Consider the following 115,343-nt stretch of genomic DNA (forward strand, 5'->3'; position numbering starts at 1 on the left):
TACAGGATAGCTATGCCCTCTTTACGACCTAGCTCCTCATTAAGAGCTAAAGCCTTAAGGTAATACTCCTCAGCGCCTTTAAGATCACCCTGAGTTTTGCGAAGAACGCCGAGATTGCCGAAGGCAACAGCTAGCAAGCCATCATCCTTAGTAGCTTCACCAATCTTAAGGACACGTTTATAGGCACGTGCCGCCTCTTCCATATCTCCTGTTCTGTACAATAGCCTCCCAAGCTGATTCCAGCCGTCAGCATTGTCAGGATCAAGGTCTACTGCTTTCTGATATGCATCAATGGCATCTTGCGTACTATTAAGAAAGGCTAATGATCCCAATCGACGGTAAGCTTGTGCAGCTTCGCTGTTTACACTTTTGCCTTCTTTCTCCTTTTCCTCAGCAACCTTCAGAAAAAGAGCTTTAGCTAATTTGGTGTCACCATTCGCAAGTTCTTTCTCTGCTTCAATGGCATACTTTGAATTCCCATTCTGCTCTTCCATTGTCCGCAAACCATCAATAGCATCTTTAAGACCGGCAACTTCTTGTTCACTTTCTTGGAGACGCTGTTGAGCGTCCCGCAGCTCATCACTCACATTTTTATAATCATTATATATCTTCAGGGCTAACTCACCTGAATCAATTTTATCTTCGTTGGAAATATTAACAGCTACAGTTGGAGTAGCATCAGAAGTAACATTCTTTCTTTTGAAGAAATATTTAATTCCACCAGCAGCTATTGGAATTCCGCCAAAAATGGCACACCAAACAGCAATCTTATTTCCTGTTTCCAAAAGCAAATACCAATTCCACCATCCAACTGGTAAAGCCAGAGCAGCTTCAATCAAATTTTCAGTTCCGTTTACCACAGCACAACTCCCCGCTCCAAAAGTCATAACAACACAATAATCAAAGTGAACTTCTTAAAATATAAGCTGAAACGTATAATTCAATTAATGATAATAAAAAAGAAGAGTCAATACAGAAAAGTACCTATAACGGATTTTGCTTTTAAATTTATAAGCCTGCCCCGTTAAGAGGTTTTGAGGGGGAGAGCCCCGAGAGGGGGAACTTTTGCAAAAGTTCCCCCTCTCGGGCCGTCGGAGACATCTATAAATATAAAAATCTACTGCCCGAATTCATCAATAAAAAGCTGAATCTCTTTTCGGGCAGCAGCAAGAAAATCGGGGAATACGGCTTTGATGGTCCCGGTCATTTCCATACTCCAGTCGGTGTAGTTTTCCGGTTCCATGCCCAGCACACGCATAACGGGCCGTTTTCCAATGGCTTCGGCCATGTTGAGCGAATCTATCAGATCTATGTCGTGCAGGGATAGACGCTGCTTTTCGTCCTGCACCAGATCCTTTTCCTCCAGTCTGTACATGGTTCCGGCCTCTTTGCTGCCGTGAACAATATCCAGAACCAGTAATCCGTCATACCCTTCGAGAATGTGAAAAATATCATGGGTAAACGTTCCACCGTCTACCAGATGGACAAATTCTGGCCATGTTTCTTTTTTAAGTTCTTCTACTGCATGAACTCCGACTCCTTCATCTCCGAGCAGGATATTTCCGATTCCTAATACCAGCAATTTTTTCATTTTGAGTCCCTTACAGTGATATATACCGTGAATGCATCTGACGGGCAGAAGATACGAATCAACTTCGTAATCCCTGCAAAATTTATTGTTCACAGTAATGCGATAAAATATCCCGGCTGAAAAATAAACTCCCGAACACTGGATTAATCCTGTGCCCGGGAGCTTTTTAATTATTCTATAATCCGCTTTCACGGTCAGGATACGGAAATTTTAATTTCCGTGGCATTCAAGGTTTCCAGATAAACCTAGCAGCCTTCTCCTACGTGAATAACATGCTCTTCACCGGTCTCTGCGTGCAGCACGTGCACGGCACAGCCAAGTCATGGATCAAAGGATCGAATGATCCTTGAGATGTCTACAGGACTTGAAGGATCAGGCACAGGACAACCCACGAGGGCTTCCTCGATGGTTCCACGCATGCCTTTATCATCACGGGGTGTGCTGTTCCAAAGAGTAGCGGGAATCATCTGGTAGTTCGCTGTCTTTGAATCTTTGATACTGATGTAATGCAGCAGAGAGCCGCGGGGAGCTTCGGTCAGACCGATTCCTTCGGCTGCCTTGGGCATTGTGGTCTTAACGTATGTTTCCTCGCCCGGAACAACTTCCTTGAGCCAGATATCGTCAAGAGCATTGGCGACCATGTATGCTTCTTCAGCACGGGCAACGTGGCGGCCCATGAGTGAGAAAGCCATATCTTCGCCGAGATCACGGAAGTTCTTCGCAGTGATACCGAAGAGATCCTTAAGCTGCTTCTGACCCATCGGGCTGAGCTCAGGATTGTGAACCCACATACGTGCAAGAGGACCTACTTCAACAGCATTACCGTTGTAACGGGATGCCTTACAGAAGCTGTATGCGCCCTCTTTGTGAACATCAGGAATGGTTTTACCATTGCTTGGATGCAGGTCGGAACACTCGTCAGTGTACCATGAATATTTGGTGTATTCCTTGATAAGTTCAGGATCAAACTTCTCATCTTTGCCGTTGACGTAAACGCCGGACTTGATGAGGAAGTTTTTCTCTGCGTCATCCATGGGGAATACGCCGTAAGACATACAGTTTTTGTAACCGCCACCGATCTTGAATAGGTCCTTGTATACAGAACCGATCAGGTAGACGGTGGGAACGTATGTTTCAGCGATGAATTTTTTAACTGCTTTGAAACGGCTGGAATACTCAGCGAGTTTTTCCTTGGTAGGAATCTCGGTGGCTCCGCCGACAACCTGACCGGAGATATGAGGCATCTTACCACCGAACAGAGCAACCATTTCATGGCAGATGCGGCGGATTTCAAGAGCTTTCACGTACTGGTCAACAGCAACAGCGTTTATTTTATCATCAAGACGCAGATCAGGATGTTCGAAGCGGGGGACAAATGGAGATTTGCCCGGCCCTCTTACGAAGTCCAGTGCTGCAAGGTGATAAAAATGCAGAATATGAGACTGCAGGTAGTTGGCACCGAAGATGAGGTTTCTGGTGACGCGACCGTTTGTAGTGATCTTTGCGCCGAAAGCATCATCAAGAGCACGGGTGGAAGCAGTGGAATGCGCTGTGGGGCAGACACCGCACAGACGCTGAGTCAGCTGAGCTGCATCACGGGGATCACGGCCGATGAGAATATTCTCAAAACCGCGATACATACCGCCTGACAGCCAGGCATCCACAACTTTTCCATCTTTAACAACAACCTCAGCTTTGAGGTGGCCTTCGATACGGGTTACCGGATCAATGGCAATCTTAATTTTCCCGTCTTTACCGGCGGGTGCATGAGATTTTGAAGACATAAGGATTAATACTCCTTTTTCCGGTTAACCGGCTTCGTAGAAGGGAGACATTTCATCCGGGAATCCCGGTTCTACACAGCCAAGGCAAACTGAGTTTTCAACACACCAGTTAACACCGCCGTTCCACTTACGTTTGAAGCAGTCGGAGTTCGCACTTGGACCTTTACAGCCCAATTCGTAACGGCATTTAACGGGATCAGTGAATATTTCAGCATATTCATCGTTGTCGAACTGCTCAAGAAATGGGCAGTTATCATGGATGTTTTCGCCGAAGAAAGGTTTAGGACGGCCGTTTTCATCAAGAATTGAAACAACGTCGGCTAGCCCGCCTTCAAGACCTTTCTCTTCGATAGCATTGATTGCAACAACGAGTGTTCCAACCATCCAGTCTGGATGAGGAGGACAGCCCGGAATGTTAACAACAGGAGTCTTTACTCCATTCTCAGCAAGGAAATTTGTCACTGACATAGAGCCTGTAACGTTTCCTTCAGCAGCTGGAATACCACCGTAAGCAGCACAAGTACCGACATTTACAACAACGGCAGCATTCTTAGCCATTTCAAGAGTGGCTTCAGACATGGTGTACTCATTGTGGTCAGCATCAGCACCAACGATGCAATAGTGTCCATTTTCAGCTGTTGGAACAGCTCCCTCGACAATAACGATGTATTTACCTTTCTGCTCTTTTGCCACATCCATCATATGCCCCCAGGCCTCGTGACCTTCGGAACCCATAATTGTGGGGTGATAATCGAGTGTAATTACATCGAGAAGAACCTCTGCGATAGAGGGATGCACTGAATTAAGTATAGATACTGAACATCCGGTGCAGCCCTGTCCCTGCAGCCAGAATACGTTCGGCACAAACTTTTTCAGCGCATGCACAATACTTGGGTTGAACATCTGGGAAACCCCGAATCCAGCCACTGTTCCTGTGCATAATTTCACGAAATCTCGCCTGGTCAAACTCATCCCTACCTCCTTGGTGGTTGCCGGCGTAGTAAGGCACTGTCCTTACTGGGAAAAAAATACCGCCACGGCGACAATATTTTTCAATTTCACTTACACACTCCAGACTTTTACGTCAACGATTACTAATACAAAACCGACACACCTATAGATTTTATCTATTGCATGCATAGATAAAATATGTTTTTACAATGTTGTATATTGAATAGTGTTGCTTTTTGCTGTTAGGGTCGCTGAGCCAAACAACGTTATATTATAAATTCACACGAAAACTTTTAAGGATATGTAATGGCAAAGAAGAAAAGTCGTATCGGGCAGTTTATTGTTATACTAATCATAGTCGGAATTATTGGAACTGGTGCCTATTTATTGTACAAAGATACTACCGCTCCGCAGGCAGTTTTATCACCGGAGAAAGGTTATATCACCTATGAAACACCTATCAACGTGAATATCAGTGATGTTCAATCAGGTCTTAAGGCTGTAAAAATTGTACTGACTCAGGGAAAAACAAAAGAAACTCTGACCGAAAAAAAATTCCCGAAAGGAACTTTTGATTACAATGAGGATATCCTCATTAAAAAGAAACAGATCAAGCAGGGTAATTTTGAAATAGCAGTCTGGGCTGTGGATACATCTCTGGCCGGTTTCGGCAGTGGTAACGCTGTAATTGCCAGAGGTAATTACACTCTGGACACTATTCCTCCAAAAATTACTGTGCAAACCAGCACACACAACATGAATCAGGGTGGTTGTGCTCTGGTGCTGTATAATGTCAACGAAGAGCCTTCCCATACAGGGGTTGAAGTAGGAAAAGATTTTTTTCCGGGCTATAAACAGCCGGACGGTAGCTATGCCTGCCTGTTCGCAATGCCCTACTATACCAAAGAGAAAGATTTTCATCCGGTCGTTGTCGCTGAAGACGCAGCTAAAAATAAACGTACCAGCACCTTCTGGTATCACGCAAACGGCAAGAACTACAGACATGACAGAATCAATATCTCAGATCGCTTTTTAGCCAATAAAATGCCTCAGTTTGAAAATGAATTCCCGGGAATTCCAAGTCAGACAGAATTGTTTCTCAAAGTTAATAGGGAACTGCGCGTAAAAAACAGAGCTGAACTACACCGTATAGGCAGGGATACATCACCAACTTTTCTTTTCGAAGGTAAGTTTTTAAGACTGCCCAATGCGGCTACTAAAGCTGGATTCGGTGATAAACGCACATACTACCATAATGGTCATGAAATAGATCACCAGACTCACCTCGGTATTGACCTTGCCAGCACTAGAAATGCTCCGGTACCGGCAGCAAACAACGGACGTGTTGTCCTCGCTGCCAACGACTTCGGCATTTATGGTAACGCTATCATCATCGATCACGGACTGGGCCTGCAGACTTTATATTCCCATTTAAGCCAGATGAATGTGGAACCGGGTGATATGGTGGAAAGAGGACAGATTATCGCTAAAACAGGAGCCACAGGTATGGCTGGTGGTGATCATCTGCACTATGGAGTTATTTGTTCCGGTATTCCGGTCAACCCCGTTGAATGGTGGGATGCAACATGGATCAAAAACAATATTACCAGCAAAATTAAATAATCAAAACCAGACAACAAATAAAAGTGCCTCAGCTTTAAGCCGAGGCACTTTTTTTATTATTTACAACGAATTATAATTCTAAAATAAAACTAATCCCGCCATTCCAGAAGCCCTTCCCCGTACAGAATATTACAATATTCCAGTACACTGTTAAATGGAACACCAGCAATATCTGCAATCTCGGCAACGCTTCTTTTGCCATCGATATAGTATGTCACACTATGAATGATATGCTCCATCTGACCATAATCAAGGCCGTTGAATCTTGAACAGAACAACTCCCCTTCAAATAAAAGCTGCGGCTTGCGATTATTCTCTATGGCCCCGATTATTTTTAAAACCAGATCACGTGATGATTCAAGATTTTCAAAATTTGCGTGCTCAGCATCATCTTTTGAGGAATGATATTCCTTGTATGGTCTATGCGGACCTGTGGTTATGCGGGAAAGTGACAGCATATCCACACCTATCCCCTGACTGTTAAACATCCTTTCATCATTACGGATGACCCGTGCAAATCCATCTGACCATGACTGAGGGTCATGTTCCCGCACAATTTGTTCACATAGCAGGTCAATCTCAGTATTTCCACGCAAAGACTTCTGCAACGAATGGGGATGATCTGTAGCCAGCATTTCAAGAAACACTCCACCTTTCATATCCGGTATAAGTTCCCGATTATGACTCAGATATGCTGCGGAACCGATTGTCTCGGGTACAATGAGAAAACGGTATGTATATTTAGGTCTAGGTCCTGCTAAAAGTTTTCTGGCGACATCAACGCAAACTGCAACTCCTGCCATATCATCATTGACCATTTCAGGATGGCAAAGATGAGCGCAGAAAACGTAACAATCGTCATTTTCACCGGGCACAATTATCTCACCGACCTTGAGTTCTCCCATGCAAAAATCAACATCGATCTTAACCCTGTACTCATCCTCATTAAGAGAATCTCGCTGTTCCTGTGAACAGGCAAGTCCCCAATCCCGCTCATAATATTTGAATGTGAACGGCACGGCATCCGGATAATACGGATGAACCTTCAAGTGTTGCATTAACTTTTCACGACTGACAAGTCCATTAAAAGGAAGGGAATAAGATGTTACATGCAATCTGCAATCATCGGTTGAAAATATTTCCTTGCCGTCAATACTTTCAAGGGACGCACGGCGACAGACCCAGCGTTCAGGGACTATCCACGTAAAACAATTAGTACCGGAGCGATAAGCATGCTGTTTGATGGGAACAACCTGAGAAAGCACATCAAGCGCTTCATCGTAAGCATCTGAAACAATGTCACGGGGCAGTGGGTATACTGTTTCAACAATTGTTTTCAAATCTGCATCCGGTAACAGTTCTACTCCACTGCGGAAAGACGGCACTCTTTCGATTTCTGCCTGCAGGGGATCTACAGAGGGATCAGTCGATAAGGCCATCGGATTTTCTTTAAGCATTCCACGAGCAACACCAAAAATTTCAGTAAAGGTCGTTGCCGTTACAGTCCCCCTGCCTAGTTGTAAAACTCTGGCTTTACCTTGTTTTACAGCTTCATCATGGGCTTTCTTAAAACAGACACGGCTGTAATCCCCCATGGTGCGTACGGAATAAATCCAATTTTCTTTCCGTGATTTTGTGCCTGAAATAATATTTCCAGAGAATATTTTATTAAATCGATGCGGTGAACCTGCCATGTTTTCAAGGTAATGCATGGCAGTAAGATACTCCAGGCCTACACCTATCTGGCAGACCTTGGCATTAATCTTTTCAAGCTTTTCATATATGCAACCCGGACCGAAACATTCATTGGAAAGATCACTGAATAAATACTCTACAGCTGGACCTGTTCCGGCAAGAGAAAAGATTGGATCAGATGAACGTTCAACATTCGCAAGTTTAAGGAAACGATTTCCAAAGGGGCCCACATCTGAAGGAGTATTTTGGGGATCAAAGTCCTCACCTTTACAAAAACTGTAGGAGAATGTCGGAACGAGAAATGTACCTTCAGGGCCGATAGTTTCCATCATGGCATCAAAAATAACCTGAAATGCATCCCCGCCGTCAAAAAGTTCCTCCGGCATCCCCAATTGTAAAATAGCTGTATGACTTAGAACCACGTCCCCTTTCTTTAATCCGGCTTCATGAAAAACCCGCAGTACATCAGCTTTGTTGTATGATCCTCTTCCCATGATTTAATTCTCCAACTCATTAAGAGCTGCAACAATAAGCCCGACGGATATAAGCCCAAGCATCAGCTCTTCATCAAACTGAACTCCGAACTCCTGTTCAACAGCCAAAATGATGTTCATATGCTTTAAAGAATCCCATTTATCCAGATTTGCTGAGGAGGTAGACTCATCAATTTGATCCAGCGGTTCATTAAGAACGTTTGAAATAACTTTGCAAACTCTATCAATCACAACTTAATCCTCATTTTAAAAAACTTATACTTTTGAAAAAATCAGGTATTTCAGGTAAATTCCCATCCAAAGAATATTGAAACACCCTGTCCGGTTCGGCTCGGTCTGTTTTAATTTCAGTAAATGACATATCCCGAAAGAAAAATTCTACCTGCTCGTTTTTGGCAGTAGCATAATACTCACCGACAATATTCGTTGCGCCTCTGTCTTTCGCATATTCCATAATTTTGACGACAAAAATATTTTCAACTTTCCGGCCCAGAACTCTGCACGAAAGAAGCAGAGAATCAATAAAAGTCTGCCCGCTTGCAAAGCGTAAAACACAAACTCCGACAATACCACTGTCGCCGAATCGATCTTTAAGCCTTAAATAAAGAACCGATGCATCCTGATCAGCGACCATACATTCAATATCAGAATCACTGTATCTTCGAGTGGTAAGATTAAACTGATTTGTTTTTTGAGTCAGCTGCGCAATCCTTGATATTGAAAATTCGTCAGCTTCGTAAATTTCAACTTCCATATTCAGTGACTCATAATACAGGCTAAGATCACCGGCTTCATTCTTCAAAATATTACGTTTATTCTCGGCTAGATACATTGCGCCACGTTTTTTATCCTCTTCTGAAACAGTAGGAGTATCAAAAAAACCGCAATCTGCTAAAATTTTACGATAGTTGGTTGGCTTTTTAACAGGTAAAATAATTGCTGTAACTTCTGGTAATTCTTGACGAACCATACTTATCTCAAATTCGCTGTCATCCATAAAAACCATGCTGTCCAAAGCAATATTCAGATCGGAAGCAATCTGTCTGAGATTTGAAACCTTGTCCTGCCAATTAATCCGGGCCGTAGCAATATGTTCCCGGTTAAGCAGCATATCTGGATGTTCATCAAAAACCTGCCATACATCAGCCTCATTATTTTTACTGCACAGGGCTAATATGATACCGCGCTCATATAAATTGATTATTTCCTGTTGAAATTCCCAAAAACACGACCCCGGATAAGTGTTACCGATTTTAATACCGGAGAGGTTGTCCTCGCCGATAATTCCGCCCCATAAAGTATTGTCACAATCCAGAACAAGACATTTTTTATTCCTGCCCAGCAACGGCCGTATGAATTTCATTTCTTCAGTTGCAATTTCACGCAAACCGTCAACAGAATAGGGAGCTTTATTCATGTGCCAGAGACGTAAATCATAGAATGCATTCTCCCCCACTCTGGCACGGCATAAATCAACATCAACAAAATATGCATTATGAATTAGAGAAAGAGCTGATTTTAAATCATCATTGAGAGAGCGGATTGCCGCCATCTGACCGTTTTCATTTTGATAATCATAAATGCCGGCCCCCGGTGATAGCGGAGTTTCAAAACCATGCCACAAAATCATTGCCTGAGTCTGACTCCTGATTCCCTCAATGATTTCCTGAGTATATTCATTAATACGTACTATTTCCTGCTCCACTTCAGCTGAGCTTAAAGAACTGAATGATCTGGCAAGACGCCACGCAATAGACTCTAGTGGCATAAATATAAGAACTACATCTGTTAATGTATTAAGTAATTCAGTTTCTCCACCGACAGCTTCCTGAAAAATGTTATCATATCTGCCGAATTCTATAATCGCATTATGGTCTATTCCATAAGCATGATAACGCAGAAAAGGAGTAATAGAATCAATCATGACAGTTCGCAGTATGCTGATATTCAATACAGGCAGACTGTCTAAATTAACCTCATTTAAAACACACTGAATATCCGAGTATGAAAGATTCTGTCCATATATTTCAGAAGCACTCATGAAAAATATTCCTTTGTATATTCATATTGTAAAATATTAATGTAAGTCTGCTTGAAATAACTAACGGCCAGCTAGTCAGGTATATTGGCCCGGTAAAAAACAAATTAGTTTGCTTAAAGCTAAAGCATGCCCTGTTAGTTCAAAAAACTAAAATTAATAAATAAGTTATCTGACTCAATAGATATTAGAAGAAAACTCTCTAAGCAATATTTATTTCAAGAACTTACAGAATGAATATTTTTCCATAGTAATTTTGAGTAATGACTCATAAAATCGATTATTTTTCCCTCCTGACATGAACAGAGACTTTAGCGAGAAAAGCATCCCTTTATTTTATTAACTTTATACCTAAATGGTCTGGATTTTGTATAATTCTAAATTGATGATGAAGTTAGAATTTTTCCACGTTTTTTAAAGGGAAGGTGAAATGTGTGGAAATCAGTAATTATCATTACAAATCTGGTCATAGCATTAACTGTTGCAAACACTTACGCCGCAGGATTAAATATAAACCTGAAAGAAGATTCAAGAGAAAGGGCTGAAGAGAATTTAACTAAAGAGACCCGCACATCTTTTGAAGACATGATGACAGGTTTATATGAAGATGAAAATATCAAAGCAGGTTTTGTTTTCGGACTTAATAACGCTAGTAATTACTCAGACGACGGACCAACGGACAATTCATCCAGGCTTGGATTAGGTATCGGGTTTGGCTTTAGTTTCTAAATATTTCACATCACTGATCCGTCAAAAAGATAAATAATCTAATACTTCTAGAATACATATTCAACATCTACGACATTCATACTTACCTAGCCTGCCCCATATTATGTAAAAAAAGAGGGTGTCCCCTTATGGAGAACACCCTCACGTAATAGTCTTTAAGTTGTTTTTAATGTGCAGGTCTTTGATATTCGTCTTTAATAAGATTCAAAGCAACAGGAGTGATGTCATCCCTTCCTCTGAACAATTCTTCAGCGGTGAGACTGTCAAGAGCATGACTTAAAACTTCATCCATATTTTCAACAGGAATAATCTCAAGATCTTTTAGAATCTCATCAGGAACCTCTTTAAGATCTTTCTTATTATCAATAGGAATAAGAACTGTTTTTGACAAACCGCGATGCGCTGCCAACAATTTTTCCCTTAACCCGCCGATAGGAAGAACACGCCCACGCAAAGTAATCTCACCGGTCATGGCAAGATCATGGCGAACAGGCACATTCAAGAATGCGGAAGCCATTGCCGTGCACAAGGTTATACCGGCTGAAGGACCATCTTTAGGAGTTGCTCCTTCCGGTACATGCACGTGAACATCAATCTTTTCATGGAAATCAGGTTTAAGTCCGAAAAGATCGGATCTGGATCTGATATAGGAAAGAGCTGCCTGAGCAGATTCCTGCATAACATCACCAAGCTTACCTGTGATAACCACCTTGCCTTTACCCGGCATAAGAACGACTTCAACCATAAGCATTTCACCACCGACCTGCGTATACGCAAGCCCTGTTGAAACACCTATCTGTGATTTTTCTTCACTTGATCCATAACGGAATTTATGAACCCCGAGTATTTTAGAAAGATTAGTCATAGTTAAGTGAAGATTTTTTTCCTTATCTCCAGACTCAACAATCTTCATAGCAGTCTTTCTGCATACTCTTGCCAGTTCACGCTCAAGGTTACGGACACCGGCTTCTTTAGTATAAGTACGAATAATTTCAGTCAAAGCACTTTCTGAAACAGAAAGGTTCTTCTCGTTAAGGCCATGCTCTTCAATCTGCTTGGGTAGCAGAAAGTCTTTGGCAATATGCACTTTTTCAGTTTCAAGATAACCGGGAAGTGTAATGATTTCCATACGATCCTGTAATGGCAAAGGAATAGAATGCAAATCATTTGCAGTGGTTATGAAAAATACTTTTGACAAATCATAATCAAGGTCAAGATAATGATCATTAAAAGTTCCATTCTGCTCAGGATCAAGAACTTCAAGAAGTGCTGCGGAAGGATCACCCCTGAAATCAGTACTCATCTTATCTACTTCGTCCAGACAGATAACCGGATTACTATATTCACAACGACGCATGGACTGAATAATTTTACCGGGTAATGCTCCGACATAAGTACGGCGATGCCCTCTTATTTCTGCTTCATCGCGCACTCCGCCTAAAGACAGACGCACAAATTCACGCCCCATGGCTCTGGCAATAGAGCGGGCAATGGATGTTTTACCAACTCCGGGAGGGCCTGCAAAACAAAGAATAGGACCTTTAATTGTATCAACCAGAGATTGAACAGCCATGTATTCGAGAATACGTTCTTTCGGCTTTTCAAGTCCGTAATGATCTTCATCAAGAATCTTTCTTGATTCTGCAATATCAAGTTTGGTCTTTTTATATTGATTCCACGGAAGCTCCATCACCCAGTCAACATAGTTGCGTACAACGGTGTATTCGGCAGAAGATGGGGCCATCTGTCTAAGCTTTTTAATTTCTTTACGAACTCTCTCACGAGATTCGTCATCCATGACTTTTTCATTCAGCTGATCTTCAAGGTCATGGGCTTCAGCCTGAGGATCATCCTCACGTCCCATTTCCTTGTTAATGGCTTTCATCTGCTCGTTGAGATAATACTCCCGCTGATTCTTTTCCATCTGCCCTTTGACACGGTTTTTGACCCGCTTTTCAATGGACACGATTTCAATCTCACCAAGCAGAAGTTCATAAACAGCTTCAAGCCTTTTAAGCGGATCAACAATTTCAAGAATTGTCTGTTTCTTAAGAAATTCCACCTTAAGATGAGGCATAATTGAGTCAGCAAGCTTACCTGCAACCCTGATAGTTGATATGGCCAGAATTGTTTCCGGGGCAACCTTCTTATTAACTTTGCCAAAAGACTCCAAAGCTTCATGAACTGAACGGACCAGAGCTTCCGTAGCATGTTCATCTGCATCCAGATCATCCATAGGCTCAATATTAACAAGCGGAAAATCATCTTCAAATGTAATACCGTCTACTTCTGGATTCCATGCAGCACGATACATTCCCTCAAACAAAACCTTGATAGTGCCATCAGGTAGTCTGAGCATTTGCAAAATTTTACTTACAGTACCAACTTTGAATACGTCTTCAGGTGTTGGTTTTTCTTTTTCTGGGAATTGCTGTGTTACAAGAAAAATTTTCTTATCATAATCTGCAATAGCTTCCTCAATGGCCTTAATCGAAGATTCACGTCCTACAAAAAGCGGTACAATAGAACGCGGGAATATTACCACTTCCCTCAAGGACATCATTGGAAGAATATTTTGCTCAGCGGATGCAGTGCCACCTTCATTTTCTATGGACGACATTTATCCTCCTGCCTTTATCCCGGCTAGGGCTTATTTACTCATGACTGGAGCACAAAAAGGCTCTCAGATAACAATTCAAAATAAAATTATGTTGAACTTGGCTCTTACAAATAAACTTTAGACACAATCTTTTTGAAAATCACAATTATATTCGAATTAACTCCACTCAAACCACAAGCGAATGATCTATAAGACAATGAGATAATACCTTAATAAGTTTTGTCAAACATAGGATCAATATTTATCACAATAAGTTAAATCAATTACGCAAGATTAAATTAGACGTGAAGTGAACAGGCGGATCAGACAATGTATCTGTTGCCATATCGGCGTAATCAGAAAACAATTTACCCCTGACAATCCATATTAACTAAGTAAAACCTAACCAACGAATAGGCAACCCCTATTGAGACTCTGATGTCAATGGCAGGCTTATAATAAACTTGGTCCATAAGCCGGGCGTTGAATATACTTCCATATTTCCTTTATGAAGATCAGTGATAATAAAATAAGAAATAGCAAGTCCCAGCCCAGTCCCCTCACCTACCTGTTTAGTTGTATAGAATGGTTCAAAAATTCTTTTCCGGGCATTGCTGTCTATCCCTTTACCATTATCTTCAACTTCAATTATCGCATTATTATCTTTCTGCCTTACTTTCAGTGTGAATTTAGGAGAATCATCAGTATATTCCTTCTCATGCATAGACTGAGCACCATTTTTCAAAAGATTAAGTATAACCTGTTGGATTTCACTTCGTTCACAATAAACTAGCGGGGTCTTTTCATCGTACTCACGTACAATAATTATTTTTCTAAAATCATATTTCGTCGTCAGATCATACTCATTCCTCGCAAGATCAACTGTTTCATCTAAAAGATCCGCTAAATTATTATTTCTAAAATCATCATCATTTTTTCTACTGAAGCTAAGCATATTGCTTACGATTCTAGCTGCCCGCAACGCAGCTGAATTAACGCCATCCAGAATTTTAGGAATATTCCGATCATTCAAATACGAATGAACGTCTTCAAGATTAATATTATTTTGTTTTGCTACCCGTATATTCTCCGACAAAAAGCCAAACGCACGACGTTTAATATTTTGAGACCCTTGAATAATTACGCCAAGCGGATTGTTTATTTCATGCGCCATACCGGCGGCAAGTCCGCCGACAGAAAGCATCTTCTCATTTTGCACGACAAGCTCTTCCAATCTAACCCGCTCAGTAACATCGTCTATAATAATTACTACCCCGTGGTCATCATTTGATGAAAGAGGATAAATGGTAACATCATCATACCACACTTTTCCTTCCTCTCGGCGAGATAATCGTGAATCCAGATAGATTTTATGATTTGCGAGAGATTCCTTAATACTTTCCATATGCGGCAACAGACGTGGAAAAACTTCAGCAACAGGCATGCCAACGGTATCAGTTGCAGTAAGACCTGTTACTTCTACGGCTTTAGCATTCCATAGAGTCACATTGGTGTTATGATCAAGGCCAATGAGTACAAAAGGCATAGAATCAATAATACTCTTTAAATAATTCCGCAGATTACGGATTTCATTTTCTGAATTTTTTCTATCTGTAATATCCGTATGTGTACCGATTACTCTTAATGCCCGTCCATTCTCATTACGTTCAAAAGCCTTACCCCGTCCAAGAATCCAACGCCACGTTCCATCCTTAGCCAGCATCCTGAACTCAACTTCAAAACTTGATACTTCGTTGATGATACAGCGATGATTTGCTTCAAATGCTTCTGCGCGGTCATCAATGTGAATTAAATCAAGCCACGAATCAACATTGTCCGGGACTTCATCAACTTTATAACCAAGCATGGCTTTGTATCCGGGACTGTAATAAACATCGTTACTCAGAATATCCCAATCCCAAATACCATCTTTATTTGCTTCCATTGCAAAAGCAAAACGGGCTTCACTTTCTCTAACTTTATCTTCTGTTCTTCTAAGCCTTATGTAATAAAAAAGAATTACAAATGAAAAAACAATTAAAGTGCATGCAAAAAGAATTACTCCAACTATCTCTAATTTATATAATATGAAAACTGATTTCTCTTCATTAAGGATAGTACAATTTTTTGGTAAAAGAGAATTACGTATCTTATACTTATTTAAAATATTACGATCAAAAATATATCTATTAGCTTCTTTACCTTCAACAACAGGTATATCTTTAACTTTTTTGCCACTCAAAATATCTAAAGCGATATGCCCAGCAATTCGCCCCTGATCAAAGTGAGAAATAACTTTTCCACCAAGAATTCCACTGCCGATACCGTGTTCATAATTATGAAAAACAGGTACTTTTGAATTATTTAAAATGAAACTTAAGCTTTCATCAAAAGACATAGAAATATCATACTTATCTCTATAGGCAGAAAGTAAAAAAATTGCACTTTCAGGGGTAATACTTTCCAATTTTGTCCGTAGCTGTGACCAGCTTAATTCTTTGAGAGAAAGATCATGGAAGTTCAGTTCCGGGAAATTATTCCTGACAGATTTATAGAGATTATAGTCTCCCTGTCCGCTTAGAGTTGAATCAACAATAGTATAAACATCCTTCGCTTTAGGCAGAAGCTGTCCTACCAAATCTAATGTTTCTTTTAGCGAGACAGCCTCAATAACCCCAGTAAAATTTTTATTTTCATTAAGAACATGCCCTAAATCCTGATTATTAAGTCCGCAAAAAACTACCGGGGTATCTGGAAACAATTCAGCCCGATATTGAATTGCAAATTTAAGGGCATTATCATCAGCTGTGACTATAACATCGTACGCAGGGATTGAGCCAAGTTTAAATTTCAGCAGATCGTGAAAAAAAGATAAATTTTCCCAGTTATAAAACCGTTTACTGTCCATAAATTCGACATCGAGTTTTACATCTGCAGGACCTAAAATAGACTTAAGTCCGTTTACCTGCTGGGAAAAAGTGGGAAATGCGGGGTGATAAGAACTAATAAGTAAAACATTTTTATCTTTTGCAAAGCAATTATCTGCATTGCAAAAGATAAAAAATGAAATGAACAATATCAAAATAAAAACAAACCTACGCATATATAGCCTTGTATCTTTTATGAAATAGTTAAATTTAAAATTCACGAAAAATGTCACCTGAAAGACCACACTCTAGATTTCAAACTATTGACAAAGTCTTTATAAAACAAAAAACACTTTATTTATATTATAACAACAACCTTGATTTAATTTTATTATATACGTCATATGTATGGAGTTGCCAAGATAATGCAACAAAAAAAGCCTCCGTTTTGTTAAACGGAGGCTTTTTTGATTTAAGTAATATATAACGGTTATGCGCTTTTTACTTCATTATGAAAAAAAAGTAGTGGTTCCATACCTGTTTCAACAACATTTTTATTAATCACGCATTCCTTAACTCCGCTCATGGAAGGAAGTTTATACATGATATCAAGCATGATAGACTCTAGAACGTTTCTAAGTCCTCGAGCTCCAGTCTTTCTCTTAACAGCCTTAGCTGCAATGGACTTGAGTGCATTTGCAGTAAAAGTAAGACGAACGCCATCAATGTCGAACATCTTTTTATACTGTTTCACCAAAGCATTCTTAGGTTCCTGCAGAATGCGGACAAGATCTTCCTCAGTAAGCTCTGAAAGAGCTGTCTGAACAGGAATACGTCCTACAAATTCAGGAATAAGACCGAATTTTACTAAATCAGCTGGTTCAGCCTGAGTGAACATTTCACTTATGGCTTTCTCAGTCTTGGTCTCAACTTTGGCGCCAAAGCCGATACCTGTACCTGACATTCTCTGCTGCACAATTGAATCAAGTCCAATAAATGCACCTCCAAGAATAAACAGAATATTAGAAGTATCGAGCCTGATAAATTCCTGCTGGGGATGCTTACGTCCGCCCTTAGGAGGAATATTGGCTTCAGTTCCTTCGATAATCTTAAGCAGTGCCTGCTGTACACCTTCACCGGAAACATCGCGAGTGATGGACGGACTGTCACCCTTACGGGAGATTTTATCAATCTCATCAATGTAGATGATTCCGCGGGAAGCAGCTTCAATATCGTAATCAGCATTCTGCAAAAGTTGAACGAGAATGTTTTCTACATCCTCACCAACGTAACCGGCTTCGGTTAAAGTCGTTGCATCGGCAATAGCAAAAGGAACTTTAAGAACTCTGGCCAAAGTCTGAGCAAGCAAAGTCTTACCTGATCCGGTAGGTCCGATAAGCAAAATGTTGCTTTTATCAAGTTCTACATCATCAGCACTATTGGACTGAGTGTAGAATACACGTTTATAATGGTTATGAACTGCAACTGCCAGAATCTTTTTAGGTTGATCCTGTCCAATTACGTATTCATCAAGTAATTCTTTTATTTCCTGCGGTGACAGTAACTTACCTGCATCAAACTCCTCACTGACAGCCTCCTGAGCCATGATGTCATTACACAGCTGTACGCATTCGTCGCATATGTATACATCAGGTCCGGCAATCAGTCTCTGAACCTCATCCTGAGACTTGGAACAAAAGGAGCAATGAAGGTCCTGTCCTGAACCTTGATTTTCATTACTCATCAAGAATTAACCTTCCTTGGATTCGAGTTTGCCACGTGATTCGAGAACTTTATCAATGAGGCCATACGCAAGAGCCTCTTCTGCTGACATAAAGTAATCACGATCAGTGTCTTTTTCAATCTCTTCAAGCTTCTTACCAGTATTTTCCGCCATAATCATATTAAGAGTTTTCTTGAGGCGCAAAATTTCTTTAGCCTGAATACCGATATCTGTAGCCTGCCCCTGAGCACCGCCAAGAGGCTGGTGAATAAGTATACGGCTATGGGGCAGTGAGTAGCGGTGGCCCTTCTCCCCTGCGCTGAGCAGGAAAGCGCCCATACTTGCAGCCTGTCCCATGCAAAGAGTTGCAACTGGGGCTGAAATATACTGCATGGTATCGTAAATAGCCATTCCAGCTGTTACAACACCACCTGGAGAGTTAATATACATGTATATTTCTTTTTCAGGATCTTCTGATTCCAGAAAAAGAAGCTGAGCACAAATAACACTTGCTACGTGATCATTAACTTCCCCACTGAGAAGGATGATTCTATCCTTGAGAAGGCGTGAATAAATATCGTATGCGCGTTCTGTACGCCCGGTGGTTTCAACAACAATAGGTATAGTTCCAGACATCTATCTCTCCCAAAGAGGACATTTTAGTATGAAAAGATGTAAAATTCTTAACAAAACCAGTTTAGCCCGTTCATAACGGACACTATTCAATTCAGCACTCTAAACATTTGAAGGCTCAAGGACAAGTATTAATCCGGTAAGTCTTTAAATATCTGATTCTTCAAAAATATAACAGCACCGATTAAAGTCAATACAAGAACGCGACATTTCAAATAAAAGGCGGCACAGTTCGTAAAAACTGTGCCGCCAAAAGTCTATCTAACGACAGCAGTGGCTACTGTTCATCCTTCTTAACAGGATCAATTTCAGTAACATTTGCATTTTCATAGATGAACTCAGCTGCTTTATCAGCAAGGAGTCTATCTTTGAGAGGTACGAGAAGATTATTTTCTTCGTAGTAGGATTTAACAGAGCTCAAATCCTGCTGAGTCTGCTGTGCAATCTGGTACAGTGCTCCTTCAACTTCCTGAGGCTCAACAGTGAGTTCTTCACGTTTTGCTACAGTAAGGAGGAAGATTTCAGTGCGCACAGATTCTTCAGCCATTGGGCGCTGCTCTTCACGGAGTTCCTCGATGGATTTACCAAGAGACTCAAAGCTCTTACCGGAGCGTTCGGTACGACCGATAACATCTGCAACCATGCGGTTGAGACGGTCTTCAAGCAGAGAAGGAGGAAGTGGGAAATCAAGATTTTCAGCAATGCCTTTAATCAGCTTGGTCAGAGCTGCACTCTTGCAAAGCTGTTTGCGGTTGGCAGTATAAGACTGCTTTACAACTTCACGCATTTTTTCAACGGTTTCAAATCCGCCTGCCTGTCTTACGATATCATCGGTAAGTTCGGGCATTTTGCGTTCTTTAATGGCATGAACGGTAACTTTCATAGTTGCAGTTTTGCCTGCGAGTTCACCGTTGATAAAATCTTCAGGAAAAGTGATATCAGTTTCGCCGGACTCACCAGATTTCAGAGTTTTAACGAAAGTTTCGAACTCTTCAAGTGAATGTCCTTCACCGATGGGCAGATCAAAGTTGTCAGCCTGAACACCGGGGATAGGCTCTCCGTCCATTTCAGCAGAGAAAGTTACGCAAGCGAGTTCGCCGTCTTTTGCAGGACGGTCATCTTCGATGGGTGCAATTTTAGCCATGGACTGAAGAAGTCTGTTTTCAACTTCTTTAAGTTCACTTTCAGCAACTTCTGCACGTTCTTCTTCAACTTCAAGACCAAGGTATACTGGAGTTTCGAATTCAGGAACAACTTCGAATTTAATTACGTAGTTGAAATCTTCATCACGAACCAATTCTTTGGCATCAACATCAATCTTGGAAACAGGAGCGAAGGACTTCTCATTTAGGATTTCGTTAATCTGATAGTTAATCAGGTCAGTGGTAGCTTCACTGATGATCTGTTTTTTGTATTTAGACTGAATAACAGATGCAGGAACTTTACCCTTTCTGAAACCTTTTACCGGAGTCTGAACCTTGTAGAGAGCGATAGTTGCATCAAGAGCTGCACCGACTTCTTCAGCAGGTACGGAAACTTTAATTTCTCTTTCTACCTGTGAAATTTCTTCAATATTAAAATCCATATTAAGCATCCTCCTAAAATATATCTGTCTCGCCCCGAAAATGGGTGACAGTTGTGTACTTTACTTTCCTTTTGCTGGAAGTGAAGTATTTCACATTTCCACCTACAAAAGAACTGGGATTATTTAGGCAGTTTCCACACAAAGTCAAGTCCTGAGGAAAATTCCATCAAAAATAAAGTTATAATAATCGTTTTTTATAAATTAAATCTTCAACGGTGATTGTTTTAAATCATAAAAAAATACGGACAGACCCTGCTACAGGGCCTGTCCGAAAGGAGGAGGAGAGGCAAATAAATTTTAAAATTATGCAGCTTCCTTATGTTTTAACATATCTATTTTACTAACTATTTTTTTAATTAAATTCGACTGCCCTTCATGATGGGGATTAAGAAAGCTTACCGCCATATTATAAGCGTTGATTGCGTCTTCTACTTTCCCGTTCAGTTGGTATACTACAGCCAAATTATTATACATTGTTGCTTTGTGTATTTTTTTGGATTTACAATTAGACATGGATATTGCCGTTTTAAGGTTATTTTCTGCCGTAAAGAAATCACCTTTATTACAAGCTTCCATCCCTTCTCTGCTCAACTGCCAAACTTTGCTGAATCCGCACATAATAACTCCATATAGTTCAATCTTTGTTTTTGTTGATCTCAATATATTGAAAATGATTTTCAGTGTCAATTAAAACTTGAATGCTTTGGAGAATATTAATGTGATTCAGTTTCAGTTTATTATTATCGACGTATCTTATGCTATATTTCAAACGAAATGTTTCCAGTCAGGAAGTATGAATGACGTCATTCACACTTCAACTGACCTGAAAACCGAAAATCTAGCTTGCGGCTTCGCATGAGCATTCACACTCGCTACCGAAAACTTTAGATGTAAACTTAACGTACCAGGCTGCTGATTGTACCTGAATAATATAAGCCAGAGCAATTACAAGCGCCGCATCTGAGCCTTGAGGACCGAATGCATTAATAGCAATTGCAAGAGCAATCGAGAGATTGCGCATTACAGAGCCGTAAACTAAAGCAATTGCATCTCCGCGTGGAAGAAATGCCTTACCGATGAGAGTACTTAATGCATAATTTAATGTGTACAGGATCAAAAGCGGAACCAAAATACTCAACAGAACTTCTGGAGCAGCGGCAATGGTTTTAGCTTTAAGAGCGAGAGCTACAAATACAATACCCAGTACACCCAGAGTTGATAACGGAGGGAATTTGGGACCGATATATTTCTGAAAATCTTTCTGACCATATCTTCGGACAAGTATACGCTGAGTAAAATAACCAAGAGTCATGGGCAGAAAAACTATGAAGAATATCTGCTTCATTACTGCGAGCATACTCATTTCAATAGTCGTTCCCATAAGAGCTTTAACAAATAGAGGAGTCACCAATGATCCGCAGACAAGTCCGATTACAGTCATTTTTATAGCTGCGGACATATTGCCTTTAGCAAATCCGGTCCACGAAATAGTCATTCCACTGGTGGGAACCAGTCCTGCGAGAAGTAAACCAAGAGCCATGTATGGACGGTCTGCAAAGAAATACTGCCCGAATCCATATGCAACAAAAGGAACTATCGCAAAATTGATGAACTGAGTCAGTACCTGTGCTTTTACATCTCCACCTTCAAAGACCTTTTTTATCTTAAGAGTTACCATCATTGGATAAACCATAAGAAAAGTGAACGGAACAATCATGGTTTTGAGCCATGCTGTTTCAAACAGAAGTCCGTAAGCAAAACCCGTTAACATCATCAGAGGAATTGCCAAAATCAAATTCGCTGAAATTCGCTGAAAAATTTTCCACATAATATGCCTCCATTTACTATCACTTATTAGTAAAAAAATTTTTTGATGGATAAACCAGAATACCATGCAGAAGGAATTTAACTGAAAACCATCCTTCACAGTTGAAGCACTTTATCACTGAATCATGATCATATTTCTTCAACTGAATATCCTGCTTGAACGAACAAAAAGGACAATGTACCATTATGAAATCCATGAGCACCTCCTTTTGAATGCTCTTGAACTTAATATACTCAGCTAAACATATTTCAGCATTGATCCTGATCAATACAAATAAATTTAAAGGAATTTGATGAATAACATAGAAATAAAAGCAGCTATCGGAGAGATTCCGGTTTTTTCACGGCTAAAGGAAGAGCAGTTAATACGGCTGGCTGAACATGCTGTAGTCAGCAATATCCCTAAAAAGGCCATTTTTTTCAGTGAGGATAAATCTTCTCAGGGAATGCATATTTTACTTTCGGGTAAAGTGAAGCTTTTCAAACTGGCTGAAGATGGGAAAGAACAGACTATCTTCGTATTCGGCCCAGGTGAACCGTTTTGCTTATGCTCAGTTTTTTCTGATGGTAAGATGCCTGCCAATTTAGGAGCACTTGAGGACAGCAAGGTACTTTTTATAAGTCCCGCAGAATATGAGAAACTTGTTCATGAAGACCCTACTATTTTGATGAGTATGATGCGGGTTATGTCCCGAAGGCTTAAAGAAGCAATGGACATGATCGATTCACTTTCCCTTAAGCAGGTTCCATCCCGTTTAGCGGCTTATTTCCTGAGTATGGAAAAAGATGGTCTGGTAGAAATGGATATTTCATATCGTGAACTTTCCAAAATCATCGGAATCACGCCGGAAGCCCTGTCGCGGGCAATGAAAAAAATGTCGAAAAATGAACTGATTGAAGTAAGCGGTACAACTGTCACAATTTTAAACGCAGATCTGCTCAACAGCTGCAGTGAAGGATTCTGTCCATAGCCGAGTAGCAACTTTGTACTATGCCGCATCTGAACATTCGTGCAATTTTCCAATCATATTAAAAAATGAAAGGAAAAACAGCATGAACATCTTCGCTTTTCTGGCATATAGCATTGTAGTCACGTTTACCCCCGGCCCTGCGAATATAATGATTTTTTCAACAACGCAGAATTACGGTTATAAGCAGGCGCTTAAATTTGTTGCAGGAGCTTCACTGGCGTTTTTCCTGCTACTGATCTTTGCAACAGCAGCCAACAGCTTTATGCTTGACTTCATTCCCGGCATTGAACATGTCATGGGTATTATCGGGGCATTATATATGCTCTATCTGGCCTACAAAATATTTAATATGGATATTCAAAACGACCAGAACCAGAGCGGCGGATTCATGACAGGATTCATAATGCAGTTTATCAATCCTAAAGCTGTGATGTTCACATTAACAGTGATAGGCAGCTTTGTAACACCCTACTACACAGCCCCGATGGACATAGCCTTATTTGTAGCTATACTGGCGGTTATAGGTTGCTGTGCCTATTCATCGTGGGTGGTTCTTGGAGCACTCTTCAGCTGTTATATGCAATCTTACCAAAAACAGGCCAATATTATACTGTCTGTTACAATGATCTACTGTGCCTATGCCGTTTCAGGAATTTAAACTAATCTAAGGTGTCTGCAATGCGTGAATTCAATTACTATACGTCAAATGATATCACTTTATTATCAGCAAAATTCGACGAGTTTAAATACAAGAAACATGCTCATGAAGAATACTCCATAGGTGTAACGTTAAAAGGAATACAGCAATGGAAGCTTGAGGGCGAACAGTGCCAATCCAAACCGGGCGGGATTATGCTCTTTAATCCGGATCAGATTCACGACGGTTGTGCCGGTGATGAAAAAGGCCTTGAATATGTCATGACATATATCCCCACAGATCTTTTTAAAGAAATTTCAGGTAAAAAAGATATATTGAGATTCTCTGCTCCCGTTGTCTATGACAAAAAGCTTGCCGCGAACATTGTAAGTCTGGCGCACTCTATAGAAACAGGACAGACTGAGCTGCTTACAACCGAACTAATCATGAGTGTTATCGATCGCACAGCCAATGCGGATGAAAAGATGCGTATGCCTAAGAGCTTTACAGCTGTCAGGCGTGCCATTGAGATGATGCACGCAAGTTATGAGCATCCATTAAAGCTGGATGAAATATGCAATGAAATTCAAATGTCCAAATTTCACTTCATACGGCAGTTTAAAGCAATTAAGGGGGTTTCACCTTATCAGTTTTTTCTTAACGGCAAAATTGCCCATGCCAAAAAACTGCTTGATGCCAAAGACGAATTATACGATGTCATGCTCAAATGCGGGTTCTACGACCTTTCACATATGAACAGATTATTCAAAAGTGTCTACGGAGTTACAGCATTCTCGTATTCTCAGCTGGTAGGCTAAAAGCATTATTCAATCACAATATATGATGACATAGGGCAATACGGCATACGTTTGATACTAAAACTATCAAGCCCTAAGATTTCCTTAAGAGCAAGAGTTTCACCCGGAAAATTAGAATCATTGAGTTCATCAAAACCTATTACACTTCCTTTGGTCAGATGTGGTCTGATTGCTTTCAGACAATCATACGTAGGCTTATACAGATCAAAATCAAAATATGCCAAAGCGACAATCGTTTCAGGATTTTTATCAAGATATTCAGTAATCTTAACTGAGGCATCACCCTTAATAAGTGAATATTTCTGAATATGACTGATAGGTGATTCCTGCTCATGATAATCAAGCAGATCAGCTAAATATCCCTCATAGTCTTTAGTAACACTGTAGTTTCCTTTGCATATCCGACGAGCATTACCATCTTTCCGGTTGGGTTCGAGAAAACCCTCAAAAGTATCAAAACCTATCAGTTTGCGGTTGTAATTATATGGCTCATAGATTCCGCGAAGTGATGTAAAGAGTGAAAGAGTCTGTCCCCAGCGCACACCGAATTCCATAACCACGCCATGCACATCAATAATTTTTTTATATAGTTCGTGCAGAAACAATAATCGGGATAATGACTTGCGATTAATATATAAACCTAAATTCTGAAGCATTTCCTGCTGCGGAATTGGACTGTTCCCAAACAACTCACCCAGATTTGCGCGGGCAGCATGTTCTTCATCAGATGCAAGATCATTGTCGCCCAGACTTTTTTTAGACATATTCCAACTCCAGAAGAACACTTTAAATTAATTAGTTATATCATCGAAAAAACAACCGGCGTTATTTTAGCTGCCTGCCTATTGAACAGGCAAAATAATATACGATATGATCATAAAAAAAGGTAGCACTTATATGGTGCTACCTTTTTTAGATAAACCCTAGAGTTAATCACGCAATATTTAATTTTTTATGCTGATAACCGTCGAATCAAAGTATTGAGTTCCTCACACATTCTAACCAATTCGTTACTGGCTTCATTGGCCTGCATCATTCCGTCTGCTGTCTGGGAAGCAATAGAGTTAATATCATCTACGGCCTGATGAATTTCTTCACTGGTGGCGGACTGCTGCTCTGCTGCGGTAGCAATTGACTGAACCTGATCTGAGGTACTGATCACAATTTCAACAATTTTTTCTAAAGTATGACCAGAATTTTGTGCAATATCAGTTGAACGTTCAACCGCAGCATTCGCCTGTTTAACGCCGTCAATAGAACGCTGAGCACCGGCCTGAATTGCGCTGATTGCTTTACCAACTTCATCAGTTGCAGTCATAGTTTTTTCAGCAAGCTTACGGACTTCATCAGCTACAACAGCGAACCCTCGCCCGGCCTCACCTGCTCTGGCAGCCTCAATAGCTGCGTTAAGAGCTAGAAGATTGGTCTGGTCAGCAATATCCTGAATTACACTGATAACGCTGCCAACTGAGTCCGTCTGCTGGCCAAGATCACTCATAAATCCGCCCAGAGTTTCGGCATGAAGACGCACTGTTTCAATCGAATCTATAATATTATGTACCTCTTTTTGTCCGGCATAGGCATTGTCTTTAGCATCATTGGCATTATCGGCAGCACTTACAGCATTACGAGCAACTTCAAGAGTTGTGCTGTTCATTTCTTCCATTGCTGTGGCTGTTTCAGTGGTCCTTTCAGATTGAAAACCTGCACCGCGTGCAGCTTCATCAATCTGCGAGGCAATAATAGCAGCAGAAGAATTAACCTGATCTGTAATTTCTACTAATTCTGAAGCAATCTGTGCCACCTGTCTGGCATTTTCCTCAATCTCCTGCTGTTGTTCCTTCACTTCAGTAAGATCAAAATAGATGGTTAACGCACCAATCTGATTATTATCGAGGTCATAAAAAGGATCCGCTGAAAATTGCAGAATATGTGTTCGTCCCTCACCTTCAATGCGGGTTTCGCCTTCAACCCTTATACCGTCTTCAACAACTTTATCCGTTCTGGTTTTCCTGCTGTTATCACCATAAATATAACCACCGATAGTCAGGCCAATATATTCTGAAGGATCTTCTTTTTTTCCAGATACTTTAAGTAATTGTTTACCGATAAAATTAATGCGGGCATCCTGATCACAGGTCATGAAAGGATAGGCATCGGCAATAGCATTCAATACTCCCTCTGCAAATCCAATACGTGTCTTAAGATAAGCAACTGCACTGCAAAGCTCAGAGTTGAGATTTCCCAATTCATTCACAGCAGTATCCGGCAGATTACAACTCAAATCTCCACAAGCTAATTTTTTCAAATACCCAACTGTATCATCAAGGGAAGATGATATTTTTTTCAAAGCAATACGACTGAAAAGCCAACCAAGAAGAGAAAAGACTATAAATGAGGAAAGTAAGGAATAAAAAAACAACTCAGGAGAAAGGACTAATTGACCGGAAATAACATTTGAATTCGATACATCCAGCACTTTGGACGCTATAAAAAAAGCAATACACCCACCAGAAGCAGAAATAAACACACCTATACTAAGTAACGACCTAATCTTCATACAACCCCCACTACCACCAAAGGATAAATTTCAAACAACTCGATTCCAGACACATTGACGAATGTATTAAGCGTTTTCGAAACTCCCTCAACATTAAAATGCTCACATTCGAAAATTATGTTTTCGAAAATACCCAAGCAAAGCATTAGAGTCAATGTAATAGGACGATTTCGTATAATAAATACAACAAAATAGTAATTTTATCATTTTATATCGATACGTTGTTACTAGATTAATTAAATATATTTATTATATAATCTATAATGGAGTTCTTTTATGTCTAGATTAGTCAGAACAGATAGGAACGAACTATAGAGAATTGAAGATAGTAATCGATGATTGAAAAAAGCATTTTGCAACGATGCAGGATATTAAGAAATATTTTTTTTAATATCACCCGTACAGCAGCACTCCCTGCCGCGACTATAAACATAAAAAAATTCAAGATTAATATATACTAGTTCCAAAAATATTTATAAGCACTATAGGATCATAAATTGATATATTAAAATAATGTAAATAAAAATTTTATGAATGAATATAAGCACAAAATGATAAAAGGTATTCCTGCAACCTTTGGCACCAGCTTCTCATTATCTATAGATTTATCACATTTACATGAAGGCTTTTTAAGGCACCCACAAATATCCATACAACTGTCTTTAACGCTCAGATCCTGTATATTATTCCGGCGTGCCCATTCTAATTGAAAACACTTAAATGGTAAGTATTCTTCCATTTCATGAATGATTGGAAATTTTTTTTCACTTATAGATTTATAGTATTCTATAGTTCTGATCCACAGCATACACAAAAAAACACCGAATAAACTTACACAAAATAAAAAACAATAAAAATTTGATAAATCAGATCTCTCATCTTTAATTAAAAATACAATCCCTCCCATAAGAAGTAAAAGAAGTAGTGCATAAAATTTATGTATATCACTACGCAATATACTATTTTTGCATGCAGCTTCTACATAAACTTTATACTGCTCCAGCATCTGTATTTTTTCAAAACCTGGTTTATCACTCATAGCCAACCCTCCAGAGTAGACTCTAGAAATATATTATAACTCCTATATGACTATGACACAAGCAATCCTGGAAATATTGAGAAAAAGGCGATAGATAGCGAAGTACAATTAGGCATTACATCCAATGCCTATAGGAGTGAGCAAGTCACTAAAACTATGGAATATGTGTATTCGTATTTTCAAATTTTTTATATTTCCACCAGAAACTACCGTGGTATGTGGGTACAAAACTTTTGAACCATTCTAGCCAGTTACTGTGTGACGGTATCCACCAGCCCTTACTTTGAACGGGAAAAAATGCAAGCCCAAGCTTCCACATTAAATAATTACTGTGGCTTACACAGTTCTGATAGGTGGTTTTGGTAAAGGGTAAGTTTGGCCATAGAGCGGCGTAGTCGGTTTTAGTACCTTCCAGTAAATTTCTCACAATTTCATATTTTTTCAGCATGGCTTCATCCACGCCTATATAATAGACATAGGTAGTCGAGCTACCTGTTGATCGTGCCCAGTCAATATCCGCAAGGGGCTCTCTATCAAATATCCAACCTTCATCACCTATTCCGGTCAGAGTGAGGTACGCAGTGCTTTTCTTTAGAGCGAGTTCGGGCTTAACTGGAACAGCTTTGGGCTTGACCAGAACAGCTTTGGGCTTGACGTGAACAGCTGTAGTAGTCAGATCAAGATCATCTAAATCCGGACTAATGAGAAAGGTTGTCGCATGACCATCTTCAAACATCTTACCCACGCTTTTTATCCACGATCCAGGGCTTGTGAGACTTAATCCCTTTGCTACTCCTGACCATGTCAATATTGAATAGCATATACCGAAAACTCCTTTGGCTCCTTTGGGAATAATGAGACTATCCCAAAGGTGTGTTCCCTTGAGATTACCAGCTACTATTATTTTATTTTTCATGGTTTTTACCGCGGGTTTTTATCTTTAAATCTCTGTTTTCTATTAGCATTGTTTAAACTCCTTTAGATCAGCAGATAACGTTTAGTCTTGGTAAAATCATAGATCGTAACCTTGCCACATGAATAGTCCATTGACAGCAACGAAGATAAGTTGTGCCCCACAATATAGGAGAGAGAATAACTAAAATACAACCTTAGTGCTATTGTATCTATACTCTCAGTATCACAAAAATAAAATGCTACATACTAAAAAACAGAGAACGTCAGATAACGTAGCAAAATAAGGTCATAAATATATTTATATTTCATCATGTTCATGCTTCAGATCCTAAATGTGACAACAAAATAAATTGCAGCAAATGCAAAAAGCTGGAAAAATTTATTAAAACTGCAAAGCAACGTTTATGATTCAATTTAGCTTTTCCCAATTAAACAGATATGTAGTAGATTAATTTAGTGTATAAAATTTATATCTAAAAATTAACTGGCTCTGTTAAATTAAAGGAGAGCAATATGAACCAGATCTGGCGTGTATTAATATTCACAACTGTTTTATATTCAGGGCTTACATTATATTGCTTTGCAACTGACATGTCTCAGGGGCTTCAATGTCCACCGGGATGGAATGATAACGTTGCCGCGAGAGGAAATGATCTTATTAAACAATGTGTTTCACCATCGCAGGATGCTTTTATTGAATTATACGCTGCGCCGGGTGCAGAAGTCCCGCTAGGAAAACTGCTTAAAATATGGGCGAGTGAGATGACGAAAAAAGGACTACCCTTTCAAGACTTTGTATCTGAACAACCAGGACATGTTTCAGGCTACCCGGCAGTAACCAGAGTATATTCAGGACATACCCGCAACGGGGCATATTTCGATTCATCACTCGTGGCATCTAGATATCACGGTGTAAACTATATTTTTCAGGGACTGTCACTGAAAGGGCACGAACAGGCCAGACAGCAAATGCGACATGCCATGAATACATGGTATTATCCCGGAGTATCGCAGCAGAATAATAATTCACCATATGACACCCTTCCTCTAGGCTCCGGCAGTACCAATACGCCATACGGAAATGATCCCTACGGCAATACTCCGCAAAATTTTCAAGTTCCAACCTCAATTAAAGTAGACCGACATGGCAACGGCTGTGATGCTATGCTTAAAATATATGATAATTTCGGACATCATATAATGGATTATCAATCATCATATGTTGGAACTCACCCATTCAATGACACTCAGCTTGGCTGGGACTGGACTAAGAAAAAATACAGAAACTTTTTCAAAATAACAGTTCATAATTACTCCGATTCAGAAATAAGGTTTGTGAAGCTGATAACGAATTCTTATAAACCGTTAACAAAATACTGCACCAGACCGAACGGCAGCAAATATCCATGTGGCACATCCAGGGTTTCTACATATATCTATAATGATATAGCAACAGCATTTGAAGTGGACAGAAGGAAAACCAATGTCCTCCTTCCCGGCAAATCCAGTGTTAAGCAAGGCTCCTTCTGGTCCAGCGCAAATGATTTCAGAGGGAAGACAAACAAATACACATACTATTTTAAATACAAAGGAAAAACCTTCAGCTTTGAGGCGTGCAGAACATACAGATAAAGATGCAGAAAAGCCCCTTACAATGATCATTGCAAGGGGCTTATAAATTCAAACTGCCGTCAGGTAGTTTCGTAGTGTATTCTACATCATTTCATCATAAATCTTCTGCCGAATGCCGGCACTGTGCTTAAGCACTCCAACTTTGTCATCAATGAAATCATAGAGCCGTGGACGTTTGCCTTCAGCAGGCCGCAGAATCCGACCGATGATCTGTATCAGCCTGCCTTTGGATTTAATGGGTGAACAGAGAAAAAGAGTGGACAGTCCGGGACAATCAAAGCCCTCACCGATCAAAGAAGCTGTACTTGCCAGCACTTTGACTTTTCCGGCATTAAGATCCTCAACAATAGTTTCCCGTTCACCTGCCGGAGTCTTGCCGGTCAAGACAGCCACATCCACGCCATGTTCCTGTAGAATATCCGCCAGAGCAAAAAGATGCGCAGTTCGATCAGCTACGAGCAGCAGAGTTCCCGAATTCTGTTCAAGTTCGTCTTCAACACAGTTCGCTATAATTTCATTGCGGTTGTAGTCCTCGGCAATCGCAGTCATCATGCGTGAATATTCAGTTGAAATATCACCAGTATAGGAAAAAGCTGTATTCACTGTGAAAATTTCAGGTTTAAGAATAGCTCCGGTGTTACGTAGTAATTCAGGATTGACTCGATGAACAACATTGCCCAGTGTCAAATTTATCATCCGGTCAAGACCGTCATTCCTGTAGGGTGTAGCTGAAAGTCCGGTCAGATATTTTGCATCAAAACTGGTTACTACATCCTGAAAAGTGCTTGCCGGTGTCCGGTGGCATTCATCCACCACAATATGCCCGAAAGCCGGAATCAATTTATCCATACGATTACGGGCGGTCTGAATTGTAGCTATAGTAAGCGGCTGAATATTGAACTTGCCGTTCCCCACCTGTCCAGCCTCTATACCCAGAAACTGCCTGGCTCTGTCTACCCACTGGAGAAGCAGTTCCTTGGTATGCACAATAACAAGACATGGCTGTCTGCGCTGAGCGATTAAGGCTAACGCCATTACAGTCTTTCCGGCACCGGTTCCTGCTTCCATCACCCCTTGAGTAGACTGAGAAAATGATTCTAAAGCCTCGCACTGATAGGATCGAAGTTCACCCTTGAAGGAAAAATCAACAGGATCAAGTTCGCGCCTGTCATCTTCATATATAATTTCTTCACCAACATCTGTGGCAAGCCGATGAAGCTCCAGCCCGAAACCACGCGGACAATGCAGCTTTTTTTTACGGTCTCCTGAATACATCTTGATGTACTTGGCAATGCGTCCGGCCCTGCGTCCGTATTTCATAGCATTGATGAACTCAGGATTCATAAGAGTCAGGGACTCTTTGATCGTATCCACCAGATCGGCAGGCACATCCGTCAGAGTCAGATCATTTGATATATGAATCAGCATTAAAACTCCTGCTGGAACTCTGTCCATGTTATATCGGGATGAAGATCTTCAGTGACTATAATTTCTCAGCCCGCAATCACTCAGCGAGCCATTGAAAGATGTTCTAAGCCGAACCGCCAGTCCTTTCCCTTAATCTTAAATTCTTCAACAGATTCATAATCTGTCAATGCAGCCCAGCTATTTACCTAATTCATCCAGAAGAGCAAGAGGCTGTGGATGATTATGGTGAAATATCACCCTGCCGCGTCATTGATTAAACAAAAAACGATAGGACGGTTTACAACTATAAGCCTTAGCCTATATCGGGCATTAAAACTGCTATCTCATTAAATTATAAAAAAAAACAGCAAAGCCATCATTCATGTTTATTCTCAAATGGATAAAAAGTATGAGAAAGAACTTGTGTAATATTTATATTTTAACACCTTAATTTAGGTTCATCCGGTTTAAGCGTACTTTTGACAAAATGAAAGGACATGGCGTTCAATCGATATTCACGCCAATGAACGTCGAAGAGGAGGCTCTACGGCTAAACAAGCCGTTAGCGACAGCCTACTATTTAAAAGAAGACTTGCGCCAGATATGCAGTCAGTCAATGGAAGGTACAAATAACAAAATCAAGACCATGAAAAGGCAGGTATATGGATACCGTGATCTGGAGTTTTTCAAGCTAAGGATTCCGGGCATTAATTAAATTTGTTTCATATAAACCAAAACCTTTTCTGCAAGAACACAGAACCAGACCAACCATCACCATAAACAACATGATTACCTTTCTCACACCAATTCCATTTTTTCCTGGCAAATAGCACTGCAGACCTGTTCATTCAAGCACTGAAATAGATCAAACCTTACTGCATAACCCTCCGATCGGGCTTCATTTTATCAAGCACACCATATATCATATCTGCAAATTTACGCATCCGTTCTGCAGCCCGCTCGTCTTCAATTATCTCAGCATCCTGTTCAACAAATACTGCAACCGCCTGCAGACGTATTGCCCCCTCAGTCATGGAAATATTTCCGGCTTTCATTTCTTCTGAGATGAATTTCACCTGGTCTGCATATTGTTTGAGTGGATTCATATCTTCAATTTCCGCATTCATTCCACTGCTCTTCTGGCTCATGATCGGATCAGGATTTGGATTCTGGGCATCCAGAGTTGCCGTTAATAAAGGGCGCAATAAAACGCTATGGTTCTTTCTGGGGATGTTCGCTGTATGCTTGTTGCAATTTTAGCTTATATTGTCCCTGCCAGAACTGATGGCAATGCCCATACATCTTAATCCCTGCTGTCTCTAAAATGTGTACAGCCTGCGGAGAAGCAGAACTGAAAAGAGACTATAGATCAACTCCCGGAGCATAATTAAAACGCAATGAACTTAACAATCTTAATCAGGTATCTGCAACGTTCCAAACTGACCGATTATATTAATATGCATGTGCTTTTTGACTTATATAAACCTCAGTCAGCATGACTAGTCCGGAATCCTACTCTCGTCCTATTTGCCTTATCTGTTTCGGGCACCATATGATATGCTTGAAAGTTCCACTCAGCCCTAATTTTATTTTCAGTAATAGCTTCATTAATCCATGGACCTAAACCAATACAAATCAGGTCATCTAAAATATAACTAGGTCTTGAAGGTTGCTTCCCTTTTACAGAATAATATGCATGAATAAGCTCGTGAGCCAGGCCTATGGCTGAAGGGCGTTCCTTGATTAGAGGATCATCATAAGCTTCCCCATCAAAACTTTTCACATAAGCTTTCTTGAACCCAACACCTACGTTACTACCAGGACCATTATCGCTACAGTAGTAAAGTGTCATCACAATTGAGTTAGCAACATGTCGAGGATTTGGATTAAAAGATTTATGTTTTCTCTTTATTTTATCAATCATCCACCATAAAGCATCTTTACTTTCTACTTCTATTGTTGTGGTAACAGGTTTTATTTTGGCTTTAAAATCTATCCAATCAAACTGAGGAGTAACGGCTTCTTTATACTCAGGGATATTAATAAATTCTGTAATAAATTTTTCCTCATCAAAACCTCCCCGTTTAAAAGCTGCTATTAGATTTACGGCCCTTCCATTTTCAACCGTAATATCAATTTTTTTACGGGATCCTTCATATGTATTATAAGTCATTCCATTTGGATCAGGAAAAATAACAACTTTACGTGTGGAAGCATTCAAAGAATTAAGAAGAAAATTACCTGTGTAAGTTATGTATATATATCCTAAACAACGCTTAACCTCATCGGCAAAAGAGCCTATCTCCCCAGTGTATTTAGCAATGTAGTTTACATGATCTGGATTTGCATTTTCTTCAAAACTGTTAGCTATAAATATCCCGCATTGATTATCAGTTATAATTTTTACATCCGGAGGCGTCCACCGCTCAAAATTATAAATATCAGCCATCATTTAACCTCTTATAATATTATAAAATATAAAAATTACCACGTTGCAAGCTTAACTGAACTGTCAATTCATAGACAAAACCATTAATACTCCAAAACAATCGAACATATAATATTTCTTAACATCAAAAGAAGACTTACGCCAGATATGGAGTCAGCCAAGCAAGAGAGATGCGGCCAGGTTTCTGGAAAGTTGGATATCTCGTGCGAGAACTTCTGGCATCGCCCCACTCGATACTATGGCAAATACGTTGGCAACGCATAACTTTGGGATACTCGCTTGGTACGATCATCCCTTTTCATTAAAGCCAATTGAAGGTACGAATAACAAAATCAAGACCATGAAAAGGCAGGCATATGGATACCGTGATCTGGAATTTTTCAAGCTAAAGATCATGGCATTCATGAAGCGAAGTACGCTTTAACCGGATGAACCATTTTTAAGAGGCCATATGTTCGGACAAATAGCTTTCAAAGCAGAACTTGATAAATTAAAGAAAGAAATCGCTGATCTTGAATTTTCCTACGAGATGGCAGGCAGCGATATCCTAGACATTAAGCATAGTATTTCAGAGCTTCAGCATAATGAATATGCTGATACACCTTTTGCCCGTGTCAGCCGGCTTATGGAGCAGATTAATAGCAGCAGCCAGTTGAAAAACATCCGCATACGTTTTATCGGCGAAGGGAAAGAAGCAGCTCAAAGATATGCCCTTCTGCTGCTTTGCTGCACCGCACGCCAGCGTTCGGACATATATAAAAATGCAGATCCTGTTTTAATTCAAGGCTGCATGGCTTTACTTGAAAAAGGAATTTACGAGCACGAGCACTTGGAGAACCTGTCTAATATAATCCGTGAAGAACTGCGTGGCGAGGCAGTAATTTCAGAACACCGCCAAAAATCACTGCTGGCCGATATGATGCTATGGCATGGTAAAGAGCATGAAAAGGAGATCACCGCACTAATAGAACGCAAAGGATTTCAGATCAGTATGGAAAAATTTGCCATGAAAACAGATGATCTGCTTCATGTAGACAGAGATGCTCTTCTTGAATCGGTTAAACATGTCAGCAACGAAACCGTAACCTGCGTTCTTGCAGAATCCTCCAGCGAAGTAAGAGCTCATATTCTGGATCTATTCAGCACAGGGGCACAGGAAATGCTGGCCAAAGACATAAAAGAATATATCTCAGCTCCGCAGGAAGAAAAGGATGTAGCTGTGAAAGACTTCCTGACACTGGTCAACCACAATCTCCACGGGGATGATACTCAGGATATAGATTTTATCTGGTAAGCTATATCTTGCGTGTATGCAGCCATATTCATAAAAAAAACTGACGCTTATTTATGCGCTTAAATAACCAGCAGAATATTCAAAGCAATTCCCCCTCACAACGGAAGTAATGAGGGGGAATATAAATTCAAGCTTTCATCAGCAATGATCACAGCTTTTAAAAAATATTGAAGGGCAATTAACCGCATAAGCGAGGACAATTATTATCACGCCCCTGCTTTGAACTATGCGAAAAATTTTATTTCGATTTCTTCAGTTCCTTCCTTCTGTTTCAGCTCATAACGCCCACTGTTCACAATAGTAAAATCTCTTTGGGTTGCTATGTTGTTTAATTTATTTTCTATCTCTTGAGCTGCATCGGCTGCACACTCTACATTAAATAATATTTTTAACGAGCTGGGGTTTTCATCATCAAACTGAATCAAAAATGGATTATGTTCGATGAAAACCAGATCATCATATGTATGGGTTATATTGAAGCCTGTAGTTTCAAGAATTTCTTTAGTTATGCCCAGTGGTCTTGGTTTCATCATTTTATCCTTATTTTTGAATATTGTTACTGCTGCCAACTATCCACAAGTTATGCATAGTGATGGTAATGCTTCTTCTTTCGATAGTCATAAAAAGAAAAAGTATCCCCTTTAACACTGCTCTTACAGAAAGTTTATACTTACACATTTAAAAAGCTTCAAGCTTATCCTTTACCACTACAGCTTTTGTCCCTCTATAATATTTTTAACAAATACAAAACGCACTAGTACATTATATTTCTTAAAATGCGTTAAAAATATAAATACCTTGGTAGCAATTTTTTACAATACTCCTGAATGTGAAGAGTAATAAGCTGTATTTATTCAGTTTGATAAGGAGTAATTTCATGCGCTTATGGCAACAGTTTATGATAGGATTAGCCCGCAGTGAGTCTGCGACAAATTTAATGCAGAACTCACGGCTCATGAGCCGGTTTTCGAGTCAATTTACCGGCGGAAAAAATGTGCAGGAAGCTGCAGACCGGGCACAGGAAATGTTTATGCAAGGCATTACCTCATCCCTGTTCGTGCTCGGCGAGTATGAGGATGTAGAAGAAAAGGCAACAGCCATGGTCAACGAATTAGAAGCAATACTTCCATTGCTTGCAGAACGCCGACTAGACCCTCATATTTCTGTTGACCCCACTCAGATAGGGTCCATGGTGTCATGGAATCTCTGCCGCAAAAATGCGGATAGACTGGGACAGGCGGTAAAAAATATCGACTCAAACCATCGTAAGGTGCTTATGGTGGATATGGAGGATTCCTCGGTAACGCAGAACACTCTTGATCTCTACTACGAACTTACAAGAAAGGAAGTTCCAGCAGCCATCACCATTCAGGCCTACCTGCACCGCAGCCGGAAGGACATAGAAAAAATAGTTGCTTCCGGGGGCATGGTCCGGCTGGTTAAGGGAGCATTTGCGGAAAACAAAGATGTTGCACTGACCTCGCGTAAAGATATCGACCAGTGCTACCGTGAGCTTGTTGAAATGATGTTCAGCGAGCAGGCCCGTGAAAATGGAGTATATCCGGTCATCGGCAGTCACGATCACAATATGATCAAATTCGCCGCCAATATAGCCGCTGAACGTGGATGGAGTGCAGACAGTTGGGAAGTGGAAATGCTGCTCGGCGTAAGGCCTGATTACCAGCAGGAACTTGTGCGAAAAGGCATCTCCGTCCGTGTGTACCTTCCGTATGGCGAAAAATGGTGGCCATACAGCGTACGACGGATCGGCGAAAACCCACGCAACTTATGGTTCGTGTTGCGGTCCATTTTTAAAGTTTGAGTATTTTTTGCACAAGCCTCAAAAATGTAGATCAAAATAAACATGAATTTTTCTAGACACATAATTATCAAGTTGATATAATATTATCAATTAAATAAATAAGTTGAAGTCTAAAGCCCATAAAATCAGCACAACGGAAAAGCCCCCTGTACATAGTACAGAGGGCCTATCTTATCGTATAAAATGAATGTTGCCGACTATACTTCGCCCAGAGAATTAGACGTGGCCTGAATAACAGACCCATTTGTGTTATAAGTAGGAGTAGATTTGGTTGCGACAAGCTTGCTCGCAAGAGAAGGATCAGCCATGACTTCCCGCTCCATCTTTGCTTTTTTGATATTCTTAATATCATTCGCGTTCGATTCGGCACCGCTGCGCTGCTTTGGCATTACCACAGCTTGACTTGTTCCACTGATTTCCATGCAATCCTCCTTAGTTCTCTTTTTTATTCTTATAATCCTTTATCGGTACATATCCGGAAAACATTAGGGAGTATTATAATTATTTTCACCATATCTGTCTTAACCGAGGTAGCATATACGCCAGTCTAAATTTATTGGTAGCACGGTAACGCTTCAAACCACACTTTTCTCTTTCCTAAAGCCGAACAGAGTCAAAAGATCTTTTCCATAGTTCTAGCCTTTCATACTCCTTCCCTAGATATATCTTAAGGCCCTGCCAGCGTTAGCAGCAATGGCAATACGCATTTCCCCGCCTATCCCGCTGAGAATAAAACGTCTGCAATGAACCACGGGTATGCGTCCGAACATTCAAGGTATAGGACTGCGCGCCAACTTCAATTGCTTCGATAGCCTTATTCAGAGAGTCCAGCCGTTTCTAGAGCATTAAAACAACTTGGTTATTATGGTTGTCCTTCAGGTCGGGACGATCATAACAATCGAGGTGGTTATTTTGAAATGGGGTGGGTACTGGGGAGTAAAATTTACTGGTTACTGAACCTGTTACATATTATTCGAACTACAAAATAGTACATACAAATCAAAAATTCTTAAAAAATCACTCATAAATCAATGGATAAAGTTGTTCACGCTCTTGGCTGGGGAGTTATCTAATAACCACTCATTATTAGAATTTTTATAATTTCCATCTCGATATACCTGGCGCGCTGGAGTTGCCTTAAAACTCTTCAAATCAAAATAGACTGATAATGATTCTCCATATCTAACCTTTTCAAACTTATCTTGAGTTTCATAACCGGCAGCCGAAACTCTAATATGATACGTCCCTTTCTTAAGCTTTATTCCATCATAATACCTAGGCTTAATATTCATAATCTGAACTTTGGCATCCTCAGGATATGTTTCAACATGTAAGCTTCCATATTTAGCCTCCTTTTTATCATGTCCAGACATAACTTTTTTTATATCGAGTGTAACATCTTCACTTTTATCACGATTCAAACACGCTAATAAAGACTTACTAAGACTACGTCTAGAAACTGTTCCTTGAATTGAAATAAGAACCAATGATTTTCTTTCCACAATTTCAAAGGCCGCAAGCGTAAGCTCTAAATCTCCATTAATATTTGCCCATGATCCTGTTATAAGAATATCAGACTCCGCTTGTAGGTTGTAACCATTATAATCATCTATTTTGTAGCCATTGTGATTTACAACGTATTCATCCTCCATCAGGCTAAGATCACTACGGTTAACCACATAAAATTCACTTTTCATAAGATCCTTACAAAAATAAATATCTGATATCACTTTTTTAGCCAAAGAAGATGTAAGATCTGGACATATCCTTTTAGTATATTGCTCAGAAAAATCACGAACAGCTAATTTTTTCCCTTCCAATTTCCCTTGTTTTTCCAATGACAAGAGTACTCCTTTTACAAGGCGTAAAAGAACCTCGTCATAATTGTTAGAAGCATAGCAAGGAGTTATTGGCACCAGCAACATACCACAAATTAAAATTCCCAAATAAAACTTTTTAATTCTCATTCCCCCCCCTAAAAAGGCTAATGTAAGCCCTATTTGTCTATAATAGCTATATATTTTATACAAATTATAATGCAATATAGTTACTTCAATACATATAAATTACTCCCTCATCAACTCCCCCCCCACAGATTTACCCTTGCGGGCCTTCTGAACCTGCAATTGAGTTTCATACATGCTGAAATCTTCGGCACCTTCTGAGACAGTTTTCTTTATTAGACCAATTATGAAGGCTTCACCATAGCGGTGTTCATCTTTTAGTTTTTCCTGCAAATATTCAAGAGATGTTGCTGCCGACATCACACCCGAAACATGGTGGCACAGATCACCGCTACTCATGGCTCACCTCCCCATTTAACCCATGTTCAGCTTCTATAAGAGCATCATAGGCCGTATTCATGGCTTGCCGCCCTGACTTTGGCAGGTGATCAAGATTCTTAATCATGATTGCCTTTGCCGTAGCTATGCAGGATTTCGGGGAAGTATGACCATAAATGGCTGGTTGTACTTCCTTCAGATTTTGAAACCTGTTCTTGTCACAAATTTAACACGATTGAAACAAATCCTGATCGCTCTTTGTATAATAAATTCAGAGCAGTTCACCCTGCGCTATTAACCGCGTAAGCAAACACGAGAAGTTCCGGCTCACAAATACCTGTGCCGAATTATACAAGGAGTTAGTTAATGGAAAAGGAAAAAGTTCTCTTTATTTGTGTGCATAACAGTGCCCGCAGCCAAATGGCAGAAGAGTTTCTGCGCGCGCTCGGCAACGACAGATTTGAAGTCAGCAGTGCAGGTTTCGAACCCACAGAAATCAATCCCCTTGTTATGGAAGTGATGCGCGAAGAAGGTCTCGACCTTAGCCACAAAAAAACCCAGTCAGTATTCGATCTTTATAAACAGGGCCGCATTTTCAATTACGTGATCACCGTCTGCAAAAAGGGTCAGGATCAGGATTGCCCGATTTTTCCCGGCATCTCGCATCGCATCAACCTGCCTTTTGAAGATCCCGCCAAGCTCGAAGGAAATTATCAGGAACGACTAGTCAAAACCCGTGAAATCCGTGATTCCATCAAAGAACTGGTCACACTTTTTGCAGAAGCGGTCGAGTCCGGATCAATTGAAAAGTTCTGCTCTCTTAACGCCTGTTAAAAAACAGTTTTGCCAGAACGGGGACGATGTTATAAACGCACCACACAAACAACCTGCATCCGTTCCTGCTCCAATAACCAACGGCAACCGACAATAAAAAAGGACCGCCTCACTTCAGCGATCCTTTCTTATTGAGCAGGTGAATATACTAAGGTACACACATGTACTTTGTTACAAGCTCCAGATAACATCTAGGGCACTAAAAATTTTCTTATGCCCACCAGATTGAACGTGCCGGAGGATTACCAAATGTTGTAAAGTCATCTCCGGATTCATGGAGCACCTGATCTAACTCCTCAATGCTGAAGTCGTACCCTTCTTCGTTAGCGGTAGAGACAAAATCTTCCTTGCTTCGAATAGCATTGTACTTCAGTTTAATATCTTTGTTCTCTCCACCTGCTATCAGCAAACGCTCCACTTCTTTTTTAGACATGATTGTACTCCTTTTTGGTAAAATATAGTGATCTTTTGACAATTATGTTTAATTGTTGGCTGACACTGACGCCATAGACTGTGTGTAGCTAATTCTGTGCCAAGAAATTGTGAAGCCGAGTACACAGTTGCTAAAATAGTAATCCCTCACATCTCCCCAAGCCATAAATTCACGGTCACCCAATGGAAATACCATGTGTACTCTGCCTTTACGCCCTGTTTTACGGCCTTAGCAGACTCCCTCTTCATCGACTTTGCATTGCCTCACGTTACCCGTGATTAATGGATCGCTGAGGAATACCCAAAGGCAATCGACCTTCGATAAATCGCTTCGGCGGTTCATCTCCGTGGATTAGCAAGTTATTCAGGTAGCATAGACCTATCAGCGGCGCGGCCTTTTCGTATAGCTCCCACATCTGCCATAGTGTTTCGCCGTTAGCCTTTGCCCACACTTCATCTATGACCACGACCAGCTCATCCGCCTTGTTTCGCTTGACCATGAATCGCTGACCTTGTTCACGAATCATCCTACCTAGGGTCTTCATTGCTTCATGTCCTGATTCGCACTCCTGCCACTGCTGATTGAATTCGCCTTCCGATATCGGGTTAACTCCTTCCAGCTTACATAACCGACTGAATTTACGGTAAGGAGTTTCAGGTTCAGCCTTCTTGTATTTGCTTTGAAGCTTTGCCAATGCGTTCATACTGGTTCCGGTCCCAAGGTTTGTCCCATGTCAGCCAACACTGAAAGTCATTGAGAACATTAGTCTTTTTCTTTTTGGTCCAACTATCCCATGTACCAAGCTTAAAAACCAAATGCTGGAAACCTCGCGTATACGCACGCACCCACGCGCATATATAGGCAACTTTCACCCTATATAGTGGACCGCTGGTACCATCGTGGACCGACCCAGTATTTACGGGCTTTGCCGAGCTTTTTGACGTGGACCGAGTGGTACCGATACGTTGGAACCACTTCGCCGGGGGAAGCATAAATTCCGAACATGTATTGGTTTGCCCAGCAGATAAGACGTAGCAACGCCGCTGGTTATTCGTCCCACTCGCATATATACCACTAAAAAAGCTCATTAAGATTTCAACTCAAATCTGGTTTTGATGCCTGCAACCATACGACAACGCCGCCCATCAACTCGCGGGCGGATTTCCTTCAAGGTCTTCACAGCAGCGTAAAGTTCACGGAAAAAGTTTTCCTTATGCATTGATTGATAGCCGTTTTCGGAACAGTATTCGCGATAAGCCTTATACAGTGAATCCTTAGACTGCTTTGCGCCGTCCTTAAGCTCACACTGATCTTCAACGAATGCCTGAACAGGATTGTTAAGCCGCCTGTAATCCATCAGTAGATCAATAGTTTCATCAGACGATGAAAACCGTCCCTGCTCATACAGCCGATGCAACCCGACCAAAGCCCAATGAAAGATTTCGGACAGCTCGCTTTTAAGTTCCTTGAACAAGTTCGGGTTGCGGTCTGGATCACCTTCCAGATATTGCCGCTTAAACTTGATGGGCAACATGCGCCGGAAAAAGCCGTCTGTATTATCCAGCACACGCGGCAACTTATTAGCCGCAAATGCCAGCTTGCAGAACGGTTTAAAATTAAATGGATCTTTATGCTTAAATGCACCTTGAATAGTGTCACCGGATACTACAGCCTTAAACACGGGTGTTTCCATAGCCGCCGAGCCTATTTCCGTGGAAATATTCAGCACCTTGTTATAAAGACTTGCGCGCCGAAACTGATCTTCCAAATCCTGAAAACCAAGAGCTGAGCAGTTTTCAGGCGAAACCAGTTCACGGGTGATATTTAGAAAAGTTGATTTACCGTCCGAGCCATCACCGAGTAGCAACAGGCACTTTTCAAAGTGTGTATCACGGGTAAGGCTGTAGCCCATGAACTCTTGGAGCTGGGCAATGGGTTCAGGAGTCTGCACCGTATCTTCCAGATACTTAAGCCACTTTTCGCACCTTGCTTCGGAATCAGGGTTAAAAGACACTCCAAGGCATATGGTGGAATAGTAATCGTGATCATGCGGTTTCAGCTCAAGGGTTCTAAGATTGAGCATACCGTTTTGCAGACACACCCAGTCACCTTGATCATTAACCGCGCGCCCGTGCGGAAGATTGGCTAAATTGACAGCCAGTGAAGTTGCATCATTCACCCGCGCGGTTGTGGCCTCGATGCCGAGATAGTGCGTAGCCGACTGCTGAAGGTTGCCGCGTGAAATCTGTTCCCAGTATTTAGCGTTCCAACGATACAAGAGGCCCGTCATATCATCAGCAAGCAAAGGCTGATCCCGTAGAAGCTGATCCGCCAGCAAACGAGGCTTGAACCGATTATCAAGGAAGAACGCCCATTCCCCGCCTGTTTCGCAGCCCTGCGGTATTTCAATCTTGCGAGCCGTGGCGAACAGGGCTTGCAAATCCTTCGCCCCTTGCTTGAAACGCACAAAGAAATCGGTAAGATCGAGTCCGTCTTTTTCCGGCAAACTGCCGTCCGCATTGCGCCCCATAAATTCAGGCCATTCGATGATACGCACCGAGCGCGCCACCTGAACCAGTGAGCGCGCCGCTTTTTCAGCATGAGCCTGTCCCGGCTGGTCAGCGTCATAAGCTATGATCACATCACGGCCCGTAAACGGCTCCATATGCTCTTTAGACCACTTAGCGGTCTTGGAAGTCTGAGTGATGGAGTTAAAACCATTTGAAATAGCGCATATGGTATCCGGTTCGCCTTCGCAAAGCAGAACAGGGCCGGATTTAGCAAGAGTACAAGGCGCAGGAAACAAACGGGCATTACCGTAGCCCCTACCCCATGATATGATCTTGCTTTTCAGATTAGTGCCGGGCTTACGATAGAGCCGCACACTATAAAGTTGTCCATCATTTCCGCGAATGGGAATAGCCACACGCATAGGCACGCCGTTAATTGGAAGAGTTTCGCCAGCACTATTCCTGAATACCATCTGCATACGCAGGTCGAGCCGTTTGATAACGTCCGGGTTCCAGCCGCGCTCTTTTCTCAGTAAAAAGAACCAATCATCCGGCAACAGAGCCATACGGCTCCATGCGGATTCCGGTATCACGACATTAGAACTACGCTTACTGGGCTTACGCTTCTGCTGAACAGTGGTTTTAGATTGCGGGCCATCGTTTACGCCCTGCCCGTATTTATCTTTGAAGCTTTTGAATGCTTCATCATTGGCAAGGCCGTTAACCAGCCCGTAAAGCTTGATCAGGTCTCCGCAGTCGGTGCATTCAGCAAGGCATTTAAAATAGTCGTCTTCGAAGTTGTAGCCGAAGGAAGGGTTATCATCAGCATGGAACGGACATTTGCCGTTCAGCCATACACCCTCTTCTTTTGCATCCTCAAACAATGTACTCGCAATTCTCTTGCGCTCATCTTCAGATAGATGTGTACCAGCCCAGCCCATATTTACTTCTCAACCACAGAACCGATCTGTTCTGTTTCTAAATTTTTGTGTGAATTAATCACTGAATCCCTCCAAGATACAATTTTTATGACTTCTCTTTCCATAAAAGAATATTTTCGGATTGTTACATACAAATTATGATGCGTAAGAATTGCATTCATTCACCGCATCAAGCCAATGTAACAAGCCGTACCTTGGCAAGAATTAATTCAAATGCCGGACATGAGTAAGCCGAGTCAGGTCCGGCTTGAGACTGGAAAGCATATTTGTGGGAGCTAGTGAACTGAACGGGATACATGAGCCGATTCTAGAGACGGAGCAACGAGTGTTCAAGGAGATTTACTTGGACTTATTTGGATGCAGATGGACGAAATGGACCTGATGGTCAGGGGCATTTTGGATTGTATTGGACGGTATTATTTGGGGAGAATCTTTAGGGTGTGGGGTTCGGAGTTGTGGGGTGAACTGAACGGAAAATTTAATCTTCTGCCAACTGTTCCCACTCAATACCCATTGCGTCAGCGATCCGTTTCAAAGTGCTGGGGCGCAATTTATCTGGGTTGTTTTCCATCTGAGAAAAGCTGGCCTGAGTAATTCCCATCTTGTCAGCTATATCCTGCTGGGTAAGTCCAAGGTGAAGCCGCCATGCCCGTACAAGGGATTTGCCTTTCAAAACATGAAGTTCAACCACTTCATGGGGGATTGCGATTGCTTTGTCGGTATCCGCGCGCTTGTTCATTTCCAGAAAAGCATCATAGGGCATGACCACGGCGTAAGGTTCGCCGTTGCTGTCCTTTAATATGTCGTAATTAATATGTTCTTTCATCACGTTTCTTGACCTCTTCAATGTATATGATAACAGGTTCGCCAGTTTCAACGGTAAAGATAATCCTGTATCTGCCCACTCTGAAACGGTAATCTTCGCGGTTAGTCAAAGCCTTTACATTCTTGCAGTCTGGAAATGTTTTCAGGTCGTTAACCTTGTCCATGATGCTTGTCTGATCCTTGCTATGAATCTTTTTGAGCTGCTTTAAGGCTTTAGGCAACCATGAGATTTTATTCATGTTTAAAATATAAGTTTTGTATAGGTTTTGGTCAAGGTTAAACCTATAAATGAATAGCTTGAATTTATTTGGATGGAGGTGGGAGTCAAGCTCGCGGGGTGTTAGTGCGTCAACAGATGGTTGTTGTTTTTGATATATTTAGTTAAAGAAGTTAAATTCTAATTATCTAATTAAGGCTAGCTGTTATGGAAACAACTGATTGGATATTACTTAGCGTTTCACTGGCTTCTCTGCCTATCGCTTATATCTATACGCATCACTACGATGTTTATTCCTTTTTGTATAACTACTCTGGTGTGAGAGCCATTTTTGAAAAAATTCATCCGCCAACAGAAGAACAACAGCAGGACTATAATTTTAGGAAACCTAGCACGTTTGTGCTGTGGGCAATCAGTATTTATGTGGCGTTGTTTAGTATTGCTTCAGCGCGGTATGATCGGGCCGTCAATTCTTATGATATGCAAATTTCTGGTTTTCAAACGCAAATGGCTACAACTTCAAGAGCGAATGCATGCGCAAATTTGAGGTTACTTCAAAAAGTAAGAGTTCCAGTTAAACCAGATTTTTTTGTTTTCTGGAAAACATTTTATTCCTTTTATAGAACTGAGAAGTATGAATTAGGGCAAAAGATGCTTCTCCAAACAATTAAGGCCTATAAAAAAGAATTATACCAAGCTAATCTTAACGGTGCAGACTTATCTGGAATTAATTTATCTAGAGCAAATCTTAACTCGGCAGATTTAAGAGGAACTAATCTTTCTAATGCTATTCTTGCGCGAGCAGAATTAAAAAATATAATGTTGCTTGGAGCAAATCTTGAGGGAGCCAATCTTAATGCTGCAAATTTGACAGGGGCTATCTTAATACGATCCGATTTGAAAAACGCTACTCTTATAGGAGCAATTCTTAATAATGCCAATTTGATTGGTGCCAATCTTTCTAATGCGACGATCCATGCTGGGCATTTCAACGGAACTATTCTTCTTGGAACAACTGTTACGAATACCGAATTCACGTGGGCCAATTTGAAAAATGCAATATTCGACTCAGAGAGTTTTAGCCCAGCAAGTGGCGAAATATCACTTTTTTTCAAAAAATATTTCAAAAATACTGAACTCAGTAAAAGTAAAAACCTTTACGAAGCCAAACTTCCTTCAAAGATAAGGAGGAAGCTTATGAAATCATCCCCACATTTGTTCGCTAGGCCAGAATGGTTTATTCCGTAAAATCGTCTGTGTTTATCCAGCCTAAACATGCTATGTGTGCACTCAAGTCCACACCATCCCCGTCATCCCAAACCCCAAGCCCACCGTCACCCAATGTGTGTACCAAGTGTGTACCGAACCCCACCCAAAATCCCGGTACACACCAGAGTACACACATAAGGTGCCGGATTGGGCTGGATTGCATAGGACAGCGTCAGCCATAAAACGCAAAAAAGCCCCTGAAATTCAGGGGCTTAATAAACAGTATCGGACTGTATGATTTTATGTAATGGTGGGCAATACAGGATTCGAAAAAGATAAATAAGTGCCTGAAATTGAAGTGAAATAAAAAATTAAAGTTTTTTTTACCCACTTTTTTACCCACAAGTGGCAGTCTTTGACTGATTAAATTCAATTTAATATAGTGCTATTGTTTTTATTGAAATAAAACAAGGATGCACAGAATGCAGGTAGCTCTTAATAGTGCTGATGAGAGATGTATAGCTTTTCAAACGGAAAAGGTTGAAGGTCCGTTTAAATGTCCCCATTGTAAAAAGGATGTAACTCTCAAAAAAGGTAAGATACGAGAGCATCATTACGCGCACATAAAGTCGTCTACAGAATGTCAGTACGGGAAAGGTGAGTCTCAACTCCACTATAGAGCAAAAAGAGAATTGTATGAGGCATTACGAGTCCACCCGAATTGTACAAAGTGTGACATTGAAAGAACGCTTACAGGTGTGCGTCCTGATGTTAGTTTGTGTATCAGTGGTAAATATGTTGCAATTGAAATACAAAAAAGCGACCTAAGTATTGATGAAATTATCAAAAGAACAAAACGATACACTAGTCTAGGGATATATATAATTTGGATTTTCCCAGAAGAGGGTCCAAAAATTAAATATGATGATATGGGACAACCCACAACTCGTATCAAAGAATGGCAAAAGTTTTTGCAAGCAATGTATTTTGGCAGACTTTATTATTGGACTCAAGACGGACCGTATGTGACTCCTATTCGTCTAGAGACATATACAAAGGATATTGAACCGGGAAATTGGATTGACGATTTTCAAGAGGAGCTTGGTGAGGATTTATCTGGGACATATTGGCATGATGATAATTATGATTCTGCTGATTATGGCGGACATACTAAATATTATAAGGCTAAAAAATTGGTTTTAGCATTCCCTAATGGACCTCTACATCTTGCCGAAGACTTCAAAGGAACTGTTAAAGGTAAACCTTTTTCTACTAATAATTGGACGGTTCCATCATGTGGGGTTTGGATGGATAAGCAGACTAAGTGGTGGTAATTTTAAATTGGGGTGGACATTTAAAAATACACTTTTTATTTGCCCAAGGTTAAATTTAAATAATATTAACGTGTTTTAACCATTTTGATGTATTGCTGTTTACCAAATATCCTGCTTTCTTCCTTTTCTCTTTGAGCTTTCGTTCTGTATTCATCCAATACATCTAATTGATGAATTTGAGCACGTAGTGCTCTCTTGTATTTTCTTGAAACCTTAACTTTTTTTGCATTTACATTGATCCCCGTTACTAACTTAAGATCATTTGGAGTAAGGAGCACTTCCTTGTCTTTGTTTAACGGCAACCCAAAAGATTCAATTATCTTTTTTACTTCAACTATAAAAATATCAGGAATAGAACGACCTGAAAATGTTAAATCGTCTACAAAGCGTGTATACTTCAAATCATACACCTGAGCTAAAGAAGATAAACGCTTATCTAGTGACAGACAAAGTATGTTTGTTAAAACAGGGCTAGTTGGTGATCCTGTAGGGAGTTTATACTTATAGGTAGTAAGCTTTGTTAAGATGCTCGCAACAGGAGGCGAGCAATCGAGCTCTTCAATAAACATCTGATTTATACGACGCGCAGAGACAGAAGGAAAAAAGGAATCAAAGTCAAAGCATAATACATATGGTGCAGCTGCATGTTGCTTAGCATTGTCTACATGGCAACGTTTAGGAACTGCGCCATAGGCGGCAGAGTGTAGTTTAAAATTCTTTAAATGTGATAAAATTTTAGCCTGTATTTTTCTTAGTTTACCGACAGGCACAGATAGATGACGAATATCACCATTTTTTTTGGTGATTTCTTTTTTTTTGTAGTAATTCTTTATGTTTTGGGAAAATTCTAGGAGGTCTTGCAGGGAGAGTTCAAGTATTCTCGCGAGTGATTTAAGACTTTTGAGTCCAACAATAGAGCAATTATTATGCTGCGTCACAAGAAATAGAGTCCATTTCGTAAGTAATAATGGTAAACATGTTTTTTTGTAACTTAATAAAATCATCTCTTTCAGGGCCTGTAAGCTCTGAAGGAATTTCGCTTGCTACAATGAATAGTAGTTCTTTAGAAACGCCAATTAAATCAGCAAGTGTTTCCACAAGCTTTAAACTCATTGTTTTTTTCCCACTTTCAATAAGGGACAAATAGTTTTGTGAAATATTAAGACATTGAGCCATTTGACCTTGTGAAAGATCCTGACTCACTCTTATTGTTTTCACTAATCGACCTAAAGTCATCATTTTATATTATCCTCGAAGGTTAAATTCAGGGCTTAGCAGTCTTCCATCATCTAATCTCTATTCTTAGAGCAACGATCCAAAGAAATCTTTGATTTGTATCAAAAGATCATCCGGCATCAGTCGTAGCACAAATTTAGACCATCTTATCGATGCTTTCGTCCACCGTATAATCTTTTTAAGATCAGGCAGAGCCTTTTTTGCAACCTCATCAGACGAAACGAGTTCATCCGCAATCTTAAGTTTGAATTTTCGCTTTTTAACTAGGCCGTTCAACAGCTCGTAGGTTTCCTCTGTTATTTCGAGGTGGCGTTCTTTCTTGGTAATTCTATTACTCATTTAGTATCCTCATTGTATGATTCTTCATACAGTTTATGGCGATGTGCCGCCCGTTATACATTAACTCTTTGCTCTAAGACTGCTGCCACCATGAAGTATGCCGCCTAGGATTATGAATACTTACGTCATCGCGGTATTTCGCAATGCGCCGTATCGTGTCCAGAGGGGGCGACAATTCCATCTTTTTAAAAGATGGCGACCTACATTTGGTCTCAAACTCAACCGAAGTTGAGGCAGCATATTTAGCTGGAACGGGACTTACTGCACCATGAGTAATAAAATGGCACTTAAGACGGATTTCAAAGAGCAATTTACTGGCGATGCGCCAGCTGTTGAAAATAAGATAACAAAAAAACACAACAAGTCAATATTTTTCTAACTTTTAGTTGTAAAATATTGATTTTAAGCTGTGGATAGTTTTAACCACCTATATATATGATTTTTTTGGATGATATTTTAAAGGTATAATAGATACTTTTCCCTAAAAAAGGTGTCATACCCGTCACAGGTGTCACTAAACCTAATAAAGTACATAATTTCAAGAAGATAAAAGAATGACACCTAAAGTGACACCTCTTTTTTAGGTGTCATCAGGTTCACTGCTAAAAAATGTCATGAAAACAAAGACATACAGCAGAAGTGACGGCTATGACACCTGTGACATGTATTTTAGAGGTCTGTATTTATTTTGGTTCAAGGGCTTTCATATTTCTTCATGGAGTTAAAACCTGAACTCAATTTCGAGCAAGCACAGTAGACCATGATTCGTACAGAGTAATGTGCTGTAGCTGTCCAAGCCAGTTTACCCAATGTTACACATTGGGAACTGGCGAGGGAGAAAATTCTCCCTTCGATCCCTCTTGTATTTCAGAGCCGTGCAAGACTTCATTTTCTGCGAGGTTTGGACTCCATGAAGAATAATGAAGAGAAATACACCGAGTTCGAGAACACACGTGTCACTCCATCAGAAAAGAAAATACTCAAGTTTCAGGCTGAGCCAGAAAGCTTGAGTATGCTAATTGTTCGCGAGTAGAGCTGAGTCATTCACGAGTCAGGAAGACAGATAGGAAAGACAAAAAACAATTACTTACTCAGCTCCGAAATCCCCGGTAACGGGGTCACATCTAGAAAGCCCGCCGGGTTCTGTTCAGCTTCCCACAGATCACGCTTACGCTGAAGGTTAAGCCAAAGATCAGGAGTGGTGTTGAAAGCCCGAGACAATCGTAAGGCCATTACAGGGCTTATACTGGTTTTCTCATGGAGTACTTGAGACAGATGCTTGCGGCTAACCCCAAGATGAGCAGCAAGGGCCGTTACAGTCAAACTCAGCGGTTCCATGTAATCATACTTTATAATTTCGCCGGGGTGTGTCGGCTTACGGGTTGTGGTATGCATAGTTCCCCCTGCTTAATGGTAATCGTGATAGTTCACTACGTAGGCGTTGCCGTTTTCAAATTTGAAAGTCAGCCGCCAATTTCCGGAAACCTTTACTGAATAATGATTCACAAGATTTCCCTTCAAAGGGTGAAGGCCAAAGCCCGGTGCGTTCATATCCTGAACATCCGAGGCAGAATCCAATCTATCAAGCATGCGGCCTAGCTTGGGCGCGTGCTTGGCCTGAATTCCCTTTATGGTTCCAGTTTTAAAAAAAGCCTCAAGGCCCTTGTGAGCAAATCCTTTAATCATAATGTAACCTCTTAGGTAACACTGGTCAATAGGCCGTGTTAAGCTCTTTTCTTAAACGGGATAACACTTCCGCCATCACGCAAGTTATCAAGATAGTCCGCAAAGCTCTGCATCATCCGGGTGCGCTCCGCTAGATACTGAGCGTGGTCGTAAGCTGCGCGGACTTGGTTCGTCTGCACATGAGCAAGCTGGCGTTCGACCATGTCTGTAGGCCATCCGGTTTCATAGAGCAAAGTCGTGCATGTTCCCCTGAATCCGTGATAGCAAAGTTGCTCTTTGGTGTAGCCCATACGGCGTATTGCCTGATTCAGGGTATTTTCAGAAAGCATATTCGAATTATTTACAACGCTGGGAAAAACATATTTTGAAGGTAAGCCAAGCTCTTTCACGTCAGTAAAAATCGATAGGACCTGATTTGAGAGTGGTACAATATGCGGCTTACGCATCTTCATTCGTGTACTAGGCACACGCCATTCTAGGCGGTCAAAATCAACTTCATCCCATGTCATGCCCCGTATCTCAATAGAACGGGTAAAAGTGTACAGGCCCACCCGTAACGCCTGTTTAACGATATGATGTCCGGGATAGTCTTCAATTGCCCGTAAAAGCTTGCCTACCTCTTTTGGGTCGGTGAGTGCTGCACGATGTTTTCGAGTTTTGGCAATGGGAGGGAGAGCGTTTTTGACGATATGAACAGGATCTGTTTCGGATTTGCCGATAAAGACTGCATAGCGGAACACTTGCGAACAGAGAGAAGAAACCCGGTGTGCGGTTTCGTGAGTGCCTTTAGATTCTATCCGTTGCAAGAGAGCAAGGATTTCTTTTGGAGTAATTTCGGCAATCGGCATTTTACCGATGTATGGAAATACGTGATTCTCAAGACGTCCCTGATTGGTGCGGTGAGTTTTAGGAGTCCACTCAGTACTGTTTTTCTCAAGCCATTGGTTGGCTACATTTTCAAAAGAATTGTCTTCCGATTCTTCGCTCTTTTTTACTTTTCTATCTTCCCCTGGATCAATTCCTTTTGCCAGAAGTGCTTTTGCCTGAGCATGGAGATACCTTGCATCTGCCAAAGAAAGTTCCGGGAACTTACCGTACGTGATGTTATTTTCTTTTCTGGTGACGGGGCGTCTGTACCTATAAACAAATGTTTTGGTTCCACTGGGGAGGATTAATAAACTCAGTCCGTTCCCGTCTGAAATCCGGTAGTTTTTGTCTTTAGGTTTCGCTGCCTCAATCTTCTTAATTGTCAACGCCATCTGTCAGTCTCCGCTTTTGTGGGTAAATGTGGATAACGGTTTTTATATTACCCACATTTTTACCCACACATCAACGTGGACAAAATAGGATTGCATTGAACCATAAAGGACAATAAAAACAAAAAGCCCCTGAAATTCAGGGGCTTTACGGTCCGTATGGGACATTAAAAATCTATGTAATGGTGGGCAATACAAGATTCGAACTTGTGGCCTTCAGCTCCGGAGGCTGACACTCTATCCAACTGAGCTAATTGCCCACACAGATCGCCTTAGTATCCATCGACATGCTTTTCTGTCAAGAAAAAACTGTATAATTGTAAAATATTATCACAAGATAAATACGTATATAATTCATGCATTGATTGAAACTAATCAAAAAACTGAGCCTGTTAAATATTACCGACTCTCTGCCCTTTTAAATCTAAATGCCAACGCAGCTGCAATCAGCAACACAACGTCACGGCCTATTGTTTCCGCCATGTTTGAAATCTGCGCCGCATCGGTCGAAAAACAGCCGCAGGCAACGTCTATTCCTCTATAGATGGTAGATAACAGTGCTGCAATAAAAACAAGCAGCATTATGATTAGTATTGATGCTGAGATATCCGTCAGCACGTTGCAAACAAGCATTGCTCCGCAAACAAACTCTAGCCACGGCAGCAACATGGCTACAGGGCCGATCATCATCTGCGGTAAAATCTGATAATTTTTAATAATCCCTGCAAAAGCAACCGGATCAATAATTTTATCTATACTTGCAAATATAAATACCAAGCCTAAAATTATACGTGGTAATGACTTAAAATCCATTAGTTTGTCTCCAAATCTCTTCCAGAGCTGATCCAGCCGTCTATGCCCTCTGCATACACTGAAATATCTCTCAATCCTTTTGCCTCCAGTTTCTTGGCAACTGTCATGCTTTTACCGCAAGAAAGTCCGTCACAATACACAATGATAGGCTTGCCCGGCTCAATCTGCTGAACCATGCCGTCCAGTTCTTCACCAATTGCCCAGTATGGTATGTTCAGCGCACTCGGTATATGCCCCATGTCATAATCAGTATCACTGCGGGCATCGACAAATGTAAATTTTCCGGAATCATAATCCTGAAATAAATCCTGAGTTCCAATTTCAGATATTACCGAAACCGGAGGGGCCGTCAATTCGCTGAAAGAACTGATCGGCTTGGGCCTTACCACATTAAATCCGAACGCCAGCATCGCTGCCAGAGCACACAGAAAGAGTATCTTCAGAAGACAAACTGTCTTTTTTCCAAATTTCATTATCAACACCTGACTTAATATTTTACGCCACAGAAATAGCAACAATGGAATATTCCTGACATATGAGATACCACAGGGCAAAACAATAGAGCAACCGTATAATCCATACAAATTATTCACATCTTTTTGCAATTATGATCTAAAAAAGACATAATACAAATCATAAATATAAATGGCTTAGTGTAAAATAAGCTGGAGAACAGATGAAAAGCATGATGAATAAAAATTAAATAATATTAGAAATTTGAAAAAAAATAAAGCAGATTACATAATGAAGAAAGAGAAATGAAAATGGCTTTAAAAACAAAAAAAGGTGTGTTCATGATGAACACACCCTTCTTTCAGCGAGACCGGACACCCGGGATAAACCGTTACCGCTGCTTCCTTTCGGACCTGACGGAATTCACAGCGCACCCGCCATCCGGCCTCTCTGTAAAAAACTTTGTCATTGCGACGAGGAGAAATACCTATTGATTCAAGCTTAAATTGTCAAGCAATATTAGTAAAAAGTCTGGATTTTTTTAAAAATAATTTTAAAAGTCATGAAACAGACCTGATAAAGATGAATTTCAACAACTTTAACACTTTATCTCTTAAACGTTTTTTGATTAACTGATCAGACAATAAATATAAATAATAAAATTTCGGAGTTTAAAATGGATGCTAAAAATGTAAATGATGTTGAAGGCGTAAAAGTTCAGCAGATCGGTTATAAAGGCCATGATTACGAGGTCAAAGGTGTCACCATCCGCTGGCTCTCCAAATCAGGACAAGATGCAAACGGACAGCCTGAATACGGTCTCAGACATTTCACAATTGAACCCGGCGGAGAAATCCCTGCCCACAATCATTTTTATCTGCAAACCGTATATATTGAAAAAGGTCAGTTCGAGTGCTTCACTTCCGATCCTGAAACCGATGAGATTATTGAAAGCAAAATATGCGGTCCGGGAGACTTTGTTTATTCTGAATGCATGGAACCGCACGGAATGCGCAACATCAGTAAAACTGAAGATGCGACATTTATCTGCTGCATTTGCAACGTATATGACAAAAAATAATTGTTTTAGAAATTCTAATAACAGTTCTTTTTAATGCAATTACAGATAAAATCTTCTTCTGTTTTTTAGCTCGCAAAAAGGGAGGCTTGACCATTCACCGTCATCGCCTCCCTGCTTTTTTTTATAATCTGCTGCAAGTCTTAAATATTTGTTACGCGTTCAGTTAACAAGAAGTTATACAGCCTTAAAAGCATCAAAAATCTGCTGTGCTCTTTTTTTACCTATCCCCTTAACAGCAGCCAGTTCCTGCACAGTAGCAGCCTTCATTTTTTGAACTGCACCAAATTCATCCCACAAAAGACGTGCGGTTTTAGGACCAATTCCGGGTAAAGCCAATACTTCGCTTTGCAGAACCTTTTTCTTTCTCGATTTACGCTGCCGACCTATTACGAAACGGTGAGCCTCGTCCCTGACATTTTGCAGATACAACAGCTCAGGACTTCCGCCTTTCAGAGGAAGATGATTTTTTCGTCCGGGCCTGAAAATACGGTCTTCCAACTCCCCTGCTTTGCGGGTCGGCCCCTTAGCAATTGAAGCAAGATGCGGAACAGGAGTTTCTTCAGTCCAGTTTTCCGCAAACGCTTTCTCAACAGCTGCGAGCTGGCCTTTACCGCCATCTATTAATATAAGATCAGCCCAAGGAGGTCCTGAATCAATTCGTTTGACCACCCAGTGATAAAGAGCTGCGTAGTCATCAGATGAATGCTCAAGTTCAGGAAAAACGTATGTGCGGTATTGCGATTTCTCAGGCTTGGCTTCCTCAAATACGACCATGCCGACACGCATCCCCTCTCCGCCAAGATGTGATGCATCTATACATTCTATTCGCTGCGGAGCAGCTGAAAGCTTAAGTTTTGCGGCTAACACATCAAGAATATCAACATTCTTCTTCTCATTGGCACCGAAAGCGGCATTCTTCCGTGCAATCTCCAGAAGACGTTTTTCCTCCCCTGTGCCGGGTGTAACAATACGGACTGGATTTTTACTGCGTTCAGTAAGAATTTCCATTGAACTCTGCATATCAAATTCAAACGGGACAAGCAGTTTTGAGGGGATAAATTTGGTCGAGGTATAAAACTGGCTTACAAAACTATGCAAAATCTCTTCGCCATCTTCAAGGCTGAGACCGGGCCAGAAGAAATTCTTTTTATCCAGAAGGCGTCCCCTCCTTATAAATAATAAACCAAGCCCTACCCCTTGCGAAGACTCAGCCAGGGCAATTACATCAATATCCGACGAATCATTAAAAACAACAGACTGCTTTTCAATCGTTTTTCCAACAGCCTTTATCTGATCACGCAAATTTGCAGCCTTTTCAAACTCAAGAGCTTCGGAAGCAATCTCCATCTCCCGCCGCAAAGATGAAATCAAATCGCCGGCCTTACCGGATAAAAGCATCTCAACCTGATGAACAAGATCCATATAGTCTTTTCGGGGCACAAAATTTACACATGGCCCAAGACACTGCTTCATATCGTGATACAGACAGGGCCGTACTCTATTTTTAAACGATGAATCAGAACATTTACGCAGCGGAAAAACTTTGCCCAAAATCTTCCAGGTTTCACGGGCAAAATAGCTTGATGTATATGGTCCGAAATAAACAGATCCATCACGCACAACTTTGCGGGTCAGCCGTAAACGCGGATATTCAGATTTTTTATCAAGCTGAAACAGAACATACTGCTTATCATCACGTAAAACGATATTATAGCGAGGCCGATGTTTTTTGATCAAACTAGCTTCAAGCAGCAAAGCTTCTTTCTCTGTGGCTGTCACAAGAGTATCGATGGAACATATTTTTGAGACGAGTACCCTTGTCTTGGGCGTATGTTTCTCAATAGCCCTGAAGTATGAAGAAAGACGCTTTCTAAGAACACGCGCTTTCCCTACATATATAATACGTCCGGCTGAATCTTTCATAAGATACACACCCGGAGAAGACGGAAAATCGGCACTGATAAACTCAAAACTCATTTTAACTGCACTCGTATAAAATTTTAAACTTTACCCTTTGACACACTTTCTGGACTATATCTGCCTTTCAACCTTGTCAACAAAGGCTTAATTCAGTGTATCCTTAAGTCTAGAGATTTTCTATTTTTTTAAACTTCAAAATGAGTATAATTTTTTATACGGTAAAATTTTTTTTACTTTAGTCAAAAAAATGTAATTTTTGACTTGCATTGCACTGCACTTACAGATAAAACGACTCTTGAAGGTAGGCGTCAGGCAATCGTGCTTGAAAAAATTATTCAGCAAAAGGAATAAAATTATGAAAAAATTAGTAACCCTCGCAGTCCTCACCATTATGGTGCTCGGATTTGCAGGTATTGCTTCTGCCGTAGAACTGGAAGCCAAAGGTAAATTCCAGTTCCAGGCTAACATCATTGACAACAGCGACTATCTGTCCGCTGAAAACGACGGTGTACAGGAAGATGACCTGAACTTCTACTTCCGTGCTCGTGCTCAGTTCCGTTTCATCGCAAACGAAAACCTGATGTCCGAATTGTACGTTGAGTACAAAACCCGCGTTGGTGCTTCTGATTCTGACCTTAACTCCGGTTCTACTGACCGTCAGCTCGGTATCAAAAGAATGTTCTTGCAGTACCGTTTCCCCGGCACTGAAGTCCTGACTACCGCTGGTGTATTCGCTATCGAACTTCCTGGCGCAGCTAGCGGCAACGTTGTTCTCGGCGATATCGATGCTGGTGCTTTATTCGTTGAATCTCCTATCACTGACCAGATCGGCATCACTGCTGGTTTCATCCGTGCATACGATGCAAACAGCGAAGACGGTTCTACAACCTACGGCGTTCAGGCTGCAACTACCACTAAACATGATGAAGTTGACCTGTTCTACGCTGGCGTACCTGTTAAAATCGACGGCATCGAAGCTACACCTTACTTCATGTACGGCCTGATCGGTAAAGACACCTACGGCGCTCTCGGTACCAGCTCCGGTATCTCCGGCAACAAAGGTCTTTCTACTTTCGGAACTACTCCATTTGACAAAGATGCAACTGCATGGTGGCTCGGTACTTCTTTCTCCATGGACATGTTTGATCCTTTCGTACTGAAAGCTGACATCGTTTACGGTGCTATCGACGCTAACAAAAAACAGAATGACCGTTCCGGTCTGCTCGTTGACGCTAGCCTCGCTTACACAGGTTTTGATTTCGTACAGCCTAAAGTAATGTTTGCTTACTCAACTGGTGAAGACGACAATACCGACAACGGTTCTGAACGTCTTCCTAGCGTAAACAACAACTTTGCATTCGGTACTACCTACTTTGGTGGTTCTGCTCTGACTTCTTCTGACTTCAACGACCAGAACCAGCTCGGTTTCTGGATGGCTGGTCTGTCTTTTGAAGGTATCTCTTTCCTTGACAAACTTACCCACGATCTTACTTTCTTGTACATCAAAGGTACTAACGACAAGGACCTGATCAAAAACTCTGCAGCTACCCTTACTAATGGTGTTGCAGATGGTAACTTCCTTACCACTGAAGACCAGGCTTTCGAAGTTGACTTCAACACCAACTACCAGATCTACGACGAACTGGCAGCTATCGTTGAATTCGGTTACGTAGACGTTGACCTTGATAAGAACACTTGGGAAAACTACAATGCACGTAACGGCAAAGACGATCCTTTGCTGAAACTTGCTATTGGCCTCGTTTACTCTTTCTAAGAGTTACCTAAGTTCTTAAAGTCCTGACGCCGGGGGCCGGAAGTGAATCACTTCCGGCCCTTTTTAATTACAGCTCATCCAGCCCCTATTCTTCTCGACTTCCTCTCGACTTTTTAAAAACATTACGATAAGGGTCAAAGCATCTTACTTAACACTCTTCATTAATACCATTTCCCCCGCTTCGGGTACGGTGTTATACACATATACTATTTTCACATTCATCAAGTTTAAGGATTTTCTAATGCCTTGCAGAGATATCAATTATTCAGGTCAGACAGACTGGCCTGAAGTAAAAAAATGGCTGGAACTCAGAATAAACCCTGACAGCAAAGTTGACGGCATTGTCAAAGACATTCTTGCCAATGTAAAAAACAACGGCAATCAGGCTCTCATCGAATACACCCAGAAATATGATTGCCCTGAATTCACTCAGGAAATGCTTAAAGTCTCTCTGGATTCAGTTCGACTGGCTTATGCTGAAGTAGAAACTGAAGATCTTGAGATTATCGAAGAAGCTATCCGCAACATAAGAAATTTTCATCGTAAGCAGGTAGAAGAATCCTGGTGGACGACCGGTGAGGATGGAACCATTCTGGGACAACTTGTTCGTCCAGTCGATAGAGTCGGACTTTATGTCCCCGGTGGACAGGGGGGAGAGACTCCTCTTATTTCAAGCATGATTATGAATGCTGTCCCAGCGCAGGTTGCCGGAGTTAAAGAAATTGCTGTCATCTCTCCGCCGAGAAAAGACGGTACACTAAATCCGTACATTCTTGCTACAGCTCAGGTTTTAGGTATAAAAGAAATCTACGCCAGCGGCTCTGCATGGGCAATAGGCGCACTTGCATATGGGACTCAAACCATAGCTCCATGCGATGTCATTGCCGGACCGGGCAATATTTTCGTTGCCACTGCGAAAGGACAACTGGTCGGCGAAGTCGGAATTGATATGATCGCCGGCCCAAGTGAAGTTGCAATACTTGCCGACGGCAACTCAGATCCGGCATGGCTGGCTGCAGATTTACTTTCGCAGGCAGAGCATGATCCCCTTGCGGCATCGATACTAATCACATGGGATAAAGATCTCGGTGCAAAGGTAAAAGCTGAGCTGAAAAGACAGGCAGATCTACTGCCCCGCAGTGAAATTGCTTTTAAATCACTTGAAGACTGGGGTGCTATTGTAACTGTACCTGATCGTGATACCGGAATAAATTTTGTTAATAATATGGCTCCTGAACATCTGGAGCTGGCATTTGAAGACCCTTGGAGTGCTCTGGGATTGATAAAGCACGCCGGAGCTATTTTCATGGGACACTTTACTCCTGAACCTGTGGGTGACTACTTTGCCGGGCCGAACCATGTTCTGCCTACAGTAGGAACTGCAAGGTTCTCATCTGCTCTTTCAGTAGAGACATTTACTAAAAAGACCAGCCTGATCTACACTGATCAGAATTATGTGACCCGCCATGGCGGAAAAATTGCTAGGCTTGCAAGACTGGAAGGTCTTGAAGCTCATGCACGTTCAGTTGAAACTCGTTTAAAATAAGAGGATACGCGGATGTCCAAAGCACATGTTATAGAAACTGATATCAAAGAACTTAAACTTCTTTCCCGCGGGAAAGTACGTGATATCTATGAAGTCGAAGATGATAAACTTCTTCTGGTAACCACAGACAGAATCTCAGCTTATGACGTTATAATGCCCAACCCGATTGAAGATAAAGGTAAAATCCTGAACCAGATTACTCTGTTCTGGATGGACATGTTCAAAGACATCGTTCCTAACCACCTTATCGCTTCAAATGTTGATGATTATCCGGAAGTTCTGCATAAATACCGTGACCAGCTTGAAGGCCGCTCTGTTCTGGTAAAAAAAGCCAAGCCACTGCCAATTGAGTGTATTGTGCGCGGTTACATTACCGGTTCCGGCTGGAAAGATTATCTGGCTACAGGTGAAGTCTGCGGACATAAACTTCCCGAAGGACTTAAAGAATCAGAAATACTTGAGCAGCCTCTGTTCACTCCTTCAACAAAAGCTGATCTCGGCGAACATGATGAAAACATCAGCGTTGAAAAAGCAATGGAAATGCTTGGACCTGACCTTTTCAAAAAAGTTCAAGATGTTACTCTCTCAATTTACCGTCGCGGCCGTGATTATGCCCGTGAAAAAGGTATTATCATTGCTGACACCAAATTTGAATTTGGTCTTCTAGGTGAAGAATTAATCATCATTGATGAAGTTCTCACTCCTGATTCATCCAGATTCTGGCCTGTTGAAGGATATGAAGCAGGTAAATCTCAGCCCAGCTTTGACAAACAGTTCCTGCGTGACTGGCTGACAGAAATAAAATTCAATAAACAGCCTCCAGCTCCTGAAGTTCCTGAAGAAATCGCGACCAAAACTCGTGAAAAATATATGGAAGCTTTCAAACTCTTGACCGAAAGCGAGCTTGACGCTTAATAGTCTATAAACTGATCTGACAGTAATTATTCTTTTACAAAGCAACAAGGCTTGCAAAATTGCGCCTATAAGCCTTAAAAAACTTGTTGAACTGTCATTTTCTAATTGAAATAGTAAATAAGGAGATATCAATGCTGCTGGAAGGAAAAAAAGCACTGATTTTCGGTGTAGCTAATGAAAAAAGCATTGCTTACGGAATTGCTGAACAGTTTAAAAAACAGGGAGCAAGACTTGCTTTCAGTTATGTAAACGAAGCTATTCAGAAACGTGTTGAGCCTATCAGTGATGAACTGGGCGGCGAATTCACTTTTCAGTGTGATGTTTGCAGCGATGAAGATGTTGCTAAATCCGCTGCCACTGTAAAAGAAAAATGGGGAGATGTAGATATCCTCATTCATTCAGTAGCATTTGCCAACCGTGAAGACCTAAAGAAAAGATATATCGAAACATCCCGCGAAGGTTTTCACCTCGCTATGGATGTCTCTGCATATTCACTTGTGAGTCTCTGCAGTGCATATGAGCCTTTACTGAAACCAGGCAGCTCCGTAATGGCTATGACCTACCTCGGAGCAACCAAGGTTATTACCAACTATAATGTCATGGGTGTTGCTAAAGCTGCTCTTGAAGCAAGTATGCGCTATCTTTCCTCCGATCTCGGAGCAAAAGGTGTCCGTGTTAATGCTATCAGTGCCGGTCCTATCAAAACTCTTGCTTCTTCCGGTATTTCAGGATTTAAATCCATCTTCTCCCACATTGAAGAAAAAGCTCCTCTGGGCAAAAATGTGTCCACTGAGGATGTTGGTAAGACAGCTGTATATCTTGCATCTGACCTTTCCAGTGGTGTTACCGGCGAAGTCCATTTCGTGGATGCCGGTTACAACATAATGGGTCTGTAAAAGATAAATTGCATAAAAAACACAACCATAGGTGGAAGTATTTTTACTTCCGCCTTTTTCTTTTTTAATATATATCTACTCTGTTGCTTGACAGAGCAGATTAAAGGGACTAAACATCCCTCTTTCGCCTTGCCCTTAAAAAGGAAAGGGCCATAGACCATAAGGAGGTTTTATAAATGCTCAGAAAGTATGAAGCATTAGTGCTTTTGAGCCCTGAACTTGCGAGCGACAGCCGCAAAGAAATCGTTGAGGGACTCATCGCAATTATTGACCGCGAAGGCGGTAAAATGGATGAAGTAGACGATTGGGGTTCACGCCAGCTGGCTTACCCTGTCCAGAACCAGACTCGCGGATACTATGTCCGTCTCGTATTTGATGCACCAGGTCAGCTGGTTGCAGAACTCGAGCGCAACATCCGTATCACCGAAGGTATCTTCAAGTTCGTAACAGTCAAACTTGACGACGCTGTTCAGGCTCAGGAGGCTTAATCATGGCATTCAAAAAGAAATTTACACCAAAAAGAAAGTTCTGCCGCTTTTGCGCTGACAAGAGCCTTCCCCTCGATTATAAACGTCCTGATATTCTCAAGGACTTCGTAACCGAACGTGGCAAAATCATTGCACGCAGAATTACCGGTACATGTGCCAAGCATCAGCGTCGTCTGACCACTGAAATCAAGCGTTCCAGACAGATGGCTCTTATGCATTACACAACTGTGCATAGCACCGATGTTAAGAAAAAGAGCATCTAGGGGGACTACATGAAACTTATTTTACGTGCTGATGTAGACTCTCTTGGAAGCCTTGGAGAAATCGTAACTGTTAAATCCGGTTACGGTCGCAACTACCTGATTCCTCAGGGACTTGCTATGCCCGCATCTGAAGCTAATCTCAAGCAGTTCGAGCTTGAAAAAAGAAAACTTCAGGAAATGGCTGACAATCTCCGCACCCAGGCAGAAGGTCTCAAAGACAGACTGGCTAGTGTTGAAGTTAAAATTGAAGTTCGCGTTGGTGAAGGCGATAAGATGTACGGTTCTGTAACCGCATCTAACATCGCTGATGCCCTTGCAGAAATGGATTTCGATCTCGACCGCAGAAAAATTCTTGTACCTGAGCCTATTCGTGCTCTGGGTGAATTTGCTATCGAAATCAAACTTCACCCCGAAGTTCGTGGGGAAGTAAAACTGGTTGTTGCCAAAGTTGGCCAGCCAGTGGAAGAAGAGCTCGCTGAAGAAGTAGAAGCAGATGTTGTAGCAGATGCAGAAACAGAAACAGAAGAAGCATAATTCCAGCTCAAATTATAGTTCGGACGGAGCGTCTAATGATGCTTCGTCCGAACTTTTGCGTAAAGTTCCACCAAACAACCTAGAAGCAGAACAGGCTGTACTTGGTGGTGTTTTCTTAAGCAACACTATTTTCAACGATCTTGTTGATATAGTCCATTCTGACGATTTCTACTCCCCTGCTCATCAGGAAATTTTCCGCACATTTGAAGCCCTTTATTCAAAGAATGCTCCAATTGATCTGGTTACAGTCAATGAATACCTCACTGTCGGGGGAAAAATTGATTCTGTTGGCGGTACTGTATACCTTGCCGAACTTGCAAACTCTGTAGTCAGTTCAGCAAATGCACTTTATCACGCTGAAATTGTAGCAGAAAAAAGTATTCAGCGTAGTCTTATTGATACAGCAGCCAGCATTATCAATGAAAGCTTTGATGCACAGGACGTTAAAGAGCTGCTCGACCATTCCGAGCAGGCTATTTTTGAAATTACCGATGCCAAAAAGAATACTACCATAAAAGGCAGTAAAGAGCTGATTAAAGAGGTTTTTCAGGAACTTGAAAACAGAGTTGCTCAAAAATCACTCGTTACCGGTATTCAAACGACCTACCATAAATTTGATGAAATGACTGCCGGTTTGCAAAACTCAGACCTCATTATCATAGCCGGACGTCCAAGTATGGGTAAAACAGCTTTTGCCCTTAACGTTGCTATGCGCGCAGCACTTCACGCAGGTGTTACCACCGCTGTTTTCTCTCTTGAAATGGCAATGGGCCAGCTTATGACCCGTATGCTTGCGACTCATGGCAAGGTTGACCTTTCACGTCTGAGAACAGGACAGCTTGACGACGAAGACTGGGCTAAATTATATGATGCAGCACAGGACTTAACAGAAGCTCCTTTATTTATTGATGATACTCCTGCAATTACTACCATGGAGCTAAGAGCACGTTGTAGACGCCTTAAATCCCAGCATAACCTGGGATTGGTCATGGTCGACTACCTGCAGCTCATGCGTTCCAGTGCTCGTGTTGATTCACGCGAGCAGGAAATATCTGATATTTCCCGGTCCCTCAAAGCTCTGGCAAAAGAGCTGAACATACCTGTAATCGCCCTCTCACAGCTCAACCGTAAAGTTGAAGAACGCACAGACAAAAGACCTATGATGTCTGACCTTCGTGAATCCGGTGCAATTGAGCAGGATGCCGATATTATCCTTTTTCTTTACCGTGAAGATTTTTACAACAAAAAAGAGGATAAACCTATTACCAATAAGGCCGAAGTCATTATCGGTAAACAGCGTAACGGCCCTACAGGTATTGTTGAACTAGCCTTTTTCGGCAACTTTACAGCGTTCGAAAACCTCGCTGCCGAGCCTTACCCGTCTGAATATGACGATGAATAATCGGATATATTAATGGCGTGATTCACAGCTAACATTTACACGGAGAAACAATATGTATTTCCATGACGCCGAGACCATTGAAAGAACTGAACTTGAAAAACTCCAAGTTGAACGACTTAAAAACACCATTGGGTTAGCTGCCAAATCTCCGTATTACAGTGAAGTTTTCAAACAAAATGATATTTCCGCTGATATCATCAAAACAGTTGATGATATACAGAAACTCCCTTTTACAACAAAAGATGATCTGCGTTCCCAGTACCCTCACGGCCTGCTTAGCAGACCTGTAGATGATTTTGTACGCCTGCATGCTTCATCGGGCACAACAGGCACACCTACCGCCGTTTTTTACACTCAAAAAGATCTTGATACATGGGCAGATCTCATGGCCCGCTCAATGTACGCCGTAGGCATGAGAAAATCTGACGTACTCCAAAACATGTCCGGTTACGGACTGTTTACCGGAGGACTTGGTATTCATTATGGTTCCGAACGTTTGGGTTGCCTCACTATCCCGGCTGGAGCGGGTAATACCAAACGCCAGATTAAACTTATTCGTGATTTCAATGTAACGGCTCTTCATATTATCCCTTCTTTCGCACTCTACTTTGCAGCAAAAGTCCGTGAAGAAGGATTTGATCCTGCAGATATGCCATGGAAAATTGCACTTATCGGTGCAGAGCCGCATACCGACCATACCCGCCGCAAAATCGAAGAAATGCTTTGTATCAAAGCTTATAACTCTTACGGTCTGTCTGAAATGAACGGACCGGGCGTAGCTTTTGAATGTACTGAGCAGGACGGTATGCACGTATGGGAAGATGCCTACATAGCTGAAATCATCAACCCGGAAACAGGCGAACATGTCAAAGAAGGTGAAATTGGCGAACTGGTAATGACGACACTTACCCGTGAGGGAATGCCGATTATCCGCTACCGCACCCGTGACCTGACCAGATTCATTCCCGGTCAGTGTAAGTGCGGAAGAACATCACGCCGCATAGACCGTATCATGGGCAGGGCAGATGATATGCTCATCCTTAAGGGTGTTAATATCTACCCTATGCAGATTGAAAAGATTATTATGGGAATTCCTGAAGTAGGTCAAAACTACGTTATTGAGCTGATTAAAGAAGGCTTTATTGATCAGATCAGGATCAAAGTAGAGATTAAAGAAGAATTTTTTGTTGAAGATATGAGAGTATTGCAAGGACTTCAAAAACTCATTTCAGCCAAACTGAGAGATGAAATCCTCGTAACACCGAGAGTCGAACTTGTTCAGCACAACTCTATCCCTAAAACCGAGGGTAAAGCCCAGCGTGTTGTAGATTTAAGAGGTGCTGAGGAATAACAATGATAACCGCTCTTGCTGTACTTGTAATACTGCTTATGCTGTGCTCTCTTGCACTGCACATTTTCGGACTTCCTGCCAACTGGCTGGTCCTTGCTCTTGCTGCCGGCTGGAAAATGTTTCAGCCTGAAGCAATGACATGGGATTTTATTATGATCCTGGGAGCCTTGGCTTTTTTAGGTGAAGTTCTGGAATTTGTAGCCCAGTATTTCGGCGGAAAAAAATATGGTGCAACCGGACGCGGCAATCTAGGTGCTTTCATCGGTGCAATTGCCGGTGCTATTCTGGGTGCTCCTTTCTTTTTCGGCCTTGGAGCTCTTCCCGGAGCCCTTCTTGGTTCATTTGGCGGATGTCTGATACTTGAACTTTCACATGGCAGAAGCTTTGATGAAGCGAAGCACTCCGCATGGGGAGCTTTCTGGGGCAAAGCATTCGGTCTGGCAATCAAGGTAAGTCTTGGTGTATGGATGTTTTCCATGAGCGCACCTAAGATCTGGCCTTCCTGATTTTACCGCATTTATTTACCTTAATTACTTACCTTTCCTGCGGAGGAAACCATGACTCTGGCAAATAAGTTCCCTGAATACCGTGCAAAAATGGAATATCACTGTCTCGGTTGCGGCAAAAAATACGACATTGACGAGCTGCTCTATACCTGCCCGGAATGCGGATCAGTTTTTATTCTTGAAGATTTAACTTTTGCTGAACTCAAGAAAACCAGCGGTGCCGAATGGCGAAATATTTTCGACGCACGCTGTGCTACTAAAAAAGACAGCCTTCGCGGTATCTTCCGCTTCTATGAACTTTTCGCTGCTGTCATGGAAGAAGATGAAATTCTTTACCTTGGTGAAGGCAACACTCCCATTGTAGCCTCAAGCCCTGCACTCAACGAAGTCACCGGTATTAAAACCGCATATAAAAATGATGGTCAGAACCCAAGTGCATCTTTTAAAGATAGAGGTATGGCCTGTGCTTTCAGTTACATTAACGCCCTGCTGAACAAACATGACTGGGATGAAATTTTAACTGTCTGTGCTTCTACCGGGGATACTTCTGCAGCCGCAGCACTTTACGCATCCTATATGGATAGTCGTGTAAAATCTGTAGTAATACTGCCTCAGGGTAAAGTTACTCCTCAGCAGCTAGCCCAGCCTCTTGGCAGTGGTGCGAAAGTACTTGAAGTACCGGGCGTGTTTGATGACTGCATGAAAGTTGTTGAACATCTTGCTGACAACTACCGCGTTGCTCTGCTCAACTCAAAAAATGCATGGAGAATTCTGGGACAGGAATCTTACGCTTTTGAAGTTGCACAGTGGTATGACTGGGATCTCAAAGATAAATGTATATTTGTTCCTATCGGGAATGCAGGTAACATCACCGCTATTATGGCGGGCTTTCTCAAGCTGTATGAGCTTGAAATAATAACAGATCTACCTCGTGTATTCGGCGTGCAGTCTGCCCATGCAGATCCTGTTTACCGCTACTATTCAGTAGATGATCCTAAAGAACGTGAATTCAAACCTGTTAAAGTACAGCCATCTGTAGCTCAGGCAGCTATGATAGGAAATCCGGTTTCATTTCCACGTGTAAAACATTTTGCTGAAAAATTTGAAACCATAGGCGGCAAAAAAGCATTTCAAGTTATTCAGGTTTCTGAACAGCAGATTATGGACTCCATGCTTCTTGCCAATGCCAATGGACATATTGCATGTACTCAGGGCGGAGAATGTTTTGCAGGACTTATCAGAGCAAAAGAGCTAGGTCTGATCAGCGAAACTGAATCTGCAGTTCTGGATTCTACAGCTCATCAGCTTAAATTTGTAGGCTTTCAGGATATGTACTACCAGAATAATTTCCCGGCTGAATATGAAGTAACTCCAGATACATCCAGGTCTAACAAGCCTGAACTTGTAATCAATGGAACTGAAAAAGACTCAATGCCTGAAGCAGAGTATATTGCCAAGGCTGCGAATAATGTTGTTTCCATGCTCGGTCTGGAGAAGAAATAGGTGGCAAAAAAGGAACGTGCAGACCAAATGCTTTTTGCTCAGGGACTTTCAGAAAGCCGTGAGCAGGCAAAGCGCATGATCATGGCCGGACAGGCCCACTACCTTAAAGACGGACAGAAAATTCCGGTGACTAAGCCGGGAATGCAACTTGATCCAGATTTAGAAATTGTTGTTAAAGGCCGTGACCGTTTCGTCAGCCGAGGTGGATACAAATTACTGACTGCAATTGAAGAACTCGGACTTGATCCGGAAGGTAAAGTAGGATTTGACGCTGGCGCTTCAACTGGTGGATTTACAGACTGTATGCTTCAGTTTGGTGCAGTAAGGGTCTATGCCGCTGATGTCGGATACGGACAATTGCACTGGAAACTGCAACAAGACGAAAGGGTTACCAACCTTGAAAGAGTTAACCTGCGACATGCAGAAGCTGATCTGATACCGGAGAAAGTGGATTTAGTTGTATGTGATGTGTCATTTATATCACTGACTAAAATACTTCCGGCTTTAGTGAAGTTTCTAAAAGAATCAGGTGAAATAGTCTGCCTTATTAAGCCCCAGTTTGAAGTTGGCCCCGGTCAGACTGACAAGGGAATTGTTCGCGATGAAGCATTAAGACAGCAGACCGTTGATATGATTGTTAATTTTGCTTCCTCAGAGCTTAATCTGCACCTCAAAGGTCTTGTTCCATCCAGCATTAAAGGGCCCAAGGGTAATCAGGAATATCTCGCTTATTTCGTTAGTTAATTATTTAATTATATCTTTATTTAAAAGCAGTTGCAGTAATGCGACTGCTTTTTTTATTTAATTAACTATGTATTAAACATAAAGATACAATGCATCTCAATGTAAATTATATAATTTGCATAAAACAAAACAATAAATACATAGTTACGCAGCACAATTCATCTCATTTTGATGTAATTTATTCTTTACCTCTAAACTTATATACATTCAAAAACACTATTCACCTCAAACAATTTATACATACACACATGTATGCTTAATTAAAACTTTCAAATACCCTAATTATTTTAATAACAATTCACGTTTTAGTTAAATTTACTTTACATATTTTAACATTCAAGCTAGTCAGTATCAGCATTTTCAGGAGGAAGACCCTTTATTATTCAATAATTGAGAGTTGTTTGCATTTAAGTTTCTTTAAGGAGTGTTTATGAAGGCTAAATTTACAGCATGTCTCGGTGTGCTCTTAATAATGGCGGGGATTATTGTTGCACCGTGGATGGCCAGCAAAGCTAACGCTGCCGGTTTCGCATTGTATGAATTCAGTTCAAGGGGCAACGCACTTGGCGGTGCTATGATTGCAAAAGCAGATGATCCTTCAGCTCTTGCATGGAACCCTGCAGGTATCACCCAGTTAAAAGGAACGCAGACTCTCGTTGGTGTAACAACAATTTCACCTGAAAATACAGTAACCACTTCATATGGTGGAGTATCAACTGATACGGACATTAAAAAAGAAACTTTTGCTGTTCCTCATGCATACTTCACACATCAGGTGAACGATAATGTATGGTTTGGCGTAGGTACTTTTACAAGATTCGGACTTGGAACAAAGTTTGATGAAGGTTGGCAGGGACGTTACGCTTCTTATGATACCTCGATTGAAAGTTATTCAATCAACCCTAACCTTGCTTATAAATTTAATGATTACGTATCCATCGCAGGTGGAATCGAATTCATGTATATAAAAGCTGACCTGAGAAAGAAAATTGACGCATCCAGACTTTATGATCCAAATACAAATGCAGCCGATGTAGACCAAAAAATCAGAGTTGAAGGTCTTACCCCCGGTGCTAACTTCGGTATCAGAGTTACTCCGACTAAAGAATGGGCTTTAGGATTTTCATGGCGTAGCAAAATGCGCCACAGAGCTGAAGGTTCAGCTGTTTATGATAGGCCTGCCGGCGTAACTACAGCTTATTATAATGATACAGATATTACTATGTCCATGAAGACTCCCAACATGTTTATGTTCGGTACTTCCTACGATATCATGGATAATTTGAACGTAGAATTCGATGCTATCTGGTCACAGTGGAGCGATTACAGCGAAATTACTTATGAGTTTGATCATACAGACGCTGTAGGAAGAAATACCGTGGTAGCAGAAAAAAAATGGCAGGATGTCTGGAGATTTCAGCTAGGTGTAGAATACCTTCCGATTGAAAACCTAGCCCTGCGTGCCGGTTATGTATATGACCAGAGTCCTATCCGTAAGGGTTACGAAGACTATATGCTTCCTACCAATGACCGTCAGATAGTTTCAACAGGTTTAGGCTGGACTTATGATAAATTTACCATTGACGCTTCATACATGTATCTCTGGATGAGAGAACGTAACATCGAAGCCAGAGCCGGCACAGGAGTCCTTGATACAACCACCAAGGATTCTATTTCGCACATTGCTTCCATCAGTATCGGATACAATTTCTAAAGCACTCCGAATTAAGAAAGAAAAGCCCGCTTCACTTGAAGCGGGCTTTTCTTATAGCTATGTCCAGTCCTGAAAAGGACTAAATGTAAAAAGATCTATTCTATCTTCCAATCCCTAAATCAAGTTTCATATCATCTGGAGCTTTCAATTCAATACTGTATTCAATAGAAGATTTTGCTGTTGCGGGAACAGATACAACCCATTCAAAATTATTATCTTCCATCTTAGCTTTCGGACTGGATTTTACCACCAGCTTAATACTCTTATCACCGGCATCAGGAGCAGCTTCCTGCACTTTCACCTTTACTTCACTTTTACGTGCATTTTCAATTTCTATCAGATACTTCCAATTATATGTCTGAGTCGAACCAAACAGCCCTCTGTCTCCTGACAGCTTCTCAAGTGTCTTTCGCTGAACCTTAAGCATTGGGTCAGAACCGAAATACATTTCTTTTTTATTTCCTGAAAAAATGAAATTATTTTTACCTATCATGGCTCCTTCCATAAAAAGGATAGAAGATCCTAAAGGATAATCCTTGGCATTATCCAATTTGACATCAGCCAGTACAAATACATCAGGGCTAAGTGAAGGCCTTGCTAGAAAAGTAAAATCAGATTTCCAATTCTCCGTTACAACAGTATATTTTTTCGTACTTCCGGCAGGGATAGTTTTCCTGCCCATCTCCCACAATGAATATGTGGCCATGCTTACCTGCCGCGGAACACTTTGAACTTTCAACTTTCTCGGTACAACGGATGCTTCAAGCGCATAATTGGCCATATCCATAGCAACACGAGGGGCTTCATCTTCAACTTTAGGCTCAATCCTCCATTTATTTAAAATGGGTGGTGAAATTCTGGAAAATTTTCTGACGGTAGCAAGGGCTATATTACAGTCCTTGAAATCAACACCGCTACCCTGCCTGATTTCTGCATCAAAAGAAAATTTGACTTCACCTTGTTCAGGATAAGCATCAAGTTTGTAGTGTGGAGTCCAGCCACAATTGTTCAACATATAGCTGAGCTTAAATTCAGCACTCTTTGCGCCTTTAGCTGAAACAGAAACTTTGACATTCCACACCATCTTATTTGGTCCGCTCATCTCCCTCTGTTTACGCTGAAGATCTTTTATCAGATCTTGAATTTCAGTAATTTTAACGTCGATCTTCGCTGATTTTAAGTAAAGGCTTGATAGATTTGAAACCACAAGTCCGGCAATTTTATCAAGTTCGACAGCTTTAGCTTCCTGAACCTTTCCACGTTCAGTCCAGAACAAAATACCGCCCTCAAGCGCCTGTTTTTCTGAACGTACTGAATTAAGTTTAAACTTTAATTGATCTATCTTTTTGGCAATTTCCACTACTGCCGGAGATTGAGAAAGATCACTCCTGGTCCATGATACATCATTTACTGAAACGCCCTTAGATAAAGGAGATACTGAAAATGTTTCTGGCGAGGCCTGTCCTGAAAGGGTAAACATGACATATTCGCCGTTTTCACCAGTTTGTATTGATGACCTTAGATTTTGGCTGAAATCAGCTCCTGATGGATAAAAAACTACTCTTCCCGCAGCTGCCCCAGAGCCGCACCACAAGACAGATAATAAAACTAAAAACAGTATTTTTTTAAGCAAAATAACTTCCTCTTCTAATTTTTACACAACACTTCAAAATTAATAATAATTCTTTATGCCACCTTTTCATATTATTGAAATGTGTACCACTAACTGACCTCAGCTACAATATTCCTTAAAATTACAGTTTAGCACTTTACTCAACAAGATTATCTAATTAATAAAGAACTTATATTTGAATTACGATTAAAATACCATATTGGGGTTATTATGCCAAAAAATAAAAAATTATCTCTACTTGTATGCGGTGGAGCCGGATACATTGGATCGCATATGGCTAGAATGATAGCTGAATCAGGTCATGATGTAACAGTTTTTGATAATTTATCTACTGGACACATGGAAGCACTTAAATGGGGCAAATTTATCAAGGGGGACTTACGAAACCCCAATGATGTAGCCAAAGCATTTGAAGATTCAAATTATGACGCAGTTTTTCATTTTTCAGGGCTTATTGTCGTGAGTGAATCAGTTGAAAAACCATTCGAATACTACGATAACAACGTAACTGGAACAATCAATTTACTAGAAGCGATGCGTGCAAACGGAGTTAATAAATTTGTTTTTTCCTCCACAGCAGCTGTTTACGGCGATCCGGTTATGGATATGATAACTGAAGATCACCCGCTTAAACCACTTAATCCTTATGGCAAATCCAAGCTTTTTGTTGAAGAAATTTTACAGGATTACGCAGTTGCTTACGGTCTTGATTCAGTCTGTTTCAGGTATTTTAATGCTGCCGGAGCGCACCCGGACAGCCTCATCGGAGAAGCTCATAAACCTGAAACTCATCTCATCCCTAATATTTTATTAAGCGGAATTGATGATGGACGTAAACTCAAAATATTCGGTAACGATTACCCCACTCCTGATGGAACATGTGTACGGGATTACATTCATATTCTGGACTTGTGCGACGCTCATCTGTCTGCAATCAGCTACATGGAAAATAAAGAAGGAGCTCATGTCTTCAACCTTGGCAATGGACAAGGATTCAGCATCCTTGAAGTAATCAAGGCTTCCAGTGAAGTGATGGGAAACAAAATAGAATTTGATTATGAACCTGCACGGGCAGGAGATTCTCCACGACTTGTTGCCGACAGTTCAAAAGCTGTACGCGAATTAAAATGGCAACCTAAATTCAATGACTTACGTGAAATGATTGAAACAGCATACCGTTGGCATAAAAAACCCGCATATTAAGAATATGTAGGTTTAAAAACAGTACAAATAAAAATTATTTATCAGCGGGTAATCAGCATAATATCCTGATGATTTTGTGTCGGTTTTCGTCCACACCAACCACCGTACATAATTTTTTTAATTTTAAAGTCATGCTTTTCAAAAATATTGCGGACAAATGACTCATCATATCCAACTGCATCCATAGGCTCTTTGGGATCGGCAGTATAAAAGACACCATACTTATGAAAGTCATGTACACTTTTCTTCTGATCCATCAGTTCCAAAGACTCATCGTTAACTAGAAAAAAGGTAACGAATATTTTACCATGATCATTTAAAACTCTATCTATTTGCTCCACATAATTCATTATGTCATCAGGCATCATATGGGTAAAAACAGAATTAAGCATTACTAGATCAAAAGTATTATCTTCAAATGGAAATACGAAATCAGCTGCTGTGCTCTGAGCGTATGGATTGTATGTTGAATTAAAAATATCAACCAGCTGAAAATTAAACGTCGGGAATTCTGGAGTTATGTTCTCTGTACACCATTTGATGCCTACAGGAAAAGTATCAAATCCATCATATCGACCTTCTTCTGACAGATAATCAAGTAAAGGAAAGGCGAGCCTGCCAATACCGCAACCAATGTCCAGAACTTTTGAGTCTGTTGCAATCCCGAGTTCATTTTTACAGAGATTTATCATCTTAATGCCGATGGCATGAAAATCACCACCGCCAAAACAAATATGCAGATCTTCAGGAGGCTCAGGTATCTTAGCAATATTACTCATTATTTACCTTACTATTGCTGATTCAAACAATCTTCGCAGATTTCACCATCATCTGTATTAGCTGCTACGGATTTTTCAAGAATCAGATCAACCAGATGTTCAAATTTATCTGCTGGCATATAACCACGAACAGAAACACCGTTTATGATAAAAGTCGGAGTTGCATCCAGACCGAATTCACGAGCCTCTTTCTCGTCATCCTTCAAATAATTCTGAACTTCTGCCGAGTTAAGTTTTTCCTGTAATTTTTTATAATCCACGTCTACCTGATCAAGAATCTGACCTAAAACAATCCCTTTCTTATCATTATACAAATCTTTTTGCTTTTCAAAAGCAAGGTCATGAAATTCAAATGCCTTCTTCATATCAATCAAGGCAAGAGCTTCAAAGACTGCAGCAAGTTGTCTGGAATCATCATGCATAGGTAAATTTCTAAAAATGAGTCTATACTTTTCAGGATGTTCGGCTACAAGCTTGCGTACAACATCAGCGCCTTTGCGGCAATATGGGCAAAGAAAATCTGTATACTCAACAATAGTTACAGGCGCTGCAACACTTCCCAAAGCCCCTCTAACCGGATTAAGTGATGGCTTATATGGATTATTGATTTCAGCTTCGAACTGCGCTTCGCGTTTTATTTTTTCGCGCGCATCTATTCCATTTTCTACAATCTCAAGCATATCCAGACTATTCTCACGCATGGCATTAAGAACAATCTGAGGATTATCTTTTATAGCCTGAGTAATCTGCTCTTTAAGCATTTCTTTATTTACACATCCGCTAAAAGAAATAATCATAGCCAATAGAAGAATTGTATTTTTGATCACTTTATCACCTGTATTCAGATTCAATTAAAGAAAAAACCTCCACCGGATAATCTGGGGAGGTTTAAAAAATTATAAGTTCTTGATGCCCTACTCTGAAGACATCAAAGTTATGTTTGAAAATGATTCATCACGTTTATCTACTTTCTTCATAAAATCAGACGAAATAAGATCCGGGTCCATAGTTGGCGCTGCCGGTCCACCAAAAGGAGAGGTCACAATGTCATATACACCGGAAACAATACGCCCTGCACCGTATGCAAAACCGACAAAAAAACCACCTACATATCCGGCTGCCTGTTCAGCAGGTTCGTCATTTTCAGCAGCTAAATTAACGGCCTGATTCGGTATTTCAAGTGGGGCAGAAAAAATATTTGTTACACCTCTTCCCAATTTTCGAGGCGCACGGTCAGAATAATTTTCACCATTTCCAACATAGTTTTTAGAATTCATAGAACATCCAGCTAAAAACATTGAGGAAAGGGCAATGCTGAGGACGAATATATTCACATTTTTAATTATTCTATTCATTTTATCTCCTATACTTATATATGCCTTTGCCCCACTGCGCTGTCAAGAATAACCATTGGTCTGCAAGGCTTCTAACTCATTATGCCATTAAAAAAAGACCGACTCCATCCGGAGCCGGTCTCTACATAAACTTTTTCTAAGATTTAGAGTCTTACCACTGTTTTGACCGCTGAACCTGAAGAGCTTTTTCCTGTTCTTCATAAGTCGCAAAACCTGCATGATGCATAGCATCTTCAACAGTCTGACTCCAATCCCATGAAGAGTAAATTACCGGCTTATGAAATGTGCCCCTGAAGGTATCCATTTCCTGTCTGTAAAAGTCTTCTTTAGGTGTATCCATGTTATCACGGAACTGTTCATTGAGTCTTCTTATTTCACCTTCATACCAGTCTTCAAGATCTTCAGGAGTCTTATACTTCTTGATGATATGCTTATATCCGTTGGCTTCCATCAGCGCTGCAAGTTTTTCAAAATGCCTGTCGCTAATCCATTTACCAAGTTCACTGACCTTGATATTTTCCGCTTCAACAGCAGCCATATCAAGCTTAGTCTGAAGATAAGTATCAGGCACAACAGAAGCCGAAACAATACCGGCAATGCAGACAACTCCGCGCAAAATAACGCTGTTAGAAACACCCTGCCCGCAAAAACCAATCTTCTTGCCGAACTTCTGACCGGTGAAAATGGTTGAAAGAATAGCCCAGACAACCGCAGGATCTTCTTCATCATAAATATGCTGAAGACTGGAATTATCACGGTCTGTACCAAGTACCAGCTGAGTCATGTCATTAGAACCAATGGAAAATCCATCAACTTCTTTAATAAACTCTTTACTGAGAACAGCGTTACTTGGAATTTCTGCCATCAATATCAGCTTGAGGCCATCCTTACCGGATTCAAGGTGATGAACCTGTGAAAGATAACGTTTCATGCTGCGTGCTTCTTCAATCGTTCTGACAAAGGGAAGCATGATGTGCAGATTTTTACCGCCGAATACGCCACGGGCCAGCTTGAATGCTTCAAGTTCCCAGTCATGAATATTTCTGGAAACACCACGATAACCAAGCATCGGGTTATCTTCATGATGCTCAAAAAGCAGTCCGCCTAGCAGGTTGTGATACTCATTGGTCTTAAAATCAGTGGTTCTGTATACAATATCCTTTCCATAAAAAGCCATTGCAAACAGTGCAAGCCCCTGTGAAAGAGTCTGAATATAGTTTTCTTTACCAGTTCTTAGACCACGTGTGCGAAGGATATCGCTAATACGTTGCCTGAGATTTGTAACTTCATCCATTTCAGATTTAAGCCCCATTTTAAGGGCAACTTCTTCACGAAGATCTTTAATCTTTTCAATATATTCAAGAACCATTGGATTCTTCTTGGCTTTCTCAAGCATATCTGGAAGCTCGTCCAATGATTCAGTACGTTTATAGATAAATTTTGAATCAGCATACTCATCAGCATGAACACCGAGAACAGCTTTCAAATGGTCTTCAATCTTTACTGAAGTTTTAAGAGTATAGAGTCCCTCTGTGGCGTGCTCAAGATAATGATCAAGTTTCTTATCAAGCTCTCTAAGCTTGCGGTGCATGGCAAGAACTTCTTCTGTGCCACGGGCTGTATCTGCATTTGCAAGAGAATCCATCTCTTCAGTCATACCGGTAAGAGCGCCGACATATTCCCTAAACTTAACATTTAACGAAATAAGTCCTGAATCAAGCTGAGCCTTCATTACAGAAGTGAGCCGTGCATCCAGTTCATCAAGCTTTTCCTGAACAAGCTTATCCAGACTTCCATTATCATATGCTTCCAAAGCCAGAGGATGAACACCAACGTTGCCAAGCATAAATTCAGCCCGGAGCAGACCGACTTCAAAATCGGGAACTTCTCTGAGGCGTGACAGGAACAAAGATTGTCCTACATCCGCCAAAATAAGGCCGACCTTGGTTTTAGTTACGGGAAGTTCTGCAGTGTTGATTGTCCCGCCGACCTCAATAAGAGGCAACAAACCGCGATAGACCCGGCCTCTTGAACCATCAACAGTAATCTCCTGCCCATCAAGTGACCTGATTATCTCAAGACGCTGAATACCAATAATGGCGGGGATACCCAGCTCACGAGAGGTAATTGCTGCGTGACTGGTATCGCCACCAACGTCTGCAAGAATACCTGCGGCAATACGCATACCTGGGACCATATCCGGGTCGGTACGCTCGGCAGCAAGAATATCGCCCTTATGAATCTTGTTAAGTTCCAGGGCTGAACGCAGAAACTTAACTGTTCCCTGCCCGGCACCGCGTGAAGCTCCGTTTCCTTCAATGACAACTTCAGCAGACTCAAGCTCCTTAGGGTTAACCTCAAGTCTACGCATGAAAATGGAATTAGGATGAAGCTCAAATTCTTCATTCCAGCGAGTCTCAGGGCGAGCCTGAACAAACCATAAACGGTCAGCTGCATCTAGGCAGAACTCAGTGTCCATAATCATATCATCATAAGCTTTACTGATAGAACGAACACCCTTGGCGACTTCTTCAGCCTGAGCAAGAGACAAAGCCCAGCGGTAAACAGCACCGGGCTGTACTTTTTCTACTTTGGTACCACCCTTCTCACTATATACAATCTTTTTATCTTTACTGCCCATATTACGGACAACAACTTCTGAGCCGTCATCACGCTGAAAAACATAAAATTTATCAGGAGTAACCATACCGCCGACAACAGCTTCACCAAGTCCGTAGCTGGCATCAATGGATACAAGGTCTCTGCGGTCAGTACCACGACAGCCGGTTGCAGTATCAGCACTGAAAGCAGTACCTGAAATGACTGGGTTAATCATGCGCATGATGCATACAGAAAGCGATGTATTTTCAATTGCCCATTCCAGCTTGGCAGTTTCAGCAATTGAAGCATCTCCAGTATTTTCTGCCAGAGTCACAGCATCAAGGATAGCTTCACGGCGATAAGTCATGCTTCGCAGGTTGTACGCAGAGGCACAATCCCAATGGTAGGCTTCAGAGCAGCAATCTTCGCCGAAAATATTAAGATAAGTATCCTGTAATCCGGCAAAAGCCTTCTTACGGCTATCTTCACCAGCGGCTGAGGAACGGACTGCGACAGGTTCATTTTCAAGACCTGCATCTTTACAAATTGCCAGATATGCTTCTTTAACAGCCTTATCTACTTCACTAGGCAATTCGACAGAAAGAATCGCACTCTGAACCAGCACAGACCTTTTACGCAGTTGGTCAATACCTTCAGGTGAAGTAGCAAAGCCTTCTACTACGTTATTAATAAAAGTTCTAAGCTGAATCTGAGTCTCAGTATGTTTACTGGCTTCTTCTTTAATAACCTGTGCAATTGAGCGCACAAATTTCTGTAAAAATTCACTGTCACTATTAACTTCTTCACTTCCCCAGTCGACAGCATTATATTCAGTGTCCACAACGGCCCTGACGACACTTGCATGGACCTTTGTTTCATCAAGCAATTTATGAAATGCAATAGAAGAAATCGCTCTGAACTGAGGCGACCGAATGCCTTCAACCTGACTTATCAATGCTGTATTATAGTTCTTACCGCCAACCAGAAGCTCAGCTTCTTCACCGATTTTAACAATATCAGCACCGGTAAGAACCAGCTTACTTTCAAGCTGCTTCGTTGCCTGTGACTTTTGAGGAGCAGTATTGTCCTCTTTTTTAGTGGAGCCGGACTTATCCTTCTTACCTGCCATCATATCCTCCTTCCCATCATGTAAATTGTGCCTGCGGAATAAAGTACCTGGAATTCCGCATGAATATAGATTTTGAATTTGAAAAGATTTATAAAACTAAGAAATCATGACATATCATCCTGCCAAATAAAAAGACAGAAATACTTACAAAAACCATTCACTCTTACTGTCCCGAAATGATCTCAAAACAGCAGCTATCTTCTGAAAAACGGACGAAAAGGCTTCCCTTCAATTTCATCCACACAGAAAAATGATTTCCTCAGCAAACGCAACATGTCAAGTAAAATAAGTTGTTATAAAAAAACAAACTTTAGAGAGGCATAACCGATCCTGAATAAATTTCATGCTTCACGCCGTCCTTATCGACGACAAGTCCGCCATCAGAACGAAGCCCGCAAATAACTCCACGGTCAACTCCGTCCGGTCCATCGACAATTTTGACCTCTTTACCAAACCAGACCAGCTGATCTGCGAGTTCATACAGAAAACTGTCTGCATCCTGTGAAGAGACAATACTGTCAAAATTTTTCTTGAAATACTTAATAAGCTCAATCCATGTTTCAAGAGGACCAAGCTGCATTTCTTCAGTATTTATACGTCCTGCAGGAACGGCATGATCGACTCGTAATTGTTCTCTTTCAGGTGCGTTGGCAACGTTAAGGCCGATTCCGACCATAACGGTTCCACCACGCTCCTCAATAAGAATTCCACCAGCCTTCTTACCATCAATCAAAATATCATTAGGCCATTTAAGCTGTGTATTAACGCCTATATCTTTAAGAGCATTACATGTGAGATAACCGACAATCAATGGAAGAATACGATTCCACACAGGACGGGCTTCCCCCGGTTCTCCGACAGGCAAAGCAGGCCATTTAACAGTACCGTAGATATTACCGGGAGGTGAAATCCATTCACGCCGAACCTGACCACGACCGGTGTTCTGCTCCAGAGCAATAACACTACCCCAATCAGGAAGATCTTCAAGAGCGTGTAATCTCCACGCAACATCAAGGCTGGAAATACAAGATCCGCATATTGCTACAGGTACACCAGTTCTGGAGCCGGATAACCAGGTAGAATACGTGCGATATTCATCATCCTCGCTATTCCATGGTCCAAAATGCTCTATATCCCGGGCCCACAGAGGATGTGCTTGAAATAATTGTTCAGGAGTTGTTCTAGGGAGAGGACTGCTGTCTTTACCGTTGATAATGGTAATTCTTGTAATCATGATAATATCCCATGTCTGTAGTTTGAATGAGAATGAAGACGATACATTCTTGCATACTTTGCAATTTTTATACAGCGGTATACAGAATTTATCCGCTTTACAAGTAACAACTGTATTATTCTGTGCTGTTTGACTTTATCTCTCTGATCATCTCAATGAGTTCTTCTTCCACATCATCAGCTTCACTTTGATTAATTGAATCTGGTGATTTTGCATCTTTCATAATCGCAGCGACAATTTTCTTCGATATGGACATTTGGATACGTTTTTTGGCATCTTCCTCTGCAATCGCGAGCAAAATTCCAAGCTTGTAATATCCAAGTTTTTTAAAAACTTGTTTCAACGTTCCAATATCAACAAATATAATATCTTCCAAACCTTCAAGTTCATCGATTGATTTGCGTTTACGTCTGGTTTCTTTAAAATATTGAACACCTTTTTTTTCAGCCCATTTTATTGTGGCATCTTTGTGCAGAACACAAATATCTTCAGGAAATTCTCCAACACCTATTTTCTTATAAATCATCTCAGGATCAGAATCGACCATAGCTGCAAAATCATCAATATCCATATAATCAGCAAGACTTACCTTTCCGCCAAACTTGTTGATATCACCTGAAAGATTCTCAGCTATATCTAAAAAATTATCCGGATCAGTAACGCTGACAAATGTGCATTTAGACATTTTGTTCAACGAAAGCATATTAAAGCCAATTGCAGATTTTACAAACCTATCAATCTCACTTTGCGGCATATTGGTAATTTCAACCAACCTCTTACAAAAAACTGTGAAATCAATACCCAGAAGTTTTTCTTCACGTGGGCTGGTCATAAATATGCGATGCTCCATATGGAGCAGACGACAGAAAGTCATCCATGAATTTTCGCTGCGATTTTCAGATAAAGTGCGGTTAGCAGCAGCAAGACGTGAAGCCAGAATTCTAGTCAGGTGAAATACGGTTGGATGACTTTTCTGCAGTAAAAGAAGAATCAGGCGCGCAGTCAGCACCATCAGAGTACATTCTGATGCTGCCTCTGCTCCTGCAACTCTGGGAGATTTTGAAATAATAGCCATTTCACCGAAAATTTCTCCAGGACCAAGTGTAGCTAAAACGCTCTGCTTACCCTTAATATTCTTGACAATATTAACTGATCCTGACTGAATCATATATGCAAGGTTTCCACTATCTCCTTCGCGGAAAATAATATCACCTTTATTATATGTTTTGGACAAAGGTTTTTGAGGACTCATTTCCTTTCTCCTTTCCGCAAGTCGCTGCATAACGTCACCTTAGCTTGCCCCTTTAAGTTTTCGAACAGCATCAAAAATTTCATCACAGCACTCAATAACCTCAGGATCTGTTGCAGATCGATCACGAGAAGATTCACTAAGTAGAATTTTAGCCATTTTACGTCCGACATTGCGAACAATTTTTTCTTTATTCTGTTTATCTGCCGCTGAAAACAACACTGAAATTTTATAAAAATCATACCCTTCAAAAACAGTCTTAAGTGAAGGGTTATCGATAAAAATCAGGTCATCAACATTCTCAAGATCTTCCAAAGCCTTCCGTGGACGCTTAAATTTCTTAAAGAATTTCTCATCTTTATCTTTGCTCCACTCTACAGCTTTTTCCCTGTCAAAAAAGACCAGAGTTTCCGGCATCTCCTCTTTTATAAGCTTCTTATAAACAAGTTCAGGAGTTGTTCCGGTTTTAGCTGCTAAATCAGAAAACGTCATATAACTCATACGAGAATCAACACTCGCACCGATTTCTTTCATCTGTTTATACAAGCTTCGTAATGAAGTCATAAACTGACTTATATTATTGATTAATATATACTTATCTGCAAAAGCACCTTTATCACTTTTCTTAATATTCTTCATATCTATCAAACGAAGCTTGTAGACAGTTTCAAGAAAAGATTCGATTTCCAAAGTAGAAAACATTGCAAGACTTTTTACAGTTTCGGTAAATGATTTTACAGAAAGACCTCTGGAGTAATTTGGAATCGCCGCCTGTTTGTTCTTCGGCGTATATGCATATTCTTTATAAGCAAGATCAAGTATAGTAGACAAAGCAATGAAAGAGTCACTTTCTTCGCTACAGGATTTTCCTCCTGTGGCCACAACTCTTTTAGCCAGTAAATCAACTATTTTTTTAATAGTACCCGGCGAGGCTGCAAGTAATTTATTCATCAATTCTTCAGTGAGCACTACAAGCTCGCAAAAACTGGAAGCTTCCGCACTGGCGGTACGCTTCTGATCAGTTAACAGAGCCATTTCTCCAAAGATATCCCCTCTTCGAAGAGTAGCGAGTACTGTTTTATTTCTGTCTATTTTACGAAAAATATCAACAGTTCCACTTTTTATCATATAGGCAACTTTACTTTCCTGCCCTTCGGAGAAAATAATTTTACCCTTATGAAAACTGCGTAAGCTAGGTGAAGTTCTTGCAATCATAATGAAATATATACACCCGTTAAAATTACTTTATTATTCCGACCCTACACACTTCGGCGGGCTTTGACAAAAGCTACTGCCTTTTTAACCATCAAAGGAAAAAATCCCAAAATCACAAAAGAAATAATCAAGCCAGGCTGAATAATACCAGCAAGAGAATCAATCTTTCCTAATTCACTACCAGCATTAACGTAGACCATGGTTCCAGGCAACATGCCAATTTGTGAAACCCAGTAAAAAGTTCTAAGCTTCATGGGCGTAAGACCCATCAACAAATTGATCGCAACAAATGGAATTGCCGGAATAAGGCGCATAGAAAACAGATAAAATGCCCCCTCTTCCTCAATCCCTTTGTTAACTTTATCCAGTCTATCCCCAAATTTGCGCTGTACATAATCACGAAATAAATTACGTGAAAAAAAACAGGCAATAGTTGCTCCGATTGAACTGGCAAAAGAAATAGTCACCACGGCAATTGAAAAACCAAATAATGCCCCGCCGGCTAGCCCAAGAATAGTTGCTCCGGGCAGGTTTGTACCGACAACTGTAACGTAAGTTATAAAAAACAAAAAAACCGTAAATACAGGCTGTTGATCATAAAAAATTTGAAATTCTTGACGAGAATTTTTTATATATTCAAGAGTAAAGAATCTGTCTAAATCAAAGGCAAAAAAGAGTGTTGCCACAAGTACCAAAAAAATTAGTATGAATATTTTCTTTTTCATTCTTCTTACGATATCATCAAAAAACAATTTAGCAAATCTCTATATCTAAGCATCATGCATAAATCATTAAAAGAATAACATGATAACAAATAATAAAAATATAAAAACCCTACTAGTTGGTGGAGCTGTACGAGATCTGCTGCTCGGAAAAAAACCGCATGATTTTGATTTTTTAATTGCCCGTGGCACAGCTGACGAATTTATTTCTGAATTTCCTGCAGCCCATCCCGTAGGAAAGTCATACGAAATTTTTTTTATGAAGGGATTTGAATTTTCGCTTCCCCGCTTACGAGGCAAAACAACTGGAGAAACAATTGATCTTGATCTCTGCTCACGAGACTTTACTGTAAACAGTTTTGCCATTGATGAAGATGGCGAACTTTACTGTCATCCTGACGCACTGGAAGATATCACAAACAAGACCCTGCGCCTATGTTTTGCCCAGTCTTTCAAGGAAGACCCTCTTCGGGTTTTCAGAGTGGCAACATTTCTTGCCAGATTCCCGGATTTCACTCCTAATGCAGACTTGCTACTCAAAATGCGTGAAGCTTCATCCCAAGGATGGCTGGCAGGCATAGCTCCCGACAGAATAGGTGTAGAGCTACGTAAAGCACTTGCAGCCTCACAGCCAGGAAATTTTATCAGAATACTCAGTGAAACAGACTGTCTGGAACCATGGTTTTCAGAGTTCAGCAATTCCGATGAGATTCCGGCCGGTCCCTCACCGTTTCACGACAAAACAGTTCTTGGTCATACTGCTGAAATGATGGATAAGGTTGCCGGGGACAGCATTACCTGCTGGATGGCTATGTGCCATGATCTTGGCAAAACACTTACCGCAAAGAATAAGCTACCATCCCACCATGGCCATGATAAATCAGGAATTGCTCCAGCACTGAAACTGGGCCGACGTCTGCTGCTGCCGACAAAATTTATACAGGCAGGCGAGATTGCAGCAAAGCTGCATATGAAAGCCGGAAACTATATGGAACTTCGCCCTGCAACAAAAGTGGATCTTTTGATGAAACTGCATGTAAACGGGTTACTGGAAAATATGATCAGTCTTACTCACGCAGACAGAGGAGAAGATGTTATGAAATCTGCAACGTCTGAACTGGCAGAGATACTGAAAGTATCCCTGCCGGTTGAAGATCGTAATTTAGGACCGAAATCAGGTGAAAAGCTGCGTTCACTGCGCTCTTTGCGTCTGAAATCTTTTCGCAGAGGCAATAACTGGCAGAATCTACTCAAATAAATATTTATACTCTTCCGCAATTTTATCTGTACGGTTCAGTAATTTCGCAGCGGTCCGGTCAAGGTTCTGCTGGTTGACCAGACCAAGCTCTTCAGCAAGATAAAAAGGAACCACATCTTCACTTTCAGCAAATGTCCAGATAGCGGTATAAACTGAACCTATTTCAGGACGCTCTGAAAACTCACTGCTGGAAACAATTTTTATTCTCACTGATTTTTTAGTTTTATCCGCAAGTTGGAATAAAACTGATTTTCTAAAACTTTCCTTTACTTTTAAAGCAAGAGAACCGCCAAGCACATCATCGCCTGTATGTACTACAACAACAGGAACACCATCCTTCTTTTCCTGCTTTGCTTCCGGCTGAGTAACCTCCGGTTTAACCTTGGAATCAGGAACATTTTTCTTCTCCTGAGCATAAACAGTGGTGGAAGCACAGAGAACAAGTAGCAATACAAGAATAAAATTAACTGTTTTAGTCATACCAACTCCTTACTTAACACTTTGTCTTAATGATTTAAGCAACTCTTTAACCCGGGACTTTTCGCGGGAATAATTAGCAGAACAAAGCCCAGAAATAAACGATTTCACTTCTTTGCGATCAGGAAGATCTGAAAATGCCGGAAAATCAATATCTTTAATTGTGATCACCGTAAAAGCCATTTCATCATCTATGGCTTTACATTGAGGCCCTACACATCCGGTAATGTTTTCTTTCTTAGCGACAGAGGGGTCAAGTGATTTCGTAAACTTAAGAACTTCAGATGCAGAAACGTTTCTATTAATTTTTTCAATTTTAATATTGATTTCATTACACATACGAAAAAAATCGTCTCTGTTTGCTGAAAGAATTTTACGGCCGTTGCTATCATCCTTGTATGTTCCATGCATGTATTCATTGATACGTTCTCTAAGCAGATCATAGGCCATACCGTACCACTTAATATATTCATTCCGTGCAAATAATGAAAAAGTAGGAGTCACAAGCAACCCTGCGCACTCAATACCGGGAGGAATCTTAAACGGATCACTGCTGATTCCTGTAGTCTTCCAGAAATCATTAAGTCTCTCACTTCCCAGACTTATTTTTTCCAATAAAACATATGCCCTGAAAACTTTATATAATTTTTCATGCAATTTCTCTGAGACTGTATGGAAATACTCAAGAGCATCATCGATATCAATTCTGGCTCCAAAAAAAGTATCAGCCACATCGCTCATAACTTCCTCAGCCAAAACGTCAGATAAATTTTTAAAATCAGCCATAATATTTTCCTAAAAAGCATAATTAAAAAATTTTATTCGAAAAAAAATAAAAACGGTCTAATCCCTTATTTAACAAGCTTTGCAGTGACTGATAGCTCAAAAACCGTAAATAAATTTGTTAATTGAACTTGAGAGTGCCATATAATTGAATTATACGCTATGGGCACAAGTATCATCTGGAAATATTTTTATGATGATTACTTAAACATTTAAGCATTTTAAATTACCTGCTCAATTTATTAGTGCTTTTGGAAGCAATTATTGATTCTTTAACAGGTGATAGTTTCTCTTCGAATGAAACCGTAGACATGCTGGAGGGAGTATGCTGCTGAATGAACACTTAAGTAAAACATTACTTAAAGAGGCTGCTGGAATTCCTGTCCCGACAGGGGTTAAAATTACTGAAAAAGATCTTCCTTCCCTTAAACCATACTTTCCCCTGCCCTGGATTCTGAAAGCACAGGTCCCCGTAGGCGGTAGAGGGAAAGCCGGAGGAATCCAGAAAGTTGATTCTCAGGATGACTATGAAAAGATTGCCAGCCAGATTTTAAATATGGAAATCAAAGGCAATAAAGTCCCGTTCATCAGAGCTGAACCTGCCGTTGACATTCGCAAAGAATTTTATCTTTCACTGACGTTATCACGTCAGCGCCGCAAAGTAATCATGACTGTTGGACGCGAGGGAGGAGTTGAAATTGAAAATATGGGGCTGGACAATCTTCTCATTCAAGAAATAAGTCTGCCCGGAGGACTCCAGCCAAATCAGATTCGCGCCGCTTTTTTCCATATCGGTCTTGCTAAAGAGCTTTTTGGAGATTTCAGCAATATAGTAAAAAATCTCTACAAAACCATGATCGGTCACGGTTTGCTGCTGGCTGAAATTAATCCTCTTGCCCTTACCGGATACGGCAAACTTCTTGCCCTAGATGGTAAAATTGAAATGGACGACAACATTGTCGACATTAACCCGGTATTTGAAAAATATTATCAGCCTGAGCATTCTACTCATGAAGAAAACATCGCCCGCGATGCCGGAATGAGTTTTGTTTCCCTTAAAGGCTGGGTGGGTCTTATCGCCAATGGCGCAGGTCTGGCTATGGCATCCATGGATGCGCTGAATTTCTCTGGGCTTCCGGCTGCAAACTTTCTGGATCTAGGCGGGGCTGCCGACCAGAAACGTATTGAAACAGCACTGGGACTTCTTTTCCTAGATAAACAGGTTGAAGCTATCTTAATTAACCTGTTTGGCGGCATACTGTCATGTGAACTGGTTGCAAAAGCCCTTGTTGCTGCTCTTGGCGGAAAAGCACCTGAAAAACCGATCGTTGTACGTATGTCCGGAAACAGCGCCGAAGAAGGACTTGAAATTCTGAAAGAAATCAAAGGCGACAAGCTTCACCGTGCCAGAAATATGCAGGAGGCACTTGATCTTCTCAGTAAACTAAAACCTGCTAATGCTCCAACAATTGAATTCCCTGATCCCATTGCAGCTATGCCCGATTTGAGACCGCAGGATATCGGCTACAAATCGCCGCATACCTTCGGCATCGATAAAGACACACCTATTCTTGTTCAGGGTATAACCGGACAGGAGGGACAACTTCATACCCGCTTGATGCTTGAGTACGGCAGCAACATTGTTGCCGGGGTAACTCCCTTCAAAGGTGGTCAGGAAGTGCTGGGTGTTCCGGTCTACAACAGTATAAAGGAAGCACAGCGGCATCATGAAATAGGGGCAAGTATAATTTTTGTTCCTCCAAAACTGGCAACTGATGCAATTCTTGAAGCCACATCCTGCGAAATACCGTGGGTTGTATGCATCACTGAAGGTATTGTTCAAAGCGCTATGCTTAATGTGCTGGAACAGGTTAAAGGCGGAAAATCACGTATTATCGGCCCCAACACACCGGGGCTCATTGTACCGGGACAGACTAAAATCGGAATTCTGCCCACAACCCCCTTTTCCCCCGGCCCTGTTGCAGTCCTGTCGCGAAGCGGAACCCTGACCTACGAAGTCGCTGATCGTCTTAATCAAGTCGGCATAGGACAATCATTATCCATCGGTATCGGCGGTGACTCCTATATCGGAACCACTTTTGCTGATATCTTTGAGATGTTACGCAATCATGATGAAACCAAAGCTGTTATGGTACTTGGTGAAATCGGCGGCACGGCGGAACAGGATCTTGCGGACTACGTTATCGAGACCGGATTTGACAAACCCGTACTTTCCTTTATTGCTGGTCAGACAGCTCCTCCGGGTAAACGTCTGGGCCACGCAGGTGCTATTCTCAAGGAAGGGACAGGAGTGCAGGGCAAGCTGGAAAAAATGCGCAGTGCAGGTTTCACAGTGTGTCCGAGCCTTGAGTCTATTCCACAGCTCACAGCAGACGCACTTGGAATCAAATTAAGTGAATAAAAACGTATGTTTTTTTAATAGCAATAAAGCCTGGGGCGGCGGGGAAAAATGGAATCACCACTTTTCCCTGCTGCTACGGGATAAAGGTTACAATGTTTTTGTTGTAACCAATCACAAATCAGAACTGAAAAACCGTCTTAAAAACGAACCCGGCATTACTCTGCACAGCGAACCGATCGGCAACCTTTCTTTCCTAAATCCCCTACTCATGGGCAGATTGAAATCATTTTTTAAGCAAAATGATATTCAGACCCTGATAACCGCCCTGCCTTCAGACCTGAAAAGTGGCGGAGTTGCGGCCAAAAGAGCCGGTGTTTCTAAAATTATATACCGCAGAGGAATCGCCGTTCCGGTGAAAAACACATTCCTGAACAGGCAGATTTTTTCAAAAATCGTTGACCGTCTTATAGTCAATTCTTTTGAGACTAAACGTACAGTTTTAGCCCACAACAAAAATCTGATCCATGATTCAAAAATACGACAGATTTACAACGGATTTGATGTAGCAGAATTCGATAGTCAAAAGATATCATCCGCCTGCTCTTCCGAAACAGATGATATTATCATCGGAAATGCAGCTCGTTTGACGGCGCAAAAAGGGCAAAAATTTCTCATAGAAGCTGCAAAAATTCTTAAAAATAAAAATTTAAAATTCAAAATACAGATCGCCGGCACAGGCGAAATGGAAAAAGAACTGAAAGATTATGCAGCAGAACTTGGAGTTACGAACAGAATTAACTTCCTTGGTTTTGTAAAAGATATGAAATCATTTCATGCCTCGCAGGATATTTTCTGCCTGCCGTCACTGTGGGAAGGATTTGGATACGCACTGGTTGAAGCCATGACGCTTGAAAAACCAGTGGTCGGTTTCAATATAAGTTCAAACCCGGAAGTTGTTTCGGACGGAGAAACAGGTATTCTTGTCCCTCCTGAAAATTCAGAAATGCTTGCAGCAGCTCTTGAAAAACTGATTTTAAATGCAGAACTCAGAAATGAAATGGGCAAAAAAGGGCGTACGAAAGTATTAGAAAATTTCAATACTCCGCTGGTATTAAGCAAATTAATTGATGTAATTGAAGAATAATTTTATTTTTAATAAAAAGATAGGCATTGATTATTTATAATCAATGCCTATCTTTTTATTTATAAAGAGGACAGTGATGATTAAAATATATCAGCCATGCAATAAACTTTTCCGGGCTTTTTATCACTGAGCCAACGTGCAGCACGTAGCGCACCCTGAGCAAAAGTTTCGCGGGAATGAGCACGGTGAGTAACTTCAATACGTTCACCGGGACCGAAGAAATAAGCAGTATGGTCACCGACAACGTCGCCGCCACGAACCGCCATTACTCCGATTTCATCTTTGGTCCTTGCACCGATAATACCGTCGCGGGAATGTTTTTTAACTTCATCATAAACCAGTCCGCGAGCTTCAGCCATGCACTGAGCCAGCTTGAGAGCTGTTCCGCTTGGAGAGTCTACCTTTTTATTATGATGTATTTCAGTCATTTCCATATCATAAGCAGGTCCGAGCATTCGTACCAGTTCAGGCAGAACTTTAAGCAGAACATTTACGCCCACACTCATGTTCGGAGCAAGAAAAACAGGTACTTTTTTAGCAAATTCTTCGACCTGTGCAAGCTCTTCATTGGTCATCCCTGTTGTGCCGATAACGACTGGATTTCCTGTGATAGAAGCTGTTTCAAGAAGCTTAAGTGTCACAACAGGAGAAGTGAAATCAATAACAACAGCGCCCGGAACTTTAGTGAGAACTTCTTCAGGTGAAGTTCCGCAGATACAGCCGAGTGTATCAAGTCCTTCTTCACAACCTGAACGCTCAAGTACTGCGGCAAGATTAAGGTCTTCACTTTGCTGAGCACAGCGAACCAGAGTATCGCCCATACGCCCTTTAGCACCCATAATTACAACATCAGTCATATCATGCTCCTAAATTTTGACGGTTCAGAACAGAACCGATTGATTGGTATCTATAATAAATTATTCACTTTAAAAAATCAGTTTTCACTCACCATGTCCATGTACTCGGCTTCAGTCATGACTTTAACACCTTTGGACTGGGCTGTTTCCATTTTTTTTGCCCCGACATTACTTCCGCAGACCAGAAAATCAGTTTTGCCGCTTACTGATGTCTGCACTTTTGCTCCCATTCTACGGGCAACAGCCTGCATATCTTCGCGGGTTCCCTGCACCATCTTGCCGGTAAAAACGATCCCTTTCCTGGCAATAGGGCTATCCATTTCTGCTGTATCTTTAAGTAGAGGAGTACGTCTTAAGTTAAAATCAAAATTCAGCATATGGAGAATGGTCTGTTTAATAGCTGCAATTCCCTCAGTTACTGAATGACTGGTAATGTCGCCAAAGCCATGAATATCGAGCAATTCTTCCTGCTTTACGTTTACCACATCTTCAAGTTTGTAGTGCCCCAGCAACTTACGACTATCAGCTTTACCCAGATCAGGGATGCCGAATGCAGCCAGAAAACGCCAATCATCAGTTTCTTTAGTACGACTGATATAAATTGCTTCTGCCAGATTGGAAGATTGAACGGGGCCAAATCCCAGCTTTTTAAAATCTTCCTCACCCATTGTATATACAGCCTCAAGAGAATTACGCCCTGCTGAAACAAGTTTTGTAATGGTTTTCTTGCCAAACCAGTCAGCATTTCCAAGAGTCTTAAACCAATACTCCAGTCTCTGTTCAACTCGTGCAGGGCAATTGAAATCGGGACATTTTAAAAAGTCGTTCTGCCAAAAAAGTTCCGCACCGCACGATGGACAATGGGTCAATAATTCGACCTCATGAGCAGGTTTTAAAACCTCTTCAAGCTTAGGAATAACTTCACCGCTGCGTATAATCCTAATAACTGCACCTATGCCGATGGACTGATCACGCAACATACCTGCATTGTGAGCTGTTACGTTACGGATAGTTGCACCGGAAACCGAAACTGGTTTGACTTCCATAACAGGAGTGACTGCGCCCATACGCCCAACCTGCCAGCGGATGCCTTCCACTTCAGTAACAGCGGATTCACCTTTCTTTTTAATAGCAATCTGCCAGCGATAATGATGAGCTGTTGCGCCTAAAGCATCCTGTAAAGCTGAGTCCATTACCTCGGCCACCATACCATCAAGAGGATAATCGGAAGTGGACCATAATTCGTCAGTTATTTCCCAGACATTTTTTACAAGTTCTTCACTGCCGACAACTTTTTTAGGCAAAGTGCTGTAGGGAACAAACCTTACAGCTTCATCCTGCAAAGCCTGTTTTGAAGCTTCATTTACATTATCAGAAGTGACTATTCCAACAACCATATTACGGGGATGTTCAAAAGTCTCTGCTAGGTGCTCTTCAAAATAATCGCGACTGCAAACAATCTCACCGACCCCGAGTCCACGTCCGCCGATGGGGACAATTCCTTTGGCAAATGCACTTGAAATTTCATAACCGACTTCACCATTACCACGGGTTGCAAAAATTTTCCCGTCATCACGAGCAGCCAGACCGTCTAGCTTTGGAGTCACACGATACTGAACATCACGAATACCAAGAACTCTGGCTTCTTTCTCAACACGGGCTACAAAGCGTTCCAGCTCTTCTACAGTGTATGCTTTTTCGGTAGATAGCATAGGTTTAGGATGTCTCACCTCAACCTTTTCGCTGAAATTTTCAGGTTCCACATTCCCTAAAAAAGAATGATCTGGTGCCAATTCCCGCAGCTGTTCAGTTAATTCATCATATCGGGCATCACTGATAGTAGGCATGCCGCGACGGTAATCTTCATTATGTTTTTCGAGCCTTTTTACCAGCTCTTCAATATTTTTTTGGTCTACTTTACTCATGTATAATCTGGATTTATTGCGCTGTACGCTTTGGTCCCATCAGGGTCTTAAACCTATTAAAAAAAAGGTTTAAGACCTCCAAAACTATTAGCTGTGGGATTGTTTATTTTTTTACCAAATGTAAAAAACACTCATACGTCTCCGAACCTCAAAAGATTCATGCTTTCCTTCTAAAATACGAAGAAGTCAAATGATTGTTTAAATCTCTATTGGTTTACGGTATTATCTTCAACTTCGATTCCTTTGGGAGGAACAAAGTTAAACACCGAGTCATCAACTTCCGGATCAATTTCAATGTTAGTCATAGCAACTTCGTTACCATTTCCATAAAAATCAACCACCAGAGTTTTAACTAGCATTTTCTTGACCGGATCAACCCATACATAAGCAAGCACAAGCCCGGTTTCAGGCTCAAAAGGTAGAAGCTTAAGCTTGATTAGTCCATTTTCATCACCCTGATTTTCTACAACAAAATCATCTTCAAGCTTTGCCTGACCAGAAATAAACCGGATCATGGTTTTAGAATTAAAAATCTGCTTTGTGTGATACTTGAGAGCAACTTCGTCGTCAGGGAAATAGTCCCACACAACGGATTTTCCTACGATCAACAATTCTTTTTCAGGCTTTACAGATTCCCAGCGTAGAAGGGATGGCTGCTTAAAAGTAATTTTACCGGATCTGATGTCCTGTTCTTTACTTGCAGCATTGGTCAATGTCTGAGTAAAATCTGCACTGAAAGTTTTAATTGAATCATATGTTTTTTGGATTTCAGCTGTCAGTTCATCTGCATGCGCTACGCTGCAAAATGAAATTAAAATAGAAATTGTCAGTATTAAGGCTTTGAAACGCATTATTTTCCTCATGAATTTAATGTTCATCTACAACGTATTCTTAACTCTTTTAGGTGAATTATGAAAGAACAACCTGTATCACAGATCGACCGCCGTCTTATTGAGGCAGAACTGTATGGCGAGCTTTATAAGACTATGTCCAAATATTTTGGAAAAGAAAAAGCTCTGGAAATTATTGCAGAAAATTTAAAAGAATCGGCCTTTAAAGCAGGTCAGCGATTTGCTGCATCGGTAGATGCCCCCGGCCTTAAGCATTTCTCAACCGTAGTTGAACTCTGGAAAAAAGGTGATGCCATTGAAATAGAAGAAATGTCGCTTAATGACAACTCACTCACCATTAAAGTTGTACGCTGCAATTATCAGGATTCATACCGCAAAATGGGGCTGCCTGAGGAGCTTTGCCGCATGATTTCATGCTGCCGCGATGAACCTTTTGCCAAAGGCTACAGTGAAAATCTCCGCATGGTCCGTACATCAACACTGGCTGAAGGCGGAGACTGCTGTCCTTTCGAATTTTATTGGGATTAATTTTTACTAGAATCAGCTTCTTATTTCACCAGCAAAACAACTCTGCACTATTAAAAATAACTAATATTTTTGGAGTACTTAAACTCCTTTTGAAAAAGGGTTTAAGTACTCCTGAATATTTTTGCTGTTTAATCTTTAGTAATCAAGACAATACGTGGCTTACTGCCATCCTGCGGGCCAAGAATCCCATCCTGCTCCATCTGCTCGATAAAACGTGCCGCACGGTTAAATCCGATGCGAAAACGCCTTTGCAATAATGAAATCGAAGCTTTGCCCTGTCCAAGTACGAATTCAACCGCTTCGTTGTATACAGGATCATCTGATTCACCGGGCATACTTCCCGGTCCGGCACCGCCGGGTGTTTCTTTCCAGTCTGAAAAATCAAGTTCGAATTCCTGCGGATATTTCTGCTTCCAGAAATTTACCACTTCTTTAATCTCATCATCCTCAACAAGAGCACCATGCAATCTACGCAACTTTGAACCGCTTGGCTTGTAGAGCATATCACCACGCCCGAGAAGCTTCTCCGCACCGATCATATCAAGAATGGTACGAGAGTCGTGCTTTGAGGTTACCTGAAATGAGATACGTGTTGGAAAGTTGGCTTTGATAAGTCCGGTTACAACATCAACTGACGGACGCTGCGTTGCCAGAATAATATGAATTCCTGCCGCACGGGCAAGCTGTGCAAGACGGACAATACTTATTTCAACATCCTTTCCGGCTGTAAGCATAAGGTCGGCAAGCTCATCCACAACAATGACAAGGAAAGGCATAGGCTCAAGATCTTCCAGATCTTCAGGCATTTCCCCATCCATCTTGGCAAGCTTTTCATTATAGCTGGCAATATTACGAACGCCGAGACGCGCCATACTTTCATAGCGCTTGTCCATCTCATACACGGCCCATTCAAGTGCGCTTTTGGCAAGAGTCATGTCCGTTACAACGGGATGCACCAAATGAGGAAGACTTGCATAGACAGCAAGCTCAATCCTCTTAGGATCTATAAGCAAAAGTTTTACTTCTTCAGGACTCGCCTTATACAGTATACTCATGAGCAGCCCGTTCAGGCATACGCTTTTACCTGCTCCAGTAGCCCCTGCAACCAGAAGATGCGGCATTTTAGCAAGGTCAGCAGAAACAGGTACACCCTGAATGTCCTTACCAAGAGCCATTGTCAGCGTAGACTTGGACTTAGTAAAGCAGCCATGTTCAAAAATTTCACGTAAATAAACAGTCTGTCTATTGTCGTTTGGAATTTCAATACCAACGGAGTCCTTACCGGGAATCGGTGCCTCAATTCTGACGGCAGTAGCCTTCAAAGCAAGTGAGATATCATCAGTAAGGTTGGCTATCTTACTGACCTTTACACCCGGTGCAGGACGAAATTCAAACATAGTTACTACCGGCCCGGGAATAACGTTTTGAATTTCACCATCTATATTAAAGTCTTTTAGGCAAACCTTAAGACTTTCAGTCTTTTCCTCAAGCTTTTTTGGATCAAACTGAACTCCGGCCACAGGAGGTTCAGTAAGCATATCAAGAGCGGGAAAAGCTGTCGTGGTATCTATTTTTTTGGCTTTAGGCTTCGCTTTTACTTTCTTCGCAGCTTCTTTCTTCGCAGGTCCATCAAGAAAAGGCTCTAAAACAATTACAGTTTCATCTTCCTCTTCAACTTTAGAATCAGAAATAGAGGCAGTAGCTTCAGCTTTTTTCTTGATTTTCTCTTTAGTTTTTTTCTTTTCAGCTTTTTTAATGGCCATCTCGGCTTTCATACGCTTGGATTTACGCTCTACACGTTCTTTATTCTTTAAGAAGAAATCAAGAAGTATCGAACGCATTCTTTTACCTATGGCAGCCCAGCTAAGATTCAAAGTAAGCTGAATTCCGGCAAGAGTTGTGAAAAGCCAGAATAAAAATGCTCCCACAGGTTTAAGGTATTGAAAGGACCATTTCGAAAGAATTGCTCCAATAAATCCGCCTTCATGAATAACAATATTCTTTTGAAGACCTGCAAGCCAGGGATGTGAAGCCCATGCCAAAGTACATACATACAAAAGCACCAGCCCTACCCAGCGCCACCAAGGCTGCTTAAGTATTTTTAAAAAGGAAGAAAGTCCCAGAAACAGAAAATAAAAAGGAACCAGCCATGATCCAACTCCAAGCATATCCACAAGAAGCCCGGCTGCATACGATCCGGCAGGACCAATCAGGTTTTTAATTTTCCAATTTGAGCTGACGGCCTGATTAAGAGTCGGGTCACCCGGATGGAACGAGTACATGCTTATAAAAAGAAAAACGGCTAAAAACATCCAGAACATGCCGGAAATTTCTTTTGCGAACTTTTCGCTGGGCAGTGTCTCATCCTCCGTTTTATACCCAATAGTGGGAAATTTAAAAAAATTGCCGGGGAACGCACAGGTTCCCCGGTAGATTATGTATTATAAATGATTACTTTTCACGACCAAGGTATTCACCGGAACGGGTATCAACCTTGATTTTATCATTTTCATTAATAAAAAGAGGTACATTAATACTAAGACCTGTTTCAAGAGTAGCAGGTTTAGTCGCATTACTTACACGGTCACCCTGTATACCAGGATCAGTCTGAGTAACAAGGAGGATAACAGATGCAGGCAATTCAATGCCTATAACATTGCCATTATAAAGCAGAGCCTTATTGGTTTCACCTTCTTTAAGGTAGCCGCCGGCAGCACCTATAACATCAGCAGGAACATTCATCTGTTCATAAGATTCAAGATCCATTAAAACGTAGTCTGTACCATCTTTATAAAGGAACTGCATTTCGTTCGTAGCCATGTCAGGCTTATGAACTTTTTCACCGGAACGGAAGGTCTGGTCAGTTACACGACCGGTAAACATATTTTTCAGCTTGGTACGGACAAAGGCACCGCCCTTACCCGGTTTGAAATGCTGGAATTCAACGATTTCAAATGGTTTACCATCAATTTCTACTTTAAGTCCGTTTCTAAAATCTTTTGTTGATATCATAATTCCTCCAATAAAAATATTTTTTACAGGGCCGATAATGGCCGCTAAGGGCCAAAGCCCTGCTGTCGTCAATTTATGTTGTGACAGCGATAATTATCCTGATTCAAATGATTGTTTACATTAAAATAAACAGGCATTCCACCCGTAAACTAATTGCATATCCAGCTAAACCGAAATTTAGTCACCTGTCACATGCGAAAACAATGCTTGAACGGCCAAGGCATAGCTCATAATTCCAAATCCGGCAATTACTCCAATGCACTGTTTTCCCATAAAACTTTTCTGACGAACCGGATCCTGCGTCCGCGCCCATATATTACTGATATGAACTTCAACACAAGGAACTTCAATCCATGCCAGACAATCAGCTAAAGCTAAACTGGTGTGAGTATAGGCTCCGGCGTTAAAAGCGACTCCGTCAATTTTATCCAGACGGGCTTTTTCAAGTCGATCAATTAAGGCTCCTTCAGAATTTGATTGAAAAAATTCAAGCTTAATTTCATCAGCACAACTACCCATAATTTTTTTTAGATGAACAGGAATATCTTCAATTTTATCAGATCCATAAATCTCAGGCTGACGTTTTCCAACATATCCGAGATTAGGTCCGTTAAGAATAAGAAAGGTTTTCATTTTTATTTGCCTCATTTTTTCAGGTTGACCGAAATATGTTATTAAAAGAGTATCTAACTTGACTAGCCTGCAGAAATAAGTGAACAGTCTGCGCTGCACATAACACAAATAATCAAGGGCAATTCCTTATGAATAATACACTTACGTTAATTAATACAATCTATGAGATCAATCAGCTGGAGCAGTTTGCCGCACCGCAAATCATTTTGGCCGGACGCTCCAACGTTGGTAAATCATCGCTGATAAACTGTCTTGCAAATAGAAAAAAACTTGCAAAAATAAGTGCTACTCCCGGTAAAACCAGGAGTCTGAATTTTTTCGAGGTAGATCCGCACGGCTATTACATTGTTGACCTGCCCGGTTACGGGTATGCCCGCTGCTCTAAAGCTGAACGAGCCAAATGGGGCAAACTCATAGACCAATATATGGCCGGTAACTCTTATATTGCCGCAGCCGCAGTTCTTCTGGACAGCCGTCTTACCCCGCAAAAAAATGATATTGAAATGATTTCATATTTTAAACATTGCAATATTCCAATTCTGCCTATCATGACTAAGTCTGACAAGACAAAGCAAAAAGAGCGGTCAAAAATTCAAAATCAGTGGGAAGATATATTAAAAGTCAAACCGCTGTGTGTCTCAAGTAAAAGCGGCATGAACCGCACTAAACTTTGGAAATTGCTTGATACAACCGCCATGCCGGAACTGATTGATTTCTATACCGCTGAGCAGGAAAAGCAAAAACAAGAATAAGAATAAAATAGATTAAAACATTTTCAATAAGGTCAATTCCACGCGTTCAGCAGGAATTGACCTTTTTTATTCAGTTCAAATTTCTTGCCTTCAACATTGTGTAATATTTGCCGAATGATTCAGGAATTAAAACCCACCCTATCCGGACTAAGGCCAGAGTGTTGATCACTATATTTCCAAACCATGCCGCAATAACAGGCGGCAGAAGACCTGAATCTCCGGCTGATGCACCAACCATAAACAGAGCATAGTATGCAAATGTAAGAGCCAGTCCTAAACCTATATTAAGATAGATATTCTCTGAAAAAGTCACCAGCGCAAGAGAGACTAAGGCCATAGATAACAGAGAAAAAGCATAGGCCCATTTTGAATGCCATGCAGTAACCAGCCGATCAACATTTGAACCTGATTTATCCAATTGTTTAATAACCTTATCAAGTTGCCACATAGGTAGCTGGGCAGGATCAATCCCGGGGTCAACGACTTTGAAAACCTCTAAATCAAGGTTGATCGGCATAGTGAAAATAGGATGTTTTCGCGACGCAAACCGGTTTGGGCTAAGCTCTACCGCATTTTCCAATTTCCAACCATACTTGCTGCTCACCTCTGCACTGTCAGAAGTAATAACTCTTTCTATTCCACTGTTATCATCCGCAAATTCATAAACAGTTATACCTTTGGCCTTGTTGGCAAAAGGCATTACCTCTTTTGCTTCAACAACAAAATTACCTTCTTTAAGCCAGATATTGTGCAGAACTCTTTTGTCCAGCTGGCTTTTTCGCACATCTTCTTTCCAAATACGAAAAGCTTCCTGCTCTCCATAAACTCCGATAACCTGTGAAAAAAGAAGTTGGCCTAAAGACCAGATAATTGCGTAAATCACGAAAAATCTCAAAAACCAGGCAAGTGAAAGACCTCCGGTTCTAAGAGCCAGCATTTCTTTGCTGCGTGCCATTACGCAAAGCTGAATGATCATGGATATCAAAAAGACTGCGGGCAGAATCTGTGAAAATATCAACGGCATTTTCACTATAAAATAACGCAGAATAGTACCGAAACCGAGTCCAGCCTCAATAAAATCATCAAGACGGTCAAACAGATCGGAAAGCAAATAGATACCGGTTCCAACACCGAGTGTAACACACATCAGAAACAGATTCTGTTTCAGCACATATCCTGAAAGATGCCCGGGAAGAAGTCTTTTGATCATGCTTCCTTCCTCCTGAATCTTTTAAGAAAAGACAGTCTGAAACTAAATGAATGCTCCATGACAGCCATCTTCAACAACACTATTGAAATAATGGCAAAAGTAACGTTAGGCGCCCAAAGTCCTATTACAGGTGTCAGCACCCCACTTTCCCCGAAGGTTACGCCGAGAGAAAGCATCGTATAATACACAAGAAACAGCCCCATCGAAATAAGCAGGCCGTACTGTTGTTTCAACCCCCTGAAAAGACAGGCAATCGGCATGGCAAACATGCCAAGTACCAGACATGCAACAGGTAATGCCAATCTTTTTTGAACCTCAACCTGAGCTTTTCGGAGAAAAGTCTTATCTATATCCCCGGCTCTGTCTCCTGCCCGACTGATACGGACAAGCTTCTCCCACGACATTTCTTTTGGACGTAACTCGGCTACGTCATAACCTTTCAAAATATTTGCCAAAGGTATTCTTACATCGTAATTTTTAAATTTAAGTACACTTAATTGTTCATTTTCCTGCTGATAAATTCGTCCATTTTCAAGATGGATAAGCAGACGTCCACGGGCAGGATCAGTAAGAATCTCTCCCAGTGGGGCAACAATTGTGGCTCTCATTCCTTTGCGAGTGCTGTCCCTGACAAAAACTGAACTCATAGTCCCCTTTTCGTCATCAACAGTTTCAGCATAAAAAACTAATCCGGGAAAATCTTTGTTAAATACTCCGGGTTTAAGAGCAAGCTGGCTTTGTGTACGGGCAAACTCCATTAATGAATTACGGAAATTTTCAGTTCCCCACGACAAACCATAAAGAGAAAAGAAAATATCAGCACCGGTACAAAGCAAACAGAAAATTATCGGCGCAGGAAGCAGCTTATAAAGACTGAGTCCGCCTGATTTGAGCGCAGTAATTTCGTTATCAGCATTCATCCGCAAAAAAACCAGAAAAATGGACAACATTGTTGCAATAGGAGTGAGAATAAGCAGAAAAAAAGGACACAAATACGCGAAAAGCTTGGCCATATCTAAAATGCCAATGCTTTGCCCCATAAAAAGATCTCTGAACTGCAAAAGGCGCCCTATAAGGATAAGGCCCATAAACCCGGAAATACTCAAGGTAAAAATGGAGATAAGTTCTTTAAAAATATTACGATGAAGAAGCTTCAATTTGATTCCCGCAAAATATGCAGACAATAAAGTTTAGCAAGCGAGTACTCTCGCCCCCGAAAAATGTCAGGCAGCGTGCTTGCATTCAGTACGAACAATATAAGAGTAAAAGTATACTCTAATCGCACTCCAGTTCCAGATCAGAATTTTCAGCAAAAAAACGCTCCATAAATTCCATATCCTTAGGAGACATGTTGTACCGCATGGCAGCTTCTTCCAGCAATGAAGATAAGGACTTATCAGTCTCTTCACGTTGCTCGCAAATCCACTTGACTGCTTTTCGGGTAAGTTCGCAGGGAGTAACTACAGTAGTCATATATATTTTTCCTTTTGAAAACATAGTTTAGTATTTTTTAGCAATACACCAGCTTGCCGCCCCTTGCAACTTTATGCAGGGTGGAATACCCATTCGTAAATAAATCTGAAATTGAAATCGGCTTTATTTCTAAACTGAATTTTAAAGGAACTTAAATGACATCGATATTTACAGCCGCAATTCTAGGCATTGTCGAAGGGTTAACAGAATTTTTACCTGTCTCAAGCACCGGCCATCTCATTATCACAGGCAATCTGCTGGGTTTTACCGGTGAGAAAGCCGCGACTTTCGAAGTGGCAATACAGCTCGGAGCAATCTTAGCTGTGGTAGTTCTGTACTGGCCCCGCTTCTGGGGACTGATTGTTCCAAGTCAAGGACAGCGTTTTTCAGGCATCAGAGGTTTATACCTATTGTTTCTTACAAGTTTACCCGCTTCTGTCCTAGGACTTTTAACGCACCATTATATTAAAGAATATTTATTTAATCCTTACACGGTAGCATGGGCATTGGGTGTCGGGGCCATCATGATTTTAATTGTAGAAAAAAAGGACCTGCGCCCTTCCTGTTTTACGCTGGATGAAGTTACTCCCAAACTTGCTTTGGGAATAGGTTTATTCCAATGCCTTGCTCTATGGCCTGGATTTTCACGGTCGGCAGCCACAATTATGGGTGGTATGCTGCTTGGTGCAAAACGTAAAGTAGCAGCTGAATATTCATTTATTGCGGCTGTCCCAATAATGTTTGCGGCAACTGGTTACGATATGCTTAAAAGCTATCAGCTCTTCAGTTCAGCGGATATACCTTTTCTTGCTGTTGGATTTGCAGTATCATTTTTATCTGCATGGGCAGCTGTAAAATGTTTTATATATCTGCTTGGCAAATTAACCCTGAAACCATTTGCATATTATCGTCTAGTACTTTCACCGCTTATCATTTTCTTTTGGAGCTAGAGTACACGAAAGACTTAGCACGCTGTAAAATAAGCTTTTTTTCAAAAAAATTAAAAAAAAGTTCATTTTTTACTTGCAAATGAAACACAGAACGTATACTTACTCTCCTCGTTGGACAGGAAGTCCACGACAAAAGTGGCGAGGTAGCTCAGTTGGTTAGAGCATGCGGCTCATATCCGCAGTGTCGGGGGTTCAATTCCCTTCCTCGCTACCACGATTATTACAAGGCTCTGCTTAAGCAGGGCCTTTTTCTTTTTAAATATCATTTTACATATATAATTATTATACTGTAATTTATATCATTTTTTTACTTGCCAAGAGTGGCAAGAACGTATACTTACTCTCCTCGTTGGACAGGAAGTCCACGACAAAAGTGGCGAGGTAGCTCAGTTGGTTAGAGCATGCGGCTCATATCCGCAGTGTCGGGGGTTCAATTCCCTTCCTCGCTACCACGATTATTACAAGGCTCTGCTTAGGCAGGGCCTTTTTTTTATAAATTTTCAAATATTACTTGCCACCACTTAACTTATTTGACCTAAACGATGTTTGCAAACACAGCTCTTTTTGATAATAATAGATAGAAATTATAAAAATACTGTAATCTTAAAATATGAAATATAACTTTAACCCCCATAATTTGATATGTACAAAAGCACACTACTCTTATTGATGGCTATAAGCCTTATCCTTGTATGTCCAGCCTGTGCAAAAAAACCCGAACTTTATCCCAATGAACACTACAAAAAAGTAGGAAAGGTAAAGGCTTCTGAAGACATAGAATATTGCCTTAAACTGGCTGATGATAGCGTAGGGAAAGAATCAAGAGGTAAAAATGCAGCTAAAAGCGGAGCCAAAGGAGGACTTATTGGTGGTGCTGTAGGTCTTGGAGTAGGCCTTATCACAGGAAGTCCCGGTTCATCTGCTCTTGCTGGACTTGCCGGAGGTGCTGCCGGAGGAGCTGCAAGTGGCGCAGTAAAAGACAACACTGATTCCGTTTACATGAATTTTGTCAATCGCTGCTTGAGAGAAAAAGGTTATGAACCAATCGGCTGGCGCTAATGTGCGGCAGCCTTTTAAGTTATACCGTTAACCCCAAGCACGATGCTTGCGCTCAGCTATTTATTGCATTTTAAATCAGCCAGTTATTTCACTCCCCGCAGCCTCTCTCCACAAAGGATATAATATCATTTATTTTATCATTTTGCCGTTTTATTCTTAAATATGAATCCATGTGAAAACTTACAGTACCCTGCTACTTGCTGCTGCATTGGATGAATATGGTTAGATATAAGAAATTTACATATAAAATTTTGTACAATTATTGTAGCTCGTATATTAAGTAAATTAAGTTGTGACCGATCTTTAAATAGTATCTGAAACTACAACAAATGGCTGAATTATGCGCAAATTGATCTTCTTCTTTATTACAATGCTACTTACCCCTTCTCTGGCTCAGGCATGGCCTGGAAAAATTATTGCCGTCGATAGCGCAACGAGATTTGTTGTTTTAAAAGATGGTCAAACTCCGGTTAAAGTTCAACTTGCGGGAGTAAAGCAGGCCGCATCTATTGACACAGCAAAAGCCCGTCTCGATGCAAGTAATATTGCACTAATGAAAGACGTTGAAATAAATGCAATCAGAAAAACTGAAAATGAGGAAACTCTCGGCGATATCACTATTAATGGAAATTCTCTTACAAAAGAACTTCTTGATGAAGGAATAGTTCAAAGCATTGCCCAGACGACTCCTCCGACAGTTTCTCCAGTTGGAACAGCTCAAGCTTCATCTGAAATTGATCAAGTGCAAAAATCACAATCTATACCCTCTTCTACTCCAGATAAAGTAAAAGAAACGGCAACATCAAATGACATAATTTCAGAACTTTCAACTACGAATAAAGTGAGACCTGCGACTGCTCCAACACAAGTAACGAAAAGACAGCCACCAATACAGAACCAGCCTGTTGTCCAGCAAGTTCAAACAAGGCAACCCGTGCAGGGCTTAGGATTATGGCCAGCCAGCCCTGTCCCTGTTTATGCCACATCCCAAATGGGCCAGCCAGTAACAGAGACTTACGGACAATCCTCATCACTACTCACGCCAAACGGCGAAACAACTGATATGACTGCAGGCACGTCGACTATGAAGGCTCCGGGAGACATAGCAAAACAAGACTATGAACTGGCTGTAAAAGTACAAAAAAACACCAGAAGAACCAAAAACAAAGGCTTTTTGATCCCCAAAAAAAAATCTGAAACTTTTATAGGTGGATCGATAGGAGCTCAGCTTACGGCAAAACAAAAAAATACAGTGCCTTACTCGACTTTTGGAGCGACTGAAGGAGCGTCGGTTCGTCATTTCTTTCCTTCCGGAATTGGTATCGGCAGTGATTTCATGATCAGCAGTGTTTCTGGAAAATCAGGAACTTCTGTTGCAGCTACAAATTCTACTAATGCAACGACTTATGATTACAAAAACAAATCCTTTACCACCTATACATTTACAGGCTCTCTACTGTATAGATTTTATGCTGACCGACATTTCGTACCTTACGTAGCGCTACATGGCGGCTACTCCCTTTTCTCCTACCCAAATACAGATTTCAATATATCGGATGGCGCGCCTGTTGCCGGTGGTGGTGCCGGACTTCTTTATAAGTTTGATTCCGGTTTTACTCTTGGAACCGACCTTCGATATCTCAAAACACTCGGAACAAAATCCGGTGATCCTGACGGTTTTTTTAATACAACTATCAATCTAGGCTATACGTTCGACTGACAGGTCTTTCAGATCTTACCTCATAACCCGACTTACAGCTAGCACACCAGTATCTGCAATATGCATAACTGGTTATATTCTCACATCTAATGAATTTGAGTGTTGACTAAATCATGTCCTGTTTGTATTACCTTTTTAAAACAAGTGTCATTCGATGCTAACTTATTATTTTTTAATAGCAGACGAAGGTAATACAAATGCGCATATCTCTGATTCGAAAACTGACTGTATCCGCGTTTATTTTTACACTTTTACTTATTAGTTCTACAGCTTATGCCCATAGAGTAAGTGTATTCGCATACGTCGAAGGCGATACGGTATACACCGAAAGCTATTTCAGTAAGAAGAAACTTGTCCATCAGGGAAAAATAGAAGTTTTTAACACAAAAGGTGGAAAACTAGTCCTCTCAGGAATAACTGACGATGATGGAAAATACGACTTCACAATACCTGCTGCTATTAAAGCAGATAAAAGCGGAATGAAAATTGTCCTGCATGCCTCTGAAGGTCACCGCGGGGAATGGACACTTCAGGCTGATGAAATATTCCCTGAAGATCAAGTAGAATTGGAAACAATCCCATCCAGCCAGACTCCCCCCGCAGTCAGCACCAATACTGCAATTTCAGCAGAAAGTTCAGTTGAGCTCTCAACACAAATCAAAAAACTGAATGATAAAATTGATACCCTCAAAAGATTAATCATCAGCCAGCAGGAAAATGGCCCCGGGGCCAATGAAATATTTTCCGGGATAGGCTATATCCTCGGACTTTTTGGTGTTGCTGCTTTTTTTATGTCCAGAAAAAGATAGCTTAACTTAAACTTTTTTAATTGGAGTGAATTCATGCGGAAATTGCGTATTGTTTTATTATCAGCCATAATGCTTCTAGCATTCAGCAGTCTTGCTTTTGCACACTTTGGAATGCTTATCCCAAATGATTCAATCATCTTACCTGCAAAGAAATTTACACAGTTTCAACTATCATTCTCACATCCATTTGAATTGGCCGGAATGAATTTAGTTAAACCTAAAAAATTCAGTGTATTTTATGATGGCAAAGAATCTAACCTGCTCCCTTCTTTAAAAAAAGCTCAGGTAATGGGGCATGAATCTTTTACCGCAGAATACAAGTTCAAACGTCCGGGTATGTACACATTTTTCATGGAACCGACTCCTTACCCGGAACCAGCAGAAGATAACTATATCATTCACTACACTAAAACTATTGTCTCAGCTTTTAATGAAGGCGAAGACTGGAATACTCCTCTTGGCGTAAAAACTGAGATTGTACCACTGACACGTCCATGGGGTAACTATGCTGGAAATGTTTTTCAGGGCGTAGTTATGCTTGACGGAAAACCTGCTCCTTTCTCCAGAGTTGAAGTTGAACTTTATAACAAAGATTCTAAATTCAAAGCTCCATACGAATGCATGGTAACTCAGGAAGTTATGTGTGATCAAAATGGAGTATTCACCTTTGCATGTCCTAAGGCTGGCTGGTGGGGATTTGCAGCTCTGAACACTGCTGACTATAAGATCAAAGGTAAAGAGGTCGAACTTGGTGCTGTATTATGGATAGAAATGCTGCCATACGAGACTAAGTAACATTCTGATTATAACCACACTTGATTCAATTCTAGGCCGGGATATTTTTCCCGGCCTTTACTTTTTGGGTTAATACAATTATAAAAATAACATAATTTCTAAATCAAAGATATCGGTCAGTTACTTTTTTACAGAGCATAAAATGGAGTATAATCTGGAGTATGAATGCATAACCCTCAGGTTTTGATTGTTGACGATAGTAAGACAATCCGCTCTGTTATATGTTCACAGTTAAAAAAACATTCAATTGATGTCACTGAAGCATGTAATGGAGTGCAAGGATTAAAGTACACCCGAGAGAACCATTATGATTTGGTTATTACTGACGTAACCATGCCCGGAATTGACGGGTACCAACTCTGTACTGAAATAAAAAACAATCCCCTCACGCAATCCACTCCAGTCATTATACTTTCCTGCAACGATAAAAACGAGCATATTGAAAAAGGCTTTGAAGTCGGAGCTGCAGCATATATTGTTAAAAACAAGGCTCAGAAAGACCTTCTCCCATACATTAAAGAAATTTTATCACGATCCAAAATTCTGCGTGACAGATTAATACTTGTTGTTGACGACTCAAAATATATCAAAAAAGTTGTTGAATCAGGTCTCTCTGCTGCCGGATTTAAGGTTGTAACCGCTTCGGATGGAATTGAAGGCTATAAACTTGCTCAAGAATTGGTCCCGGATCTCATACTGTCAGATATCAATATGCCCAGACGTGATGGAGTTCAATTATGTGAAAAGGTTCAGCACGACTCAGAACTTTCGCATATACCATTTGTTATAATGAGTTCTGGCGGTGACCGCAGAACAATGCGTGAGCTGCTTCATAAAGGTGCTGCAGCTTTTCTGGTCAAGCCCTTTAATATCGATCAGCTCGTGATTACCGCTGAGAAACTGCTTAGCGACCATTTCCAAATAATTCTGCACCAACGTGAACTTTTCAAAAAAGAACGGACCCTGCTGATGGGAAGCATAACAAGCCTCATTCAGGCTCTGGAAGCACGGGATTCATATACACGCGGTCACTCTGATACGGTTTCCAATATCTCCGTTCAAATTGCAAAAGAACTGTCATTGCCTGAAAATGATGTAGAAAGAATTGAGTTTGCCGCAAGGCTCCATGATTTGGGTAAAATAGGTATCCGTGATGATATCCTGTTGAAAAACGGCCCCTTAACAGACCCTGAATTCGATACTATCAAACAGCATCCAGTGCTGGGAGCAGAAATATTACGCCCGATTCCAAGTATGGAAGACATTATTCCAGCGGTACTGCATCACCACGAAAAGATGAATGGGAAAGGTTACCCCCACGGACTTAGAGGTCAAGAAATTCCACTATGGGCCAGAATTATAACAATTGCCGATGTATATGATGCATTAACAGCTAATCGTCCCTATAAGAAAGCTTTTACACATGAAGCTACTATGGAATTCATTAACTCGAAATCTCCTTCAGAACTATGTCCGGAATGTGCAAAGGCTTTTCAGGCAATTATGAAAAGCCATAAACCAAGACTAATGAACTGATCTATTCAGGCTGTAGCTTATCAAGCCCCGAAATCTCCCAAGCCCTGACCTTATCGACCTCTATTCCGCTTTTCAAAATACGATCCTGATTTTCTTCGGTTACATCTCCACTTTCAACAACACCCATCTGAAAAAGACGTTGCTGATTGGTATCATAGATATAAGCTGAATCTTCGTATTCATAAAATTTAAAAGGATTATGCATAGTTCCTCCACTTATTTAACTTGTTGAATGCACAATATTTATCACTTTGTTAAATGACAAGAAAGAGAGAATACTATAATATTTAAAAATAGTTATTCCTTAATCACAAGAGGTACAAAATTAAAATGAAATCATCTGCTCACTTAATAACTCATACAATAATTATTGCACTGACGCTTTTGATGGCATCAGTTTCATTTGCCGAGTCCACCACATATAAATGTAAGGATCAGACGGGCTGTATAGAAAACAGGGTAAATTTCGGCACAGCTCAGGTCAGATGTCTGGATGTTGACGGAGACACGATATCAAACTGGGTCTGTGAATATGAAATGAAATATTCGTGCGAAAACATGCTGACCGGAGAAGTAAGGTCAGGCGGATTCGATCCTCTTTCTGAATCACTGTGCAGCAAATTATGTGATTCATGCAAAGGAGGCTGGACTAAAATCAACTTAAAACCTTTAGATCACTTGCCAACTGATCCACAATGATATAATCACATTTCTCTTGCCAAGCGGGATGCATTTCTTTTTTTGCCACCCCCTTGCATGATCCTGCTTACGTACATACATTATTAGTAGGAATAGTTCTTTGAAATGGGGGCGCACTGGTTTCGACGGGGATGAATGAAGCCAAGATCGCAGGTCGTGGCGCCGCTGGCCACGTAAAAAGCGGCACAATCATAATTGCAAACGACAATTACGATTACGCACTGGCAGCTTAATTAAGCTCGCCATGTCATAGCTTTGATGTCTGATATCAGCTTTGACAACAAAACCCATCAGGCTGGCTAGTTTCCGGTTGCACGTCCCGGAAGCGGCGAGAACTCAGCACGCGCTGGTCCGTATGTTGCCTGTTCAAGGGCGTTCATACAGACGAGAATCAATACTTGAACTAAACCTGTAGACATCTTGGTGGAGCATTCTCGGACGGGGGTTCGACTCCCCCCGCCTCCACCATAAGCCCCATTTCATACCGTCCCATATCGTTTTTAAGCGTTCACTAAACCCTTGTTATTCAATAGAATAGCAAGGGTTTTTCGTTTTTTCTGCGTTCGTTATAGTTCGGTTAACCCCGTTGACATCTATGGTTTGATATGGGTAGACAATCGAGTATATCGCAAATACTCATCCAATCTACCCGCAAAAAGGAGGAACCCGCATGGCTCTTACCGTAAAGCAGATTCAAGCCGCAAAACCCAAAAAGAAATTGTACCGCCTTGGGGATTCAAACGGGCTGTGTCTTGAAGTCACCCCCTCGGGCACAAAGTTATGGAGATACCGATATCGTTTTAACGGCAAAGAAAAAATGATGGCCATAGGCTCATTCCCTGCGACTAGCCTCAAAGAAGCACGAGATAAGCGAGATGAACAACGTAAAATTCTAGAACGTGGTATAAACCCCTCCGAATACAAAAAAGATCAACGGGCCGCAGTAAGTGGGGAAAATGAATTTGAATCAATTGCCCGCGAATGGCACACAAAATTCAAAAACACTTGGACCGCAGGACACGCCCAAACAATTATCAAACGTCTTGAACTGAACTGTTTCCCTTGGATCGGGAAAATGGTTGTCAGTGAAATTGAACCGCCGGATATCTTAAAAGTTCTCAGAAGAATTGAAAGCCGGGGTGCGCTTGAAACAGCCCACCGTGTGCGCAGCATTCTCGGACAAGTTTTACGCTATGCCGTAGCCACCGGCCGCGCCACCCGTGACGCTACTTCAGATCTTAAAGGTGCTCTTCCGCCAGTAAAGCACAAACACATGGCGACAATAACCGATCCCAAAGAGATCGGCCCACTGCTCAACAATATTGACGAATACCAAGGTAGCACGATGACTAAATGCGCCTTACAACTAGCACCTTTAGTTTTTGTCCGCCCTGGAGAACTCCGACACGGAGAGTGGGATGAAATTGATCTTGATACGGCTGAATGGAGAATCCCAGCAGGAAAAATGAAAGCCCGTCGTCCTCACATTGTGCCACTTTCCCGCCAAGCTCTGGAAGTGCTCTTCGAATTGAAACCGCTTACAGGTGACGGGAAATACTTATTCCCAAGCATTCGCAGCAAACTATACCCCATGAGTGAAAACACCGTTAATGGTGCCCTTCGCCGCCTTGGCTACACCAAAGAAGAACTCACAGGACACGGTTTCCGCTCCATGGCTTCAACCAACCTTAATGAAAACGGGTGGAAGCCAGACGTGATTGAAAGACAGCTTGCTCACGTTGAAGGCAACAGCGTGCGTGCAGCATACAACCATGCCGATTATCTACCGGAACGGCGCAAGATGATGCAATGGTGGGCTGATTATTTAGATGCCTTAAAGAATGGAGAGGAGATACCAAATGCCAATGACTAACGACCTAAAAGGGCAAAACAAATCGGACATGTTACAAGCTATTAGCGGTCAGCTGAGTTCTTTCATTACAGTACTTATTCTTTATTCAATTTTAATATTAATGATCGTTTTCGGAAGCAGCTATTCCTCTAATACTGAATTTGCTTTTTATGCAGCACTACTACTATTCAGTCTAATAATAAGCTGTATTTACATATATAGAAATAGCAAAAAAATAATTCATCTAGAAAAAAAGAATAAACTTTACGAAAAAGCACAGGAAGCAGCTCAAAAAAGGCTTGAGACTAGAAAAACACAATCTGCGTCTAGTGAATGTAATACCTTGAGTGACAGCGATGAAGTCACAAAACTAAAAAAGAAAATAGATAACTTAGAACATAAAATAAAATCATGGGAAGCTACTCCTATGAGCTGGAAAGGTTCATTTATAAGCCACACAATTTTGATCAACAAAATCATAACCAACGCAATTAAATTTAAAATTCCACTCGAAGACCAAAGACTCTCACAAGATCAATTTAGAAAAGAAATGATTAATGGATACGATGAGAAAAAATACGGCCCACTTGTTGCTGATTCCATCACGCAGTCTTGGAAACATTTCCCAGGTGATTTAAAATATTCACCAGGCAAAAAGCCTCCTAAAAAGGGTAAAATATAAAGATCAGATTTGATTGAGGCATGCATTTAAAATTTATTTTTACTTTTTAATTACTTATATATCAATATATTAAGTTAAAAATAGGTCTAATTAGACCTATTTTACCTTTTTAACCCATGTGACCAAACAACAAGTCCCGCATAGGCTTTCCTCAAACGTCAAAAAACGGAGGAAAGTTTATGACAACCGAATCAAACAAGACTTCATACCACCTGCCTAATACGGGCTTTGTGAGACTTGTAGATGTCCTGAAGGTCATCCCGGTATCTAAAACAACTTGGTGGAAAGGTATTCAGACCGGCAGATTCCCGAAGCCGGTCAAACTGACTGAACGCACAACAGCATGGCGTGTTTGTGATATTCGCAGACTGATTGATGAACTCCCAAATCAGAGCGAAGCCTAACATGTCTAATATGGCGTCCATGGCTTTTGAGGGGAGTAACCTGCTCCCCTCGCCAACCTCTTTCCCTCTAGGAGTTCTTCCGGCCAGTGTTGAAGACTCTCTATCTGTAGCAGCTTCAGCTTTTACGGTTCCCTTTGCTGTTCCTGCCGTAACCTTTCTTGCTGTGATCGGTGCAGCAGTCGGAAGAACCAGAGGCCTTGAAGTTAAACCAAGCTGGATCACACACCCGAATCTCTATTGGGGACTGGTGGCGCGGTCGGGCATGGGTAAAAGTCCGTGCTCAAATGCCATATTAAAACCAATTCATGAGCAAGAGAATGCTGCATTTAAAGAGCATAAGCGAGAGTTAGAGGCATACGAGCTGGAATTAAGGGAATGGCAAAGCTCTTTTGCTCGCGCTCAGCGAAAGAACGACACTCTTCCAGACAAGCCCATCTACCCTACTTGGGAGCAAATTTACGTTGAGGACAGTACCACGCAAGCCGTTGGTTCAATTCTGTCCAATAATCCCCGTGGCATTCTCTGGTACCGTGATGAACTTTCCGGCCTGCTGGCCGATCTGGGACGTTACGACAACAAAGGCAGTGACGGAGGAGACAAAGCCCGTCTGCTTTCTGCATACGATTGTGGCGCATGGAAAGTCTCCCGCAGCACTAAGGACGCCCTTCATATACCGCACGCCTGCGTTTCTATCTTTGGAACAGTCCAGCCAGATCTACTTCCGTCACTCTTCAAGCACAAAGATACTGTTTCCGGCTTTCTGCCCCGCTTCCTTTTCATTCGTTGTGAGCAAGAAGCTCCGCCTTTATGGACATCCGAAAGTTTTGATGGAGAACCAGCTGACCATATCCATGGATTTATTCATCAGGCACTGGACTTGAATTTTGGCCCGGAAAACTCCCCTGAAATAATCAAGCTCTCCGATGCATCCAAACACAAAGTCAAAGACTGGTACGACAATCAGGTTCTGTCTCACTGGTATCAACCGGAACTTGAGCAGTTCGAGTCTCTTGCACCCAAATTACGCGGTGCATTCTTCAAAATCTGCCTGATTATTCACATGTTGGACTGCTGGAGCACTGGCAAATCTGAGATGAGCCCTGTTCATTATGAATCAATTCAGCGAACCATTGTTTTAATGGAATGGCTTCAGGAACAGCAAAGACAAGTCTGGACCTTACTTTCTGCCGGAAACAAATTTCAGGAAGCTTCAGCCATTGAACGAAGAGTTGCGCAAGCAATTGTTGCACTTTCCAAAGAGCTAAATCAGGCTATGCTTCCCACCTCACGTATTGTTGAATTCCTTAATCATGAATTGCCAGAATCATTTCACATCAAACCGGATGCAGTTGGCAAAACATACAAAAAATTAGGCATCGAAACGGGACGTAGCAGCAAGGAACGCGGCGCTAAACTGACCCCGGAAATCATCGAAACGCTTTCAAGATACTTCCCAGTAGAAAAAGGTGTCATAGGCGTCACAGATGTCACTGGGGCTAATAAAAGTTCAGAATTTCAAGGTGATAACCAAGTGACATCTAAGGTGACACCTATTTTTCAGGTGTCATCAGGTGTCACTACTAAAAATGGTTATGAAAACAAGGACCTACAACAGGAATGACGGCTATGACACCTATGACACGTATTTTAAGGTTAATAACTCATATTGATAAAAGTGCTCTCATATTTCTCCATGGAGTTAAACCTGCGACCCAATTTCGCGCCAGCACGATAGACCAAGATTCGTACATAGTAATGTGCTGTAGCTGTCCAAGCCAGTTTACCCAATGTTGCACATTTGGAACTGGCGAGGGAGAAAACTCTCCCTTCGATCCCTCTTGTATTTCAGAGCCGTGCAAGCACTCCACTCTCTGCGAGGTTTGGACACCATGAAGAATAATGAAGAGAAACGCACCGAGTTCGTGAACACACGTGTCACTCCCTCGGAAAAGAAAATACTTAAGCTTCAGGCTGAAGCCGAAGACATGAGCCTAGGCGATTATGTGCGCGAAAAACTCAATCGCCCAAGAGTCAGGAAGACGAAAGCAGAAAGACAAAAAGTCATCCACTTGGCCCGCATCGGCAACAACATGAACCAAATAGCTCGCTGGGCAAATACTTATAAGAAAAATGCTGAAGCTGCACAGGTGGTTCTAGCTCTCCTCGAAATCAAGGAGCAGCTCAAATGCTTATGAAAGTATTCCGTCATGGAGTTGGACGCGGGTCAAAAGTCATTGGATATGTGACAGGTAAAAAGGACTCCAAAAGAAAAGAGAATCCACCTGAAGTATTGCGTGGAGATCCTGACTCAGTCTCAGACCTCATCGATACCACTACCCGCAAATGGCGATACACATCCGGTGTTCTTTCATGGGCACCTGAAGACAAAGTTACCCCCGAAGACGAAGTAAAACTCATGGACAGCTTTGAATCATACGCTTTTGCAGGGCTTGAAGCGGATCAATATTCAATCCTTTGGGTTCGCCACAGCCATGCTGGCCATCATGAGATGCATTTTGTGATTCCGCGCACGGAACTACGAACAGATAAAGCTCTCAATCCCTGCCCGCCAGGATGGGAGAAACAATATAACCCGTGGTGTGAACTTCACAACCGTCGTCACAACTGGGCACGCCCTGATGAAATGAAACGCGCAAGGTTGGTCAGTCCGGGCAGCTCGATACAGAGCTATAAATCCGGCAATGCCTCAGAGGTAAGGCGGACCGTAACTGAAGCGATTGTTCAAGGAGTGGAAGCCGGTCTTATTCATAACCGGCAAGACATCGTCAGAACTCTTGAAGAATTCGGTTTTGGTGTACCGCGCCAAGGCAAGGAATACATAACTATTGAACTACCAGAAAACGACAACAGCACTGTTTCCCAGAAACGGAAAAACCGCCGCATCAGGCTAAAAGGAGTACTTTATGCAAGATCATGGACAGCCGAGCAGTTCAAACAACGCGCTGAGCTTAGCCGAGAATATGAAGGAGCAGATGGAACAACAAGCGCAAAGCTCCAAGCAGATAATTCAAGAAGGATTGCAGAGCTTGAGAAAAGCGTTTCTAAAATCCGCCAAACACGAGCTGAGTACCATCGAAAGCGCTATAAAAACAGAGACCGCAGAACTCTCGAAAATTCAACAAACCTTAATCCGCGACATGCACCGATCCTTGAAAATCCCAGTCGCAGTATCATTAGTGGTGACATTCGTGTGTTGTCTGGTCCTAGTGGGCGGGACTCTATTCTGGATAGATCTTCAGGGAACAACCCTAGCAGAGCTTTCCGAGAAGATAGATCACCAGAGGACAATAGAGAAAAAGCTCGTGAGCTGGGGAGTAACGCCCCTTCTGGACAACAACCGCAGATTCATAGTTCTACCAGCCGGGACAAGCCTGAAGCAGAATTGGCAATCAGGAAACCGTCCCGCCATTTTACTCAAGGATTAAGCCATGAACGAATTACAGAAGAGCTTATTGGACGCGCTGAGCCGAATCGAAGAGGAACAAGCACGCCGTCTGGGCGAACAAGATCAAAAGATAGCCGAGCTGGAAAAGGAAATACAAGGTTGCCGGGACTTGCAGAGCGAATTGGAGCAAGTTTTGAACGAATTGGAAAAATTAGCTCAGCTTTAGTCCAGAAAATTATGAACCCCAGAAGCCGCAAAAAGACTTTAAAAGCTGGAATTAATAAACTATTGAGCAGGTAAAGGAGTCAGCAAATGAATCATTACGAAGGGAATATAGAAGATGCGCTCAGCAAACACG

Annotated in this window: 106 protein-coding genes, 3 tRNA genes, 2 other RNA genes and 2 pseudogenes (1 of these 113 only partly in view); 50 read left to right on the plus strand and 63 right to left on the minus strand. The window is 41.3% G+C overall.

Translation table 11 applies throughout. From position 1 onward, the window contains the following. The 4 genes from H589_RS19840 to hysB all read right to left on the minus strand — a co-directional run. Positions 1 to 860 (minus strand): tetratricopeptide repeat protein (locus tag H589_RS19840; protein WP_169433125.1); only part of this gene is annotated, 860 nt, incomplete at its 3' end. 257 nt (positions 861 to 1,117) lie between these two features. Continuing rightward, positions 1,118 to 1,591: a NiFeSe hydrogenase maturation protease gene (gene hysD / locus H589_RS0114805; protein ID WP_027722756.1), complete on the minus strand. Its 474-nt coding sequence runs from the start codon at positions 1,589 to 1,591 to the stop codon at positions 1,118 to 1,120. 245 nt (positions 1,592 to 1,836) lie between these two features. After that, a complete protein-coding gene (gene hysA, locus H589_RS0114810) occupies positions 1,837 to 3,375 on the minus strand; it encodes a NiFeSe hydrogenase large subunit HysA (protein WP_084147016.1) in 1,539 nt (512 codons plus the stop codon). Positions 3,376 to 3,399: 24 nt separating this feature from the next. Then, the gene (gene hysB, locus H589_RS0114815; RefSeq protein ID WP_027722758.1) at positions 3,400 to 4,347 is read right to left on the minus strand and encodes a NiFeSe hydrogenase small subunit; all 948 of its coding nucleotides are present in this window, start codon (positions 4,345 to 4,347) and stop codon (positions 3,400 to 3,402) included. A 285-nt stretch (positions 4,348 to 4,632) separates the two neighbouring features. Between hysB and H589_RS0114820 the strand changes: the two genes are divergently transcribed. Further along, entirely contained in the window at positions 4,633 to 5,949 is a 1,317-nt protein-coding gene (locus H589_RS0114820) for a M23 family metallopeptidase (protein ID WP_027722759.1), read from the plus strand. Positions 5,950 to 6,038: 89 nt separating this feature from the next. Here H589_RS0114820 and H589_RS0114825 read toward each other — a convergent pair whose 3' ends face one another. Genes H589_RS0114825 through H589_RS20485 form a run of 3 tightly spaced genes read right to left on the minus strand, consistent with a single transcriptional unit; the run spans position 6,039 to position 10,179 of the window. Continuing rightward, complete coding sequence (locus H589_RS0114825; protein WP_027722760.1) at positions 6,039 to 8,138, minus strand: AAC(3) family N-acetyltransferase; 2,100 nt, start codon at positions 8,136 to 8,138, stop codon at positions 6,039 to 6,041. A gap of 3 nt (positions 8,139 to 8,141) precedes the next feature. After that, positions 8,142 to 8,369 carry an acyl carrier protein gene (locus H589_RS0114830; protein ID WP_027722761.1) on the minus strand — a complete coding sequence of 76 codons (228 nt, stop codon included), beginning with the start codon at positions 8,367 to 8,369 and terminating at the stop codon, positions 8,142 to 8,144. Between the two features lie 10 nt (positions 8,370 to 8,379). Then, the gene (locus H589_RS20485) at positions 8,380 to 10,179 is read right to left on the minus strand and encodes an HAD-IIIC family phosphatase (RefSeq protein ID WP_051249757.1); all 1,800 of its coding nucleotides are present in this window, start codon (positions 10,177 to 10,179) and stop codon (positions 8,380 to 8,382) included. 429 nt (positions 10,180 to 10,608) lie between these two features. Here H589_RS20485 and H589_RS0114840 point away from each other — a divergent pair, with 429 nt between their 5' ends. Further along, positions 10,609 to 10,905: a hypothetical protein gene (locus tag H589_RS0114840; RefSeq protein WP_027722762.1), complete on the plus strand. Its 297-nt coding sequence runs from the start codon at positions 10,609 to 10,611 to the stop codon at positions 10,903 to 10,905. Positions 10,906 to 11,071: 166 nt separating this feature from the next. On the opposite strand, the gene lon is transcribed toward H589_RS0114840, so the two are convergent. The 8 genes from lon to H589_RS20815 form a co-directional block, all read right to left on the minus strand. After that, entirely contained in the window at positions 11,072 to 13,525 is a 2,454-nt protein-coding gene (gene lon, locus H589_RS0114845; protein ID WP_027722763.1) for an endopeptidase La, read from the minus strand. Positions 13,526 to 13,928: 403 nt separating this feature from the next. Beyond that, a complete protein-coding gene (locus H589_RS0114850; protein ID WP_245577164.1) occupies positions 13,929 to 16,652 on the minus strand; it encodes an ABC transporter substrate binding protein in 2,724 nt (907 codons plus the stop codon). A gap of 209 nt (positions 16,653 to 16,861) precedes the next feature. Beyond that, on the minus strand, positions 16,862 to 18,115 hold the full coding sequence (gene clpX / locus H589_RS0114855) for an ATP-dependent Clp protease ATP-binding subunit ClpX (RefSeq protein ID WP_027722765.1): 1,254 nt from the start codon (positions 18,113 to 18,115) through the stop codon (positions 16,862 to 16,864). Between the two features lie 6 nt (positions 18,116 to 18,121). After that, positions 18,122 to 18,730, minus strand: a complete 609-nt coding sequence (gene clpP, locus H589_RS0114860) for an ATP-dependent Clp endopeptidase proteolytic subunit ClpP (RefSeq protein ID WP_027722766.1) — start codon at positions 18,728 to 18,730, stop codon at positions 18,122 to 18,124. A 274-nt stretch (positions 18,731 to 19,004) separates the two neighbouring features. Next, the gene (tig, locus tag H589_RS0114865) at positions 19,005 to 20,312 is read right to left on the minus strand and encodes a trigger factor (protein WP_027722767.1); all 1,308 of its coding nucleotides are present in this window, start codon (positions 20,310 to 20,312) and stop codon (positions 19,005 to 19,007) included. Between the two features lie 303 nt (positions 20,313 to 20,615). Continuing rightward, a complete protein-coding gene (locus H589_RS0114870; RefSeq protein ID WP_051249758.1) occupies positions 20,616 to 20,930 on the minus strand; it encodes a hypothetical protein in 315 nt (104 codons plus the stop codon). A 220-nt stretch (positions 20,931 to 21,150) separates the two neighbouring features. Continuing rightward, the gene (locus H589_RS0114875; protein ID WP_027722769.1) at positions 21,151 to 22,140 is read right to left on the minus strand and encodes an arsenic resistance protein; all 990 of its coding nucleotides are present in this window, start codon (positions 22,138 to 22,140) and stop codon (positions 21,151 to 21,153) included. Between the two features lie 19 nt (positions 22,141 to 22,159). Then, entirely contained in the window at positions 22,160 to 22,336 is a 177-nt protein-coding gene (locus H589_RS20815) for a hypothetical protein (protein ID WP_156891740.1), read from the minus strand. Positions 22,337 to 22,432: 96 nt separating this feature from the next. Here H589_RS20815 and H589_RS0114885 point away from each other — a divergent pair, with 96 nt between their 5' ends. The 3 genes from H589_RS0114885 (at position 22,433) to H589_RS0114895 (ending at position 24,565) form a co-directional block, all read left to right on the plus strand. After that, positions 22,433 to 23,110, plus strand: coding sequence for a Crp/Fnr family transcriptional regulator (locus H589_RS0114885; protein WP_027722770.1), 678 nt, complete (start codon positions 22,433 to 22,435; stop codon positions 23,108 to 23,110). An 82-nt stretch (positions 23,111 to 23,192) separates the two neighbouring features. After that, positions 23,193 to 23,768, plus strand: coding sequence for a LysE family translocator (locus H589_RS0114890; protein ID WP_027722771.1), 576 nt, complete (start codon positions 23,193 to 23,195; stop codon positions 23,766 to 23,768). Between the two features lie 20 nt (positions 23,769 to 23,788). Then, positions 23,789 to 24,565: an AraC family transcriptional regulator gene (locus H589_RS0114895; RefSeq protein ID WP_027722772.1), complete on the plus strand. Its 777-nt coding sequence runs from the start codon at positions 23,789 to 23,791 to the stop codon at positions 24,563 to 24,565. Between the two features lie 5 nt (positions 24,566 to 24,570). Here the strand turns inward: H589_RS0114895 and H589_RS0114900 are convergent, their stop codons facing one another. From H589_RS0114900 to H589_RS0114915, 4 genes are all read right to left on the minus strand, one after another. After that, on the minus strand, positions 24,571 to 25,329 hold the full coding sequence (locus H589_RS0114900) for a crotonobetainyl-CoA--carnitine CoA-transferase (protein WP_027722773.1): 759 nt from the start codon (positions 25,327 to 25,329) through the stop codon (positions 24,571 to 24,573). Between the two features lie 188 nt (positions 25,330 to 25,517). After that, the gene (locus H589_RS19850) at positions 25,518 to 27,125 is read right to left on the minus strand and encodes a methyl-accepting chemotaxis protein (protein ID WP_051249759.1); all 1,608 of its coding nucleotides are present in this window, start codon (positions 27,123 to 27,125) and stop codon (positions 25,518 to 25,520) included. A gap of 505 nt (positions 27,126 to 27,630) precedes the next feature. Further along, positions 27,631 to 28,164 carry a RipA family octameric membrane protein gene (locus tag H589_RS0114910; RefSeq protein ID WP_027722774.1) on the minus strand — a complete coding sequence of 178 codons (534 nt, stop codon included), beginning with the start codon at positions 28,162 to 28,164 and terminating at the stop codon, positions 27,631 to 27,633. Between the two features lie 154 nt (positions 28,165 to 28,318). Then, a complete protein-coding gene (locus H589_RS0114915; RefSeq protein ID WP_027722775.1) occupies positions 28,319 to 29,080 on the minus strand; it encodes a hypothetical protein in 762 nt (253 codons plus the stop codon). 512 nt (positions 29,081 to 29,592) lie between these two features. Here H589_RS0114915 and H589_RS0114920 point away from each other — a divergent pair. Beyond that, entirely contained in the window at positions 29,593 to 30,711 is a 1,119-nt protein-coding gene (locus H589_RS0114920) for a hypothetical protein (protein ID WP_027722776.1), read from the plus strand. A gap of 81 nt (positions 30,712 to 30,792) precedes the next feature. Here H589_RS0114920 and H589_RS0114925 read toward each other — a convergent pair whose 3' ends face one another. Next, positions 30,793 to 32,139 carry a DEAD/DEAH box helicase gene (locus H589_RS0114925; protein WP_027722777.1) on the minus strand — a complete coding sequence of 449 codons (1,347 nt, stop codon included), beginning with the start codon at positions 32,137 to 32,139 and terminating at the stop codon, positions 30,793 to 30,795. Between the two features lie 514 nt (positions 32,140 to 32,653). Here H589_RS0114925 and H589_RS21275 point away from each other — a divergent pair. Beyond that, positions 32,654 to 32,833 (plus strand): annotated as a pseudogene (locus H589_RS21275) (transposase); the annotation flags it as partial. 157 nt (positions 32,834 to 32,990) lie between these two features. On the opposite strand, the gene H589_RS19860 reads toward H589_RS21275, so the two are convergent. After that, entirely contained in the window at positions 32,991 to 33,323 is a 333-nt protein-coding gene (locus H589_RS19860; RefSeq protein ID WP_156891742.1) for a hypothetical protein, read from the minus strand. A 281-nt stretch (positions 33,324 to 33,604) separates the two neighbouring features. After that, on the minus strand, positions 33,605 to 34,570 hold the full coding sequence (locus H589_RS0114940) for a type III secretion system effector protein (protein ID WP_027722778.1): 966 nt from the start codon (positions 34,568 to 34,570) through the stop codon (positions 33,605 to 33,607). 109 nt (positions 34,571 to 34,679) lie between these two features. On the opposite strand from H589_RS0114940, the pseudogene H589_RS20685 reads away from it, so the two are divergent. Then, positions 34,680 to 34,999, plus strand: a pseudogene (locus H589_RS20685) (ISL3 family transposase); the annotation flags it as partial. A 19-nt stretch (positions 35,000 to 35,018) separates the two neighbouring features. Continuing rightward, a complete protein-coding gene (locus H589_RS0114945; RefSeq protein ID WP_027722779.1) occupies positions 35,019 to 35,861 on the plus strand; it encodes a FliG C-terminal domain-containing protein in 843 nt (280 codons plus the stop codon). A gap of 224 nt (positions 35,862 to 36,085) precedes the next feature. Here H589_RS0114945 and H589_RS0114950 read toward each other — a convergent pair whose 3' ends face one another. Continuing rightward, complete coding sequence (locus H589_RS0114950; protein ID WP_156891744.1) at positions 36,086 to 36,430, minus strand: hypothetical protein; 345 nt, start codon at positions 36,428 to 36,430, stop codon at positions 36,086 to 36,088. A gap of 308 nt (positions 36,431 to 36,738) precedes the next feature. On the opposite strand from H589_RS0114950, the gene H589_RS0114955 reads away from it, so the two are divergent. Then, positions 36,739 to 37,683 carry a proline dehydrogenase family protein gene (locus H589_RS0114955; protein WP_027722781.1) on the plus strand — a complete coding sequence of 315 codons (945 nt, stop codon included), beginning with the start codon at positions 36,739 to 36,741 and terminating at the stop codon, positions 37,681 to 37,683. 197 nt (positions 37,684 to 37,880) lie between these two features. Here H589_RS0114955 and H589_RS0114960 read toward each other — a convergent pair whose 3' ends face one another. The 3 genes from H589_RS0114960 to H589_RS0114970 form a co-directional block, all read right to left on the minus strand. Then, a complete protein-coding gene (locus H589_RS0114960; protein ID WP_051249760.1) occupies positions 37,881 to 38,105 on the minus strand; it encodes a hypothetical protein in 225 nt (74 codons plus the stop codon). Positions 38,106 to 38,711: 606 nt separating this feature from the next. Further along, positions 38,712 to 39,650 (minus strand): hypothetical protein, encoded by a 939-nt coding sequence (locus H589_RS20490; protein WP_051249761.1) that lies wholly within the window; start codon positions 39,648 to 39,650, stop codon positions 38,712 to 38,714. 99 nt (positions 39,651 to 39,749) lie between these two features. Continuing rightward, positions 39,750 to 39,986, minus strand: a complete 237-nt coding sequence (locus H589_RS0114970; RefSeq protein WP_027722783.1) for a hypothetical protein — start codon at positions 39,984 to 39,986, stop codon at positions 39,750 to 39,752. A 345-nt stretch (positions 39,987 to 40,331) separates the two neighbouring features. On the opposite strand from H589_RS0114970, the gene H589_RS19870 reads away from it, so the two are divergent. Then, a complete protein-coding gene (locus H589_RS19870; RefSeq protein ID WP_035076155.1) occupies positions 40,332 to 40,799 on the plus strand; it encodes an arsenate reductase ArsC in 468 nt (155 codons plus the stop codon). 211 nt (positions 40,800 to 41,010) lie between these two features. On the opposite strand, the gene H589_RS0114985 is transcribed toward H589_RS19870, so the two are convergent. The 5 genes from H589_RS0114985 to H589_RS0115010 form a co-directional block, all read right to left on the minus strand. Continuing rightward, positions 41,011 to 41,232 carry a Nif11-like leader peptide family natural product precursor gene (locus tag H589_RS0114985; protein ID WP_027722784.1) on the minus strand — a complete coding sequence of 74 codons (222 nt, stop codon included), beginning with the start codon at positions 41,230 to 41,232 and terminating at the stop codon, positions 41,011 to 41,013. 268 nt (positions 41,233 to 41,500) lie between these two features. Continuing rightward, positions 41,501 to 41,935, minus strand: coding sequence for a hypothetical protein (locus tag H589_RS0114990; RefSeq protein ID WP_027722785.1), 435 nt, complete (start codon positions 41,933 to 41,935; stop codon positions 41,501 to 41,503). A gap of 384 nt (positions 41,936 to 42,319) precedes the next feature. Further along, the gene (locus H589_RS0115000) at positions 42,320 to 44,683 is read right to left on the minus strand and encodes a phage/plasmid primase, P4 family (protein ID WP_027722787.1); all 2,364 of its coding nucleotides are present in this window, start codon (positions 44,681 to 44,683) and stop codon (positions 42,320 to 42,322) included. Between the two features lie 478 nt (positions 44,684 to 45,161). Further along, entirely contained in the window at positions 45,162 to 45,509 is a 348-nt protein-coding gene (locus tag H589_RS0115005) for a helix-turn-helix domain-containing protein (protein WP_027722788.1), read from the minus strand. Next, on the minus strand, positions 45,493 to 45,747 hold the full coding sequence (locus H589_RS0115010) for a type II toxin-antitoxin system RelE family toxin (RefSeq protein ID WP_027722789.1): 255 nt from the start codon (positions 45,745 to 45,747) through the stop codon (positions 45,493 to 45,495). The genes H589_RS0115005 and H589_RS0115010 overlap by 17 nt, the downstream gene beginning before the upstream one ends. 185 nt (positions 45,748 to 45,932) lie before the next feature. On the opposite strand from H589_RS0115010, the gene H589_RS20495 reads away from it, so the two are divergent. Together H589_RS20495 and H589_RS0115025 are read left to right on the plus strand one after the other, a co-directional pair. Continuing rightward, positions 45,933 to 46,973 (plus strand): pentapeptide repeat-containing protein, encoded by a 1,041-nt coding sequence (locus H589_RS20495; protein ID WP_051249762.1) that lies wholly within the window; start codon positions 45,933 to 45,935, stop codon positions 46,971 to 46,973. A gap of 443 nt (positions 46,974 to 47,416) precedes the next feature. Beyond that, entirely contained in the window at positions 47,417 to 48,268 is an 852-nt protein-coding gene (locus H589_RS0115025; protein ID WP_027722791.1) for a competence protein CoiA, read from the plus strand. Between the two features lie 65 nt (positions 48,269 to 48,333). On the opposite strand, the gene H589_RS20500 is transcribed toward H589_RS0115025, so the two are convergent. The 10 genes from H589_RS20500 to ffs form a co-directional block, all read right to left on the minus strand. Further along, positions 48,334 to 49,206 (minus strand): reverse transcriptase family protein, encoded by an 873-nt coding sequence (locus H589_RS20500; protein ID WP_051249763.1) that lies wholly within the window; start codon positions 49,204 to 49,206, stop codon positions 48,334 to 48,336. Continuing rightward, positions 49,193 to 49,507: a helix-turn-helix transcriptional regulator gene (locus H589_RS19885; protein WP_035076159.1), complete on the minus strand. Its 315-nt coding sequence runs from the start codon at positions 49,505 to 49,507 to the stop codon at positions 49,193 to 49,195. The genes H589_RS20500 and H589_RS19885 overlap by 14 nt, the downstream gene beginning before the upstream one ends. A 63-nt stretch (positions 49,508 to 49,570) precedes the next feature. Next, positions 49,571 to 49,843, minus strand: coding sequence for a hypothetical protein (locus tag H589_RS0115040; protein ID WP_027722792.1), 273 nt, complete (start codon positions 49,841 to 49,843; stop codon positions 49,571 to 49,573). Positions 49,844 to 50,926: 1,083 nt separating this feature from the next. Next, a complete protein-coding gene (locus tag H589_RS0115055; protein ID WP_027722793.1) occupies positions 50,927 to 51,238 on the minus strand; it encodes a HigA family addiction module antitoxin in 312 nt (103 codons plus the stop codon). 12 nt (positions 51,239 to 51,250) lie between these two features. Next, positions 51,251 to 51,529, minus strand: coding sequence for a type II toxin-antitoxin system RelE/ParE family toxin (locus H589_RS0115060; protein WP_027722794.1), 279 nt, complete (start codon positions 51,527 to 51,529; stop codon positions 51,251 to 51,253). A gap of 38 nt (positions 51,530 to 51,567) precedes the next feature. Beyond that, positions 51,568 to 52,788 carry a tyrosine-type recombinase/integrase gene (locus H589_RS0115065; protein ID WP_027722795.1) on the minus strand — a complete coding sequence of 407 codons (1,221 nt, stop codon included), beginning with the start codon at positions 52,786 to 52,788 and terminating at the stop codon, positions 51,568 to 51,570. A gap of 180 nt (positions 52,789 to 52,968) precedes the next feature. Then, positions 52,969 to 53,045, minus strand: a tRNA-Arg gene (locus tag H589_RS0115070). 139 nt (positions 53,046 to 53,184) lie between these two features. Continuing rightward, positions 53,185 to 53,598: a MauE/DoxX family redox-associated membrane protein gene (locus H589_RS0115075; RefSeq protein WP_027722796.1), complete on the minus strand. Its 414-nt coding sequence runs from the start codon at positions 53,596 to 53,598 to the stop codon at positions 53,185 to 53,187. Continuing rightward, positions 53,598 to 54,071, minus strand: a complete 474-nt coding sequence (locus H589_RS0115080; RefSeq protein WP_027722797.1) for a rhodanese-like domain-containing protein — start codon at positions 54,069 to 54,071, stop codon at positions 53,598 to 53,600. The genes H589_RS0115075 and H589_RS0115080 overlap by 1 nt, the downstream gene beginning before the upstream one ends. Positions 54,072 to 54,409: 338 nt before the next feature. After that, an RNA gene (ffs, locus tag H589_RS20690) (signal recognition particle sRNA small type) lies at positions 54,410 to 54,505 on the minus strand. A 222-nt stretch (positions 54,506 to 54,727) separates the two neighbouring features. Between ffs and H589_RS0115085 the strand changes: the two genes are divergently transcribed. Further along, entirely contained in the window at positions 54,728 to 55,132 is a 405-nt protein-coding gene (locus H589_RS0115085; protein ID WP_027722798.1) for a cupin domain-containing protein, read from the plus strand. 174 nt (positions 55,133 to 55,306) lie between these two features. Here H589_RS0115085 and uvrC read toward each other — a convergent pair whose 3' ends face one another. Further along, entirely contained in the window at positions 55,307 to 57,109 is a 1,803-nt protein-coding gene (gene uvrC / locus H589_RS0115090) for an excinuclease ABC subunit UvrC (RefSeq protein ID WP_027722799.1), read from the minus strand. A gap of 298 nt (positions 57,110 to 57,407) precedes the next feature. Here uvrC and H589_RS0115095 point away from each other — a divergent pair, with 298 nt between their 5' ends. The 13 genes from H589_RS0115095 (at position 57,408) to H589_RS0115155 (ending at position 70,688) form a co-directional block, all read left to right on the plus strand. Further along, positions 57,408 to 58,826, plus strand: a complete 1,419-nt coding sequence (locus tag H589_RS0115095) for an outer membrane homotrimeric porin (protein ID WP_027722800.1) — start codon at positions 57,408 to 57,410, stop codon at positions 58,824 to 58,826. Between the two features lie 241 nt (positions 58,827 to 59,067). After that, positions 59,068 to 60,372, plus strand: a complete 1,305-nt coding sequence (gene hisD / locus H589_RS0115100; protein WP_027722801.1) for a histidinol dehydrogenase — start codon at positions 59,068 to 59,070, stop codon at positions 60,370 to 60,372. A 12-nt stretch (positions 60,373 to 60,384) separates the two neighbouring features. After that, positions 60,385 to 61,287: a phosphoribosylaminoimidazolesuccinocarboxamide synthase gene (locus H589_RS0115105; protein ID WP_027722802.1), complete on the plus strand. Its 903-nt coding sequence runs from the start codon at positions 60,385 to 60,387 to the stop codon at positions 61,285 to 61,287. Between the two features lie 131 nt (positions 61,288 to 61,418). Then, positions 61,419 to 62,183 (plus strand): enoyl-ACP reductase FabI, encoded by a 765-nt coding sequence (locus tag H589_RS0115110; RefSeq protein WP_027722803.1) that lies wholly within the window; start codon positions 61,419 to 61,421, stop codon positions 62,181 to 62,183. A gap of 176 nt (positions 62,184 to 62,359) precedes the next feature. After that, a complete protein-coding gene (gene rpsF / locus H589_RS0115115) occupies positions 62,360 to 62,671 on the plus strand; it encodes a 30S ribosomal protein S6 (RefSeq protein ID WP_027722804.1) in 312 nt (103 codons plus the stop codon). A 2-nt stretch (positions 62,672 to 62,673) separates the two neighbouring features. Continuing rightward, positions 62,674 to 62,934: a 30S ribosomal protein S18 gene (gene rpsR / locus H589_RS0115120; protein ID WP_027722805.1), complete on the plus strand. Its 261-nt coding sequence runs from the start codon at positions 62,674 to 62,676 to the stop codon at positions 62,932 to 62,934. Between the two features lie 9 nt (positions 62,935 to 62,943). Beyond that, entirely contained in the window at positions 62,944 to 63,468 is a 525-nt protein-coding gene (rplI, locus tag H589_RS0115125; protein ID WP_027722806.1) for a 50S ribosomal protein L9, read from the plus strand. Next, a complete protein-coding gene (gene dnaB, locus H589_RS0115130; RefSeq protein WP_027722807.1) occupies positions 63,440 to 64,870 on the plus strand; it encodes a replicative DNA helicase in 1,431 nt (476 codons plus the stop codon). The genes rplI and dnaB overlap by 29 nt, the downstream gene beginning before the upstream one ends. A gap of 52 nt (positions 64,871 to 64,922) precedes the next feature. Further along, entirely contained in the window at positions 64,923 to 66,221 is a 1,299-nt protein-coding gene (locus H589_RS0115135) for a phenylacetate--CoA ligase family protein (RefSeq protein WP_027722808.1), read from the plus strand. A gap of 2 nt (positions 66,222 to 66,223) precedes the next feature. After that, positions 66,224 to 66,727 carry a DUF456 domain-containing protein gene (locus H589_RS0115140; RefSeq protein WP_027722809.1) on the plus strand — a complete coding sequence of 168 codons (504 nt, stop codon included), beginning with the start codon at positions 66,224 to 66,226 and terminating at the stop codon, positions 66,725 to 66,727. Between the two features lie 51 nt (positions 66,728 to 66,778). Beyond that, a complete protein-coding gene (gene thrC / locus H589_RS0115145; protein WP_027722810.1) occupies positions 66,779 to 68,230 on the plus strand; it encodes a threonine synthase in 1,452 nt (483 codons plus the stop codon). Next, complete coding sequence (locus H589_RS0115150; RefSeq protein ID WP_027722811.1) at positions 68,231 to 68,974, plus strand: TlyA family RNA methyltransferase; 744 nt, start codon at positions 68,231 to 68,233, stop codon at positions 68,972 to 68,974. It begins immediately after the preceding gene. A 430-nt stretch (positions 68,975 to 69,404) separates the two neighbouring features. Then, the gene (locus tag H589_RS0115155) at positions 69,405 to 70,688 is read left to right on the plus strand and encodes an OmpP1/FadL family transporter (RefSeq protein WP_027722812.1); all 1,284 of its coding nucleotides are present in this window, start codon (positions 69,405 to 69,407) and stop codon (positions 70,686 to 70,688) included. Between the two features lie 100 nt (positions 70,689 to 70,788). Here H589_RS0115155 and H589_RS0115160 read toward each other — a convergent pair whose 3' ends face one another. Continuing rightward, entirely contained in the window at positions 70,789 to 72,321 is a 1,533-nt protein-coding gene (locus H589_RS0115160) for a DUF4139 domain-containing protein (RefSeq protein ID WP_027722813.1), read from the minus strand. A 210-nt stretch (positions 72,322 to 72,531) separates the two neighbouring features. Between H589_RS0115160 and galE the strand changes: the two genes are divergently transcribed. Further along, positions 72,532 to 73,524 (plus strand): UDP-glucose 4-epimerase GalE, encoded by a 993-nt coding sequence (galE, locus tag H589_RS0115165; RefSeq protein ID WP_027722814.1) that lies wholly within the window; start codon positions 72,532 to 72,534, stop codon positions 73,522 to 73,524. 41 nt (positions 73,525 to 73,565) lie between these two features. Here galE and H589_RS0115170 read toward each other — a convergent pair whose 3' ends face one another. The 8 genes from H589_RS0115170 to H589_RS0115205 all read right to left on the minus strand — a co-directional run bounded on the left by H589_RS0115170 (position 73,566) and on the right by H589_RS0115205 (position 83,811). Beyond that, complete coding sequence (locus H589_RS0115170) at positions 73,566 to 74,303, minus strand: class I SAM-dependent methyltransferase (protein ID WP_027722815.1); 738 nt, start codon at positions 74,301 to 74,303, stop codon at positions 73,566 to 73,568. 11 nt (positions 74,304 to 74,314) lie between these two features. Continuing rightward, positions 74,315 to 75,154: a DsbA family protein gene (locus tag H589_RS0115175; protein ID WP_245577165.1), complete on the minus strand. Its 840-nt coding sequence runs from the start codon at positions 75,152 to 75,154 to the stop codon at positions 74,315 to 74,317. Positions 75,155 to 75,217: 63 nt separating this feature from the next. Further along, positions 75,218 to 75,658, minus strand: coding sequence for an exosortase system-associated protein, TIGR04073 family (locus H589_RS0115180; RefSeq protein ID WP_027722817.1), 441 nt, complete (start codon positions 75,656 to 75,658; stop codon positions 75,218 to 75,220). 151 nt (positions 75,659 to 75,809) lie between these two features. After that, positions 75,810 to 79,388 (minus strand): PEP/pyruvate-binding domain-containing protein, encoded by a 3,579-nt coding sequence (locus tag H589_RS0115185; RefSeq protein WP_027722818.1) that lies wholly within the window; start codon positions 79,386 to 79,388, stop codon positions 75,810 to 75,812. A 310-nt stretch (positions 79,389 to 79,698) separates the two neighbouring features. Next, positions 79,699 to 80,622 (minus strand): biotin--[acetyl-CoA-carboxylase] ligase, encoded by a 924-nt coding sequence (locus H589_RS0115190; RefSeq protein WP_027722819.1) that lies wholly within the window; start codon positions 80,620 to 80,622, stop codon positions 79,699 to 79,701. 115 nt (positions 80,623 to 80,737) lie between these two features. Further along, complete coding sequence (locus H589_RS0115195; RefSeq protein WP_027722820.1) at positions 80,738 to 81,874, minus strand: Crp/Fnr family transcriptional regulator; 1,137 nt, start codon at positions 81,872 to 81,874, stop codon at positions 80,738 to 80,740. A gap of 39 nt (positions 81,875 to 81,913) precedes the next feature. Continuing rightward, positions 81,914 to 83,086, minus strand: coding sequence for a cyclic nucleotide-binding domain-containing protein (locus H589_RS0115200; RefSeq protein ID WP_027722821.1), 1,173 nt, complete (start codon positions 83,084 to 83,086; stop codon positions 81,914 to 81,916). Positions 83,087 to 83,130: 44 nt separating this feature from the next. Beyond that, positions 83,131 to 83,811 carry a TVP38/TMEM64 family protein gene (locus tag H589_RS0115205; protein ID WP_027722822.1) on the minus strand — a complete coding sequence of 227 codons (681 nt, stop codon included), beginning with the start codon at positions 83,809 to 83,811 and terminating at the stop codon, positions 83,131 to 83,133. A gap of 79 nt (positions 83,812 to 83,890) precedes the next feature. On the opposite strand from H589_RS0115205, the gene H589_RS0115210 reads away from it, so the two are divergent. Then, positions 83,891 to 85,066, plus strand: a complete 1,176-nt coding sequence (locus tag H589_RS0115210; protein ID WP_027722823.1) for a tRNA nucleotidyltransferase/poly(A) polymerase-related protein — start codon at positions 83,891 to 83,893, stop codon at positions 85,064 to 85,066. Here the strand turns inward: H589_RS0115210 and H589_RS0115215 are convergent. Together H589_RS0115215 and H589_RS0115220 are read right to left on the minus strand one after the other, a co-directional pair. Then, complete coding sequence (locus tag H589_RS0115215; RefSeq protein WP_027722824.1) at positions 85,055 to 85,546, minus strand: hypothetical protein; 492 nt, start codon at positions 85,544 to 85,546, stop codon at positions 85,055 to 85,057. The genes H589_RS0115210 and H589_RS0115215 overlap by 12 nt on opposite strands. Before the next feature lie 9 nt (positions 85,547 to 85,555). Beyond that, positions 85,556 to 86,329 (minus strand): hypothetical protein, encoded by a 774-nt coding sequence (locus tag H589_RS0115220; protein ID WP_027722825.1) that lies wholly within the window; start codon positions 86,327 to 86,329, stop codon positions 85,556 to 85,558. A gap of 322 nt (positions 86,330 to 86,651) precedes the next feature. Here H589_RS0115220 and sucD point away from each other — a divergent pair, with 322 nt between their 5' ends. Beyond that, positions 86,652 to 88,748 carry a succinate--CoA ligase subunit alpha gene (gene sucD, locus H589_RS0115225; RefSeq protein ID WP_027722826.1) on the plus strand — a complete coding sequence of 699 codons (2,097 nt, stop codon included), beginning with the start codon at positions 86,652 to 86,654 and terminating at the stop codon, positions 88,746 to 88,748. Further along, on the plus strand, positions 88,741 to 89,832 hold the full coding sequence (locus tag H589_RS0115230; protein WP_027722827.1) for a glycosyltransferase: 1,092 nt from the start codon (positions 88,741 to 88,743) through the stop codon (positions 89,830 to 89,832). Before sucD ends, H589_RS0115230 begins: the two co-directional genes overlap by 8 nt. An 80-nt stretch (positions 89,833 to 89,912) precedes the next feature. Here H589_RS0115230 and dapB read toward each other — a convergent pair whose 3' ends face one another. The 3 genes from dapB to lolA form a co-directional block, all read right to left on the minus strand. Continuing rightward, a complete protein-coding gene (gene dapB, locus H589_RS0115235) occupies positions 89,913 to 90,689 on the minus strand; it encodes a 4-hydroxy-tetrahydrodipicolinate reductase (protein ID WP_027722828.1) in 777 nt (258 codons plus the stop codon). A gap of 77 nt (positions 90,690 to 90,766) precedes the next feature. Further along, positions 90,767 to 92,614 (minus strand): BRCT domain-containing protein, encoded by a 1,848-nt coding sequence (locus tag H589_RS0115240; protein ID WP_027722829.1) that lies wholly within the window; start codon positions 92,612 to 92,614, stop codon positions 90,767 to 90,769. A 206-nt stretch (positions 92,615 to 92,820) separates the two neighbouring features. Continuing rightward, positions 92,821 to 93,465 (minus strand): outer membrane lipoprotein periplasmic chaperone LolA, encoded by a 645-nt coding sequence (lolA, locus tag H589_RS0115245; protein ID WP_027722830.1) that lies wholly within the window; start codon positions 93,463 to 93,465, stop codon positions 92,821 to 92,823. Between the two features lie 60 nt (positions 93,466 to 93,525). Here lolA and H589_RS0115250 point away from each other — a divergent pair, with 60 nt between their 5' ends. After that, positions 93,526 to 93,993: an L-2-amino-thiazoline-4-carboxylic acid hydrolase gene (locus H589_RS0115250; RefSeq protein ID WP_027722831.1), complete on the plus strand. Its 468-nt coding sequence runs from the start codon at positions 93,526 to 93,528 to the stop codon at positions 93,991 to 93,993. Between the two features lie 128 nt (positions 93,994 to 94,121). Here H589_RS0115250 and H589_RS0115255 read toward each other — a convergent pair whose 3' ends face one another. The 3 genes from H589_RS0115255 to H589_RS0115265 form a co-directional block, all read right to left on the minus strand. Beyond that, positions 94,122 to 96,377, minus strand: coding sequence for a DNA translocase FtsK (locus H589_RS0115255; RefSeq protein ID WP_156891749.1), 2,256 nt, complete (start codon positions 96,375 to 96,377; stop codon positions 94,122 to 94,124). 67 nt (positions 96,378 to 96,444) lie between these two features. Beyond that, positions 96,445 to 97,005, minus strand: a complete 561-nt coding sequence (efp, locus tag H589_RS0115260; RefSeq protein ID WP_027722833.1) for an elongation factor P — start codon at positions 97,003 to 97,005, stop codon at positions 96,445 to 96,447. Between the two features lie 177 nt (positions 97,006 to 97,182). Then, positions 97,183 to 97,638, minus strand: a complete 456-nt coding sequence (locus H589_RS0115265) for a type II 3-dehydroquinate dehydratase (protein ID WP_211225346.1) — start codon at positions 97,636 to 97,638, stop codon at positions 97,183 to 97,185. Between the two features lie 128 nt (positions 97,639 to 97,766). Between H589_RS0115265 and yihA the strand changes: the two genes are divergently transcribed. Beyond that, entirely contained in the window at positions 97,767 to 98,390 is a 624-nt protein-coding gene (gene yihA / locus H589_RS0115270) for a ribosome biogenesis GTP-binding protein YihA/YsxC (RefSeq protein ID WP_027722835.1), read from the plus strand. 70 nt (positions 98,391 to 98,460) lie between these two features. On the opposite strand, the gene H589_RS0115275 is transcribed toward yihA, so the two are convergent. The 3 genes from H589_RS0115275 to H589_RS0115285 form a co-directional block, all read right to left on the minus strand. Beyond that, positions 98,461 to 99,600 (minus strand): LptF/LptG family permease, encoded by a 1,140-nt coding sequence (locus H589_RS0115275; RefSeq protein ID WP_027722836.1) that lies wholly within the window; start codon positions 99,598 to 99,600, stop codon positions 98,461 to 98,463. Then, positions 99,597 to 100,757, minus strand: coding sequence for an LPS export ABC transporter permease LptF (lptF, locus tag H589_RS0115280; protein ID WP_027722837.1), 1,161 nt, complete (start codon positions 100,755 to 100,757; stop codon positions 99,597 to 99,599). The genes H589_RS0115275 and lptF overlap by 4 nt, the downstream gene beginning before the upstream one ends. 118 nt (positions 100,758 to 100,875) lie before the next feature. Further along, positions 100,876 to 101,073, minus strand: coding sequence for a hypothetical protein (locus tag H589_RS0115285; protein WP_027722838.1), 198 nt, complete (start codon positions 101,071 to 101,073; stop codon positions 100,876 to 100,878). 155 nt (positions 101,074 to 101,228) lie between these two features. Here H589_RS0115285 and H589_RS0115290 point away from each other — a divergent pair, with 155 nt between their 5' ends. The 8 genes from H589_RS0115290 (at position 101,229) to H589_RS0115325 (ending at position 107,942) form a co-directional block, all read left to right on the plus strand. Then, positions 101,229 to 102,023, plus strand: coding sequence for an undecaprenyl-diphosphate phosphatase (locus H589_RS0115290; RefSeq protein WP_027722839.1), 795 nt, complete (start codon positions 101,229 to 101,231; stop codon positions 102,021 to 102,023). Positions 102,024 to 102,160: 137 nt separating this feature from the next. Beyond that, a tRNA-Met gene (locus tag H589_RS0115295) sits at positions 102,161 to 102,237 on the plus strand. Between the two features lie 161 nt (positions 102,238 to 102,398). After that, a tRNA-Met gene (locus H589_RS0115300) sits at positions 102,399 to 102,475 on the plus strand. A gap of 217 nt (positions 102,476 to 102,692) precedes the next feature. Next, positions 102,693 to 103,082 carry a hypothetical protein gene (locus H589_RS0115305; protein ID WP_245577166.1) on the plus strand — a complete coding sequence of 130 codons (390 nt, stop codon included), beginning with the start codon at positions 102,693 to 102,695 and terminating at the stop codon, positions 103,080 to 103,082. Between the two features lie 340 nt (positions 103,083 to 103,422). Further along, entirely contained in the window at positions 103,423 to 104,802 is a 1,380-nt protein-coding gene (locus tag H589_RS0115310; protein ID WP_027722841.1) for a hypothetical protein, read from the plus strand. A gap of 197 nt (positions 104,803 to 104,999) precedes the next feature. Next, complete coding sequence (locus H589_RS0115315; RefSeq protein ID WP_027722842.1) at positions 105,000 to 105,611, plus strand: hypothetical protein; 612 nt, start codon at positions 105,000 to 105,002, stop codon at positions 105,609 to 105,611. A gap of 33 nt (positions 105,612 to 105,644) precedes the next feature. After that, complete coding sequence (locus H589_RS0115320; RefSeq protein WP_027722843.1) at positions 105,645 to 106,406, plus strand: DUF4198 domain-containing protein; 762 nt, start codon at positions 105,645 to 105,647, stop codon at positions 106,404 to 106,406. Between the two features lie 165 nt (positions 106,407 to 106,571). Continuing rightward, complete coding sequence (locus H589_RS0115325) at positions 106,572 to 107,942, plus strand: response regulator (RefSeq protein WP_027722844.1); 1,371 nt, start codon at positions 106,572 to 106,574, stop codon at positions 107,940 to 107,942. Position 107,943: 1 nt separating this feature from the next. Here the strand turns inward: H589_RS0115325 and H589_RS0115330 are convergent, their stop codons facing one another. Beyond that, positions 107,944 to 108,147 carry a hypothetical protein gene (locus H589_RS0115330; RefSeq protein WP_027722845.1) on the minus strand — a complete coding sequence of 68 codons (204 nt, stop codon included), beginning with the start codon at positions 108,145 to 108,147 and terminating at the stop codon, positions 107,944 to 107,946. A gap of 125 nt (positions 108,148 to 108,272) precedes the next feature. On the opposite strand from H589_RS0115330, the gene H589_RS19890 reads away from it, so the two are divergent. The 9 genes from H589_RS19890 to H589_RS0115370 form a co-directional block, all read left to right on the plus strand. Continuing rightward, positions 108,273 to 108,641, plus strand: a complete 369-nt coding sequence (locus tag H589_RS19890) for a hypothetical protein (protein WP_051249764.1) — start codon at positions 108,273 to 108,275, stop codon at positions 108,639 to 108,641. A gap of 107 nt (positions 108,642 to 108,748) precedes the next feature. Beyond that, positions 108,749 to 109,109, plus strand: a transfer-messenger RNA (tmRNA) gene (ssrA, locus tag H589_RS20695). 202 nt (positions 109,110 to 109,311) lie between these two features. Beyond that, positions 109,312 to 110,514 carry a tyrosine-type recombinase/integrase gene (locus tag H589_RS19895; RefSeq protein ID WP_035076175.1) on the plus strand — a complete coding sequence of 401 codons (1,203 nt, stop codon included), beginning with the start codon at positions 109,312 to 109,314 and terminating at the stop codon, positions 110,512 to 110,514. Beyond that, entirely contained in the window at positions 110,501 to 111,175 is a 675-nt protein-coding gene (locus H589_RS20505) for a hypothetical protein (protein WP_027722846.1), read from the plus strand. Before H589_RS19895 ends, H589_RS20505 begins: the two co-directional genes overlap by 14 nt. Before the next feature lie 179 nt (positions 111,176 to 111,354). Continuing rightward, positions 111,355 to 111,579, plus strand: a complete 225-nt coding sequence (locus H589_RS0115350; RefSeq protein ID WP_035076183.1) for a helix-turn-helix transcriptional regulator — start codon at positions 111,355 to 111,357, stop codon at positions 111,577 to 111,579. Continuing rightward, the gene (locus H589_RS0115355) at positions 111,551 to 113,200 is read left to right on the plus strand and encodes a DUF3987 domain-containing protein (RefSeq protein ID WP_084147028.1); all 1,650 of its coding nucleotides are present in this window, start codon (positions 111,551 to 111,553) and stop codon (positions 113,198 to 113,200) included. Before H589_RS0115350 ends, H589_RS0115355 begins: the two co-directional genes overlap by 29 nt. 268 nt (positions 113,201 to 113,468) lie before the next feature. Continuing rightward, positions 113,469 to 113,774: a plasmid mobilization protein gene (locus tag H589_RS19905; protein ID WP_051249765.1), complete on the plus strand. Its 306-nt coding sequence runs from the start codon at positions 113,469 to 113,471 to the stop codon at positions 113,772 to 113,774. Further along, complete coding sequence (locus H589_RS20510) at positions 113,765 to 115,285, plus strand: relaxase/mobilization nuclease domain-containing protein (RefSeq protein WP_051249766.1); 1,521 nt, start codon at positions 113,765 to 113,767, stop codon at positions 115,283 to 115,285. The genes H589_RS19905 and H589_RS20510 overlap by 10 nt, the downstream gene beginning before the upstream one ends. Before the next feature lie 12 nt (positions 115,286 to 115,297). Then, a protein-coding gene (locus tag H589_RS0115370; protein ID WP_027722849.1) for an ankyrin repeat domain-containing protein crosses the window boundary here: on the plus strand, positions 115,298 to 115,343 show its 5' end (the start). It continues 698 nt past the right edge of the window; the window shows 46 of its 744 coding nt (coding positions 1–46); its start codon is at positions 115,298 to 115,300; the stop codon falls past the right edge of the window.

This window comes from Maridesulfovibrio zosterae DSM 11974 (assembly GCF_000425265.1).
GTDB lineage: Bacteria > Desulfobacterota > Desulfovibrionia > Desulfovibrionales > Desulfovibrionaceae > Maridesulfovibrio > Maridesulfovibrio zosterae.

Bases quoted from the DNA above. Each gene is read 5' to 3' on its own strand.
- clpP (WP_027722766.1), bottom strand. From the start codon at position 18,730: ATGTCTGGAACTATACCTATTGTTGTTGAAACCACCGGGCGTACAGAA.
- H589_RS0114940 (WP_027722778.1), bottom strand. From the start codon at position 34,570: ATGATGGCTGATATTTATAATTTTGAGCGGTGGACGCCTCCGGATGTA.
- H589_RS0115010 (WP_027722789.1), bottom strand. From the start codon at position 45,747: ATGAATAAAATCTCATGGTTGCCTAAAGCCTTAAAGCAGCTCAAAAAG.
- H589_RS20490 (WP_051249761.1), bottom strand. From the start codon at position 39,650: ATGAGAATTAAAAAGTTTTATTTGGGAATTTTAATTTGTGGTATGTTG.
- H589_RS0114820 (WP_027722759.1), top strand. From the start codon at position 4,633: ATGGCAAAGAAGAAAAGTCGTATCGGGCAGTTTATTGTTATACTAATC.
- H589_RS0115265 (WP_211225346.1), bottom strand. From the start codon at position 97,638: ATGAAAACCTTTCTTATTCTTAACGGACCTAATCTCGGATATGTTGGA.
- H589_RS0115190 (WP_027722819.1), bottom strand. From the start codon at position 80,622: ATGATTACAAGAATTACCATTATCAACGGTAAAGACAGCAGTCCTCTC.
- H589_RS0115135 (WP_027722808.1), top strand. From the start codon at position 64,923: ATGTATTTCCATGACGCCGAGACCATTGAAAGAACTGAACTTGAAAAA.
- H589_RS19895 (WP_035076175.1), top strand. From the start codon at position 109,312: ATGGCTCTTACCGTAAAGCAGATTCAAGCCGCAAAACCCAAAAAGAAA.
- rplI (WP_027722806.1), top strand. From the start codon at position 62,944: ATGAAACTTATTTTACGTGCTGATGTAGACTCTCTTGGAAGCCTTGGA.
- rpsR (WP_027722805.1), top strand. From the start codon at position 62,674: ATGGCATTCAAAAAGAAATTTACACCAAAAAGAAAGTTCTGCCGCTTT.
- H589_RS0115110 (WP_027722803.1), top strand. From the start codon at position 61,419: ATGCTGCTGGAAGGAAAAAAAGCACTGATTTTCGGTGTAGCTAATGAA.
- H589_RS0115185 (WP_027722818.1), bottom strand. From the start codon at position 79,388: ATGGCAGGTAAGAAGGATAAGTCCGGCTCCACTAAAAAAGAGGACAAT.
- H589_RS19870 (WP_035076155.1), top strand. From the start codon at position 40,332: ATGGAAAAGGAAAAAGTTCTCTTTATTTGTGTGCATAACAGTGCCCGC.
- H589_RS0115140 (WP_027722809.1), top strand. From the start codon at position 66,224: ATGATAACCGCTCTTGCTGTACTTGTAATACTGCTTATGCTGTGCTCT.
- H589_RS0115285 (WP_027722838.1), bottom strand. From the start codon at position 101,073: ATGACTACTGTAGTTACTCCCTGCGAACTTACCCGAAAAGCAGTCAAG.
- H589_RS0115310 (WP_027722841.1), top strand. From the start codon at position 103,423: ATGCGCAAATTGATCTTCTTCTTTATTACAATGCTACTTACCCCTTCT.
- H589_RS0114890 (WP_027722771.1), top strand. From the start codon at position 23,193: ATGAACATCTTCGCTTTTCTGGCATATAGCATTGTAGTCACGTTTACC.
- H589_RS0114910 (WP_027722774.1), bottom strand. From the start codon at position 28,164: ATGAGTGATAAACCAGGTTTTGAAAAAATACAGATGCTGGAGCAGTAT.
- H589_RS0114960 (WP_051249760.1), bottom strand. From the start codon at position 38,105: ATGGAAATCAGTGGAACAAGTCAAGCTGTGGTAATGCCAAAGCAGCGC.
- H589_RS0115250 (WP_027722831.1), top strand. From the start codon at position 93,526: ATGAAAGAACAACCTGTATCACAGATCGACCGCCGTCTTATTGAGGCA.
- H589_RS0115350 (WP_035076183.1), top strand. From the start codon at position 111,355: ATGACAACCGAATCAAACAAGACTTCATACCACCTGCCTAATACGGGC.
- H589_RS0115155 (WP_027722812.1), top strand. From the start codon at position 69,405: ATGAAGGCTAAATTTACAGCATGTCTCGGTGTGCTCTTAATAATGGCG.
- H589_RS0115055 (WP_027722793.1), bottom strand. From the start codon at position 51,238: ATGCATACCACAACCCGTAAGCCGACACACCCCGGCGAAATTATAAAG.
- galE (WP_027722814.1), top strand. From the start codon at position 72,532: ATGCCAAAAAATAAAAAATTATCTCTACTTGTATGCGGTGGAGCCGGA.
- H589_RS0114955 (WP_027722781.1), top strand. From the start codon at position 36,739: ATGCGCTTATGGCAACAGTTTATGATAGGATTAGCCCGCAGTGAGTCT.
- H589_RS0114990 (WP_027722785.1), bottom strand. From the start codon at position 41,935: ATGAACGCATTGGCAAAGCTTCAAAGCAAATACAAGAAGGCTGAACCT.
- H589_RS0115200 (WP_027722821.1), bottom strand. From the start codon at position 83,086: ATGATTGCAAGAACTTCACCTAGCTTACGCAGTTTTCATAAGGGTAAA.
- efp (WP_027722833.1), bottom strand. From the start codon at position 97,005: ATGATATCAACAAAAGATTTTAGAAACGGACTTAAAGTAGAAATTGAT.
- H589_RS20505 (WP_027722846.1), top strand. From the start codon at position 110,501: ATGCCAATGACTAACGACCTAAAAGGGCAAAACAAATCGGACATGTTA.
- sucD (WP_027722826.1), top strand. From the start codon at position 86,652: ATGCTGCTGAATGAACACTTAAGTAAAACATTACTTAAAGAGGCTGCT.
- dnaB (WP_027722807.1), top strand. From the start codon at position 63,440: ATGCAGAAACAGAAACAGAAGAAGCATAATTCCAGCTCAAATTATAGT.
- clpX (WP_027722765.1), bottom strand. From the start codon at position 18,115: ATGAGTAATGAAAATCAAGGTTCAGGACAGGACCTTCATTGCTCCTTT.
- H589_RS0114895 (WP_027722772.1), top strand. From the start codon at position 23,789: ATGCGTGAATTCAATTACTATACGTCAAATGATATCACTTTATTATCA.
- H589_RS0114825 (WP_027722760.1), bottom strand. From the start codon at position 8,138: ATGGGAAGAGGATCATACAACAAAGCTGATGTACTGCGGGTTTTTCAT.
- H589_RS0115075 (WP_027722796.1), bottom strand. From the start codon at position 53,598: ATGGATTTTAAGTCATTACCACGTATAATTTTAGGCTTGGTATTTATA.
- yihA (WP_027722835.1), top strand. From the start codon at position 97,767: ATGAATAATACACTTACGTTAATTAATACAATCTATGAGATCAATCAG.
- H589_RS20510 (WP_051249766.1), top strand. From the start codon at position 113,765: ATGCTTATGAAAGTATTCCGTCATGGAGTTGGACGCGGGTCAAAAGTC.
- dapB (WP_027722828.1), bottom strand. From the start codon at position 90,689: ATGACTGATGTTGTAATTATGGGTGCTAAAGGGCGTATGGGCGATACT.
- H589_RS0115060 (WP_027722794.1), bottom strand. From the start codon at position 51,529: ATGATTAAAGGATTTGCTCACAAGGGCCTTGAGGCTTTTTTTAAAACT.
- H589_RS0114900 (WP_027722773.1), bottom strand. From the start codon at position 25,329: ATGTCTAAAAAAAGTCTGGGCGACAATGATCTTGCATCTGATGAAGAA.
- H589_RS0115305 (WP_245577166.1), top strand. From the start codon at position 102,693: ATGGCTATAAGCCTTATCCTTGTATGTCCAGCCTGTGCAAAAAAACCC.
- H589_RS0115210 (WP_027722823.1), top strand. From the start codon at position 83,891: ATGATAACAAATAATAAAAATATAAAAACCCTACTAGTTGGTGGAGCT.
- H589_RS0114945 (WP_027722779.1), top strand. From the start codon at position 35,019: ATGTTCGGACAAATAGCTTTCAAAGCAGAACTTGATAAATTAAAGAAA.
- H589_RS0115320 (WP_027722843.1), top strand. From the start codon at position 105,645: ATGCGGAAATTGCGTATTGTTTTATTATCAGCCATAATGCTTCTAGCA.
- H589_RS0115355 (WP_084147028.1), top strand. From the start codon at position 111,551: ATGAACTCCCAAATCAGAGCGAAGCCTAACATGTCTAATATGGCGTCC.
- H589_RS0115105 (WP_027722802.1), top strand. From the start codon at position 60,385: ATGTCCAAAGCACATGTTATAGAAACTGATATCAAAGAACTTAAACTT.
- H589_RS0115170 (WP_027722815.1), bottom strand. From the start codon at position 74,303: ATGAGTAATATTGCTAAGATACCTGAGCCTCCTGAAGATCTGCATATT.
- H589_RS0115325 (WP_027722844.1), top strand. From the start codon at position 106,572: ATGCATAACCCTCAGGTTTTGATTGTTGACGATAGTAAGACAATCCGC.
- hysB (WP_027722758.1), bottom strand. From the start codon at position 4,347: ATGAGTTTGACCAGGCGAGATTTCGTGAAATTATGCACAGGAACAGTG.
- hysD (WP_027722756.1), bottom strand. From the start codon at position 1,591: ATGAAAAAATTGCTGGTATTAGGAATCGGAAATATCCTGCTCGGAGAT.
- lon (WP_027722763.1), bottom strand. From the start codon at position 13,525: ATGTCGTCCATAGAAAATGAAGGTGGCACTGCATCCGCTGAGCAAAAT.
- H589_RS19890 (WP_051249764.1), top strand. From the start codon at position 108,273: ATGAAATCATCTGCTCACTTAATAACTCATACAATAATTATTGCACTG.
- H589_RS19905 (WP_051249765.1), top strand. From the start codon at position 113,469: ATGAAGAATAATGAAGAGAAACGCACCGAGTTCGTGAACACACGTGTC.
- H589_RS0114915 (WP_027722775.1), bottom strand. From the start codon at position 29,080: ATGAAAAATAAAATAATAGTAGCTGGTAATCTCAAGGGAACACACCTT.
- thrC (WP_027722810.1), top strand. From the start codon at position 66,779: ATGACTCTGGCAAATAAGTTCCCTGAATACCGTGCAAAAATGGAATAT.
- H589_RS0115080 (WP_027722797.1), bottom strand. From the start codon at position 54,071: ATGAAATTTGGAAAAAAGACAGTTTGTCTTCTGAAGATACTCTTTCTG.
- H589_RS19850 (WP_051249759.1), bottom strand. From the start codon at position 27,125: ATGAAGATTAGGTCGTTACTTAGTATAGGTGTGTTTATTTCTGCTTCT.
- H589_RS0115065 (WP_027722795.1), bottom strand. From the start codon at position 52,788: ATGGCGTTGACAATTAAGAAGATTGAGGCAGCGAAACCTAAAGACAAA.
- H589_RS0115005 (WP_027722788.1), bottom strand. From the start codon at position 45,509: ATGAAAGAACATATTAATTACGACATATTAAAGGACAGCAACGGCGAA.
- tig (WP_027722767.1), bottom strand. From the start codon at position 20,312: ATGGATTTTAATATTGAAGAAATTTCACAGGTAGAAAGAGAAATTAAA.
- H589_RS0115025 (WP_027722791.1), top strand. From the start codon at position 47,417: ATGCAGGTAGCTCTTAATAGTGCTGATGAGAGATGTATAGCTTTTCAA.
- H589_RS0114925 (WP_027722777.1), bottom strand. From the start codon at position 32,139: ATGCTGATTCATATATCAAATGATCTGACTCTGACGGATGTGCCTGCC.
- H589_RS20485 (WP_051249757.1), bottom strand. From the start codon at position 10,179: ATGAGTGCTTCTGAAATATATGGACAGAATCTTTCATACTCGGATATT.
- H589_RS0114920 (WP_027722776.1), top strand. From the start codon at position 29,593: ATGAACCAGATCTGGCGTGTATTAATATTCACAACTGTTTTATATTCA.
- H589_RS0115290 (WP_027722839.1), top strand. From the start codon at position 101,229: ATGACATCGATATTTACAGCCGCAATTCTAGGCATTGTCGAAGGGTTA.
- rpsF (WP_027722804.1), top strand. From the start codon at position 62,360: ATGCTCAGAAAGTATGAAGCATTAGTGCTTTTGAGCCCTGAACTTGCG.
- uvrC (WP_027722799.1), bottom strand. From the start codon at position 57,109: ATGAGTTTTGAGTTTATCAGTGCCGATTTTCCGTCTTCTCCGGGTGTG.
- H589_RS0115220 (WP_027722825.1), bottom strand. From the start codon at position 86,329: ATGGCTGATTTTAAAAATTTATCTGACGTTTTGGCTGAGGAAGTTATG.
- H589_RS0115240 (WP_027722829.1), bottom strand. From the start codon at position 92,614: ATGAGTAAAGTAGACCAAAAAAATATTGAAGAGCTGGTAAAAAGGCTC.
- H589_RS0115275 (WP_027722836.1), bottom strand. From the start codon at position 99,600: ATGATCAAAAGACTTCTTCCCGGGCATCTTTCAGGATATGTGCTGAAA.
- H589_RS0114875 (WP_027722769.1), bottom strand. From the start codon at position 22,140: ATGTGGAAAATTTTTCAGCGAATTTCAGCGAATTTGATTTTGGCAATT.
- H589_RS0115000 (WP_027722787.1), bottom strand. From the start codon at position 44,683: ATGGGCTGGGCTGGTACACATCTATCTGAAGATGAGCGCAAGAGAATT.
- H589_RS0114985 (WP_027722784.1), bottom strand. From the start codon at position 41,232: ATGTCTAAAAAAGAAGTGGAGCGTTTGCTGATAGCAGGTGGAGAGAAC.
- H589_RS0115195 (WP_027722820.1), bottom strand. From the start codon at position 81,874: ATGAGTCCTCAAAAACCTTTGTCCAAAACATATAATAAAGGTGATATT.
- H589_RS0114885 (WP_027722770.1), top strand. From the start codon at position 22,433: ATGAATAACATAGAAATAAAAGCAGCTATCGGAGAGATTCCGGTTTTT.
- H589_RS0115205 (WP_027722822.1), bottom strand. From the start codon at position 83,811: ATGAAAAAGAAAATATTCATACTAATTTTTTTGGTACTTGTGGCAACA.
- H589_RS19885 (WP_035076159.1), bottom strand. From the start codon at position 49,507: ATGATGACTTTAGGTCGATTAGTGAAAACAATAAGAGTGAGTCAGGAT.
- H589_RS0115095 (WP_027722800.1), top strand. From the start codon at position 57,408: ATGAAAAAATTAGTAACCCTCGCAGTCCTCACCATTATGGTGCTCGGA.
- H589_RS0114870 (WP_051249758.1), bottom strand. From the start codon at position 20,930: ATGTGCGGATTCAGCAAAGTTTGGCAGTTGAGCAGAGAAGGGATGGAA.
- lolA (WP_027722830.1), bottom strand. From the start codon at position 93,465: ATGCGTTTCAAAGCCTTAATACTGACAATTTCTATTTTAATTTCATTT.
- H589_RS20495 (WP_051249762.1), top strand. From the start codon at position 45,933: ATGGAAACAACTGATTGGATATTACTTAGCGTTTCACTGGCTTCTCTG.
- H589_RS0115040 (WP_027722792.1), bottom strand. From the start codon at position 49,843: ATGAGTAATAGAATTACCAAGAAAGAACGCCACCTCGAAATAACAGAG.
- H589_RS20815 (WP_156891740.1), bottom strand. From the start codon at position 22,336: ATGGATTTCATAATGGTACATTGTCCTTTTTGTTCGTTCAAGCAGGAT.
- hisD (WP_027722801.1), top strand. From the start codon at position 59,068: ATGCCTTGCAGAGATATCAATTATTCAGGTCAGACAGACTGGCCTGAA.
- H589_RS0115215 (WP_027722824.1), bottom strand. From the start codon at position 85,546: ATGACTAAAACAGTTAATTTTATTCTTGTATTGCTACTTGTTCTCTGT.
- H589_RS0115315 (WP_027722842.1), top strand. From the start codon at position 105,000: ATGCGCATATCTCTGATTCGAAAACTGACTGTATCCGCGTTTATTTTT.
- H589_RS0115330 (WP_027722845.1), bottom strand. From the start codon at position 108,147: ATGCATAATCCTTTTAAATTTTATGAATACGAAGATTCAGCTTATATC.
- H589_RS0115180 (WP_027722817.1), bottom strand. From the start codon at position 75,658: ATGAATAGAATAATTAAAAATGTGAATATATTCGTCCTCAGCATTGCC.
- H589_RS0115085 (WP_027722798.1), top strand. From the start codon at position 54,728: ATGGATGCTAAAAATGTAAATGATGTTGAAGGCGTAAAAGTTCAGCAG.
- H589_RS0114970 (WP_027722783.1), bottom strand. From the start codon at position 39,986: ATGAGTAGCGGTGATCTGTGCCACCATGTTTCGGGTGTGATGTCGGCA.